The sequence below is a fragment of the Streptomyces sp. NPDC001700 genome (assembly GCF_053596435.1).
Genome location: NZ_JBSFGE010000030.1, coordinates 1 through 107308 on the forward strand (window position 1 = coordinate 1; position 107308 = coordinate 107308).

A 107308-nucleotide genomic window follows, 5' to 3' on the forward strand; every position below is an offset into this window, starting at 1 on the left:
AGCTCATAATCGAGCTTTTCGTTCCGGATTTCGGCATGCCGAAGTCGTTCCCGATTGGGGGTCGTGCTGAGTGGTTTGCCGCCGGTGCGGCTCGAAGTGTTGCCCCGTTTCCCTGCGGACTCCGTGACAACTCGAAGAACAGTACACGACGCCCCGGCGGCCTTCAAACCCGTGCCGGGCCGCCCTGCGGGGCGTACGCTCAGAGGCATGACGCAGCATGCGCACATCGCACAGTGGTGGCCCGCCTGACCGGCGGCCGCCCCCAGCGCATGCACTTCCACGGCCGCCGCTCCGGCGGCCGTTCGCATATCTCCTCCCCCTCGCGGACCCGGCCGTCCGGCCCGGCGGTCCCGAGACAGCGGGAGAGAGCAGACCCATGGCACACACCACGACGGCACGTCCCCGGATCTTCAGCGGGGTGAAGCCGACCGGGCATCTGACCCTCGGCAACTACCTCGGCGCCCTGCGCCGGTGGGTAGAAGAGGACCAGTACCGGGCCGACGCGCTGTTCTGCGTCGTCGATCTGCACGCGCTGACGGTGGAACACGATCCGGCGCGGGTCCGACGGTTGTCCCGGCAGACGGCCACGCTGTTCCTGGCGGCCGGTCTGGACCCGGAGCAGTGCACCCTGTTCGTCCAGAGCCAGGTCGATGAACACGCCCGGCTCTCCTATCTGATGGAGTGCACGGCTTCCGACGGCGAGATGCGGCGGATGATCCAGTACAAGGAGAAGGTCGCGCAGGAGTCGGCGCGCGACAGGAGCGTACGGCTGTCGCTGCTCACCTATCCGGCCCTGATGGCGGCCGACATCCTGGCGTACGGAACGGACGAGGTGCCGGTCGGTGACGACCAGACGCAGCACGTGGAGCTGACCCGGGAGTTGGCGCGGCGGTTCAACCAGCGCTACGGGCCGGTCTTCACCGTGCCGCGCGCGACGCCTCCGCCGGTGGCGGCGCGGGTGATGGATCTGCAGGACCCGCTGTCGAAGATGGGGAAGTCGCACGGCGAGGGCAGGGGCATCGTCTATCTCCTGGACGAGACGGACACCGTGCGCAAGAAGATCATGCGGGCGGTCACGGACAGCGGCAGCGACGTCCGGTACGACCGGGAGGAGCGACCCGGGGTGGCGAATCTGCTGGAGGTGCTCGCGGCGTGCACCGGGGGCAAGCCGGAGGTGCTGGCCGACGAGTACACCTCGTACGGGGCGTTGAAGGGCGCGGTGGCCGAGGCGGTGGTGGAGCTGCTGCGGCCGCTCCGCGCCCGGCACGCCGAGCTGAGCGCCGACCCCTCCTATGTGGACGGGGTGCTGCGGGCCGGGGCCGAGCGCGCCCGGGCGCTGGCCCGGCCGCGCGTCGACGCCGCCTATGCGGCGGTGGGGCTGCTGCCGTCGGCCTGAGAGGTCAGCCGTTGCCGGAGGCCAGCTCGCGGCTGCGGTCGCGGGCCGCCTCCAGGGCGGCGATCAGGGCGGCGCGTACGCCGTGGCTCTCCAGCTCGCGGATGGCGTTGATGGTGGTGCCCGCGGGGGAGGTCACGGCCTCGCGCAGCGAGACCGGGTGCTGGCCGCTGTCGCGCAGCATCGTCGCGGCGCCGATCGCCGCCTGGACGATCAGGTCGTGGGCCTTGTCGCGGGGCAGCCCGAGCAGGATTCCGGCGTCCGTCATGGCCTCGACGAGAAAGTAGAAGTACGCGGGACCGGAGCCGGAGAGGGCGGTCGCGGCGTCCTGCTGGCTCTCCGGGACGCGGAGCGTCTTGCCGACGCCGCCGAAGATCGCCTCGGCGTGGGCGAGATGCTCCTCCTGGGCGTGGCTGCCCGCCGAGATGACGGACATGGCCTCGTCGACGAGGGCGGGGGTGTTGGTCATGACGCGCACGACAGGGGTGCCGACGGCCAGGCGGGCCTCGAAGAAGGAGGTCGGGATGCCCGCCGCGCCGGAGATCACCAGCCGGTCGGCGGGCACGTGCGGGGCCAGCTCGTCCAGCAGCGTGCTCATGTCCTGCGGTTTTACGGTGAGGATGAGGGTGTCGGCGGCCTTGGCCGCCTCGGCGTTGGTGACGGCCTCGACGCCGTAGCGTGACCGCAGTTCCTGGGCGCGCTCCGGGCGGCGGGCGGTGACCAGCAGATCGGTCGGTTTCCAGCCACCGCGGATCATTCCGCTGAGCAGGGCCTCGCCGATCTTTCCCGTGCCGAGTACGGCGACCGTCTCCGTCATAGTGCGGCTCACCTCGTGCGTTGCTGCGATGGATGGACGTCTCTCATCCTCGCACCGGGGGCCGCGCGACGCGCCGCGCGTTATTCATTGTTCGATGAATAATATTTTCCGCAAGGCGATCGGGTGACCCGGCGTGACCCGATCGCTTGCGAGCGCTGGCGTCCGCCGGGGCGACCGGAAGGAACCCGTCCTGTTCGACGCCTCTCTATTCACAAGTTGGTTACATATCGACTTGCAAATGGTCACGGCCTTCTGGACACAATGGAGTTGAGTGTCGATACGTAGCGGAGGGAGGCGATGGTGAGGACGGTCCGGCATACCGCTCGTGGACTGCTAGCAGTGGTATCCGTACTGCTCGCCCTCTTCATCGCCGCGGACACCGCGTCAGCGCAGGTCACCCATCCCGAGACGATCACCTCGACGGCGTCCGCCGACCCCAAGCCGATCATCAAGGCTCTCTCCACCCACCATGACAGCGGGGTGGAGGACTGCAAGGGGCTCCGTAACGGACGAGCACCGCTGACCGCGCCCACACCGAGCGGCAAATACGGATGTGTGTGCGGATGCGACGCGGGGGTGCGGCTGCCGCGCACCGCGATCAACGAATCCCTGACAGGCCGACAGGCCGTACCGGTTTCGAGATCGGGCGAGTTGCCCGTCATCCTCCAGATTTTCCGCTGCTGAGGGCTGCGCCGCCGAGCCGTCATATGCCGACGGCCCGTGACGGCCTATTCCGTACGCCCAAGCGCGTCACGTTTCACGCTTTCTCACCCTTTGTGTGAGCGAGCGAGCTTCACCGCCAGCGACCGATTCCATCGATCCCACTGACGAAGTGCTATGCCGTGCCCCCGCCTGCCCAGAGCCGGTGACGGGGCGCACTGGAGGCAACCCTCATGCGAAACTCTCTTCTCTCCCGAATGCGCGGCGGCGCCGGTGGCGCCGACGGCGCTTCCCCCGGCGGCGGGACGTTCCGCGCGGACTTCACCGCGTCTCTCGTCGTCTTCCTGGTGGCCGTGCCCCTGTGCGTGGGCGTGGCCGTCGCTTCCGGCGTCCCGGCCGAGCTGGGCCTGATCACCGGCATCGTCGGCGGTCTGGTCACCGGCTTCCTGCCGGGCAGCAGCCTGCAGGTGTCGGGACCCGCCGCCGGTCTGACCGTGCTGGTCTACGAGGCGGTCCAGGAATACGGCGTCGCGGCGCTGGGTGTGCTCGTCCTGGTGTCCGGACTGCTCCAGCTGGGCATGGGCGCCCTCGGCCTGGGCCGCTGGTTCCGGGCGATCTCGCTCGCCGTGGTGCAGGGCATGCTGGCCGGTATCGGCCTCGTACTGATCGCCGGGCAGCTCTACGCGCTCGCCGACGCCAAGGCCCCGAGCAGCGGGCTCGACAAGATCTTCGGGATTCCTGAGCTGGTCGGCGACGTGGCCGGGTCGAGCGACGCGCTCACGGCCGTGGCCATCGGCGTCGGAACCATCCTGGTCCTGGTCTTCTGGCCGCGCTTCCGTCAGGGCGCCAAGGTGCTGCCCGCCCCGCTGGCCGCGGTCGCCCTCGCGACGATCGCCACGGTGAGCTTCGATCTGCCGGTCGCCCGCGTCGAGGTCAAGGGTCTGGTGGAGGCCATCCAGCCCCCCGGCCTGGACCAGTTCACCCAGATGGCCGAAGTGGGTGTGATCGGTACCATTCTCGCGTTCACCCTGATCGCTTCGGCGGAGAGCCTGTTCAGTGCGGCGGCCGTGGACCGGCTGCACGACGGCCCGCGCACCGACTACGACAAGGAGCTGATGGCGCAGGGCGCCGGTAACGCGGTGTGCGGTGTGCTCGGCGCGCTGCCGATGACCGCGGTGATCGTCCGCAGCTCGGCCAACGTCTCCGCCGGTGCCAAGACGAAGCTCTCGCGCATCCTGCACGGTGTGTGGCTGCTGGTCTTCGCGGTGCTCTTCCCGTCCGCGCTGGGCATCATCCCGGTGGCGACGCTCGCCGGTGTGCTGGTGCACGCGGGCTGGAAGCTGATCCCGACCAAGGACCTGCTGCCGCTGTGGCGGGAGCGCCGGGGCGAGGCGATCATCCTGATCGTGACCGCCGGGGCCATCGTCATCACCAACATGTTCGAGGGCGTCATCATCGGTCTGCTGATGTCGGTCGCCAAGACCGCCTGGGAGACCTCGCACGTCCACATCGACGTCAAGGGCCGCGACGCCGCCGACGACCAGCCCATCAAGGTGCGGGTGCTCGGCAACGCGACCTTCCTCCGGCTGCCCAAGCTGCTCGACGAGCTGGAGGGGCTGCCCCGTGAGCGGACCGTGGAGCTGGACCTGAGGGGACTGCGCCATGTGGACCACGCGTGCGAGATGGCGCTGGCCACCTGGACCGAGCGGCACAACGCGGTCGTCCGCCATGCGGAGACCAGCGAAGCCGAAGCCGACGCCAAAGTACTGGCGTAGCGACTGACCCGAACAGCCCAGCCCCGGGCCCTCGGCGCATCCCGCGCCGGGGGCCCGGGGCTTTTCACCGGGTCGCCGGGCGCCCGGTTCAGCCGCAGGCGACGGCGACGAAGCCGTCGCTGCCCGTCTTCACGTACGCGTCGGAGACGTACTGCCCCGGGGCGATGCAGTCCCAGATGTCCGTCGAGCCGTACGGACCGGACACCCGCTGACCGTGCGTCTGACAGCGGATCGGCACGCGGGTGTTGACCGGCAGCTTCTTGACCAGCGTGTAGCCGGTGCCGGGACCGCTGCGGACGTTCACCTGGTAGCCCGGCGCGGTCGGATAGGTGACGGCTTGCGCGACAGTGTCTTCCATGGCCATGTGGCCCTCCCCCGTTGAACTTCGTTCCGACGTAGTGCACATGTCGGATTAAGTGACACGACATGCGTAGGTTAACGAGTCTCGTACGTGTCATCGACTAGGCTCGCCGAGTCGCTGACGCGGCCGAATTCACGGGGGTGGGGCATGCCGCCGGTGCGCGGAGCCGGTACGGGGCCAGAAGCGGAAGATCCGGAGTACGCCGGGCAGTACCGGCTTGAGGCACGCCTCGGCGCGGGTGGCATGGGCGTGGTCCACCTCGCCCGCTCGGCGTCCGGGCGACGGCTCGCGGTGAAGGTCATCCATGCCGAGTTCTCCGAAGACCCCGAGTTCAGGGCGCGGTTCCGGCAGGAGGTGGCGGCCGCGCGGCGGGTCAGCGGGGCGTTCACCGCGCCCGTCGTGGACGCCGACCCGGAGGGCGTACGGCCGTGGATGGCCACCACGTACATCCCCGGCCCGACACTGGCCGAACACGTCAAGCGGAACGGCTCGTTGGCGCCGGACGAGGTGGTCGCGCTGGCGGCCGGGCTCGCGGAGGCGCTGCGCGACATCCATCGGGTGGGCGTGGTCCACCGCGATCTGAAGCCCAGCAACGTACTGCTCGCGGCGGACGGTCCGAAGGTCATCGACTTCGGGATCTCCCGGCCGTCCGACAGCGAACTGCGCACCGAGACGGGCAAGTTGATCGGCACGCCGCCGTTCATGGCGCCCGAGCAGTTCCAGCGGCCACGGGCGGTGGGTCCGGCGGCGGATGTGTTCGCGCTGGGGTCGCTGCTGGTGCACGCGGCGACGGGGCGGGGGCCGTTCGAGTCCGAGAGCCCGTACATCGTGGCGTACCAAGTGGTGCACGACGAGGCGGACTTGGCGGGGGTGCCGGACGAACTGCTGCCGCTGATCGAGCGCTGCCTCGCCAAGAACCCGGCGGAACGGCCCACGCCGGACGCGCTGATGACCGTGCTGCGGGCGGTGCGCGGGCCGCAGCCGCCGGAGGCGCGGGGGCCCGTGCCCGTGGTCCTCCCGGCGCAGCGGGTGGCGGAGCCGGTTGTTGTGGCGGAGCCGGTTGTCGCGGATGAGGCTGTTCTGTCTGGGCCTGAGGTGGCGCCTGAGGCCGAGGTGGCGCCTGGGCCGGGGGCGGAGGAAGCCTCGGAGGAGTCCGCGCCGCGGGTGCGGCGGGGGGTGCGGCGGTGGGTTCCGGCGGCCCTCGCCGCGCTCGTCCTGCTGGGTGCGGGCACGGTCGTGGGGCTGCGCCAGCTGAACGAGCGGGAGTCCGCCACGGAGCGGCACCCGCAGAACAGCGCCGCGACCGCCACCACCGCCTGGCGGCCGTGGGAGCGGGAGCTACGCGGCGGCGGCGCGACCGGGGCGGCGGCCAAGGGCGCGCGGCCCGCGTCCTGTTCGTACGGGGACGGCGCGCTGTACTGCGCGGCGCGCGGCGTCCAGGCCGCCCGTATCGACACCGCCAACGGCCGGGTGGTGTGGTCGCGTCCCGCCACGACGAGCCGCCCCGGCGGGACCACCGGCGCGCCCGTCCCGGCGGGCGGTCTGGTGCGGGTGATGTCCCCGGACGGGGCGCGGCTGGAGGCGCTGGAGCCGCGTACCCACCGGGTGCGGTGGAGCCGCGAGGTGTCCGCGTACGGCGGCCGGGTCTACTCCGCGGGCGGCACAGTGCTGCTGGTCGCGGCGGACGGCACCGTCACGGCGGTCAACGGGACGACGGACCGGGAACGTTGGAGCCATCTGCTGCCCGGGCACGCGGAGCCGAGCTTCTTCTCGTACGGTGACGGCCGCACCGCGTACGCCCTGACCACCGCTCCGGACGGGCGGCGCTCCCTGGTCACGGCGATCGACACGGTGCGCGGTACGACGCGCTGGCAGCGCTCGCTCTCCGGCACCCTCACCCCCGTCGGGGCGGGCCCGGACGGGGTCCTGCACCTGACCGAGGCCGACAGCCGGAGCCGTACCGCCGCTGTCGTCTCGTACGATCCGGCGCGGCGGGCGGAGCGGCGGTCCGAGCTGACCGTGCCGGTGTCCCTGAGCAGCGCCGCCGTCCGGGGCGACCGGGTGTTTCTGCTGGCCGAGGACGGCGGGCTGGTGGCCGTCGACACCGCGCGCGGGGCCCAGCGGTGGCGGATGGAGACCTCGGTGGCCAACGCCTCACCGCTGGTGGCCTCGGGCGAGCGGCTGTACTTCTCGTCGGCGGACGGCCGGGTGCTGGCCGTGGACACGCGGCGCGGCCGCCTGCTCGGCCAGACCCGCCCCCGCGCGGACCGCTCCGGCGGCCAGGGCTTTCTGGCCCTGATGCCCGCGCCGGTCGCGGCGGCGGGCAAGGTCTTCGCCACGGCCCCGGACGGCACGGTGTTCGCCGTGGACGCCCGGGATCCGGAGCGGTGGTGAATCAGCCCAGCTGGGTGATGTCCCGCACCGCGCCCTTGTCGGCGCTGGTGGCCATGGCCGCGTAGGCGCGCAGGGCGGTGGAGACCTTGCGCTCGCGGTTCTTCGGGGCGTAGACGCCGCCGAGGGCCTCGCGGCGGGCGGCCAGCTTCTCCTCGGGGACGAGGAGTTCCATCGTGCGGGCCGGGATGTCGATGCGGATCCGGTCGCCGTCCTCGACCAGGGCGATGGTGCCGCCCGAGGCCGCCTCGGGGGAGGCGTGGCCGATGGACAGGCCCGAGGTGCCGCCGGAGAAGCGGCCGTCGGTGATCAGCGCGCAGGCCTTGCCCAGGCCCCGGCCCTTGAGGAAGGAGGTGGGGTAGAGCATTTCCTGCATGCCGGGGCCGCCCTTGGGGCCCTCGTAGCGGATGACGACGACGTCGCCCTCCTTGACCTGCTTGTTCAGGATCCGCTCGACGGCTTCCTCCTGCGACTCGCAGACGACGGCCGGGCCTTCGAAGGTCCAGATCGACTCGTCGACGCCCGCGGTCTTCACCACGCAGCCGTCCTCGGCGAGGTTGCCGTAGAGGACGGCCAGGCCGCCCTCGGTGGAGTAGGCGTGCGCGACGTCGCGGATGCAGCCGCCTTCGGCGTCGGTGTCCAGGGTGTCCCAGCGCTCGGACTGCGAGAAGGCGGTCGCGGAGCGGACGCAGCCGGGGGCGGCGTGGAACAGCTCGACGGCCTCGGCGGACGGCGAACCGCCGCGGATGTCCCACTGCTTGAGCCAGTCGGCGAGCGAGTCGGAGTGCACCGACTGCACGCTCTCGTTGAGCAGGCCCGCGCGGTACAGCTCGCCGAGGATGGCGGGGATGCCACCGGCCCGGTGGACGTCCTCCATGTAGTAGACGCCGCCGGGGGCGATGTTGGGCGCGACCTTGGACAGGCAGGGCAGCCGGCGGGAGATTTCGTCGATCGCCTGCATGTCGAAGTCGAGACCGGCCTCCTGGGCGGCGGCCAGCAGGTGGAGGATCGTGTTGGTGGAGCCGCCCATGGCGATGTCGAGGGCCATGGCGTTCTCGAAGGCGGCGCGGGAGCCGATGGCGCGCGGCAGGACGGTCTCGTCGTCCTGCTCGTAGTGGCGCTTGGTGATCTCCACGACCGTGCGCCCGGCCGTCTCGTACAGCTCCTTGCGGGCGGTGTGGGTGGCCAGCACCGAGCCGTTGCCCGGCAGGGCGAGGCCCATCGCCTCGGTGAGGCAGTTCATCGAGTTGGCGGTGAACATGCCGGAGCAGGAGCCGCAGGTCGGACAGGCGTTGTCCTCGATGCGGGCGATGTCCTCGTCCGAGACCTTGTCGTTGACGGCCTCGGAGATCGCGGTGATCAGGTCGAGCTTGCGGACCGTGCCGTCGACCAGGGTCGCGCGGCCGGACTCCATCGGGCCACCGGAGACGAAGACGGTCGGGATGTTGAGCCGCATCGCGGCCATCAGCATCCCGGGCGTGATCTTGTCGCAGTTGGAGATGCAGATCAGCGCGTCCGCGCAGTGCGCCTCGACCATGTACTCGACGGAGTCGGCGATCAGGTCGCGGGAGGGGAGGCTGTAGAGCATCCCGCCGTGGCCCATCGCGATGCCGTCGTCAACGGCGATGGTGTTGAACTCGCGCGGGATGCCGCCCGCCGCGTGGATCGCCTCGCTGACGATCCGGCCGACCGGCTGGAGGTGGGTGTGGCCGGGCACGAACTCGGTGAAGCTGTTGGCCACGGCGACGATCGGCTTGCCGAAGTCCTCGCGCGCTACGCCGGAAGCCTGCATAAGGGCGCGCGCGCCCGCCATGTTGCGGCCGTGGGTGACGGTGCGAGACCTCAGCTCGGGCACGGTGCTCGGCTCCCTCGTAAGTACGTCCGGCGAATCGGACCTGGTGTATCGGATCGGAGTCTTCTGACTCTACGCCTGTGGGGCGCGAATCCCGATGGGGTGTCCGGATCCAGAGACGGGCGGCTCACAGTGTGGAATCGCTGATCACTTCTCGGTGAGGTACCGCTGGAGCGTCGGACCCACCATCGCGATGATCTCCTCGACGGTCGCCGAGGCCACCGGCTCCATCTTGATCACGTACCGCAGCATCGCGATCCCGAGGATCTGGGCGGCCGCGAGCTGGGCGCGGAACTTCGGGTCCGGTACGTCCAGGTCGCGGGCCATCCGCAGCAGCAGCCGCCGCTCGATCATCCCGCGCAGGACGGCGGCGGCCGCCTCGTTCGTGAGCGCGGAGCGCATCACCGCCAGCAGGGGCAGCCGGGTGACCGGGTTCTCCCAGGTGGCGAAGAAGTAGCGGGCCATCCGCTCGCCCGCGCCCTCCCGGCCGCCGCTGTGCACCGCCTCCGGGGCGCCCATGGCGGGCGCCAGGATCAGCTCGATCGCGGCGCCGAAGACCTGGTCCTTGGTGCCGAAGTAGTGGTGGACCAGCGCCGGGTCCACCTCGGCGGCCTTCGCGATGCCGCGGATCGAGGCCTTGTCGTAGCCGCGCTCGGCGAACTCGTTGCGCGCCGCGGTCAGGATGCGGTCGCGGGCCCCGGGGCCGTCGGCCGCGCTGCCGCGGGCGGGGCGGCCGCGGCCTCGGCGGGGACCGGCGGGGGGCGGCGGCCCGGCGGACGGCGGGGGTGTGGCTGGTGTCACTTCCGGCGCACCGCCCGGCCCGCCCGGGAGGCCGGGGTCGGGGAGGCCAGATGGAGCCGGGTGAAGGCCAGCGCCTCCGCGAGATCGGCCTCACGCTCGGCCTGGGACATGGCCCGCCGGGTGTTCACCTCGACCACCACATGGCCGTCGAAGCCGGTCCTGGCGAGACGTTCCAGCAGCTCCGCGCAGGGCTGGGAGCCGCGCCCCGGCACCAGGTGCTCGTCCTTGTTGGAGCCCTGGCCGTCGGCGAGGTGGAGATGGGCGAGCCGGTCGCCCATCCGGTCCACCATGTCCAGGGCGTCCGTACGGGAGGTCGCGGTGTGCGAGAGGTCGATCGTGAAGTGCCGGTAGTCGTCCTTGGTGACGTCCCAGTCCGGCGCGTACGCGAGCATCTCGCGGTCGCGGTACCGCCACGGGAACATGTTCTCCACCGCGAACCGCACGTCGGTCTCGTCCGCCATCCGCCAGATTCCGCTCACGAACTCGCGGGCGTAACCGCGCTGCCATCTGAACGGCGGGTGGACGACGACGGTCGACGCGCCCAGCCGCTCTGCCGCCGCCTTGGCCCGCTGCAGCTTGACCCATGGGTCGGTGGACCACACCCGCTGAGTGATCAGCAGACATGGCGCGTGCACGGCAAGGATCGGCACCCCGTGATAATCCGAGAGGCGGCGCAGCGACTCGATGTCCTGGCTGACCGGATCGGTCCACACCATGACCTCGACACCGTCGTAGCCCAGCCGCGCGGCGATCTCGAAGGCCGTCGCCGTCGACTCCGGATAGACCGAGGCGGTGGACAGGGCGACCTTCGCATCCGGGATGCGCACCACTGGCTCTGTCACGAGGGACAGCGTACGGCCGCTGCTCTGTGCGACTAAACCGCGACTGCCGATCACGTCATTCGGGCAGACCCGATCACGTCAGGTGGGCAGGTGGTCCAGGCGGCGCAGAATGACGCCCTCGCGCAGCGCCCACGGGCAGATCTCCAGCACGTCGACCTTGAACAGATCCATGGCGGCCTCGGCGACCAGCGCCCCGGCCAGCAGCTGCGGGGCGCGCCCCTCGGAGACCCCGGGCAGCTCGGCGCGGGCCGCGGCGGGCATGGCGGCCAGCCGGGGCACCCACTCCTCCAGCGCCTCGCGGGTGAGCCTGCGCTCCACGTACGGGCCCTCGGCGGAGCGCGCCGCGCCCGCGATCCGGGCCAGCTGCCGGAAGGTCTTGGAGGTGGCGACCACCTGGTCCGGTGTGCTGTGGCGGCTGAAGTCGCCGACGACGCGGGCGATCTCGGTGCGTACGTGCCGCCGCAGGGTGCGGATGTCCGACGCGTCGGGCGGATCGCCGGGCAGCCAGCCGGCGGTGAGCCGGCCCGCGCCCAGCGGCAGCGAGACGGCCGCGTCGGGCTCCTCGTCGAGGCCGTACGCGATCTCCAGCGAGCCGCCGCCGATGTCCAGGAGCAGCAGCCTCCCCGACGACCAGCCGCACCAGCGGCGGGCGGCCAGGAAGGTGAGCCGGGCCTCGTCCTCGCCGCTGAGCACGCGCAGCCGTACGCCGGTCTCCTCGGCGACCCGGGCGAGGACGCCGTCCGCGTTGGCGGCCTCCCGGACGGCGGAGGTCGCGAACGGCAGCACCTCCTCGACGCCCTTGTCCTCGGCCGCCTCCAGCGCCTCCTTGACCACCGCGATCAGGCGGTCGACGCCTTCGGAGCCGATGGCTCCGTCGCCGTCGAGGAGTTCGGCCAGCCGCAGTTCCGCCTTGTGGGAGTGGGCGGGCAGCGGGCGGGCGCCCTGGTGTGCGTCCACCACCAGCAGATGGACCGTATTCGAACCCACGTCGAGGACACCGAGTCTCATGGCCAGAACGCTACTGTGCGGCCGGTGTGGCCATGCACGGGATCCCGTCCCCGGGGCGTTTACGCCGGGGGCATACCCTTGCACCGTGGCAACGACGAAAAAGGCGAAGCAGGACAAAGGCCGGAAGAACGCCCCGGAGCCGGAGCAGGTCCCGTCCCCGGCGGAGCCGCCCGCGGACGAGGTCGGCCTGGACTTCGCCCGCGCCTGGGCCGAATTCCCCGACCCCGCCGACGAGGAGCAGGTCTTCCGCTGCGACCTGACCTGGCTCACCTCGCGCTGGAGCTGCATTTTCGGCCAGGGCTGCCAGGGCATCCAGGCCGGGCGTGCGAGCGACGGCTGCTGCACGCTGGGCGCGCACTTCTCGGACGAGGAGGACGAGGCGCGGGTCGCCCGCCATATGTCCCGGCTGACCCCGGAGGTCTGGCAGTTCCACGACGAGGGGCACACCGGGGGGTGGGTGCAGGAGGACGAGGACGGCGACCGTCAGACGCGCCGCTACGACGGCTCGTGCATCTTCCAGAACCGGCCCGGTTTCGCGGGCGGCGCGGGCTGTGCGCTGCACATCCTGGCGCTCCGGGAGGGGCGTGAACCGCTGGAGACCAAGCCGGACGTCTGCTGGCAGCTGCCGGTGCGGCGGTCGTACGAGTGGATCGACCGGCCGGACGACACGCGGGTGCTGCAGATCACGATCGGTGAGTACGACCGGCGGGGGTGGGGGCCGGGCGGGCACGACCTGCACTGGTGGTGCACCTCGGCCGTTTCGGCGCATGGCGCCGGGGATCCGGTGTACGTGTCGTACCGGCCGGAGCTGACGGAGCTGATGGGCAAGGCGGGGTACGACCGGCTGGTGGAGCTGTGCGAGGCCCGCCTGGCGTCCTCCCTCCCCCTGGTAGCCCCCCACCCAGCAGACCCGCCGAACTGACGCCGGGTCTCTTCCCCCACCAGGGACTGCGCCCCCGGACCTCCGACGCCCCGGCGCCCGGCGGTCCGTCCGCGCGGGTGGGGGCCGGTTCTTGCCCCACCCCGCCCCTTCCCGAAACCGGGGACTGCGCCCCCGGACCCCCGCCCCCTTCCGGGGCCGCCCGGCTCCGGGAATCGGCGGGCCCCGAAACCAGGGGCTGCGCCCCGGGCCCCAGGACCCCGGTCGGCCCTGAGGGGGGGCTTTCCCCCTGGCCCCTCCCCTTCCCGAAACCGGGGACTGCGCCCCCGGACCCCCGCCCCCTTCCGGGGCCGCCCGGCTCCGGGAATCGGCGGGCCCCGAAACCAGGGGCTGCGCCCCGGGCCCCAGGACCCTGGTCGGCGCTGAGGGGGCTTTTCCCCTCCCGCGCGCCTTCTGGGGCGCCCGCCCCGGGGCGGCGGCGGGCAGGGCTGCGCGCTCTGGGCGCCGGGGGTCCGGGGGCCTTGCCCCTGGTTTCGGGAAGGGGCGGGGTGGGGGACAAACCGCCCTCGGGCGCGGGGCCCGCTAGTCCTTCGGGGGTGGGGAGTCCGAGGGGGGTGGGGTGGAGGGCGAGGGGGGCGGAGTGGATGTGGTGGGGGTTGGGGTGGGGGTCGGGGGGGTGCCTTGGCCTTCGATTTGGACCATCGCGCCCGACGGGGACACCGTCACCCGTGCGCGCCAGCGGCCCGGGGGCTCGCGGTCGTGGTCGACCGCGACCGTGATCGTCGCCGACTGGCCGGGGCGCAGCTCGCCCGCGGTGCGGCTCAGCTGGAGCCAGGACGCGCCCGACGCCGAGGCGGACCAGCGCACCGGGGCGCCGCCCGAGGCGGACAGCGTGATGACCGTCACATCGCCGCTCGGCTGGGCCTCCACGGTGAGCCGCCCGGGGCCGGGCGCGGGGCGGGAGGGGGCGGGGCCGTCGCCGGGGCGGCCGTGGGTGTCGGGGCGGGCGTCACCGCCGCGGGAAGGTCCGCGGCCCTTGGCGTGGCGCTCGGGTTTGCCGTCCACGCCGATGACCTCGACCGTCACGTCGGGGGCCGACGTTCCGGCGCGACCGCGCAGCTTGGCCGCGCCGGAACGGTCCTGCGCGCTGCCCGCCTGCTCGTACGTACGCCCGGCGGACCGATCCTGCTCACCGTCCGCCGCGGCGGCGGCCACCGAGTCCGTGTCGTGCTCGTCACCGGCGAGCGGGGCGCCCCGGTAGGCGGCCCACAGGGCGAGCACCGGGGCGGCCACGACCGTGGCGACCACGGTCGTGGTCAGGGCGCGGCTGCGCAGTCGGCGGCGGCGGGCGGCGCGGTCCTGGGGGTCCAGCGGGAAGCCGCGCCGGTCGAAGCGCGGACCGGCCGTGGCACGCGCGGGGCGTGCGCTCAGGGCGCACAGCATCGCGGCGTGCACGGCGGAGCGGTCCGCCTCCACCAGCGGCAGCGCGGCGGGGGCGGCGGCCGTACCGGGCCAGGGGCCGTCGGCCGTGGCCCGCTCCGCCATCCGGCGGCATTCGCGGCAGTCGTCGACATGACGCACCAGCTCACGGCGGAGCGCGGCGGAGAGCAGCACCTGGGTGTCGCCCGCGAGCCGGGCGACGACCGGGCAGTGGCCCAGCTCCACGACGGCGAGCGCGGCGCGGGTCCGCTCGACCTCGCAGGCGGCGCTGGAGAGCAGGGCGCGGGTCTCGTCGGCGTCCTTGCCGAGCGCGGCGGCGACCTCGGCGGGGCCGAGCTGGTGGCGGACGTTGAGTTCGAGCGCCTCGCGCTGGGCGGCGGTGGTCCCGGCGGCCTCGGGCCAGGCGAGCGCGGCGAGTTCGCGGCGGCGCCGGTCGGCGACGGGCTCGGGCAGCGCGGTGTCCGGACCGCCCCGCCCGCCCGTCGGCTCCCATGACCCGCGCGGCTCCCGCCGCTCCCGCAGCTCGGCGAGCTTGCGCAGACAGGCCCAGCGGGCGACCGCGTAGAGCCACGGGCGGCTCGGCTCCTCTTCTGCCTCCGCGCGGCCGCGCCCGCGCCCCCGTCCGAGCCGCCGCTCGGCGACGGCCAGCACATCGCCGAGCGTGACCGCCGCGGCGTCGTGCTCGCACAGGACCGACAGGCAGTAGGTGAACAGACCGTCCAGATACGGCTCGTAGCGCGCGGGAGGCCGCTGGGGGCGCGTGGCGGCGACGCGGGGCGCGCGGCGCTGCGCCCGGTGTGCGCCGGTGGCGTGTGTCGAGTGCTCGGACCTGCTGCTCATCACCCGGCGACCGTAGGCGGATGAAGCAGACTTGCTCGCCTTACTTCGGCAGTTTTAACCCTTACGGGTGACCATCTCCCTCATAAGGGGACAGGTGTCCCTCTCACGCGCGACAGAACTGCTATGAGCCCACAAGCGGCCCCCGCACGCGGCCCGCACGCCCCGCTGTCGGTGGCCGGCGCTAGCGTTGGCGTCATGGCTGCCCGTAGCTCCTCCCGTTCATCTGCCAAGGACCGGCCCTCCTATCGCTGCACCGAGTGCGGCTGGACCACCGCCAAGTGGCTCGGCCGCTGCCCGGAGTGCCAGGCCTGGGGCACGGTCGAGGAGTTCGGCGCGCCCGCCGTGCGGACCACCGCGCCCGGCCGGGTCACCTCCGCCGCCCTGCCCATCGGCCAGATCGACGGCCGCCAGGCCACCGCCCGTTCCACCGGTGTGGACGAGCTGGACCGGGTGCTCGGCGGCGGCCTGGTCCCCGGCGCCGTGGTGCTGCTCGCCGGGGAGCCGGGCGTCGGCAAGTCGACGCTGCTGCTGGACGTCGCGGCCAAGGCGGCCAGCGACGACCACCGCACGCTGTATGTGACCGCGGAGGAGTCGGCCGGTCAGGTCCGGCTGCGCGCCGACCGCATCGGGGCGCTGAGCGAGCATCTCTACCTCGCGGCCGAGACCGATCTGTCCGCCGTGCTCGGCCATCTCGACTCGGTCAAGCCGTCGCTGCTGGTCCTGGACTCCGTGCAGACCGTCGCCTCGCCCGAGCTGGACGGCGCGCCCGGCGGCATGGCCCAGGTGCGGGAGGTGGCCGGGGCGCTGATCCGGGCGTCCAAGGAGCGCGGCATGTCCACGCTGCTGGTCGGCCATGTGACGAAGGACGGGGCGATCGCGGGCCCCCGGCTGCTGGAGCACCTGGTCGACGTGGTGCTGCACTTCGAGGGCGACCGGCACGCCCGGCTGCGGCTGGTCCGCGGCGTCAAGAACCGGTACGGGGCGACGGACGAGGTGGGCTGCTTCGAGCTGCACGACGAGGGCATCACCGGCCTCGCCGACCCGTCCGGGCTGTTCCTCACCCGGCGCGCCGAGCCGGTGCCCGGCACCTGCCTGACCGTCACCCTGGAGGGCCGCCGCCCGCTGGTGGCCGAGGTGCAGGCGCTCACCGTCGACTCGCAGATCCCCTCCCCCCGCCGCACCACCTCAGGGCTGGAGACCTCCCGCGTCTCGATGATGCTGGCCGTCCTGGAGCAGCGCGGCCGGATCAGCGCGCTCGGCAAGCGCGACATCTACAGCGCCACGGTGGGCGGGGTGAAGCTGTCGGAGCCCGCGGCGGACCTCGCGGTGGCGCTCGCGCTGGCGAGCGCCGCGAGCGACACCCCGCTGCCCAAGAACCTGGTGGCGATCGGCGAGGTGGGGCTCGCGGGCGAGGTCCGGCGGGTCACGGGGGTGCAGCGGCGGCTGTCCGAGGCCGCCCGGCTGGGCTTCACCCACGCCCTGGTGCCCACCGATCCGGGCCGCGTCCCGGAGGGCATGCGGGTGCTGGAGGTGGCGGACATAGGGGACGCACTGCGCGTCCTGCCCCGGCGCGAGCGCACGGACCGCGCGCGGGCGGACGCCCCCGAGCGGGGGTGAGCGAGGGGGCGTTCGCGGTGGTGAGCGGGGCGATCCGGACCGCCGGGGAAGCCGCGCTCCACCTGCCGCCCACGGGCGTACGCCGGGAGACCCCACGGGAGGCCGGGGACCGCCGGTAGACTTTGCCCTGGTCTCGCCCGTACGTGGCCTCGTCAGCGGCGCGGAAGGGCGACTCGCGGCACCGATTCAGACCTTGTGACGGAGGAGTGCAGTGGCAGCAGGCGACCGGGCATCGAATCCCGGCAAAGCCGACAGTCTGATGCGTGCCACTCTGAGCGCCGTCGCGCCGGGCACGGCGCTGCGCGACGGCCTTGAGCGCATCCTCCGTGGAAACACGGGCGGGCTCATCGTGCTCGGCACCGACAAGACCGTCGAGTCGCTGTGTACCGGCGGCTTCATCATCGACGTCGAATTCACCGCCACCCGGCTGCGCGAACTGTGCAAGCTGGACGGGGCGCTGGTTCTCGACAAGGACATCAGCAAGATCGTGCGGGCGGGGGTGCAGCTCGTCCCGGACGCGGCGATCGCCACCGAGGAGACCGGCACCCGGCACCGCACAGCGCAGCGCGTCTCCATCCAGACCGGGTTCCCGGTCGTGTCCGTCAGCCAGTCCATGCGGCTGATCGCGCTGTACGTGGACGGGCTGCGGCGGGTCCTGGAGGATTCCGCGGCCATCCTCTCCCGCGCCAACCAGGCGCTGGCCACCCTGGAGCGGTACAAGCTCCGGCTGGACGAGGTGGCGGGCACGCTCTCCGCGCTGGAGATCGAGGACCTGGTCACCGTCCGGGACGTCAGCGCGGTGGCGCAGCGGCTGGAGATGGTCCGGCGCATCGCCACCGAGATCGCCGAGTACGTGGTGGAGCTGGGCACGGACGGCCGTCTGCTCTCGCTCCAGCTGGACGAGCTGATCGCGGGCGTGGAGCCGGAGCGGGAGCTGGTCGTACGGGACTACGTGCCCGAGCCGACCGCCAAGCGCACCCGCACCGTGGCCGACGCGCTGGCCGAGCTGGACCGGCTCACCCACACCGAGCTGCTCGAACTCCCCATCGTGGCCCGCGCCCTGGGGTACACGGGCTCCCCCGAGACCCTGGACTCGGCGGTCTCCCCGCGCGGCTTCCGGCTGCTGGCCAAGGTGCCGAGGCTGCCGGGGGCGATCATCGAGCGGCTGGTGGAGCACTTCGGCGGGCTGCAGAAGCTGCTGGCCGCGAGCGTGGACGATCTGCAGATGGTCGACGGCGTGGGCGAGGCCCGGGCCCGCTCGGTCCGCGAGGGCCTGTCGCGGCTGGCGGAGTCGTCGATCCTGGAGCGGTACGTGTAGCGGCACGGCGAGCCGCATAACAGAGGGGGCCGGATCCGATGCGGATCCGGCCCCTCTGCTGTCGCTGTCAGCCGCTAGTCCTTGGCGAGGACGAACGACACCTTGGCCGCGCCCAGGCCGTCCAGCTTCGCCTCGACCAGGTAGGTGCCGGGGCCCGCCGCCTTGCCGCCCTTCGGCGTCGCGCAGTGGGCGGCGGTGCGCTCGCGGTCCCATTCCACGGTGCGCTTGGTCTCACCGGAGGCGGGCACCTCGATCAGGGCGGTGGCGGTGCCCTCGGGGCAGTCGTCCGAGGCCCAGACGTGCTCGTTGTCCGCGTCCGTGATGGTCAGGGAGGCGGCCGCCCGGCCGAAGTCCACCGCGCAGGAGCTGTTCGAGGAGTTCTTCACGGTGATTTCGAACGTCGGCTTCTCATCCGCCTCGTAGGTGTTCTTCACCTTCGCGTCCTTGACGCTGCGCACCGTCAGCTCGACATCGCCGCGCTCGCACTCCGGCAGGCTCGATCCGACGGGCAGCCCCTGGCCGTCCCCGTCGCCGAGTCCGTCGCCGGTGCCGCCGGTGGCCCCGCTGCCGCCCGTATCGCCCGTACCGCCGTCGCCGTCCGCGCCCGTACCGCCGTCGCCGCCGGTGTCACCGGAGCCGGAGCCGGAGTCCGAGCCGGAGCCGGAACCCGAACCGGGGCCCGTGCCGCCGGTGTCCGACTCGTCGCGGCCGCCCGGCCGTTGGCTGTTCACTGGCCCGGAGGTGGTCGGTCCGGGGGTGATCGTGCGGGCGGGGCCGCCGCCCGGGCCCTTCCCCTCGTCGCTTCCGCCGCCGCCCGAACCACCCCAGCCGAAGGCCCAGATGACGAGCAGTGCGATGAGTGCGAGCAGGGCCAGCGCAACAGCCCTCCGCCGCCAGTAGATGGAGGAGGGAAGCGGCCCGATCGGATTGCGCAGAGATCCCACGCGGAAACTCTATGGGAGATCGGCCCCCACACCCGCCAATAACCGCCGCCGGACTCCCTACTTTTCTCATCATCCGACCGGATCGGCCACCTGGGCGACAACAGCCCGGTCCGCACCCGGCCGCCCGCCGCGCAGCCTCACCTCAATTGCCCCGTTTCGCACAGATCTGCCCCGGGTCGACCCGAACGCCCGCGCCTCCGGCCCCCCATCGGGCGTTCCGTCATGTCAGGATCGGATGTGATGACTGCCATTTCCGCCGCCCCGGCCGCCGCAACACCGACCCCCGACGGTGCCGAGCTCCACCGGCCCGTCATCGACTGGTTCGACGCCCATGCCCGCGACCTCCCCTGGCGCCGCCCGGAGGCGGGGGCGTGGGGCGTGATGGTGAGCGAGTTCATGCTCCAGCAGACGCCGGTGAGCCGCGTGCTGCCGGTGTACGAGCAGTGGCTCGCCCGCTGGCCGCGCCCCGCCGACCTGGCCGCCGAACCGCCCGGTGAGGCGGTCCGCGCCTGGGGCCGCCTCGGCTATCCGCGCCGCGCGCTGCGGCTGCACGGCGCGGCGGCGGCGATAAGGGAGCGGCACGGCGGTGACGTACCGGAGGAGCACGCGCAGCTGCTCGCGCTGCCGGGGGTCGGCGAGTACACGGCGGCGGCCGTGGCCTCGTTCGCGTACGGACAGCGCCACCCGGTGCTGGACACCAATGTGCGCCGGGTGTTCGCGCGGGCGGTCGGCGGCGCCCAGTACCCGCCGAACGCCACCACCGCCGCCGAGCGCAAGCTCGCCCGCGCCCTGCTGCCGGACGACGAGCGGACGGCGTCGCGCTGGGCGGCGGCCACCATGGAGCTGGGCGCGCTGGTCTGCACGGCCCGCACCCCCGACTGCGCCCGCTGCCCCATCGCCGCGTCCTGCGCCTGGCGCGGGGCCGGTTCGCCGGAGCACGACGGCCCGCCGAGGCGCGGCCAGACGTACGCCGGGACGGACCGTCAGGTGCGCGGCAAGCTGCTGGCGGTGTTGCGGGAGGCGGTCGCGCCCGTGCCGCAGGCGGCGCTGGACCAGGTGTGGAACGAGCCGGTGCAGCGGGCCCGGGCGCTCGACGGGCTGGTCTCCGACGGTCTCGTCGAACCGCTCGCGGGCGGCCTCTACCGGCTGCCGATGACCTGAACCGACCTGAGCTGACCTGAGCTGACCTGATCCGACATCCCTTGCCACAGCCCGGTTTCACGGCCTCACCAGGGCGTCTGTGACAGAGCTGTGACACTGCCAGGACCCGGTTCTGACACTCCGTCGAACCGGGTTCCGCTGTTACACAACCTATGGACAGCTGTGCGTATCCCGAGGTGCTGACGCACATGGCGCCGCAACAGCCCCTCCGTAGCGTCCTTCCCGTGCCGGGCGAACGACCGGCATCCAACGTGGGGAAGACAGCGGGATGGAGGGCTGCGTGATGACCGGCAGCAGCGGCGAGGTTCTGGACTTCGAGGAGTACGTGCGCAACCGGCAGGACGCGCTGCTGCGCAGCGCCCGCCGACTGGTTCCGGACCCGATCGAGGCACAGGACCTCCTGCAGACCGCGCTCGTGCGCACCTACGGCCGCTGGGACGGGATAGCCGACAAGTCCCTCGCCGACGCGTACCTCCGCCGCGTCATGATCAACACCCGGACCGAGTGGTGGCGCGCCCGCAAGCTGGACGAGGTGCCCACCGAGCAGCTGCCGGAGTCCAGCGTCGAGGACGGCACCGAGCAGCACGCCGACCGGGCCCTGCTGATGGACATCCTCGGGGTGCTGGCTCCCAAGCAGCGCAGTGTCGTGGTGCTGCGACACTGGGAGCAGATGACGACGGAGGAGACGGCGGAGGCGCTCGGTATGTCGACCGGCACGGTCAAGAGCACGCTGCACCGGGCGCTCGCCCGGCTGCGGCAGGAGCTGGAGAGCCGCGAGCTGGATGCCCGCGCGCTGGGCCGCGAGCGGGCGGAGCAGCCCGCCGCCGCGAAGCCGCTCCGGGTCCGGAACCAGGTCCGGCGTGACCGCCAGGAGCGGGGGCAGGAACGGTGCGCGGCCTGATCAAGGCCTCTCCTGACAGGACCGACAGGACCAGCAGGACCAGCAGGACCGGCAGGACCGGCAGGACCGGCAGGACCGGCAGGACCGGCAGGACCCGCATGCCCAGCAGGTCCGCCATCATCACCGGCGGCGCGGTCGTGGGCCTCGCGGCCGCCGGCGGCTGGATGCTGGCCGGATGCAGCTTCAGCAGCCAGGGCGTGCGGACCGAGGGCCCGGCCCGCACCCAGTGGACCTCGCCCGCCGCGCAGGACCACGGCTCGTACGCGGGCGGCGGGACGGCCAAGCCCCCGGCCGTGCGGAAGGCCGAAGCGGTGCGGCTGATCAAAGAGGACCCGAAGGTCGGCCAGGACCTGAAGTCGCACCTCCAGCCGTGCACGGCGGCGGCCGGGAAGGGCAAGCCGGTCAAGGGCTACCCGGTGGAGGTGGCCCGGGGGAAGCTGACCGGACCCGCCGCGTCCGACCTCGTCATCAACGTCACGAGCTGCGACGACGGCTTCGGCATCGGCTCGTATGTGTACCGCAAGGTGGGGCCTCGGTACGAGAACGTCTTCAGCGACGAGCAGCCGCCGGTCTACGCCGACGTCGTCAAGGGCGATCTGAGCGTCACCAAGCTCTCGTACGCCTCGGGTGACACCGTCTGCTGCCCTTCACGCGAAGATGTGATCACCTACCGTTGGGCGGCGAGCAGGGAGGCGTTCACCGTGATCCGGCACAAGCACACCGACTACAGCAAGAACGGCCCCACGGAGGAGCCCGCTCCCAGCGCCGCCGTGAAGGACAGCGGCGAGGACGACGGAACGGAAGGCTGAACCGAGGCTGTGGCCGAAACCCATGTGCTCTTCGTCGAGGACGACGATGTCATCCGCGAGGCCACCCAGCTCGCCCTGGAGCGCGACGGCTTCCTGGTGACGGCCGCGCCCGACGGGCTGACCGGGCTGGAGCGGTTCCGCGCCTCCCGGCCCGACATCGCCCTGCTGGATGTGATGGTTCCGGGCCTGGACGGGGTCAGCCTGTGCCGCCGGATCCGTGACGAGTCCACCGTTCCCGTGATCATGCTGTCGGCCCGCGCCGACTCGATCGACGTGGTGCTGGGCCTGGAGGCCGGGGCCGACGACTACGTCACCAAGCCCTTCGACGGCGCCGTGCTGGTCGCCCGCATCCGCGCCGTACTGCGGCGTTTCGGCCACGCCAGCGGCCCCGGCGGCCGCGGCGGCGAACAGCCGGACCCCGAGGAGCCCGAGGGCGGCGTGCTGCGCTTCGGCGACCTGGAGGTGGACCCGGAGGGCATGGAGGTCCGCAAGGGCGGTGAGCAGGTCGCGCTGACGCCGACCGAGATGCGGCTGCTGCTGGAGTTCTCGGCCGCGCCCGGCACCGTGCTCTCCCGCGACCGGCTGCTGGAGCGGGTGTGGGAGTACGGCTGGGGCGGGGACACCCGGGTCGTCGACGTCCATGTCCAGCGGCTGCGCGGCAAGATAGGCCAGGACCGCATCGAGACGGTCCGCGGCTTCGGCTACAAGCTCAGGGGCTGAAGCGGACCATGGTGAGACTCGCGCTCCGCTCCGGACTGCGCTGGAAGGTCAGCCTGGCCATCGCCGCGGTGAGCGCGCTGGTCGCCGTCGCGCTGAGCCTCGTCGTCCACAACGCGGCCCGGGTCTCGATGCTGGACAACAGCCGCACGGTGATGGACGAGCGGGTCAAGGTCGCACAGAAGTGGTACGAGCAGTCCCGGGTGCTGGGCTTCGGCGCCAAGCTGGACGACCAGCGGCTGCCGGAGGACCTGCGGAAGTTCGCGGCGCGCGGGCAGCGCGCCACCTATCTGGAGGACTCCGGCACCGGCAGCCCCGAGGTGTGGGCGTCGGTGCCGCTGCGCGACGGCAAGGTGCTCTCCGTCCACACCCGCTTCCAGGACCGCTTCGCCGTCCTGGACGACCTGGACCGGGTGCTGATCCTCGGCTCGGTCTCCGTGGTGCTGGGCGGGATCGCGCTCGGCGTGCTGATAGGCGATCAGCTCTCGCGGCGGCTGCGCAAGGCCGCCACCGCGGCCCGCAAACTCGCCGAGGGCGACTCCGAGGTGCGGGTACGGGACGCCATCGGCGGCCGGGTGCGCGACGAGACCGACGACCTGGCGCGCGCGGTCGACGGCATGGCCGAGGCGCTGCAGGAGCGGCTGGAGGCGGAGCGGCGGGTCACCGCCGACATCGCCCACGAGCTGCGCACCCCGGTCACCGGGCTGCTGACCGCCGCCGAGCTGCTGCCCCCGGGCCGCCCCACCGAGCTGGTACGGGACCGGGCGCAGGCGATGCGCACGCTGGTCGAGGACGTGCTGGAGGTGGCCCGGCTGGACGGCTTCGCCGAGCGGGCCGAACTCCAGGAGATCGACCTCGCCGAGTTCATCACCCGCCGGGTGCGGGTGGTGTCCCCGGACGCGGTGGTCACGGTGGTGTCCCGGGACGCCTACGTCTCCACCGACCCGCGCCGTCTCGAACGCATCCTCGGCAATCTGCTGGCCAACGCCGCCCGGCACGGCAAGCCGCCGTTCGAGGTCACCGTGGAGGGGCGGGTGCTGCGGGTGCGTGACCACGGGCCCGGCTTCCCGGACGCGCTGCTGAAGGACGGGCCGAGCCGGTTCCGTACCGGCAGCAAGGACCGGGCGGGCCAGGGCCATGGGCTGGGCCTGACCATCGCCGCGGGCCAGGCCCGGGTGCTCGGGGCGCGGCTGACGTTCCGTAACGCGGATCCGGCGGTGGAGGGCGAGGACGGCGCGGTGGCGGTGCTCTGGCTGCCGGAGTCGGCGCCCACCAACACCGGCAGCTTCCCGGTCATCGAGGTCCCGGACTGACGCGAGCCGCCCCGCCCTTCGGCAGAAGGGCGGGGCGGCTCGGCGGTCCTACGGGTCAGACGGTCTCGGCGACCGGCACCGCGTCGGTCGGGGCCTTGTCGCCGTCCTCGGACTTGGCGGCGGAGGCGCGCAGCGGGACCTCCTTGATGAACCAGGCCGCGATGAAGCCGACGATGCTGATCACCGCGCCCCACAGGAACACCTGCTGCGCACCGCTGGCCACGGCGTGGAGGTAGGCGTCCTTGATGGGCGGGGGCAGCTTCCCGATGCTGGCCGGGTCGAGCTGGGCGCTGCCGGAGGTGACGGCCGCCGCCTTCCCGCCGCCCCGCTCGGCCATGGTGTCGTTCACCTGGTTGTTGAACAGGACACCCAGGATCGCGACGCCGAAGGAGCCGCCCAGGGTGCGGAAGAGGGTGGCGGAGGAGGAGCCGACGCCCATGTCCTTCATCTCGACGCTGTTCTGCGCGATCAGCATCGTCGTCTGCATGAGGAAGCCCATGCCCGCGCCGAGCACCGCCATGTAGATGCCGGAGGTGGTGCGGGTGGTCTCGGTGTCCATCTGCGCCAGCAGGAACATGCCCGCGGTGATCAGGAAGCCGCCCAGGATCGGGAAGATCTTGTACTTGCCGGTCTGGGTGGTGACCCGGCCCGCGACCAGCGAGACGGCCATCATGCTCAGCAGCATCGGGAGCAGCAGCAGACCGGAGTTGGTGGCCGAGGCGCCCTGGACGGTCTGCTGGAAGAGCGGCAGGAAGGTCATCGAGCCGAACATCACGAAGCCGGTGAGGAAGCCGATGATCGTGACCAGCGAGAAGTTGCCGATCCGGAAGATGTGCAGCGGCAGTACGGGTTCGGCGACCCGCTTCTCGACGAAGAGGAACGCGGCGAGCGCGAGGACGCCGACCACGCCGAGCCCGATGATCTCGACCGAGCCCCAGGCGTACTCGTTGCCGCCCCAGGTGGTGAGCAGCACGAGCGCGGTGATGCCGACGGTCAGCAGGGCCGCGCCGGTGTAGTCGATCCGTCCCTCGAAGCGCTTCTTGGGCAGGTGGAGCACCGCGCTGATCGCGAACAGGGCGATCGCGCCGAGCGGGATGTTGATGTAGAAGATCCAGCGCCAGCCGAGGTGGTCGGTGATCGTGCCGCCGACCAGCGGGCCACCGATCATGGCCACGGCCATCACACCGGCCATCATGCCCTGGTAGCGGCCACGCTCCCGGGGCGGCACCAGGTCACCGATGATCGCCATCACGCCGACCATCAGACCGCCCGCGCCCAGGCCCTGGACGGCCCGGAAGCCGATCAGCTGACCCATCGTCTGGGCCATGCCGGAGAGGGCCGAACCGGCGAGGAAGAGGGCGATGGAGGTGAGGAAGATGCCCTTGCGGCCGTACATGTCGCCGAGCTTGCCCCAGATGGGGGTCGAGGCGGCGGTCGCCAGGGTGTACGCGGTCACCACCCACGAGAGGTGCTCAAGGCCGCCCAGCTCGCCGACGATGGTCGGCATCGCGGTGCCGACGATCATGTTGTCGAGCATCGCGAGCAGCATCGCGATCATGAGGGCCAGGATCACCACGCTGGTGCTGTGGGTCTTCGGCTCCTTGCCCTGCTTGCCCTCCGTGCCCGGAGCGGGCCGGGCGGCGCCCTGTGCGGGCAGGGAAGCGGGTGGCACTTCACCTTCTGGTTTCTTCTGGGACATGATCTCCACTCCCCCTGGTTACGACGAGCTCCGGTGACGCGCCACTTACTTGCCGCCCGGCTAGTTGAGTACAGTGGGAACGGTAAGACGTCTACTAGCCGGGCGTCAAGTAAGTTCTGTTCGGCCTGCTCAGAGGGCTGGCCCCACCCCCACAGGAGAGCATCTTGGGCACTGCACCGCGCCGGGGCGATACCCGTCAGCGCATCCAGGACGTGGCCTTGGACCTCTTCGCCAAGCAGGGGTACGAGAAGACTTCGCTGCGCGAGATCGCCGAACAGCTCGATGTCACCAAGGCGGCGCTCTACTACCACTTCAAGACCAAGGAAGACATCGTCCTCAGCCTCTTCCAGGACCTGAGCAAGCCGCTGGACGAGCTGATCGCCTGGGGCGAGCGGCAGCCGCGCACCCTGGAGACCAAGCGGGAGCTGCTGCGCCGCTACAGCTCCGCCCTGGCCGACGTCGAGCCGCTGCTGCGCTTCATGCAGGAGAACCAGGCGACGGTGCGCGAGCTGAGCATCGGCCAGGTCTTCAAGGACCGGATGATCGCGATGTCCGCCCTCATCCGCGACCCCGACGCGGGCCTGACCGAGCAGGTCCGCTGCACGACCGCGCTCTTCAGCATGCACGCGGGGGCCTTCGCGCTGCAGACGATCGAGGGCGACCCCGAGGAGAAGCGGCAAGCCGTCCTCGAAGTCGCCCTCGATCTTCTGACCCAGGCGCACGCGCCAGCGGAGCGCCTGGGCGACCAGTGACGCCGGGAAGGCCCGGCGCCGGTCAGACCTTGACGCCGTGCTCCCGCAGGAAGGTCAGCGGCCCCACGGCCGAGCCGTAGTTCGGCGTCGTACGGACCTCGAAGTGCAGGTGCGGGCCGGTGGAGTTGCCGGTGCTGCCGGACAGCCCGATGTTCTGGCCGGTGGTCACGCTCTGGCCTATGCGCACGTCGATCCGGGAGAGGTGCGCGTACTGCGTGTACGTGGCGTTGTCGTGCTTGATCACGATGGCGTTGCCGTACGCCGGACCGTCACCGGCGCCGTTCGGGCCCGCCTTCACCACGACGCCGGTGTGCGCGGCGCGCACGGGGGTGCCGGTGGGCACCACGAAGTCCTGGCCGCTGTGGTTGTGCGACCACAGGTTGCCCGCCAGACCGAAGGCGGCGCCCAGGGTGTACTTGGCGACCGGGGTCTCCCATGCGTCGGCCTTCTTGGCCTTGGCGGCCTGGACGGCCTGGGCGGCCTGGGCCGGACCGCTGGGGGCGGTCGCCTCCGCGGCGAACGTCACCCCGGCGCCGAGCGCGAGCGAGGCGCCCACACCCACGGCGATCACGGCGGCGCGGGCCCGCGCGAGGGACGTAGGCGAATGCGGAAAACGACGGGTGGTGGCGCGCGGGGCCATAGGGGACTACCTCCGGGAATGCGTGAAGACGACGCCCCTTGGTATCCCGTTCGCGCGATATGGCCAAGATGCGTATCTACTAAGCACTTCCGTAGTTCGCGCGCTGACGACTCTCTTTCCTGAGGGGAATTCCGCCCCCGCTGACCTGGGTATATTCGCTGCCGCGCCGCTATTCCTAATTCCCGTAGTAGGCCCCGTAGGCGCTGTGCCGCATATCACCGTGCGGCGCGATCCCCGCCTCTCTCGCAGGGACTTCCGATTGTCCGTTTCGGGACCAAAGTCCCGCCCCCGCCGCTATGCTGACCGGCCAGGAGCCACCACTACCGGGGGGAAATGGGACGTGGATCCCGCAGTCATCGGCGCGCGCCTCGCGTCCAGCGCCGTCGCACCGCTCATCAAGAAGCTGTTCGTAGCGGAGGGGCCGGGCGCCGGGCTGGTGGACCGGCCGGTCCGTATCTCGTCCCTCGTCTCCTTCCGGGGCGAGAAGCGCACGCTGACCGACAAGGACCTGCGCAAGCTCGCCGCCAAGCTCGTCGAACGGGCCATGGCCGGGGTGGGTCCCGGCGAGCGGCCGATCCCCGCCGATGAGGCCGAGCCGCTGACCGACGCGCTGGCCAGGTCGCTGTCCGCACTGGGCGATCTGGCCATGGACGACGTCCAGGCCGTGCGGTTCGGCCACCGGGTGCTGGCCAAGGATCTCCACTACAAGGCCGAGCTTCCCGACGCCCACCTCTCGCTGAACGCGTCCCGGCTCTACCGAAGCCTCCTCGACACCGCCTGCCTGCACATCCTGCACTTCTTCACCCAGCGCTCGACCTTCGTCGCCCGCACCCTGGTCGAGCAGAGCGGGCAGCTCGCCGAGCTGATCACCAAGATCGACATCCTGATCGAGCGGCTGCCGTCCCAGTCCGCGCAGGACGCCGCGTTCGAGCGCCGGTACGCCGACTACATGATCAAGAAGCACGGCACGCTGACCATCGTCGGCATCGACCTCAGCCACGCCGAGGCCGCCTGGCCGCTGGACGCCGCGTACCTCAGCCTGGAGGCCGTCTCCCAGGACGACGAACGCCCCCTCGGCCTCGACGGCACTCCGCCCACCGCCCTCCCCGCCGACCGGGCCCTCTCCGGCCATGAGCGCGTCCTGCTGCGCGGCGTCGCGGGCTCCGGCAAGACCACCCTGGTCCAGTGGCTCGCCGTCTCCGCCGCCCGGCAGGAACCGCCGCGCGGGCTGGAGCAGCTGATCGGCCGCGTCCCCTTCGTCCTCCCGCTGCGCACCGTCGCCCGCCAGGACGCCCTGCCCTCCCCGGCCCGTTTCCTCGCCTCTGTCCACAGCCCCCTGGACGCCGCCCAGCCGTCCGGCTGGGCCGACCGCGTCCTCACCGCCGGGCGCGGGCTGCTGCTGATCGACGGCATCGACGAGATCCCCGAGCGCGACCGGGAGCGCACCCGCGCCTGGCTGGCCGATCTGCTGATCGCCTACCCCGGCAACCTGTGGCTCGTCACCTCCCGCCCCTCCGCCGTCGCCGACGACTGGCTCGCCGCCCAGGACTTCAGCGAGTTCGCGCTGTCCCCCATGAGCCGCGACGACATGACCGCCTTCATCGACCGCTGGCACGACGCGGCGCGCCAGACGTGCCGTACGGAGGACGAACACCTCGCCCTCGGCGCGTACCAGTCGGCCCTGCATACGGCCGTCCGCACCAAGCAGGACCTCAGCCGCCTCGCCACCAACCCCCTGATGTGCGGCCTCATCTGCGCCCTCCACCGGGCCCGGCGGGGCTATCTGCCGCCCGGCCGCAAGGCCCTCTACGACGCGGCGCTGTCGATGCTGCTGACCCGGCGCGACACCGAACGCCATGTCTACGCCCCCGGCGACATCCAGCTCGACGAGGAACCGCAGATCCAGCTGCTCCAGCGGCTGGCGTACTACCTGATCCGCAACGGCGAGGCCGAACTCGACCGCGACCGGGCCGAGGCCATCGTCGCCGAGGCCCTGCCGTCCGTCCCGGCCGCGCAGGCCCTGGGCACTCCGCTGCGCATCCTGAACCATCTGCTGCTGCGCAGCGGGCTGCTGCGCGAACCGTCCCTCGGCACCGTGGAGTTCGTCCACCGCACCTTCCAGGACTACCTGGGCGCGAAGGCGGCCGTGGAGGCGTGGGATGTGGGGCTGCTGGTCAGCCATGCCGACGACACCCAGTGGGAGGACGTCTTCCGCATGTCGGTCGCCCACGCGCGCCCGCGTGAGCGCGTCGAACTGCTCACCAAGCTCATGGACCGCGGCAGCGCGCACCCGGCCGTACGGGCCCGGCTCCACCTGCTCGCGATGGCCTGCCTCGAACACGCCGCCGACCTCGACCCCCATGTACGGGACCAGGTGAAGCGGCGCGCCGACGAAGTCATCCCGCCCCGAAGCGCCAGCGCCGCCCGCGACCTCGCCAACGTCGGCCCGCTCGTGCTCCAGCTCCTCCCCGGGCCGGACGGGCTTTCCGACGCGGAGGCGGAAGCCTGCGTGATCACGGCCTCGGTCGTCGGCACGGATGCCGCGATCCCGTATCTGCGCCAGTTCTGCACCCACCCCTCCCTCCCCGTCCGCGCTCAACTCGCCTCCGGCTGGCAGCGCTTCGACACCGAGCGCTACTTCACCGAGGTGATCTCCCATCTCACCCCCGGCGGTCTGTACTTCGTCGCCGAGTCCCTGGAACACCTGCGCCTGCTCCAGGACACCGGGCCCCGCCCGCTGCTGCTCCTGCGCGGCAACTTCACCGAGGACGAGCTGCGCACCGCCCTCGATCCCGGCCCCCTCACCCACCTCCGGATCGACGACAACGTCATGCTGTCCGACCTCGGCTGCCTCCGGCACCTGACCCGGCTGCGCGTGCTCACCCTGACCAAATGCCCGGGTGTCAGGGACCTGCTTCCGCTGGCGGATCTGGCGCTGACCACGCTGGATCTCGCCTCGCGCCACAACTACCGGTATTACGACAACCTGGCGCACCTCACCTCCCTGGACCACCTCAGGCTCATCGACCGGGACATCGAGCCCGCCTTGTATCGGCTGCCCCAGCTCTCCCGGCTCAGCATCACCTCGTACCGGCGTGACCTGACCCTGGACTGGGTGGCCGCGTGCTTCCCCGGCCTCCGTGATCTCCACGTCGAGGCCCAGAAGCCCGACGCCCGCGCCGTCGACCTCGCCCCGCTGCGCCCGCTCCGCCGCCTGGAGACCATCACCCTCCGGGGCGTCCACGCCGTCCGCGACGACGAGCTGCCCGGTGTGGCGATCCAGCCGCTCCCCCTCCCCCGCCGCCGCGCGGGCATCCCCGCCGAACCGGCCGATGGAGTCGCGCCATGACCACGTGGCCGGGGAGCGGGTGATGGTCAAGGCGCTTCGTCCGGCTGGGGGCGGACCGTGAGGATCTGCTGGGCGTGGCCGACCGGGCCGCTCAGGTCGTGCAGGACGGTGCTGGTGATGCCCTGGCCGGTGGGGCCGAAGGCGACGGTGGTGTCCAGGCCGGTCCAGCGGCCTTCGGGCTGCCGGTGGAAGTGGAGCGTCAGGTCGACGTTGGGGAACATCCAGGCGGTGGGCGACTGGCGCACGGCGATGCCGTTGGCGGTGTCGACCAGGGCGACGAAGGACGCCAGCGGGCTCGCCTTCTCGCCCGCGACGAGGGCCACATCGGTGGAGGCCCAGACCGTCGCGCGGCCCGGCTGGGGCTCGGCGAGCGGCCGGACGTCCAGGGAGGCGACGAACCCGCCGGGCCAGACGGTGGACATGTCCCAGGGCGCGAGCGCGTCCGGCGGGGTGAGGCGCTCGGCGCCGCCGCCCGCGACGGCGCCCGTGTCCAGGGCGGTCAGCAGCCAGGCGCGGGCCCGGACCACCGGGCGGTCCGCTATGCGCACGGTGGCTTCGAGGAGTTCGATGGTGCGGCCGGGCCGGATCGTCTCCACCCGGATCTCGCACTCCTCAAGGGCGAGGCGCCCGAGGATGTCGAAGCTGACGCGGCTCAGCACGAGACCGGCGTCCGGACGCCCGGCCACGTGGCGGTCGATGGCGTGGACGATGAGGCCGCCGAGCGGGCTGAAGTGCTGTTCGTCGGAGGCCCACGCGCCGCCCACGTGCTGGGTGGGCTTGAAGCGGTGGTCGGCGGTGCGCTCGAAGTAGCTGTCCAACGGGTTCCTCCTGGGCAGGTGTTGACGACACCACCGTAAAGGTGAGGGAGGATCTTCCCCATGGACGACGTAGACCGGAAAATCCTTGCCGAGCTGCAGAAGGACGGGCGGCTCACCGTGACCGAACTCGCCGAGCGCGTACGCCTCAGCCTCTCGCCCTGCCACCGGCGGCTGCGCGCGCTGGAGCGCTCCGGCGCGATCAGCGGCTACCGCGCGCACCTCGACGCCCACGCCCTCGGGCTCACCTTCGACGCCCTGGTCTTCATCACGATGCACGACGCGTCCCGCGACACCGTCGCCGCCTTCGAGGAGGCCGTCGCCGCCATCCCCAACGTGCTGCAGGCGCAGCGGCTGTTCGGCGACCCGGACTACCTTCTGCGCGTCGTCACCCGCGACCTGCCCGCCTTTCAGGAGCTGTACGACGACCGCCTCGCCACGCTCCCCGGTGTGCAGCGGCTCAGCTCCACCCTCGTCATGAAGGATGTCGTCGTGGACCGGCCGCTGCCCCTGTGAGGTGGGGCTTCCCGTGCGAGCAGGAGCGGACCTTCGTGGAGGCGATGACGGTTTCGAGCCGGTCGCGGGCGTCGGCCAGCTCGCCCATCTGGCGCTCGATGCGGTCACGCTCGGCCAGCAGCAGTTCCAGCATCGCCGGGGTCGCCTCACCGGTGTCGACGCACGGCATCAGCTGCACGATGGTGCGGCTGGAGAGCCCCGCCGCGAACAGCTGCTGAATCAGATGCACGCGGTCGGCCGCGCTCTCGGGGTAGTGCCGCTGACCGCTGGAGCTGCGCTCGGGGTGCAGCAGGTGCTGCTCCTCGTAGTAGCGCAGCGCCCGTACGCTCACCCCTGCCCTGGCGGCCAGTTCACCGATGCGCACGCATGCCTCCCTGCGATATTTGCCTCTGACGTCAACGTCAGGTTTTAGCTTAGCTCCGCGTAACGTCGTCCTGCTACGAGGAGCCTTCACGTGCCTGCCAGCAGCGCTGCCGCCGCCCGCGCGGCCCAGATCCTGTCCCGCCCGTTCACCCTGGGCGGGCTCACCGTGCCGAACCGGATCGCCATGGCGCCGATGACGCGTCAGTTCTCGCCGGGCGGTGTCCCCGGTGAGGATGTGGCGCGGTACTACGCGCGCCGGGCGGCCGGTGGGGTCGGGCTGGTCATCACCGAGGGTACGTACGTCGGCCACGACTCGGCCGGAGAGAGCGACCGGGTGCCGCGCTTCCACGGCGAGGACGCCCTGGCGGGCTGGAAGAACGTGGTGGCCGAGGTGCACGCCGCGGGCGGCCGCATCATGCCGCAGATCTGGCACGTCGGAGCAGTGCGCGACGAGGGTACGGGCCCGGTGCCCGGCGCCCCCACGCACAGCCCGTCGGGCCTCGCCCTGGACGGCACCCCCAAGGGGCGGGCGATGACCCAGGACGACCTGGACGCGACGGTCGCCGCCTTCGCCGAGGCCGCGGCGGACGCGGAGCGCACCGGCTTCGACGGTGTCGAGCTGCACGGTGCCCACGGCTATCTGATCGACCAGTTCCTGTGGGAGCGCACCAACCGCCGCACCGACGGCTACGGCGGCGCCCCGGTCGCCCGTACCCGCTTCGCCGCCGAGATCGTGGCCGCCTGCCGGAAGGCCGTCTCCCCGGACTTCCCGATCGTCTTCCGCACCTCGCAGTGGAAGGCCAACAACTACGACGCGAAGCTCGCCGGGACCCCGCAGGAGCTGGAGGCGGTCCTCGCCCCGCTCGCGGAGGCCGGGGTGGACGCCTTCCACTCCTCCACCCGCCGGTACTGGGTGCCGGAGTTCGAGGGCTCGGACCTGAACCTCGCGGGCTGGACCAAGAAGCTCACCGGCAAGGCCACCATCAGCGTCGGCTCCGTCGGCCTGGACAAGCAGTTCGACCCGTCGTCGTTCCAGAGCGGGACCCGGACCGGGGTGGCGGGCATCGAGCCGCTGCTGGACCGGCTGGAGCGGGACGAGTTCGACCTCATCGCGGTCGGCCGCGCCCTGATCGGCGACCCGGAGTGGGCCCGCAAGGTCCTCGAAGGGGACACCGACGCGCTGGTCCCCTTCGCCTCCGACCAGCTCCAGAAGCTGCACTGAGCCCCGTCCGGGACCCGGCGGCGGGAGCCGCCGGGTCACCGGTTCGGCCGCATCGCGATGGCCCGTTTCCTCCCTCGCTGCGACGATTGACCCGATTGGCGCCACCTTGACGGCGTCCCGGAGCAGGCAGGGAGAGCGGGTCATGTCGAAGCGGCTGCATGTAGGCAATCTCAGTTACGAGACCACGCGGGAAGACCTGGAGAAGCTGTTCGGGCAGTTCGGGTCGGTGATGGACGCGACCGTCATCACCGACCGGGACACCGGGCGCTCGCGCGGGTTCGGGTTCGTGGAAATGGCGGACATGGACGCCGAGAAGGCCATGGCCCAGCTGGATGGACAGGAGATGAACGGACGGTCCGTCACCGTCACAGAAGCGAGGGCGGTTTCACGCGGCGGACGGTGACCACGCCGCTCGGACGGCGGGCGGACGGCGCGCGGACGGCGGGCGGACGGTACGGCGGCGGAGCCGCGTGAGCGTGCCGTTCGCCACGTATCGCCGCTAGGACTTGCGGGTGGAGCTATGCGGCGTGGTGGTATTGGGCGATGCGATCCCCCACACGCATATCTTCACCTCGTCCCCACAATCCCCACCCCAGCGACCGAGCGGACAGCCCGCCCAGCGCGGCGCACGGCGACACGCCGGACGACGCGCGGCAGGAGGGCAACTCGTACAGCAACCCGTACGAGGAACTCGCCGAGCTGGCCGATCCGTACGACCCCGAGGACCCGCTCGGCCTCGGGCTGAAGCCGGATGACGACGACACCGCCGACCTCGGCGGCGCCGGAGCCACCGGCAAGGACGGCGCGAGCGGAGCCGACGGAGAGCCGTGGTCGCCGCCCGACCACGGCCGCTCCCGGCGCGCCCGCCGCCGAGGGCGCGGGCGCGGGCGGTTCAAAGCGGTGCCGCTCACCGCGAAGTTGGTCATCGGCGTGCTGGTGCTCGCGGCACTGGCGGTGCTGGCCGACCGGTGCGCCGTGATGTACGTGGAGCGCAAGGCGGAGGCCGCGCTGCAGAAGAAGCTCAAGCTGGCCACCGCGCCCAACGTGACCATCCACGGCTTCCCGTTCCTCACCCAGGTGACGGACAAGAAGCTGCAGCAGGTCGACGTGGCGGTGCCCGATGTGGCGGCCGACCGCGTCTCACTCGCCGAAGTGAACGTCCAGGCCCAGGACATCCGGCTGAACGCCGATCTGCCCACGTCCATCAAGGGCGCCGTCGTGGAGCGCATGAAGGGCGACGTCCTGCTGGCCTTCGAGGACCTGGACCGGGAGCTGGGGGCCTCCCAGGTGCGGTTCCGGGCGTTCGGACCCAACTCGGTGCGCGCGGACGGCAAGCTGCCGGTCGCCGGGCAGGATGTGTCGCTGCACGCGATGGCCCACATACAGCGCCAGGGAGACCGGGGGATCTCCACCGAGGTGACCGGCATGCGGCTGGAGATCCCCGGGATCGCCACCTACCGGCCGGGCAAGAACGCCGGGCTGCGGCTGCACCCCAAGGCGGCCAAGCAGATCAGCGAGGACACCGCGAAGGCGAGGGCGCTGCTGGCGGTGCCGTCGGTGGCGGAGCGACTGGGGGTCGCTCCCGAACCGGCCGGGCGGGCGCGCCAGGACGACCGTCAGCTGGACAAGATCACCGGGTCGCCGGAGTTCATACCGTCCCTGACGAAGGTCAACCTCGTCGACGTGACGAACGAGCACCCCGAGCTGGTCAAGAAGCTCGGCATCGACCCGACGGTGGCCGCCGCGCTGACCAGGTACAAGCTGCCGGAGCTGTCGGAAAAGCTGTCGCTCTCCTTCCAGCTGCCGGAAAAGGCCAAGGGCATCAAGATCCAGAACATAGGCGTGAAGCCGGATGGGATCGTGGCCGACCTGACCGGCAACCAGATGGGCTTCGGAAAGCGGCCGTAAGAGCGGTAGCTCGCGAAGCAGCTCACCGGCCTGCCCGTACTGGCGACGGCGTCGCGCAGCGCGTCCCGCGACGGGGCACGCGCCGTTCCATCACCGGCATCGACTGAGCATCGCTCCCCCTACTTACTTTTTTGGCAGTACATTCAAAAAAAGTCCGTACTAGTGCGCAATGGAGCAACCGCCTAATCTCGTAATCGCACACCAACTGTGACCGAGATAGGTGAGATTTCCTTGTCCGCGAAGCTGTATGAGCCGATCACTATCCGCGATACCGAATTCCGCAACCGGATAGCGATGTCCCCCATGTGCATGCACTCGGCCGACGCGGGCGGCCGCGTCTCCGATTTCCACTCGGTGCACTACGGCGCACGCGCCCTGGGTGGCGCCGGCCTGGTGATGCTGGAGACGACGGCGGTGCTGCCCAATGGCCAGATCGGCCCGGGCGACCTGGGAATCTGGGATGACGAGCACATCGAGGGACTGTCGCGTCTGGCCGAGGTGATCCACGGATTCGGGGCGAAGGCCGGCGCACAGATCGGCCACGCCGGCCGACAGCTCGGCATCGAATCCCTCACGCCCGTGGCGCCCTCGGCAATCCCCTTCGGCCCCGACTCGCGCGTGCCCGAGGCACTGACGGTCGAGGGCATCAAGGGGGTCGTCGAGGCCTTCCGCAAGGCCGCGGTCCGTGCGAAGTCGGCCGGTTTCGACGTGATCGAGGTGCACACGGCTCACGGCTATCTGCTCAACGAGTTTCTTTCGCCGCTGGCCAACCAGCGCACGGACGCGTACGGCGGCAACCACGAAAACCGCTATCGGATAGTGCGTGAAGTCATCGACGCCGTGCGCGGTGAATGGGACGGCCCGCTGTTCGTGCGCATATCCTCCACGGACTACGCCGAGGGCGGGAACACCCCGGAGGACTTCGTCGTCTTCGGCCGTTGGATGAAGGACCAGGGCGTCGACCTGATCGACGCCTCCTCGGGTGGTATCGCCCCGGTGAAGGTCACTTCCTTCCCGAACTACCAGGTTCCCGCTGCCGACCTGATCCGGCGGGAGGTCGGCATCAAGACCGGTGCGGTAGGCCTGATCGAAAGCGGTCGGCAGGCCGAGGAGATCCTGCAGAACGATCGCGCGGACATCGTCCTGATCGGCCGGGAGATGCTGAAGGACCCGTTCTGGGCGCGCACGGCCGCCGACGAGCTGCGCACGCCGATCGAGCCGCCTCTGCAGTACACCCGTTACGGCTCGGCCTGGCAGCGTTCGCAGCCGCCCCGGCCTGCCGCGCCGTTGGCCGCGACCGCGTCCTGACCGGTCGGCGGGGCTCCCCGTGGACAATGAACCAGGGAGGGGACACCCGCTGCCCTGGTGGTATGACGAATCGGAAGTGCTGTCCCATGCCGAGAACACGACCGTTCAACGACCTGCCCGGTTGCGCGATGGAGGCAACCGTCAAGATCATCGGTGGCAAGTGGAAAGGAGTGATCCTTTTCCACCTGCTCGACGGCACCATGCGCTTCAACGAGCTGCAACGACAGATGCGCGGCATCGCCCCGCGACCGCTGACCAGGCAGCTCCGCGAACTCGAAGAAGACGGTCTGGTGGAGCGCACCGTCTACCCGGTCGTGCCTCCACGGGTCGAGTACTCCCTGACCGAGGAGGCACGGTCGCTGGAACCGCTGCTGCTCGGCCTGAACGAGTGGGGCGAGCAGTGGTTGTCCCGGCGCGGCATCACCCTGCCGGCCACCGGAACCGATGACCAGTGAGCCCGGCCACCCCGCGTCAGGCGTTCGCCGATGACTCCCAGGTTTCGCCGCTCGCGGCGAAGTTCGCCGACCACGACCCGATTCACCACGACGCACCACTCTGAAAGACGACAGTACTGATGAGCGCCCTGTTCACCTCCCTGAAGCTGCGATCCCTCCGGATACCGAACCGGGTCTGGATGTCCCCGATGTGCATGTACTCCGCCGCGCCCGAGGGCCCGGAAACCGGTGTGCCGACGGACTTCCACCTCACGCACCTGGCCTCCCGCGCAGCCGGCGGCGCGGGCCTGGTGATGGCCGAAGCGACCGGCATCCGCCCCGACGGGCGCATCAGCCCCTGGGACCTGGGCCTGTGGAACGACCGCCAGCAAGAGGCGTTCACGCGGATCACTCAGGCCATCAAGGCCCAGGGCGCCGTCCCGGCCATCCAGCTCGCCCATGCCGGCCGTAAGGCATCCGTCGACAAGCCCTGGCTGTCCGACCGGGCCCTGCCCGAGAGTGAGGGCGGCTGGCAGACTGTCGCCCCGAGCCCGATCGCGTACGACGGCCTGCCCGTCCCTCACGAGCTGACCGTGGATGAAATCCAGCAGCTCATCCGTGACTTCGCCACCTCCGCCCAGCGTGCCCTGGCAGCGGGCTTCGAGATCGCAGAGGTCCACGGCGCTCACGGCTACCTCATCAACTCCTTCCTCTCCCCGGTCTCCAACCACCGCACCGACGCCTACGGCGGCAGCTTCGAGAACCGCATCCGCTTCGCCCTGGAGGTCGTCGACGCCGTACGGGCGGTGTGGCCCGAGGAGCTGCCAGTCTTCTTCCGCTCCTCCGCCACCGACTGGCTGACCGAGAACCCCGGGGACGACCGCGAGGGCTGGACCGGAGAGGACACCGTTCGCCTCGCCAAGGAACTGACGGCCCTCGGCGTAGACCTCCTCGATGTGTCCACCGGCGGCATGGTCCGCGACGCGAAGATAGCCGCCGGTCCGAACTACCAGGTGCCCTTCGCCGCGCAGGCCCGCGACGAGGCCGGCATCCCCACAGCCGCCGTCGGCCTCATCGCCGAGCCGCAGCAGGCCCAGGACATCGTCGCCTCCGGGCAGGCCGACGCAGTCTTCCTCGGCCGTGAACTCCTGCGGAACCCGTACTGGCCCCAGCACGCCGCCCTCGCTCTCGGCGTCGAGCCGGCCTGGCCGGACCAGTACGCCTATGTCGTCAAGCGCCGCACCCGCTGACACCCTTCCGCTTCCGCCACCGGCCCCTTCGTTATGTCCGGGCGCCCGGACGCATACGGCCGCGCGGCGGTTCCCGGGATCTGCTGAGAAATCCGTCAGACGGCTCTGGGCAAACACACAGCGGAGTCCGAACTGGCTCACGGATAGCCCTCCTAATGTTTTCCATGTCGAAACCGAACGGCCCAGCCGAAAGGCAAAGCCGGAGGCCCAGACAGAGAAAAACAATCGCCGACATTCGTGAGAGGAAATCCCCATGAGCTTCAAGAAGATCGCCCCGGTCAAGCCCGCCCGCAAGCCCGAGCCGGGCAAGAAGAAGCACCCGAAGCCCGCCCCGAAGGCGCCGCAGAAGCGTCAGCCCCGCCGCCCCATCGGCGGCTGACCCACCCACTGAAAGGCGGGCCCACGGCAATCGCGCCGCGGGCCCGCCTCGGCCGTTTCCGGACCCGGGAGACCCCACGTGACGACACCACCGCCCCCTTACGACGACCAGGCCACCATGCAGCTGCGCATGGTCGTGGCCGATCCCGCCACCAGCCGGGGGCGGCACCGGCGGCCCGGGCGGCCTCGCCCGTACGGCCGTCACCAGCGGGCGGTGCAGCCGCTGCCCGAGGCGTACGCGTACGTCCCCGCCCCGGAGGACGGCGAGGAGCCGGAGCAGGCCGCTCCGCAGCTTCCGGCGCGGCTGGCGTTCCGCCGGTTCTGGCCGCTCACCAGGGGCGATCGCCGCTGGATCGTGCTGATCTGCGTCTGCGTCATCGCCGCGGCGCTCGCCGAGACCGCCGCGATCCTGCTCTTCTCCGACCTCACCGACAACGCCCTGCGGCAGGGCTCGCTCAGCGCGTTCTGGAGCCCCGCGGCGCAGTGGCTCGCGGTCGCCATCCTCGGCGCGGGCGTCGGCTACGCCGGCAACTCGCTCGCCGTCTGGACCGCCGAGCGCTTCGTGATGCGGCTGCGGGCCCGGGTCTTCGGGCACGTCCAGGACCTGCCGCCGCACTTCTTCTCCCGCCACCGCCAGGGCGATCTGCTGGAGCGGCTGACCGGGGACATCGACGCCATCGAGCAGATGGTGGTGTCCGGGGTGGTGGGCACCGTATCGGCCATCTTCAGCACCGTCTTCTTCTCCATCGCCGCGTTCACCCTGCGCTGGGACCTGGCGCTGGCCACCTTCGTCCTCGCGCCGCTGTTCTGGCTGGCCGCCCGGCGCTTCTCCGGCCGCATCAAGTCGGTCGCCCGGGAAGAGCGGGTGGCCGACGGCGCGATCACCTCCGTGGTCGAGGAGTCCCTGTCGAACGTCGTGCTGACCCAGGCGTACAACCGCAAGGCCGCCGAGGAGGACCGGCTGCGGCAGGAGGCGGGGGCATGGATGGGGGCCTCGGTGTCCGGGGCCCGGATGAGCGAGCTGTACGAGCAGATCGTCGAGGTCCTGGAGACGCTGTGCGTGCTCGCCGTCATCGGACTGGGCGCCTGGGAGATCTCCCAGGACCGGATGACGATCGGTCAGCTGCTCGCCTTCGCCGCCTTCCTCGGCTACCTCTACCCGCCGATCCGCAACCTCGGCCAGCTGGGCCTGACCCTCACCGCCGCGACCGCGGGCGCCGAACGGCTGCTGGAGATCCTCGACGCCGAACCGGCCGTACGCGACCCCGCGCCGGGCGCGGCCGCCCAGCCGTGGCGGGTGCACGGCACGGTGGAGTTCGACCGGGTCGCCTTCCGCTACCCGGGCGCCGAGCGGCCGACCCTGGCCGGGGTGTCGCTGACCGCCCGGCCGGGCGAGTTCGTCCTGATCACGGGGGCCAGCGGGGCGGGCAAGTCGACCGTCTCCAAGCTGCTGCTGCGCTTCTACGACCCGGGCGAGGGCTACGTACGTCTGGACGGCGTCCCGCTGCACGCCCTCCCGCTCACCTTCCTGCGCGACCACGTGACCCTGCTGCCGCAGGAGACGCTGATCCTGCACGACACGATCCGCGAGAACATCGCGTGCGGACGGCCCGGGGCGAGCGACCACGACATCGCCCGCGCGGCGCGCGACGCGGCCGCGGACGAGTTCATCCGCGCCCTGCCCGACGGCTACGACACCCGGATCGACCCGCACACCGCCCAGCTGTCCGGCGGTCAGCTCCAGCGCATCGCCATCGCCCGCGCGATGCTGCGCAACGCGCCCGTGCTGGTCCTGGACGAGCCCACCACCGGCCTCGACGCGCTGGCCGCGCGACGCGTGGTGCGGCCGCTGCGGCGGCTGATGGCGGGCCGTACGACCATCATGATCACCCACGACCTCAACCTCGCCCCGGACGCCGACCGCATCCTGGTCCTCGACCACGGCCGCCTCGTGGAATCCGGCACCCACCGCGAACTGCTCGCCCTGAACGGCGCCTACGCCCGCCTCCACGGCTCCCAGAACGGCTCCCTGACGGACACCGGATCGCACCCCACGGTCCAGCTCGGCCCGTCCTGACGACGCTCGTGAACGAGCACGTAGGCCCGCACGAGCAGCCCGGTGTCGCCCCACGCTGGCGGGACGTCAGGACGGCGCGTCGTGGTCCTCGCCCTGCGCCGCGCTCGCGCGCCCGGAACGCAGGGAGGCCACGGCGTCGGTACGTCGCGCACGATGACCGTCGCCGGTCGGCCGACCGGCGTCTCGGCGCCGATCCGGTGTTTCCCGCAGGGGCGAGGTGTCCAGAACGCCACCACCCAGGCGAGCGAACGAACGATAAGGTTCAACAAGTCAACAGCTCCTGTCTGTTGGCTGCCCCGGGAAGGCGCTGCATGCCCTCCCGGGGCGTTTCTGCGTGGGGACGCAGGGGCCCCGCCTGCGGAGGTACGGGGCCCCTGCGCGGGCTCGACCAGCGGCAACGGGGTGCGCGCTGGGAGCCCCATTCACCCGTTACGCGGTGACGTCCTCCCGCGTAACGGGGGCCTGTGGGGTGTGCGGCGGCGGGTGGATAGCGAATATCCGCCGTTCGCCTCCGACCGACACCCGCAACTCGTATCGGTGCCCCCCGTGCAACTTTGTCGCGGCTGAGCGGTAGTTGCGGTTCGTGTACCAGCGGTTGAAAGCGAAGCGTTCGCCTGCAGTGAGCGGCTGTGCGTGGATCGCTCGGGCCATGGCCCGTATCGCCTGCGTCCTGGTGTGGTGCCGTTCTTCCGTCTGGCCGTACGTCAGCCGGTACACGGAGCCCCACGGGCGATGGCGAATCGGGCCCAGACACATTTGGCGGTGGCGCCCCTGCTTTCGTGTCCCCACTCATCCGCCAGTTTCGAGACCATGAAGAGCCCCCGCCCCGTTTCCGCTTCGGAATCCGCGATGCGGAGTTCGGGGACCCTGTCTCCATCGGGGTCCGAGACCTCAAGCAGCAACCATGCGTCTTGCGTGGACACGCTGATTTCGATCACCGCGTACGACACGCGGCAGTGCTTGATGGCGTTGGACACTAGTTCGTCAGCCGACAGGGTGACGTCGTCCGCTAGCGCGGCATCAATCCCCCAGTCCGCGAGGGCCTTTTGCACCCGGGCACGTACGCCCGGGACGTTACGCCTGCGCTTGGACACCTTGAAGGTGTCTTGGTGGTCCGCCATTGCGGTGGGCATCCACTACCCCCTGACTGTGCATCACGATCGCGCCATGTAGCGGCGCATGCACAAGAGGTTAGAACTGCAAGTCTGCATCTCGCAACCCTCCGTTATGCAGGTTCGCGCGCTGCGGAGCTACTGTGGTGTCGAGCCCTACAGTTGATGGTCAGCAGAGAGGGAGGGGCCCATGCCCGCAGGGGGACGGCCGACCGTGCGCAGCAGGCGACTCGGGTCAGCACTCAAGAGGTACCGCCTCGCGGCCAAGCTCGATCAGCCGCAGGCTGCCAAGGTCATCGAGTCATCGCCAACCAAGATCAGCCGGATCGAGTCCGGCCATTCGACCGCTCGCGTGGTCGACGTGCGCTTGCTGCTCGACGCTTACGGCGTCACGGACAGCGAAACCCGGGCGAGGCTGGAGAATCTGTCGAGGAACGCGAACCGGCGCGGATGGTGGCTTGAGCATGCGGCACACCTGCGACAGGACTACTTGGATCACATCTCGCTGGAAGATGACGCAACGCACATTCGGGAGTGGCAGCCCGCCCTCATTCCGGGACTGCTGCAAATTCCCGCATACGCAGAGGCCGTCATCACCAGTGGACCCGGGTTCATCGACCCCGACAAGGTGCCGAAGCTGGTCAAGGTGAGGGGCGACCGGCAAGCAAGAATCGATGAGACGGAAGGTGCGGCGAACTACACGGCAATCATTTGGGAGCCGGTGATCGTCCACCCCATCGTGCCGATCGACATCTACCATGAACAGCTCGCGCACATCATCAAAGTGAGCAAGCGACAGAACGTGACGCTGCAGGTTCTGCCTATCTCGGCCGGTGTCAAAGCCACGATGCCGTCCGCGTTCTCCTGCTTCTCGTTCGACACAGAGCCACCGACTGTCGAAGCGGTGACGCTGGACAACCTGCGCGGTTCGGCCATCCTTGAGGGCGCAGAGGACCTTACGGCTTACACCCTGGCCTTTGACCAGCTACGATCGGCGGCACTGGCCCCGGATGCAAGTGTAAGACTCATTCGGGACGTACTGCGGAGAAGCAAGGAAGAATCAAATTGACTTCTAACGTAATAGGGCCCTACCGGAAGTCATCGTATTCCGGCGGGGAAAACAACTGCGTAGAGGTTGCGGACACGGCCGATCGCGGCCGTTCCGTACGGGACAGCAAGGATCAGAGCGGCCCGTCTCTGGCATTCAAGGGTGACGCGTGGAGCGCGTTCATCCTGGGTGTCAAGCGGAGCGAGTTCGACCGCTAGTCGACAACTCAGAGACGCGCGAAGGGCCCCCGGCAAGCCATGCCGGGGGCTTGGTCGTGTCCGCGCGCGTCCGCGTTCCCCTACTTCTCCTTTGACACAGAGCCAGCACCATCGAAGCGGCGATACCTTGGCCTTGGCCCCAATGGCGGCCGTTCCGTACGGGACAGCAAGGATCAGAGCGGCCCGGCTGTGGCGTTCACGGGTGGCGCGTGGAACGCGTTCATCCTGGGCGTCAGGCGGAGCGAGTTCGACCGCTAGGCGCGTGGGTCAGTAAACAACTGCTGGAATGCCGCGCCTCGTGGTGAAGTGCGGCTGCCGAGCACTGCTCTTGAAAAGGCGTGGCTGCCGGGCAGTCGTGATGCGAAAATCGGTCCGCAACTTAATCCGCATCCGCGTCCCGGGGGTCCGCATGGAAGTCGCTTCGCTGCTGCCGTTGACCACGGCCCGGTTGTCGCTGCGTCTGTTCACTCCCGGCGACGCCGACGACCTGTACGCCTACCAGAGCCTGCCGAGCGTTGCGCGCTACCTGTACCGGCCGGTGCACACGCGTGAGCGCAGCGAGCAAGTTGCCGCCGAGCGCGCGGCGCAGACGGCCTGGCGCGTCGACGGGGACAAGCTGGCGCTCGCTGTCTGCCGACGCGATGAGCCCGGCGTCCTTGGCGAGGTGAGCCTTGCCCTGGCCGATGCCCGCGCAGCCCAGGCCGAGATCGGCTGGACTCTGGACCCAGGTCACCAGGGGCACGGCTACGCGACCGAGGCGGCCTCGACGCTGGCCGGGTTGGCCTTCGACACGCTGGGCGTGCACCGGCTCTACGCACGGCTGGACGTGGAGAACACCGGGTCTGTGCGGGTCTGTGAGCGCCTCGGGATGCGCCGGGAGGCGCACCTGGTCGAGAACGACCTCGACGGGGATCGCTGGGGCAGCGAGTACATCTACGCGGCGCTGTCTGCGGATCTCAAAAGATGCTGATGCTGCCGCCGTCACTGGATGAGTGGCTGCCCGAGGGGCATCTGGCCCGATTCGTGGCCGAACTGGTCGACGAGGTGCTCGACCTGGGCCCGATCCTGGCGTCCTCCACCGAGAAGCGCGGGTTCCCGCCGTATGACCCGCGGTTGATGGTCCGGCTGCTGATCTACGGGTACACCACCGGAGTGCGCTCGTCGCGGGCGCCTGGCGCAGCGACTGGGCATGGTCAAGATGGGCCGGGTCGCACTCGACGGCACGAAACTGCAGGCCAACGCCTCCAAGCACAAGGCGATGAGCTACCACCGGCTGAACGCGTCAGCCCCGCCCCGCGCGGACGCATCCCGGCCGACGCCACAGCGCGCGAGCGCATGGCCCGCAAACCGCGCACCAAACCCGGACGCGCTGTCTTCGGGCAGGTCGGAACCCCCGGACTGGCCGCCGCCCGAGCCTGAGCGCCCAGGCGGCACCATCACCCTCCACTGCAACCACACCCCGCACCCGCCCCGACACCGCCGACAAACCCCAGACCGCCAGAGATCCGACCACCAACCCTCGGCGGCTTGCCCGTTACCGACCCACGCTCCTAGTCGACAACTCAGAGGCGTACGAGGGCCCCGGCAAGCCATGCCGGGGCCCTGTCGTGTCTGGCGCGCCCCAGGCACCCGCCAGATTGTCGGTCGTTCGGCCGTCTGCGGTGCCCGGCGTGCTTCCCTACGGTCGATTGAGCTGGTCAACCCAGCTCGAAACACAGGGGGAAGCACGTCTTATGAGCACCATTCGGATCACTCCGCACCGCGCCCTCGGGGAGACGGGCGCCAACGAGTCGTACGCGCTGCGGTGGGGGTGCCGACCCGGGCTCACAGGTCCTCGACGGCCACCAGCCCGTCCTGGATGGCCCGCGCCACCAGGCCCGCTTTCGTGCGGGCCGGGCGGCCCGCGTTCGCGTACTTGATGCGCACCCGGTCCAGGTAGGTGTTGACCGTCCGCACCTTGATGTTGAGCCGCTGCGCCACCAGTTCCTTGGACTCCGACTGGAACCACTCGATCAGCACGTCCTCCTCGCGCTGGGAGAGCCGGGGCCGGTCGCTGCGGGCGTTCGTCCCGAGCGCGCCCGCCAGCGCGGGCGGGGTGTACGGGTGCTGGCGGGCGGCGGCGAGGGTCGCGGCCACCAGGTGGCGGCCGCCCTCGGTCTTCGTCAGTTACGTGGCGGCGCCCAGGTCCAGGCAGGTCAGCGCCGTCTGCTCGTCGTCGCGCATCGTGTAGACGACCACCTGGCGCCCGGCGTCCACGAGCCGCCGCAGCTCACCGAAGGCGGGCCCGGCGTCGCTCAGCTGAAGGTCGAACACGACGACGTCGGCGCCGTCGCCCGGCGGTGTCCACGCGGTGGCGGCGGTCTCGCCCGCCGCGATCACCTCGATCGGCTGCTCCGAGGAGGCGTACCACGCCTCGACCCCCGCGAGGATCGCCGGATGATCGTCTATCAGCGCCACGCTGACGGCCTCGGTCGGCATCGTCTCCCCCCTTCGCCTACGGAAGCCCGACCCTAATCGCCCGCGAGGCTCCGCAACACGTAGCCGACGCCCCGTACCGGTCTCAGCTGGCGCTTCAGCTTCCCATGTCACCGTTCAGCTGGCGGCGGGCGCGGTTCTGCCATGCCTGCACACGGGGCTCTCGGGCCCAGGGGGTGAGGGCGGTGTGGATGTCGTCAACGTATTCGCGGGCTCGGGCGGAGGCGACCCCGGCGAGGATGTCCAGTGCGCGGCGGCCCACGGCCAGGCCCTGGTCGAGGTCTCGGGCCTGGAGGTGCGCGGTCGCGGTGACGGACAACCGCAGCCCGACAGCCCGGGTGTGTCCGGCGGGCATGGCGCACTGGGCGTCCCATCCGGCGGCGACATGCGGCTTCCCCAGATCGCGGTAGATTTCAACCGCATCGCTGGCCATGCGGGCGGGGCCGAAGTAGGCGATGTAGGTGGGGGACCCTACCTCGCATGCGGCATCCAGCAGTCGCTCGCACTTGGACAGTGCCCGAGCCGCCGCCCGCTCGTCGCCGGTCCGGGCATGAGCGCGGGCCTCGATCAGCTTGGCGAAGGCCAGCACTCTCGGGTGCGCGGCGTCGCGGGCGCGTTCGTAGGCGCCTTGGGCCATGTCGATGGCCTGGCTCGGGTAGCCGCGACGCATGGTCTGGAGCGCCATGGTGGCCAGAACGTAGGCGCCCAGCTCGGCGTTGCCGCCAGCTCGCGCCAGGCTCAGGGCCTGGACGAAATGCTCCTGGGCAATCGCGTGTTCACCCGCGTCGAACGCCGTCCAGCCCGCAAGTCGGGACAGTTCGGCGGCGGCCGAGAACAGGCCGTTGGCGATCCGCTCATGGGCTCTCCCGGCAAGCAGAGGGGCGGCACGGGTGGTGAGACAGTCCACGACCTGGCCGGTGCGCCAGTTCGCTCCGCCGTAGCGGGCGTCCCACTGCCGGGCCTGCTCCGCCTGCTCCCACAGCTCGGTGAGCTCCCGTTGTCCGACCCGTCGGCCGCTGCTGCGGGCGGGGGCGGCGACGGCCGGCTGGATCAGCCAGCGGGTGACGGGGCCGGTGTAGGCGCTGGCAGCGAAAGCCCGTCCGATGAAGGAGCGGCGGTGCATGTTTCTCCAGAAGTCGGCCGCCCGCTGTGCGGCGTCGGCAGGGTCACGCGGAAGTTCCAGCCCACCGGCGTCATCTCGGCTGGGGGTGGCCATGCCGATCTCGGCGATGTCCACCGCGCGGCCCAGCCGCTCCCCCAACGCCTGCGCCAGCAGAGCGGGAACGGGCTGTCTCGGGATCATGCCGTCGAGCCAGTTCACCACGCTGGTGTGGGTGTAGGAGGTCGGTCGGCCGGCTGCGGCGGCCAGCTGGTTGACGCGGTGCGCTATGGCCTTCCGGCTGGCACCGGATGCGGTAACAAGGGTGGCCAGTGAGGTGTTGGGTGATCGGGTCACAGCATCCTCACGTCCTGATGGGGCGTCACCGTGTCCTCACCGAGCGTAGAACAAGCGGCGGACGCATCGGCCTGCTTGTGAGTTTTCAGCCCCCTTTGTGAGCCTCCCTCTTCTGCGGACACGACGGTTTCCTGGTGTCCGTCAGCCGCGCTGCCGGTCGCCGAGCGCTCCCGCCGGACACCTACGGCGTACGGGCTACCGCCTGGGACCGGGATCCACCTGCTTGTTCCGCACCGCCCCATGGCAAGACGTTGCCGTGCCACCGAGTCGAGACCACGCCACTGGTTCATTGCGCACGTTCTTGGAGGTTGTTGATGACGCTCGCCCCCCTCAACCTGTCGGACATCGATGCCGTCATCGTCCGACCGTGCCGCCCACTGGCTGGCACGGTGCGGGTGGACGGCTCGAAGAACGCAACCCTGCCGTTGCTGGCCACCGCCGCTTCGCTGCGCCGCAGCGTGCACCTGTCCGGCGTCCCCGCCAGCGCGGACGTCCAGCTCATGCTCGGCCTGCTGCAGCGCAGCGGCTACCGTGTCGCCCATCTGGCCACCGAACCGGGGGCCGTGGTCATCCATCCACAGGACGGCGGCGCCGCGGCGGGCGATCTGGAGGACGCCGCCCGCATCCGGGCCTCCTACTACCTGGTGTCACCGCTGCTGGCCGCGTACGGGCAGGCCGATCTCCCCTGGCCGGGCGGCTGCCGGATCGGCCAGCGCGGGATGGACCTGCACTTCAGGGTGTACCGGCTGTTCGGTGACACCGTCACCCTCACCGAGGGTGGCTACCGCGTCCGGGCCGGGTCCCGCCGCGACAAGGTCGCTCTGACCCTGCCGTTTCGCTCGCGTGGCGCGAGCATCGCCGCGATTCTCCGGGCCATCGCCGCGGGCAGCCGTCTGGAGCTGGGCAACCCGAACCTGTCCCCGGAGACCACCGAGGTGCTGGCCGCCCTTCGTACGGCGGGCTGGCAGACCCACGCGAGCAGGGAGAAGATCACCCTGGTTCCACCGTTCCACGTCCCTGATAGCGCAGTCCCCCTGCCCCTCGCCGTGCCAGGTGACAAGATCGAGGCAGGCACCCTGGCCTGCGCGATCGCGGCCAGCGGCGGTGAGGGCCGGATCGAAGGCATCCACAGCCCGGACGTCAAAGCGCTGACCGAGCTGCTGTCCAAGGTCGGCATCCCTGTCACCCTCGCCCCGGGCGCCCTCATCGTGCACCGCGTCGTCCAGCCCACCGGACGGCCGCTTCGGGCCTTAGCCTCCCTGAACCCTGACGGTCTAGACGCCGACTTCGAACCGCCCCTGATGGCGCTGGCGCTGACCCTGCCCGGCACCCATCACTTCGCCGACGCCATAAACCCAGGCCGCCACGGCAACCTCCTTCCCCAACTCGCCTCGCTCGGCGCCCGTGTCGAGGAGGTCACCCCCACCCAGTGCCGCCTGACGGGACCGCAGCAGCTGACCGGCGGCGTAACCGTGCGGGCGACCGATATCCGCACCGGCTCCGCTTTGCTGATCGCCGCCCTGAACGCCCGCGGCGCCACCACCGTGACCGGCCTGGACCAGCTGCGCCGCGGACACGCCGACCTGCCGGCCAAGCTCCGCGCGCTCGGAGCCGACATCACCGAGGGTCCGCGATGAGCACACGGGCCTTCCACCAGGTCGTGGCCACCACCGACGTGCACTCCACTCTGGACCGCGCCGATGGCCTGCTGTCCCATCTGCATCAGCTCCGGGACACATCCTTGATGACCGACTGCGGGGACTTCTTCGAAGGCACCGGTTACTACCGGCTCGGCGGCGGCCACGCCGAGCGGGAGATCCTCACCACGCTCTACGACGTCCTCGCTCCGGGCAACCACGGCTGGCCGCACTACTTCGAGTCCGGTCTGCACGAGATGACGGTGTGCGCGAACGCCGTAGACGCCCGCAGCGGCACACCGCTGTTCGACCGGCTGCGCATCGTAGACGTCCGGGGCCGCCGTATCGCCGTCACCGCGGTCATGGGATTGCAAGCGTTCAGCAGCATCCCCGCCCACCAGCGAGCCGGGCACCACGTCATCGACCCAGCCGCCGCCCTGCGCGGGCTGATGCTGGAACACCACCATCACGTGGATTCCTGGGTGGTGCTGTCCCACTCCGGTTTCGCCGAAGATCTGGAACTCGCCCTGACCTGTCCGTTCCTTGATGTCATCTTCGCCGGGCACTGCCACAGCGACACCTACGGACCCGTCCCCGTCGGCGACACGCTCGTGGTCAAGGGCGGCGAGCTCGGCGCCGGGTACGCCGTCGCCGAACCGGCTGCCTCCGGCTGGGTCGCCCGCACCGCCTCCTTCCCCTCCACCGGCCCCCTCCCAGCAGCCCTCGTCGGCCTGGCCGGGCAGATCTCTCCTCTGTCCCGACGACTCGCCGAACCGCTCGGCACCGTCAACGGGCCCTACCGCCACGGCGAGCTGGACCGGAATCGTCTGCTGGCAGATCTCGCCACCAGGTTCCACACCGGGCTCGGGGTCGCGGTCGTCCTGAACGAGACGGCTCTGCGTACCACCGTCCTCGGTGACGTGCTCACCCTGGCCGACCTGCTGGCCATCGAGCCGTTCGACAACCAGCTCGTGCACGCCTCCCTCCCGGCACCGTACGGCCACGATCCGACCCGCCTGATCGCCGATCTGACCGAGCAGACCGGCCCGGTGGCCTTCGTCCCCGATCCGCCGGCCACGCCTCTGGTCAGCGTGCTGACCACCGGCTACCTCGCCGACACCTACCTCGGCGGACGCAGCCGCCAGACGGGACTCACGCTCGCCGAGTCCGTCCGCCACACCCTCACCACCGCGCAGCCTGAGAGGGAACGCCGATGATTCTCACCGGCCCCGAGATCACCACCGCCGTCCGCGACGGCCGACTAACCATCAGCCCGTTCGAGCCCGACCAGGTCAACCCCAACAGCTACAACGTCCGGCTCGGCCCGAGCCTGCTGACCTACACCGCCGGTGTCATCGACGCCCACCAGCCCAACCCCACCCGCTCGGTCGAGATCGGTGAGGACGGATACGTACTGCAGCCCGGCGAGCTCTACCTCGGCCACACCCCCGAAGTGGTCGGCTCCGACACCTTCGTGCCGCTGCTGTTCGGCCGCTCCTCGGTCGGCCGACTCGGCCTCTTCGTCGAGATCACAGCCCCGATCGGCGACATCGGCTTCCTGGGCCAGTGGACGCTCATGCTCTCCCCGATCCGCCCGCTGCGGGTGTACGCGGGGATGAAGATCGGACAGATCATGTTCTTCCTCGCCTGCGGCGGCGTCGACCTCTACCGTGGCAAGTACCAGGCTGCCCAAGGGCCACAGCCCTCCCGCTACTGGCGCGACGCCGCCCGGATCCAGGCAGCGGTGACCTCGTGATCCTCACGGGTCCGGCCATCGCCGCCGCCGTTGCCACCGGCGAGATCACCATCGAGCCCTACGACCCGGCCCGCCTCTCGCCGAACGCCTACGACTGGCGGCTGGGCGACACGATCCGCGTCTGTCACGACAGCCTGGACGCCGCCGCCCCCACCGCGTTCACCGAACAGACGATTCCCGACGACGGCCTGAGCCTCGTGCCCGGCCTGCTCTACCTCGGCGTCACCCTGGAGAAGACCGGGTCGGAGCGGTACGCGCAACTACTCAATGGCGACCACACCACCGGCTGCCTGGGGATCTGGGTGCACGTCTCCGCCCCGCTGGGCCACCAGGGACACGCGATCCGCTGGACGCTGGAGATCCGCGCAGCCAAGCCGGTACGGATCTATCCGGGCATGACGTTCGGCAAGCTGGTTTTCCTCACCGCCTTCGGCGCCGTCCATAGCTACCAGCAGCAGGCCGCGAAGTACGCGGCCACGGACGGCATCGACATCTCCCGCCTGTACGAGGAGATCGCAGGAGGCGCCCGATGAGCCCCCACGCCACTCCGCCGCCCGGGCCACTGACCGCGACCTTCCTGGACCTTCCTGCCGACAGCCCCGGCGGCAGCGTCGAACTCTTCCTCGACCTCTACACGGGCGACCGCCCGCTCATCCCAGCCCACGCGTTCATGCTCGCCCCCACCGGTATAGGACGGCGCCTTCCGGCCGGGCTGGAGGTTTTGCCCGTCGCGGGCAAGTGCCTGGAAGAACCAGCCTTCGCCCCGTACGTCGCCGACCTCCGCCAAGCCCTCACCTCGGTACTCGACCCAGCCCGGATCGATGTCCTGCATCTGCAGCATCTCGCCTTCGGCGCCACCCCGGCCCTGCTGAGGGCCCTGCCCGACCACCCGAGGATCGCCCTGGTCCACGGCACGGACCTGCTCTTCGCCGAGGCCCACCGCGACCAGTTGCAGATCCTGCACGAGAGCACTCGCGCGGCCGACGCCATCGTGGTGCCGACGCATGCCATGGCCGACCGACTGCTCACGCTCGCCCCACAAACCGACCGCCGCAAGATCGTTCACATCCCGTGGGGCATCCCTGACCATCTACTCTCCGCCCCGCCGCCCCGACCGCCCCGCAAGTCGAAGAACCACCTGCGACTGCTGTATGCGGGACGGCTGACAGCCGAAAAGGGCGCCGAACGTCTGATCGAGAACATGGCTTCGATTCCGCCTACCGAGCTAAGCATCGCCGCCCCCAGGACCCAGTTCGAAGCGTTCGCCCCACTGCTGCGACGGGCCGGGGTGCGGGTCCGCTACCTCGGCTGGCTGCGCCGCCCGCAGCTGTGGCGGGCGTTCGCCGAGCATGACGTGCTGGTGATGCCGTCGACCACCCTGGAAGCCATGGGCCTGGTGGCCCTCGAAGCCCAAGCCTGCGGCCTGCCCGTGCTCTACCAGCCGGTTCCAGGTCTCAGTGAAGCCCTGGCCGCCTCCGCGATGGCGACCGACTTCACCCACACCGCCGGGCTCGCCCGCGACATCGAGCGGCTGCGAACCGACCCCGGACTGCTGCTGGCCCTGCGGCAGGCGGGTCGCGCGAACGCCGCCCGCTACCCCCTGTCAGCGACCGCCCAGTCCCTGGCCGACCTCGGCTGCCAGCTGCCCTGAGCGAACCCTTCTCGTTCATCTAGCGGCGTTCCTGGCGGCAACGGCCACCGGGGACGCCGCGCCACTGCGTGTGATGACCCGTCAGCATCATTAGGCTGCCCAGCGGGACACCGACGGCGAACAGGACGAGACCATGACGTACCGCACCGGCCGCATCGAAACCCTGCTGGACGAAGGCGTCCGGGACAAGGTCTACCCCGGCGCCGCATGGGCTGTCGGTGACGCCGCCCGCGTTCACGCCTCCGGGACGACAGGCGCCTTGGACCCCGACGAGCCGGAGGTGAAGATGAGCCTCGACACCACCTTCGACGCCGCCAGCCTCACCAAGATCCTCGCCGTGTGGTCGTCCATCGGCGCCCTGTGGGAAGACGGCATCCTCGACCTCGACGCCCCGCTCGGCACCATCTGGGACGAAGTCGCCGACCACCCGCTCAGCGCGGTGACTGCCCGGCAGCTGCTGACCCACACCGCCGGTGTGCCGCTGCGGTCCCAGCTGAAGCACCTCTACGGCACCGACCCGCACACCATCCGGGCCGGTGTACTGCACGAGGCCCTTCACCGGCCACCCGGCGAAGCCGTCGAATACACCGACCGAGCCGCCCTCATCCTGGGCTACCTCGCCGAACACCTCTCCGGGAAGAGCCTGGACCAGCTCGCCACGGAACGGACCTGGCGGCCACTGGGTATGAACGCCACCCGCTTCGGCCCCCTGCCTCCCGCGATCGCCGCCACCTGTGCCCCGACCGAGCTCGACCAGGACACCAACGCCCATCTCAAAGGCACAGCCCACGACTTCTCCGCCCGTCTGCTGGGCGGAGTGTGCGGTATCGCGGGTGTTTTCACCACCATCGCCGACCTCGCGGCCTTCCTCCGCTACATGCTCGACGCCTCAACTGCCTCAACCGGGGCAGGGTTCGGCACGAAATGGACGGACTATTCGCTGGCCATCCACACCGGCGGTCTCCAACCCGAGCGCGGCCTGTTCTGGCACCCGGCCCCCGATACCCATCACGAGGAGGACGTGTGGGTCCATTACGGGTTCACCGGCACCGGCATGTGGATCTCCCCCTCCAAGAACCGGTGGGCGGTTCTGCTGACCAACAAGCTGTACTACACCCGCGACCGGCAGCCGCTGACCGATATCCGCAACGAGTTCCGCGGACTGGCCTTCGCATAGCTGAGCCCACGGCTCGGTGGCGAGCAGGGGCGATCGGAAAGGAAACTCTGCGTGACCGAGACCCCTGACGTTCTGCGTGAGCGGATGGTGAAGGACCTGCGGGAGCGTGGATTCCTCACCTCTTCTGCGGTGGAGGCCGCTTTCCGCACGGTGCAGCGGCACCGCTTCGTCCCCGAGGTGTCGGCCGACGAGGTCTACGGGGCGCCGGAGGCGGTCTTCACCAAGCACAACGAGCGGGGGAAGCCGGTCAGTTCGGTGTCGGCTCCGTGGTTGCATGCCCGGATGCTGGAGGCGGCCCACGTGGCTCCCGGCATGAGCGTGCTGGAGATCGGTTCCGGAGGGTGCAACGCAGCGCTGCTGGGTGAGCTGGTCGGTGATCAGGGGGCGGTGACCACCGTCGACATCGATCCCGACATCACCGAACGGGCCCGAAGGCTGCTTGCCGAGACCGGTTACAGGCAGGTGCGGGTCCGGGAGGCGGACGGCGCTCAACCGCTCCAGGACGCTCCCGCTCAAGGGTTTGACCGCATTATCGTCACCGTCGGCGCGGCCGATATCTCACCGGCGTGGCTGGACCAACTCGCTCCGGCGGGACGGCTGGTGGTGCCGCTGCGATTCCGGGGCCTTTCCCGCACCATCGCCTTCGCCCGCGAGGAGGATCATCTGCGCAGCGACACGCTGATCGTCTCCGGCTTCGTCGCGATGCAGGGCGGCAGCGCGCACGCACCCCGTGTCGTTCGCCTGGCCGGGCCGGAGGTGCGGCTGATCGTCGACGAGGACCAGCCGGTCGACACCGATGCGCTGGCCGAGGCGTTCGCCAGTCCCCGCCATGAGCGGTGGACTGGTGTGCAGCTGAGCGGTTCGGAAGGACTGCTGCCTCGGTTGGACGTGTGGCTCGCGGGCGCGGTCGCCCCGTACGGCAGGTTGCGCGCCACACCGGCTGCGGCCGAGCGCGGCTTGGTCGGCTGGGTGCTGGGCAGTGGTGCACCCGCCACGTGGGACGACGACTCGTTGGCTTATCTCACCTTGCGCCGAGCCCCGCAGGCCGCGCAGGAGCGCTACGAGCTGGGCGTGATCGCCCACGGCCCGGACGGCGAGCAGCTGGCCGCCCGCCTGGCCGATGCTGTCGGCCGTTTCGATCGTGAGGCCAGGGGCGCGGGTGAGCCCGTCGTGCGCGCCTATCGCCGCAGTGACGCCGAGCCCGGGATCGGGACGGTGACCGTCGACAAGCCCAGCGTGCGTTTGGTGATCACCTGAAGACTCGGACGGCTCCTGAAAAATGGAGGTGCGCGCAGACACCGGCGGTGTCAGGATGCGCCGATGAACCGTGAACAAATGTCCAGGATCGCTCATGCCCATCATCCGATTAAGGCTCCCCTCCACGACGATTCGGTGCGCGGTCTGCTCGAGCGCGGGATCTCCCGACCCGACGCGCGTGTGCTCGATCTCGGGTGCGGAGGAGGAGAGTGGCTCCTTCGCGCGCTGTCCACCAGCCCTCGCTTACATGCCGAGGGCGTCGACATCTCCACCGACGCACTGGCACAGGCCCGTGAAGCCGCGAGCAGCCTCGGCGTCCAGGAACGTCTGGTCCTCCACCACCAGGCAGCCGCCGATTTCGTCTCCGCGCACCCGTTCGACTTGGTGCTGAGCGTCGGGGCCGCCCACGCCTTCGGCGGTCTGCTGCCTACGCTCGCGGCGGCGCGTAAGCATCTGGCTCCGGGCGGAAGCGTCCTGGTCGGTGACGGAATCTGGGAGGGGGAGCCTTCTCCGGAAGCGGTCGAGATGCTCGGCGACTTCGCCGACCTGGCGACCACCTTGGAACGCGTGGCCGCTGACGGGTGGACGCCCGTCCATGGCCACGTCAGCACCCGCCAGGAGCTGGACGATTACGAGTGGGCGTGCTGGGGGACGCTGGCTGAATGGGCCCTGGACCATCCTGATGATCCAGACAGTTCCCAGGCTCTCGCGACCGCCGCGACCCGCCGCTCCGAATGGCTGCGTTCCTACCGGGACAGCTTCGGCTTCCTCTGCCTGGTCTTGCGCCGGACGCCGACCGCCTGACCCTAGTCCGCGCGGAGCACGTAGCCGACGCCCCGCACCGTGTGGACCACGCGCGGCTCACCGCCCGCCTCCGTCTTGCGGCGCAGGTACATCACGTACACGTCCAGCGTGTTGGACGACGGCTCGAAGTCAAAGCCCCAGATGTCGCGGAGGATCGCGGCGCGGCTGAGGACCTGGCGGGGGCGGGACAGGAAGAGCTTCAGCAGGGCGAACTCAGTCTTGGTGAGGTCGAGTTGGCGACCGGAGCGGGTGACCTGGCGGGTGAGGGTGTCCAGGGTCATGTCGGCGAAGGCGAGCCGGGCGTCCGGCGCCGGGGGTGGCGTAGGGGCGGGACGTAACGGCACGAGCGCCCGGCCTCGGCGCAGCAGGGCGCGGACGCGGGCGAGCAGTTCGTCGCATGCGAAGGGCTTGGTCAGGTAGTCGTCGGCGCCGTTGTCGAGGCCGACGATGCGGTCCCCCACCGAGTCCCGCCCGGTGACCATCATGATCGGTACGGTGCGGCCGGAGGCCCGTACGCGGCGGGCCACCGCCAGCCCGTCCAGGCCCGGCATCGTCACGTCGAGCAGCACCAGGTCGGGCGGCTCCTCGTCGATGCGGCGCAGCGCCGCGAGGCCGTCCCCCGCCGTGTCGACCTCGTAGCCCTCGGACCGCAGGGCTCTGCCGATGGCTTCGCGCACCGAAGGCTCGTCGTCCACGACCAGGATCCGGGAAGTCTCGTGCATGGGCCTCAACCTGGTGCCCGTGGCTGTGGGTTCGCTGAGTCCGGCGTGTACGGGGGCTGAGAAGGTCAGGCGTCGAGTTCGGGCGGGGCGGTGGGGGCGCCGGGGAGGCGGAGCCAGGCGACGGTGCCGCCGCCGGGCGCGGGCCGCAGCCCCACCTGGCCGCCGCAACTCTGGACGGTACGGGCCACGATGGACAGCCCGAGCCCGGAGCCGGGCAGGCTGCGGGCGGACGGGGAACGCCAGAACCGCTCGAAGACGTGCGGGAGTTCATCGGCGGGAATGCCGGGGCCATGGTCCCGCACCGTCAACTCCCCTCTTCTGAGCGCGACATCGATAACACCACCCGAAGGGCTGAACTTCACGGCGTTGTCGAGCAGGTTGACCAGCGCCCGCTCCAGCGCCGCCGCCTCGCCGCGTACGTACCAGGGCGTGATCGAGGCGTCGAGGGTGATCCCGGTGCCGCGCAGCCGGGCCCGCCGCAGGGCGCTCTCCGCGATCTCGTGGAGGGCGACCACCTGGAGCGGCCCGCTGCCGGGCAGCGCGTCCGGCCGGGACAGCTCCTGGAGGTCTCCTATGAGGGCCGCCAGCTCGGTCATCTGCGCCTTGACGCTGCTCATGAGCGCCTTGCGGTCGTCCGGCGGCAGCGCGCGGCCGGTCTCGTCACTGCGGGCGAGCAGTTCGATGTTGGTGCGGAGCGAGGTGAGCGGGGTGCGCAGCTCGTGCCCGGCGTCGGCGATCAGCTGCTGCTGGCGGTCGCGGGACGAGGCGAGGGCGGCGGTCATGGCGTTGAACGAGCGGGACAGCCGGGCGATCTCGTCGTCGCCCTCGGCGGGGATGCGGACGGCCAGATCCTCGGTGCGGGCGACGTGCTCGACGGCGTGGGTCAGCCGGTCCACCGGCTTCAGCCCGGTCCGGGCGATCCACAGCCCGGCCGCCCCGGCGCCGACGACGCCGATGCCCGCGACGAGGGCGAGGACGAGCGCGAGGGTGTTCAGCGGATCCTGGACCTCGCTGAGCGGCCGGGCCATCGAGACGGCGATACCGCGCGGCAGCGGGCTGTCCGGGCCGCCGGACGGCCGGTAGGTGAAGACCCGCATGTCGCGGCCGTCCTCGGCGGTCGCGTCGTGCAGCGCGGTCGGCCGCGTACCGGTGGCGACCGCCACGTCGTCGGCGCTCACCGGCAGCTTCGTCGCCCCGGGCTGGGGGCAGCGGCTGCCGTCGGGCAGCACGATCTGCACGGAGTACGAGCCGAGGGCGCGCGGGGTGTGGCCGTCGTCGCCGTCGGGGTTCTGGCACGCGTCCAGGATGCTCACCACGTTGCGCTCGTCGACCTTGACGTTGCGCAGCGACGAGTCGAGCTGTGCGCTGAGCTGTTCGCGCACGATCAGCCAGCACGCGAACGCCGACGCCGCGACCGCCACCGCCACCGCCACCGCGGTCAGCAGGGCCAGCCGCGAGCGCAGCGGGAGTCCGCGGAACCTCACGACGGCTCGCCCTCGGCGGGCCGCAGGACGTACCCCACGCCGCGCACCGTGTGGACGAGGCGCGGCTCGCCGGCCGCCTCGGTCTTGCGGCGCAGATACATCACGTACACGTCCAGCGAGTTGGACGACGGCTCGAAGTCGAAGCCCCACACGGCCTTCAGGATCTGCTCGCGGGTGAGGACCTGGCGCGGATGCGCGAGGAACATCTCCAGCAGGGTGAACTCGGTCCGGGTCAGCTCGACGCGCCGCCCGCCCCGGGTGACCTCGCGGGTCACCAGGTCCATCCGCAGATCGCCGAAGGACATCGTGTCGTCGTCGGCGACCGGCGCGCCCGCCGCGGCCGCGTACGAGCTGCGGCGCAGCAGGGCGCGGATCCGGGCCAGCAGCTCGTCCAGCTCGAACGGCTTGACGAGGTAGTCGTCCGCGCCCGCGTCCAGGCCGGTGACCCGGTCGCCGACCGTGTCGCGCGCGGTGAGCATCAGGACGGGCACGGTCACCCCGGTGGCGCGCAGCCGCCGGGCGGCGGTGAGCCCGTCCATGCGGGGCATCAGCACGTCGAGCACGATCAGCTCGGGGTCGTAGGTGACGGCCTTCTCCAGGGCGTCCACTCCGTCGACGGCGGTCTCGGTCGCGTAGCCCTCGAAGGCGAGGCTGCGCTGCAGCGCCTCGCGGACGGCCGGTTCATCGTCGACGATCAGGATGCGGGCGGGCTGATCGCCATGGTGGTCGGCGGGGCTCATGGATCGGTCCTTAGCGGTGGGCGGGGGTATGGGCGGGCGGGCGCTGTGCTGTCAGCCTCGCACGCCCGTCACCGCCTCGGGTCGGCTCAGCTGTGGCTCAGCTGTTGCTGTTGCCGCCGGTGCCGCCGTCGCCGCCGCTGCCGCCGTCGCGCAGGGCGGCGAGGTCGGACTTGACGGTGTCGACGGGGATCGAGAAGCCGAGGCCGATGCTGCCCGCGCTGCTGCTCTGGCCCGAGGCCGGGGCGTACATCGCGGAGTTGATCCCGATGATCTGGCCCCGCATGTTGATGAGCGCGCCGCCGGAGTTGCCGGGGTTGAGGGAGGCGTCGGTCTGGATGGCCTTGTACGTGGTCGTCGACTGGCCGACGTCACCGTTGTAGCTGCCGCCGCCGAACTCGAACGGCCACTGTCCGCCGCCGCCCTGCTGGCCCTGGCCCCGGTCCTGGTCCTGGCCCTGGTCCTCGTCCGTGGAGACGGTGACGTCGCGGTCGAGCGCGGAGACGATGCCGCTGGTCACGGTGCCGGTCAGCCCCTCGGGCGAGCCGATGGCCACGACCTGGTCGCCGACCTTGACCTGACTGGAGCCGCCCAGGGACGCGGCCTTGAGGCCGCTCGCGCCGCTCACCTTGATCAGGGCCAGGTCCTTGCCGCTGTCGGTGCCGACCACGGACGCGCTCTTCGTGCCGCCGTCGCTGAACGTCACCTTGATCGAGTCGGCGCCGGAGATGACGTGGTTGTTGGTGATGATCTCGCCGCCGCTGGTGATGATCACGCCGGAGCCGGTGGACTCGCCCGAGGCGGACGTCGCGCTGATCTCCACGATGCTGGGGCTCACGGCCGCCGCCACGGCGGAGACGCCGCTGCCGCTGCTGCTGGAGTTGGCGTTGACGACCGGGGCCGCCACGGAGCTGCCTCCCTGGTCCGTGGCCTGCCCGACCAGGGCCGCCGTACCGCCGCCCACCAGCGCCGAGACCACCGCCACGGCGACGAGCAGCCCGGCCGTGCGGGAGACGCGCCGCTTGCGGCGGCCGCCGCAGCCGGAGGGCGGTATCTCCGTCGTGTCGGCGCCACCGGTGCCGCCGTTGCCGCTGGAGCCGCCCGGCCACACGGTGACCCCGGAGGGCGTGGTCACCGGCGTCTGCGGCTCATGGGTGGGCGGCGGCGGGTAGGCCGCCGCGCCGCCGTACGCGTAGGGATAGGACTCGTAGTCGCCGCTACGGCGCTGGCTGTCGGTCATGTCTATGACTGTGCGGCGCAAGTATGAGAGCCAGCTGAGGGCCTGCTGAGAACCAGGGCAGAAGTCAGTATGCCCGACATAAGAACCCTAGACCCTAGGAGCAGCCGCAGGAGCGCCGTACCACCAGCGCGGACGGGAACTGCCGCATCCGCTCCCGCCGCGAGACCGCGATCCGCGGCCCGTCGTCCAGCACCAGGTCGACCGCGGCGCGGGCCATCGCGGGGCGGTCGGAGCCGACCGTGGTCAGCGGCGGGTCGGTGAGCCCGGCTTCCTTCACGTCGTCGAAGCCCGCGACCGCCAGCTCCCCGGGGACGTCGATGCGCAGCTCGCGCGCCGCCCGCAGCACCCCGAAGGCCTGGTCGTCGGTGGCGCAGAAGATGGCCGGGGGCCGGTCGGGACCGGCCAGCAGGCCGAGGGCGACCTGGTAGGCGTCGTACCGGTTGTACGGGGCCTGGAACAGCCGCCCCTCCGTGGACCGCCCGGCCTCCCCCATCGCCCGGCGCCACCCCTCGACGTGGTCGGTCACCGGGTCGCCGACGGTCGGGGTTATCTCGGTGCCGCCGAGGCAGGCCACATAGGGGTGGCCGTGCTCCAGCAGATGGCGCACCGCGAGCTGGGCGCCGCCGATGTCGTCCAGCACCACGGCCACGTCGTCGATCGCCTCGGGCCGCTCGTGCAGCAGCACCACCCGGGCGTCCCAGGCCTCGATCTCGGCGGCGGCGTTCTCGCTGGGGCCCTGGCTGATGAGGATCAGCCCGGACACCCGCATCCCCAGGAAGGCGCGGAGATAGTGCACCTCGCGCTCGTCCAGGTAGTCGGAGTTGCCGACCAGCACCATCTTGCCGCGCTCGGCGGCGGCCTGTTCGACGGCGTGCGCCATCTCGGCGAAGAACGGCTGGCGGGCGTCCGGAACGATCAGCCCTATGAGGTCGGTACGGCGGCTCGCCATCGCCTGGGCCACCCGGTCGGGGCGGTAGCCCAGCTCCTTGATGGCGGCGAGTACCCGCTCGCGCGTGGCCGGGGCGACCGGCCTGGGTCCGTTATTGATGACGTAACTGACGACCGCGGTCGAGGTTCCCGCCAGCCTTGCCACATCATCACGCGTCACCTTGGCCACGCGCGCAGTCTACGCGGGTCCAGCTAGGTCTTGACCGGTCGTGCGGGGCCCGGTTCCGCTCCGGACCGCTGGGCTCCGCCCGCCGGACCTGAGCCGGTGTCCCGGGCCGCCTCCCGGGCCGTGTCCCGGGCCGCGTTCCTGGCCCGGGCCTCCTCGGCGGCCCGCTCGGCCCGCTCGACTTTCTCCGGCGTGACAAAGCGGTAGCCGACGTTACGGACGGTCCCGATCAGCGACTCGTGCTCCGGGCCCAGCTTGGCCCGCAGCCGCCGTACGTGGACGTCGACCGTGCGCGTACCGCCGAAGTAGTCGTAGCCCCAGACCTCCTGCAGCAGCTGCGCCCGGGTGAAGACCCGGCCGGGGTGCTGCGCGAGGTACTTCAGCAGCTCGAACTCCTTGAAGGTGAGGTCGAGCACCCGCCCCTTCAGCTTGGCGCTGTACGTGGCCTCGTCCACCGACAGATCGCCGTTGCGGATCTCCATCGGGCTGTCGTCGGTGGTGATCTGCTGGCGGCCCATGGCCAGCCGCAGCCGGGCCTCGACCTCGGCCGGGCCCGCGGTGTCCAGCAGTACGTCGTCGATGCCCCAGTCGGCGGTGACGGCGGCGAGACCGCCCTCGGTCACCACCAGGACCAGCGGACAGCCGGGTCCCGTCGACCGCAGCAGCTGGCACAGGCTGCGCACCTGCGGCAGATCGCGGCGGCCGTCGATCAGGATGACGTCGGCTCCCGGGGTATCCACCAGGGCCGGGCCCTCCGCGGGGGCGACCCGCACGCTGTGCAGCAGGAGGCCGAGGGCGGGGAGCACCTCCGTCGAGGGCTGGAGTGCGTTGGTCAGCAGCAGGAGGGAACTCATCGTCCACCACCCGCCCCGGCCGTGATCGTGATGTTGTGCACGCTTCGCTCGCCCATTGCCTCGGTTTCCTCCTCGGTCCCTTGCGAGAGGGGGCACCTCCCGGGCTACCGCCCGGGGGAGTCTGCGGCTACTGCTTCGTACGGTCTGCTCGCACCTCGGGGGCATCCGCGCGTGCTTACGCTCAAACGCGCACAGTGCCCCTGAAAGCACAAAAGGACCCGGGGGCGACATTGCCCGGATCCTTCACCCAGCAGAATAACCCACATGACACCCGGTGGAGAGGCTGAATCTGCTCGTCGTTCTCTTTCCCCGGCTGCCGCGGGCGCCCGGAGAGCCACGCTGCTCACCGAGGACGGGGTCCCCATCGAGGCCCGTTACGAGCCTTCCCGGGCGGCCGGTGGGCTATCCGCCGGGGCCCCTGTGATCGTCGTCGCGCACGGTTTCACCGGCGCCCTGGAGCGGCCCGCGCTGCGCCGGGTGGCGTCGGCCTTCACGCAGCGTACGGCCGTGATCACGTTCTCGTTCCGGGGCCATGGCCGGTCCGGCGGACGGTCCACCGTGGGCGACCGGGAGGTGCTGGACCTCGCGGCCGCGGTGCGCTGGGCGCGGACGCTGGGCCACCGGCGGGTGAGCACGGTCGGCTTCTCGATGGGCGGCTCGGTGGTGCTCCGCCACGCGGCGCTGGCCGCCCAGAACAAGCAGAATCAGCCGGATCCGGACGGGAAACATGAGGAGCGCGAGGGGCGCACGGGGGCGCACACGGCGGCGGCGGACGCGGTCGTCTCGGTGAGCGCGCCCGCCCGCTGGTACTACCGGGGGACGGCCCCGATGCGCCGCGTCCACTGGGCGGTCACCCGGCCGACCGGTCGGCTGGTCTCCCGCTACGGGCTGCGGACCCGGATCGACGGCCGGGGCTGGAGCGCGGAGCCGCTGCCGCCGGTCGCGGCCGTCCCCCGGATCGCGCCGACGCCGCTGCTGATCGTGCACGGCGACCGGGACCCGTACTTCCCGCTGGACCATCCGCGGATGCTGATGGCGGCGGCCGACCCGGCGTACGCCGACCTGTGGATCGAGCCGGGCTTCGGCCACGCGGAGACGGCGGCCCCGGCGGAGCTGCTGGACCGGGTCGCGGAGTGGGCTCTCACCAAGGCCTGAGGACCCGGTCCCAGCAGGCGCTACTCCGGCTCGGCCACCGGCTCCGCGAACTGGGCCGCGTACAGCCGGGCGTACGCGCCCTCCGCCGCCACCAGCGCGTCATGGCTGCCCTGCTCCACGATGCGGCCCGACTCCATCACCAGGATCACGTCCGCGTCGCGGATCGTGGAGAGCCGGTGGGCGATCACGAAGCTGGTGCGGCCGGTGCGCAGCGAGGCCATCGCGTGCTGGATGAGGACCTCGGTGCGGGTGTCGACGGAGCTGGTCGCCTCGTCCAGGACCAGGATGGACGGCCCGGAGAGGAAGGCGCGGGCGATGGTGATCAGCTGCTTCTCGCCGACGCTGACATTGGCCCCCTCCTCGTCGATCACCGTGTCGTAGCCGTCCGGCAGGGTGCGGACGAAGCGGTCCACATGGGTGGCCTTCGCCGCCTCCACGATCGCCTCGTGGGAGGCGCCCTCCGCCCCGTACGCGATGTTCTCCGCGATCGTGCCGCCGAACAGCCAGGTGTCCTGGAGGACCATGCCGATGTGGGAGCGCAGCTCCTCGCGCGGCATGGTGGCGATGTCGACGCCGTCGAGCGTGATGCGTCCGCCGCTGACCTCGTAGAACCGCATCAGCAGATTGACCAGGGTGGTCTTCCCCGCGCCGGTCGGGCCGACGATGGCCACGGTCTGGCCGGGGCTCACCGACAGTGAGAGCCCGTCGATGAGGGGTGTGTCAGGCTGGTAGCGGAAGGCGACGTCCTCGAACTCGACCTGGCCGAGCACGGTCCGCGGCCCCACCGGGCCCACCGGGTCCGGGGTCTGCTCGTCCGCGTCCAGCAGCTCGAAGACGCGCTCGGCGGAGGCGACGCCCGACTGGACCATGTTGGCCATGGACGCGACCTGGGTGAGCGGCTGGCTGAACTGCCGGGAGTACTGGACGAACGCCTGGACGTCGCCGATCGACAGCGCCCCGCTCGCCACCCGCAGCCCGCCGACCACGGCGACCAGTACGTAGTTGAGGTTCCCGATGAACGTCATCGCGGGCTGGATGAGCCCGGAGATGAACTGGGCGCGGAAGCCCGCCTCGTACAGCTTGTCGTTATGGACACGGAACACCTCGGCGGACTGCCGCTCCCGCCCGAAGACCTTGACCAGCGCGTGGCCGGTGTACATCTCCTCGATATGGGCGTTGAGCTTGCCCGTGGTCATCCACTGCTGCACGAACTGCGGCTGGGCGCGCTTGCCGACCCGCGTCGCGACCACCACCGACACCGGGACGGTGACCAGCGCGACCAGCGCCAGCAGCGGCGAGATCCAGAACATCATGGCCAGCACGCCGACGAGGGTCAGCAGCGAGGCCATGATCTGGCTGAGGGTCTGCTGCAGCGTCTGCTGGATGTTGTCGATGTCGTTGGTGGTCCGCGACAGCACCTCGCCGCGCGACTGCTTGTCGAAGTACGACAGCGGCAGCCGCGCCAGCTTGTGTTCGACGTCCTCGCGCAGCCGGAAGACCGCGCGCTGGACGATGCTCGTGGCCACCCGCGCCTGGATCAGGTTGAGGAGTGAGGCCGCGAGGTAGAGGCCCAGCGCCCACAGCAGGACGGTTCCGACGGCGCCGAAGTCGATGCCCTGGCCGGGCGTCACGTTCATCGACGCGACCATGTCGGCCAGGGTGTCCTGGCCGCCGTCGCGCAGATGCTGGACGGCCTCGGCCTTGGTGGCGCCGTCCGGGAGCTGCCGTCCGATGATGCCCGCGAAGATCAGGTCGGTGGCGTGGCCGAGCACCTTGGGACCCAGCACGGTCAGCGTGATGCTGACCGTGCACAGGGCGAGCACGGCGAAGGCGATGCCGCGCTCGGGGCGCAGCGAGCCCAGCAGACGGCGCCCTGAGCCGCGGAAGTCCATGGACTTCTCGACGGGCTGGCCGCCCATGAAGCGGCCGGGCCCGGCGGCCGGCGCGGGACCCCTGCGGGGTGCGGGAGAGGTATGGCTCATGCGGCTTCCTGCTCGGTGAGCTGGGAGAGCACGATCTCCCGGTAGGTCTGGTTGCCGTCCATCAGCTCGCTGTGGGTGCCGCTGCCGACGACGCGGCCCTCGTCCAGGACCACGATCCGGTCGGCGCCGCGGATGGTGGACACGCGCTGGGCGACGATGACAACGGTCGCGTTCCCGGTCTCATCCGCCAGCGCCGCCCGCAGCCGGGCGTCGGTGGCGTAGTCGAGCGCCGAGAAGGAGTCGTCGAAGAGATAGACGGACGGCTTGAGCACCAGGGCGCGTGCGATCGCCAGCCGCTGCCGCTGCCCGCCGGAGACATTGGAGCCGCCCTGCGCGATGGGCGCCTGGAGACCGCCCTCCATGACCTCCACGAAATCCCGGGCCTGGGCGGTCTCCAGGGCCTGCCACAGCTCGTCGTCGGTGGCGTCCGGATTGCCGTAGCGCAGGTTGGAGGCGACGGTGCCGGAGAAGAGGTACGGCTTCTGCGGTACGAGGCCGATGGACCGGGACATCACCTCGGGGTCGAGGTCGCGTACGTCCACGCCGTCGAGGCGGACGCTGCCGTCGGTCGCGTCGAACAGCCTCGGCACCAGCCCGATCAGGGTGGACTTGCCGCTGCCGGTGGAGCCGATGACGGCGGTGGTCCTGCCCGGGTGGGCGGTCAGCGAGATGTCGCGCAGCACGGGCTCCTCGGCGCCCGGATAGCGGAACTCCACGCCCCGCAGCTCCAGCAGCCCCCGGCCGCCGCCTTCGGACGCGCGGGGCGCGACCGGCCGCAGCGGCGGGACGACGCTGGTCCCGGTGTCCAGCACCTCCTGGACGCGCTCGGCGCACACCTCGGCGCGCGGCACCATCATGAACATGAAGGTGGCCATCATCACCGACTGCAGAATCTGCATGAGATAGCTGATGAAGGCGGTCAGCGCGCCGATCTGCATCCCGCCGCTGTCGATGCGGTGCCCACCGGCCCACACCACGGCGACGCTGGACACGTTCACCACCAGCATCACGGAGGGGAACATCAGCGACATCAGCCGCCCGGACCGCAGCGAGACGTCCATCAGCTCGGCGTTGGCGGCGGTGAACCGCTTCCGCTCGTGCGTATCGCGGACGAAGGCCCGGATCACCCGGATGCCGGTGATCTGCTCGCGCAGCACCCGGTTGACGGTGTCGATGCGCTCCTGGACGACCCGGAACAGCGGGCGCATCCTGCGGACGATGAGCGTCACGACGATGCCCAGCACCGGCACGATCAGCAGCAGCAGCCCGGACAGCGGCACGTCCTCGTTCAGCGCCATGACGATGCCGCCGACGCACATGATGGGCGCCGACACCATCAGCGTGAACGACATCAGGCACAGCATCTGCACCTGCTGCACGTCATTGGTGGTGCGGGTGATCAGCGAGGGCGCCCCGAACCGGCCCAACTCGCGGGCGGAGAAGGACTGCACCCGGTCGAAGACGTCGGCCCGGATGTCCCGGCCGAGCGCCATGGCGGTGCGGGCGCCGAAGTAGACGGCGCAGATCGCGCACACGATCTGGACCAGCGTGACGGCGATCATCACACCGCCGAGGCTGAGGATGCGGCCGGTGTCGCCCTTGACCACTCCGTCGTCGATGATGTCGGCGTTGAGCGCGGGCAGATAGAGGGTCGCCAGGGTCTGTACGAGCTGCAATAGCACGATCAAGGTGATCGTTCGGGTATAGGGCCGCAGATACGCCCGTATGAGTCGGACCAGCACACCGAAACCCTAAGCGAGCAGGCCGGGATACGGCCCGGAATTTCCCCTAGGTCCTGTCCGGCGGATCTTCGTGGATCAGGCCGCGGCGTCTGGTGCCGTACATCGCAAGGCGGAGGATCGTCCTCGTACCGGGCGTACTCGGACGACTCCGACAACGCAGCGAGGTGCGGTGCCAGGCGTCGCGGCCCCGCGAAGATCCGCCGGACAGGGCCTAGGCGTACCGCGTCCTCGGGGCCCTCGCGCACACGTCATCATGGAGGACGGCAGAAGACGGGAGAGGGACACGCGATGGCGCTGAACGAAACGCCCGCCGGAACCATCCGGTACTGGGCCGCGGCCCGGGCGGCGGCGGGCACCTCCGAGGAGCCGTACACCGCGACGACGCTGGCCGACGCGCTCGACGCGGCGCGCGAGCGGCACGCCCTGCGCCCGGAGTTCGCCCGGGTCCTGCTGCGCTGTTCGTTCCTGGTCGACGGCGTGGCCGTCGGCACCCGTGATCACAAGACGGTCCAACTGGCCGAGGGCGGCACGGTCGAGGTGCTTCCGCCGTTCGCAGGAGGGTGACGTACGACGTCATGAGCAACCAGCCGCATCAGCCACACGATCCGCACCAGCCGTACGAGCCCTATGGGCCGTACGGGTCGTACCCGCCGCCGTACGAGGGACAGCAGCAGCCGCCTGCCGACCCGTACGGAGCGCAGCCCCAGGCGCAGCCCGGGTACGGCTATCCGCAGCAGGAGCCGTACGCCCAGCAGCAGCCCCAGCCCCAGCAGCCGTATCAGCAGCCCTACGCCGATCCGTACGCCGCGCAGCAGGGGTACCAGGGCCAGCAGCCGCAGCAGCAGTACGCACCGGGCTGGGACCAGCAGCAGCACTATGCGCAGCAGCACTACGCGCAGCAGCAGGCCGCGTATCAGCAGGCCGCGCAGCAGGCACAGCAGCCGCAGCGGGCGGCGCACGCCGCCCAGCAGCCCGCGCCCGCCGCGCCCGCACCCGCCGCACCCGCCGCGCCCGAGCCCGCCGCACCCGCGCCCGCGCCCGACCGGCCGATGACCGCCGCCGAGAAGGCCCGCGCCGAGGGCCGCCCCCAGATCGTCGACCCCGGGCTGCAACCGGCCGCCCTCACCGCCGTCCTCGCCGCCCTGCTCGCGGTCACCGCGCCGCTCGGCGCACCCGCCGTGGCCGTGGTCGTGGCGCTGCTCCAGGCGGTCACGGCGGCGGGCTGGTTCCGGCTGAACGGCATGTGGCCCGCCCGGCAGGGCATCGCGCTCGCATTCATGGGCGGTCTCGCCGCCGACGTCGGCCTGCTCACCACCGGCCGTGTCCACGCCCCGACGGTGCTCATCGGCACGATCGGCGTCTGGGTGCTGCTGGTGATCGTCCTCCAGCTGCGCAGCCACGCCTCGGCGGACGAGCGGCTGTACGGGCTGACCGCCGCGGTCGCCTCGACCGCCATCACCGTGATCGCGGCCGGGCATCTGGCCGCGGTCGCCGAGTCGCCGGACGCCGTGGTGGTGGGCGCGACCGCGGTCGCCGTGGGCGCGCTGGCCCGCGCGCTGCCGCTGCCGACGCCCGCCGCCGTCGTCCTCGGGCTGCTCGCGGCGGCCGGAGCGGGCGTCGGGGCCGGGCACCTCACCGGCACCGGGACCGCCACCGCCGCCGCGCTGGGGTTCGCGGCCGGGGCCTGTGCGCTGGTGGGGCTGCGGGTCGCGGCGTACGACTACCCGTCCCGCTTCGTCCACATGACGGCCGGAGTGGCCCTCCCCCTGGCGGCCGCCGCCCCCGCCGTCTATGTCCTGGGTCGCGCACTGGTCTGACACCACCCGCGCCTGAGCGTCCGCTCCGGTTAGGCTCGCTGCGTCAGGCAAGGGCCTGAGCGAGAGCCTGGGGGATCTACGTACATGCGCGCACTACGCATCACACTGATCGTCGCCGTGATACTCGGCGGCCTCTTCGTGGGGGCCGACCGGCTGGCGGTGTCCATGGCGGAGTCCAAGGCCGCCGACAAGATCAAAAGCTCACAGGGGCTGACCAGCACCCCCAACGTCTCCATCAAGGGCTTCCCGTTCCTGACCCAGATCGCGGGCAAGGAGCTGGACGAGGTCGACGTCGGGGTGGACGGGCTGACGACGGACGCGGGCGGCGGGACCACCGTCCGCGTCTCCGAGCTGAACGCCCAGCTCCACAACGTCCGCATCGGCGGGAACTTCTCGTCGGCGACCGCGAACCAGGCCACCGGCTCCGCCCATATCTCCTACGCGGACCTCTCCAAGGCCGCGGGCCCCGGGGTCACGGTGAGCTACGACCCGGCGGGGGCCAACCAGGTCAAGATCACCGGGAACCTGCTGGGCTTCACCCTCAGCGCCCGCTCCAAGGTGACGATCGTCAACGGGGACACGATCAAGCTGCACGCCGAGCGCATCCCGGGCGGCTCCATCCCGCAGTGGGAGGACAAGGTGCGCGAGCGCACCGACATCGAGCGGAAGATCGACGGCATGCCGCAGGGCATGCGGCTGGAGACGGTGAAGACCGACAAGGACGGCATAGACGTCTCGGTCGCGGGTAATAACGTCGCGTTGACGGGCTGACCCGTCCGGCAGGACCTCTCTCGTGTCCACCTAACGAGACGATCATGTCCGCGATGACGGATGACGACGGCCGCCGGACCCCCGGCGGCCGCCCGGGGCGGCCTTTCGCGGCCCCCGGCGTCCGCATCGCGGACATTGGCGTCTCATCATTCGACACGCCGGTGACATGCCCGCCCGTCCGTCCTTACGATCGGACGCATGAAGCGACAGGCGGATCTCACGAAGCGGCGGGCAGTCGACCTGTGCCGCGTCGCCGCCATGCTCTGTCGCGCCGTCTGAGACGAGGGCGCGCCCGGCCGCCGCAGCTTCGGCCCCGCCCCCTCCGGCCCGTCTGCCGGGCCGCCCCGCACTCCGCTCGTACGCTCGCGACCAGGCCCCGCGCAGCGCCGCGCGTCGAGCGCCCGTACCGCCGCAACTGCCCCGGAGGAGAGATACATGAGCCGCAGTGACGTCCTGGTGGACGCCGACTGGGTTGAGGCCCGCATCGATGACCCCAAGACGGTCATCGTCGAGGTCGACGAGGACACGTCCGCCTACGACACGAACCACATCAAGAACGCCATCCGGATCGACTGGAAGCAGGACCTCCAGGACCCGGTGCGCCGTGACTTCGTCGACCAGGCGGGCTTCGAGAAGCTGCTGTCCGAGAAGGGCATCGCCAACGACGACACCGTCGTCCTCTACGGCGGCAACAACAACTGGTTCGCGTCGTACGCCTACTGGTACTTCAAGCTCTACGGCCACGGGGACGTGAAGCTCCTCGACGGCGGCCGCAAGAAGTGGGAGCTGGACTCGCGCGAGCTGGTCTCCGAGGTCCCGTCCCGCGAGAAGACCGACTACAAGGCCCAGGAGCAGGACAGCTCGATCCGCGCCTTCCGCGACGACGTCGTGGCGGCCATCGGCAGCCTGAACCTCGTCGACGTCCGCTCGCCCGACGAGTTCTCCGGCAAGCTGCTCGCCCCGGCCCACCTCCCGCAGGAGCAGTCGCAGCGCGCGGGCCACGTCCCCAGCGCCCGCAACATCCCGTGGTCGAAGTCGGCCAACGACGACGGCACCTTCAAGTCCGACGAGCAGCTCAAGGAGCTGTACGAGGGCGAGGGCGTCGACCTGTCGAAGGACACCATCGCCTACTGCCGCATCGGTGAGCGCTCCGCGCACACCTGGTTCGTGCTGCACGAGCTGCTCGGCCAGACCAACGTCAAGAACTACGACGGTTCCTGGACCGAGTACGGCTCGCTGGTGGGCGTGCCGATCGAGCTCGGCGCCAACAGCTGAACCCCTCTCCTCCCCGAAAGTTAAGGACAGACACATGTGTGGAGCGCAGACAGGCGGCCCCGACGCCTCGACCATCAAGCCCGGTGAGACCACGATCCAGGGCCAGGTGACCCGCGACGGCGAGCCCGTCACCGGCTACGTGCGCCTCCTGGACAGCACGGGCGAGTTCACCGCCGAGGTCCCCACCTCCGCGACCGGACAGTTCCGCTTCTACGCCGCCGAGGGCACCTGGACGCTGCGCGCCCTGGTCCCGGGCGGCACGGCCGACCGCACGGTCGTCGCCCAGAAGGGCGGTCTGGCGGAGGTCGCCATCACCGTCTGACGCCCACCACGCGTCGTCACGGCGTGAGGGCCGCATCCCGGGGTTGGACGCCTCGGCGGGGTGCGGCCCTTCCGTCTGTCCGGGCGGCGGCCCCGGACGTATCCTGGCCATATGTACGCGCGACGCCGCCACGCATACTTCTTCCTGATGGGCGCGTGTCTGACGCTCTTCATCTCGGCCTGGGCCTTTGTGCGTCTGTGGTCCGTCCCCGCCGCCGTCGCGATGTGCGTCGTCGCGATGGTCATCCCGCCGCTGGCCGCCATCGTCGCCAACCGCCGGGGTCCGCAGGACCGCTGGTGGGACGAGTCGGGGGACCCGGAGTCGGACCGGTGGTGGCGGGAGCTGGACGAGCACCACCACCGGCACCAGGGGCACTAGGCCGTCATGGATCCGTTGGACCCCGTCGCGGACGCGCCGGGCCCATGGGGTCAGTACACGAGCGCCTGCACGCCGTCCGGCATGATCTCGCTCACGAAGACCTGCGCCCCCGCGATCCGCGCGCCCTCGATCAGATCCGCCTCGTCGATCTCCCGGCGCGCCGCGCACTGGCTGCACACCGTGATCGTCCCGCTCGCCAGAATGCCGTTGATCAGCTCCGGCAGCGGCGCCGCGTGCGGCAGCGAGAAGTCCGCCGCCCGGCCCGGCAGCGCGAACCACGCCGACTCGCCGGTCAGCCACAGCGAGACCTCGACCCCGCTCGCCACGGCCACCGCCGCCACCGTGAACGCCTGCGAGCACCGCTCGGGCGCGTCCGCGCCCGCCGTCACCTTGATCACGAGCTTGTTCGCCATGCCCCACAGCCTAGGCTCGCCGGTCCGGCGATTAGACTCGGTTCCGGTCCGTCATCCGTTACGAGGAGCAGCTCGTGCTTGAGGCAGTCTTCACCATCCTGTTGGTGCTGGTCATCGTGGCCAGCCTCGGTTTCGTCGGGCTCACCTGGAAGAAGCTCTACCAGGGCCAGCGCTGAGCGCTGCCGCCCCCTCGCCCCAGCCCGCCTAGCGACGGATCGTCTGAACCCATGATCGAGATTCCCTCCGACCTCCACCCGGACCTGGTGCCGCTGGCCTTCCTCCTCGGCAACTGGGAAGGCGCCGGCGTATCGGACTTCCCCGGCGCCGAGAAGTGCAACTTCGGGCAGGAAGCGACGTTCACCCACGACGGCCGCGACTTCATCGAGTACATCTCGCACACCTGGGTGCTGGACTCGGAGGGCAAGAAGGTCCGCCCGCTGGAGAGCGAGTCCGGATACTGGCGGATCGACAAGAACCGCAAGGTCGAGGTCGTGATGATCCGCGACCAGGGCGTCGTCGAGGTCTGGTACGGCGAGCTGGCGGACGGCAAGCCGCAGATCGACCTGGCCACCGACGCCGTGGCCCGCACCTCCGCCTCGGGCCCGTACTCGGGCGGCAAGCGGCTGTACGGCTACGTCAAGAGCGACCTGATGTGGGTCGGCGAGAAGGCCACCCCCGAGGTCGAGCTGCGCCCGTACATGTCCGCGCACCTGAAGAAGGTCGTCGACCCGCGCGAGTGGGCCAAGGACCTCAAGGACCTGCCGGACGACGGGATCGCCTTCTTCCGCTGAGCCGGGGGGCTGTCATGCCGCCTACACTGGCAGCGTGGCGACCACCGACTGGAAGACCGACCTGCGGGAGCGCGGCTATCGGCTGACCCCGCAACGCCAGCTCGTGCTCGAAGCCGTCGACAGCCTGGAGCACGCCACTCCGGACGACATCCTCACCGAGGTGCGCCGTACCGCGAGCGGTGTGAACATCTCGACCGTCTACCGCACGCTGGAGCTGCTGGAGGAGCTGGGTCTGGTCAGCCATGCCCATCTCGGGCACGGCGCCCCCACGTACCACCTCGCGGACCGGCACCACCACATCCATCTGGTGTGCCGGGACTGCACGGAGGTGATCGAGGCCGACATCTCGGTCGCCGAGTCCTTCACCCGGCAGCTGCGGGCGTCCTTCGGCTTCGACACCGACATGAAGCATTTCGCCATCTTCGGCCGCTGCGCCCGGTGTTCCGCCGGGCAGCGGACGGAGGACTCCAGCGAAGGCCAGGCGGCCAGGTCGTAGGGTGAAGCATATGAAGAGCCCTTTGCTGTCGCTGCCCGGCGCCGTCCCCGGCGAGGGCGCCGACGAAGGCGTCGCCGCCCACTACGGCGACCTGTTCCGCGAGCAGCGCGCGCTCGCCGACGGCACCGGATTCGTGGACCTCTCGCACCGCGGCGTGGTCACGGTCACCGGCGCCGACCGGCTGAGCTGGCTGCATCTGCTGCTCACCCAGCACGTCAGCGAGCTTCCCGCCGGTGAGGCCACCGAGGCGCTGATCCTGTCCGCGCACGGCCACATCGAGCACGCGCTCTACCTCGTCGACGACGGCGAGACCACCTGGGCCCATGTGGAGCCCGGCAGCCAGGGCGAGCTGATCGCGTACCTGGAGAGCATGAAGTTCTTCTACCGGGTCGAGGTCGCGGACCGCACCGAGGAGTACGCGGTCGTCCACCTCCCGGCGGGCAGCATCGCAGAGACCCCCGGGTCCGCCGTCGCCCGCGAGACCGCGCACGGCCGCGATCTGTTCCTGCCGCGCGCCGGACTGGAGTCGTTCGCGGCGGCGAGCGGCCCGGCGGCCGGAGTGCTGGCGTACGAGGCGCTGCGCGTCGAGGCGCACCGGCCCCGGATCGGCCTGGAGACCGACCACCGGACGATCCCGCACGAGCTGGGCTGGATCGGCACCGCCGTCCATCTGCAGAAGGGCTGCTACCGAGGCCAGGAGACGGTCGCCCGGGTGCACAACCTGGGCAAGCCGCCACGGCGGCTGGTCTTCCTGCACCTCGACGGCAGCGAGGTGAAGCTGCCGGGCCACGGCGCGCCCATACGGCTCGCCAAGGACGGCGAGGAGGGCCGTCAGCTCGGCTTCATCACCTCCTCGGCCCGCCACCACGAGCTGGGGCCGATCGCGCTCGCGCTGGTGAAGCGGAACGTACCGGTGGACGCGGAGCTGATCGCGGACACCACGGCCGCCTCGCAGGAGACGGTCGTGGAGCCCTAGCGGGGTCCGCTACACCTCGACGATCACCGTGAACGGGCCGTCGTTCGTGAGCGAGACCTTCATGTCCGCTCCGAACCGGCCCGTCTCCACCTGGGCGCCCAGCTCGCGCAGCCGCGCCACCACCTCGTCCACCAGCGGTTCGGCGACCTCGCCCGGCGCCGCCGCGTGCCAGGTGGGACGGCGGCCCTTGCGGGCGTCCCCGTACAGCGTGAACTGGCTGATGACCAGCAGCGGGGCGCCCAGGTCCGAGCAGGACTTCTCACCCGGCAGGATGCGCAACGACCACAGCTTGCGGGCCAGCTGGGCCGCCTTCTCCGGAGTGTCGTCATGCGTCACCCCGACCAGGACGCACAGCCCCTGACCGACGACCTCCCCGGTCGTCTCGCCGTCCACGACGACGCTCGCCCCGTCCACTCTCTGTACCACAGCACGCATACCGACCATCATGCCCTGCGCCCATCGGGGCCGATCGGGTGGACCGCCACTGCACAGGGGCCATTCGGAGTGGCACGATGCGTGCAGGCGGTGCAGTTGGGCAGGAACTGCGGGAATGGCGCATCGCTGGAGGGGACGGGACAAGAATGATCACACCGGGCACCGAGCGGGCCATGGCCACCGAGAGCCCGCTGCCGGCGCGACCGCCGAGCCAGCGCGGCGGACGGCTGGCGGACGCCGCGACCGTATCGGCGACGACGGGGGCGGCGGCAGCGGGGGCAGCGACAGCGGGGACAGGGACGATGGGCGGTCTGCGGCTGACGGAACTGCGCGCGCGGCGCCGCTCCGCGCAGCGCGAGGAGGCGGACCTGAGCTATGTGCGCAGACTGCTGCACGGCCGGATCGACATCCTCCGCGCCGAGCTGCGCCGACGCCGCGCGGGGACGCCCGCGACAGCGGGCGGGCCACCGGCCGACCCCACGGATCTGGTGGAGCTGGTGGATCTGCTCCCCGAGATCCTGGCGGACGTACCGTCCCGGCACCGCACCTCGGCCCGCCATGTGACGCTCGGGACCCCGCACAGCGCGGAGTGCGAGCGGCTGGCCGAGGAGATGCTGGCCGAGGTCGGCCTCTCCGACCTCCCGGCGCGCACGGACGAGGAGCTGCACGGCGCGATGGGCCGCCTGGAGGGGTACGAGCAGCAGGTGTCCCGGCGGCGGCAGGGGCTCCAGCGCACCGCCGACCAGTGCGGCGCCGAGATCGCGCGCCGGTACCGCGAGGGCGAGGCCCAGGTAGACGACCTGCTCGCCTAGCCGCCGTACCTGCTCGCGCAGCCGCCGTACCGGATATCCACAGCCTGTGGACAAAAATTCGGATGCGACGGGCGACCACGGCCGCCTAGCGTGGCCGCATGGCCGCCCACATCCGCACCTCCCTCGATGACTCCGACGTCCCCGGCTGGATCCGCGCGCTGCACACCGGCTTTCTGCGCCCGCCGGACGTCTCCAAGGAGGAGGTGGAGGTTCGGCGGTCGGGCTTCGACCTGGACCGCACCCAGGGGGCGTACGAGGGGGACCGCTGCGTCGCCACCTTCCGCAGCTTCGAACAGCGGCTGACGGCGGTCGGCGGCGCCGATGTGGCGGCCGACGCGATCAGCAACGTCACCGTGTCGCCCACCCACCGCCGCCGGGGCCTGCTCAGCCGGATGATGGAGCACGACCTGCGGGCGGCCAAGGAGCGGGGCGACGCGGTGGCCACGCTGATCGCCGCCGAGTACCCGATCTACGGGCGGTACGGCTTCGGCCCGGCCACCTGGGTCACCCAGTGGACGGTGGACGTCGCCCGCGCCGGTATCGACCCGCGCTACTCCGGACCCGCGTGCGGCGGCAGGGTCGACTACGCCGACGCCGACGAGATACGGCAGCTGGGCCCCGCCCTGCACGAGCGGCTGCGCGCCCGGCAGCACGGCTACGTCGACCGCACCGAGCGCTGGTGGCGCGTGAACACCGGCCTGCTCCGCTTCCCGGGCGACGGCTGGACCAACGAACCGTTCTACGTCCTCTACCGCTCCCCCGACGGCACCGTCGACGGCCTGCTCGCCTTCACCGTGGACGACCGGTGGGAGGGCAACAAGCGGCCGCAGGACACCGCCACGGTCCTCAGCCTGATCGGCGTCAGCCCGGCGGCCGAGCGCGCCCTGTGGCACTTCCTGTGCTCCATCGACTGGGTCCTCCACATCGCCACCGGCCCCCGCGCCCCGGACGACCTGCTCCCGCTGTTCCTCGGCGACCCCCGGGCGGCCCAGACCACCACCCACGCCGACTTCCTGTGGCTGCGCCCGCTGGACGTACCCGTCCTGCTGGAGACCCGTACGTATCCGGCGTCCGGCTCACTCGTCCTCGACCTGCGCGACTCCGCCGGTCTGGCGGGCGGCCGCTACCACCTGGACGCGACCCCGGACGGCGCCACCTGCGTGCCCACCACCCGCGCGGCCGACCTGACCATGGACATCGGCGAGCTGGGCACCGTATGGCTGGGCGACGAGTCCATGACCCGCCTCACCGCCCTCGGCCGGGCCGAGGAGAACCGCCCGGGCGCCGCGTCCCTGGCCGACACCCTGCTGCGCGCGGGGCGGCGGCCATGGTGCCCGGACATGTTCTGAGACGCTCAACAGGTGCCCAACAGCCGCTCAGCAGCTGGACTTGAGCAGGCGGCGGGCGCCCGCGCCCTGTTCGCCCAGCTGGTCGTAGGGGTTGGCCAGGGCGCACTTGTCGATCGACAGGCAGCCGCAGCCGATGCAGTCGGTGAGGTGGTCGCGGAGGTTCTGCAGCTGCTCGATGCGCTCGGTGAGGTCGGTGCGCCAGCACTCCGAGATCCGGGCCCAGTCCTCCTTGGTCAGGACGTGGTCGTCGGGGAAGAGCGACAGCACGCCCCGGATCCTCGACAGCGGGATGCCGACCCGCTGCGAGGAGCGGACGAAGGCCACCCGGCGGAGCGTGTCGCGGGTGTAGCGGCGCTGGTTGCCGGAGGTGCGGCTGCTGTGGATGAGGCCCTCGCGCTCGTAGAACCGCAGCGCGGAGGCGGGGACTCCGCTGCGCTGGGACAGCTCGCCGACCGTCAGCTCGTGGGTCTTCCAGGTGAGGTGCGTCATGCTGCCGAGGGTAGCTTGACTTCAACCTTTGTTTAAGTCCGAGGCTCTTCTCATGACTACCGCAACCACGACTACCGCGACCACCGTCTCCACCGCTCCCATCCGGCTCGCCGTCATCGTCGGCAGCACCCGCGAGGGCCGCTTCGGGCCCAAGGTCGCCAACTGGTTCACCGGCCGCGCCGCACTGCGCGACGACATGAGCGTGGACGTCGTCGACCTGGCCGACACCCCGCTCCCGCCGTCCCTCACCCACCGCCCCGGCCCTAAGGACGCCTCGGCGCTGGAGGCCGTGACGCCCCGCCTGGACGCGGCGGACGCGTTCGCCGTCGTCACCCCCGAGTACAACCACAGCTATCCCGCCCCGCTGAAGAACGCGATCGACTGGCACTACAGCCAGTGGCAGGCGAAGCCGGTCGGCTTCGTCTCGTACGGCGGCATGTCGGGCGGTCTGCGCGCCGTCGAGCATCTGCGGCCCGTCTTCGCCGAGGTGCACGCGGTGACCGTGCGCGACACGGTCAGCTTCCACAGCGCCTGGGAGGCCTTCGGCGCGGACGGCGCGCTGACCGACCCGAAGGGCCCCGACACCGCCGCCACGGCTCTGCTCGACCAGCTCGTCTGGTGGGCCGACGCCCTCCGCACGGCGCGCGCGGCGCGGCCGTACGGAGGCTCGTAGGGTTTCAGGCCGTACGGCGGCGGAACAGCATCCCGGACAGGGCGACCGCGACCGCCAGGATCCCGCCGCACCAGGCCAGCGCCTGCCAGCCGCTGTCCCCCACCGGCTGGTCAAGCAGCAGCGCCCGCAGCGCCTCGATCACCGGGGTGACGGGCTGATGGGCGGCGAAGCCGTGCAGCCAGCCGGGCATGGTGTCGATCGGCACGAACGCGCTGCTGGGGTACGGCAGGAACATCATCAGGAACGTGAACCCGCCCGCGGCCTCCGGGGTCCTGGCGATCAGGCCGAAGCAGGCCGAGAGCCAGGAGATCGCGAGGATGAACGCCAGCAGGATGCCCGCCACGGCGAGCCAGTCGAGCGGGCCCGCGTCCGGGCGGAAGCCGATCAGGAAGGCGACGCCGAAGACGATGGTGGTCGCGACCGTGTTGCGCAGCACGCTCGCGGCCACATGACCGGCCACCAGGGCGGTGCCGGAGACGTCCAGCGAGCGGAAGCGGTCGATGATGCCGCCCGCCATGTCGTCGGTGACGGTGACCGCGGTGCTGGCCGAGCCGAATCCGGCGCACAGCAGCATCACGCCGGGGACCACATAGGTCACGTACCCGGTGTCCGTGCCGGTGTCGATCGCGCCGCCGAAGAAGTAGACGAAGACGAGCATCAGCAGGACGGGCAGCAGCATCGCGGTGAGCACCGCGTCGAGGTTGCGCCTGCTCAGCCGGACGGCACGGCCGGTCAGGACGATCGCGTCAGACACCGGCGGTCTCCTTCCGGCTCGTGGTGCCGCCGTGGCCGGTCAGGGCCAGGAAGACGTCGTCGAGCGTGGCGCCGCGCACGGCGAACCGGCGCACGGCGCGGCGGTCGGGGTCGACCTCGTCGAGCAGCGCGCGGACGTGTGCGGCGTCCCCGTCGGTGGCGACGCCCAGCGTCAGCCGGTCGGCGTCGCTGTGCACGAGCCGTACGCCCAGGCGCCGGGCGGTCTCCGCGAACGCGTCGGCGTCGGTGAGCACCAGGTCCAGCCGCTCCCCGGCGACCTGCCGCTTCAGCTCGCCGGAGGTGCCCTCGGCGACCACCCGGCCGCCGTCGGCCACCGCGACGCGGTCCGCCAGCTGGTCGGCCTCCTCCAGGTACTGGGTGGTCAGGAAGACCGTCACCCCGTCGTCGGCCAGCCCCCTGACGACGTCCCACATGGCCTGGCGGCTGCGCGGGTCGAGCCCGGTCGTCGGCTCGTCCAGGAAGATCACCTCGGGTCGGCCGACCAGCCCGGCGGCGAGGTCGAGGCGGCGGCGCATCCCGCCGGAGTACGTACCGGCGGTGCGGCGGGCCGCGTCGGTGAGGCCGAACCGCTCCAGCAGCTCCCGCGCCCGGCCCCGGGCCTCGGCGCGGCCGAGACCGCTCAGCCGCCCCATCATGCGCAGGTTCTCCTCGCCGGTCTGCATCGTGTCGACCGCCGCGTACTGGCCGGTGAGGCTGATGGCGCGGCGTACGCGGGCGCGGTCGCTTACGACGTCGTACCCGGCCACCCGGGCGTGGCCCGCGTCCGGGGAGGTGAGCGTGGACAGGATGCGCACGGTCGTGGTCTTGCCCGCGCCGTTCGGGCCGAGCAGCGCGAAGACGCTGCCGCGCGCGACGGACAGATCGATGCCCGCGAGGACCGTCACCGCCCCGTAGGACTTCGCGAGGCCGGTCGCCTCGATGGCCGGTTTCGTGGTCATGGGTACCCCGTTCTCTCTTCTGCGTATGCCATACGCACTACTGCGTAAGGTATACACAGTTCTAGGATGGCGGTCAACGGCGCGGCGTCACGGAGGGCTTACGGCCAATGGCCATCGAGGAGAACGGCAACGGCAGCGGCAGCGGGCTGCCCGCGGGCATCGCGGCCGCGTGGGGGCTGCGCGAGCGCCGCACCAAGGGGCCCAAACCGGGGCTGACCCTGGACCGGATCGTCGACGCTGCGGTGAGGCTGGCCGCCTCCGACGGCCTCGGGGCGGTCTCCATGAGCCGGGTCGCGGCCGACCTCGGCGTCTCCACGATGTCGCTGTACCGCTATGTCGCGGCCAAGGACGAACTGCTGCTGCTGATGGAGGACGCCGCCTTCGGCGCGCCCCCGCCCGGCCCGGCCCCGGACGAGGACTGGCGGGCGGGACTCACCACCTGGGCCTGGTCGCTGCGCGCCGCCTTCCACCGCAACCCCTGGGTGCTGCGCATCCCGACCAGCGCGCCGCCCTCGACCCCCAACTCGGTGGCCTGGATGGAGCGCGCGCTGGCCTGCCTGCGCGATACGCGCCTGAGCGAGGGCGCGAAGATCTCCGTGCTGCTGCTGGTCACCGGCTTCGTACGGAACGAGGCGCGGCTGTCCGCGGATCTCGCGGCGGCCGCCGAGCGCACCGGGGACGGCACCGAGCAGTCGATGGCGTCCTGGGCCCGGCTGCTGGGCAAGGTGACGGACGCCGAGCGCTTCCCCGCGGTGACCGCGGCCCTCGCGGTGGGCGAGCTGGAGACCCCGGGCGGTCCGGACGACGAGTTCGTCTTCGGCCTGGCGCGGACCCTCGACGGCATCGAGGCCCTGGTCAACGCCTGACGCGTGCCGTGGGCGGCGTCGCGGCCGTGCCCCAGCGGGCACTGGCCAGATCCTCACACATCCTGGCCATCCGGCCACTCGTCGCCCCCGCCGCCGCGTTGCGACGCTGGCCGGTATGAACGTGCTGTGGATATTCGCCCACCCCGAACCGCGCTCCCTCAGCGGCTCCCTGCGCGACGAGGGCGTGCGCGCCCTGCGGGAGCTGGGCCATGAGTGCCGGGTGTCCGACCTCTACGCCATGCGCTGGAACCCGGTCGTGGACGGCGCCGACTTCCGGCACGACGGCGGGGACCGCCTGATCGTCGGCGCCTCGTCGCACGACGCCTACGACGCCGGGACGCTGAGCGAGGACATCCGCGCCGAGCAGGAGAAGATCGCCTGGGCCGACGCGCTGATCGTGCAGTTCCCGCTGTGGTGGTACGGGATGCCCGCCATCCTCAAGGGCTGGTTCGACCGCGTCTTCGTGAAGGGCTTCGCCTTCGGCGTCACCGGCCCCGACGGCCGCACCCTGCGCTACGGCGACGGCAAGCTGGCCGGAAAGCGCGCCATGGTCCTGCTCACCGCCGGGGCCCGCGAGGCGGGGCTCGGCCCGCGCGGCGTCAACGGCGACATCGAGCACCTGCTGTTCCCGCTCCAGCACGGGACGCTCTGGTACAGCGGCATGTCCGTCCTGCCGCCGCACGTCGTCTACGGCGCGGACCGGCTCTCCGCCGAGGAGTACCCGGACCAGGCCGCCGCGCTGCGGGAACGGCTCGCCACACTGCCGACCGCCGCCCCGATCCCCTTCCGCCGCCAGAACGGCGGGGACTACGACGAGAACCTGGTACTGCGGCCCGGCGTCATGCCGGGGCGCTCCGGTCTGGCGGTGCACTACGCAGCTCCAGCCGCCAGTCGTTGCACCGGATGAGGGAGCCCGCCGGATACTCGAGGTCGCACTCGCCGAGCAGCGTGAACCCGGCCTTGCGGCACACCCCGTTCGACGCGGGGTGGCCGACCGACGGATAGGCGTGCAGCTGGCGGTGGGCGCCCTCCGCGGCCGCGGCGCGCGCGACCTCCCGGGCGGCCGCCGCCGCGATGCCCCGGCCCTGATGCGGCGGCAGCACGCCCCAGCCCGTCTCGTAGACCGTCTCCCCGCGCCACTCCCGCTCCCAGAAGCCGATGACGCCCACCACCTCGGCCTCCCGCGCCAGCACGATCCGGTACATCCGACCGCCGCCCCGCCCGGGCAGCTCCGCATAGCGCCGATGGCGCGCCGCCACCTGCTCCTCGGTCTCCGGCCCGCCCAGGTGCTTCATCATCTCCGGGCTGTTGTTGCGCCGCAGCAGCTCGAGGTGGGACGGGGTGTCCGCCCACGGCTCCAGCCGCACCCCCACCACACCGCTCCCCTGAGACATCCGCCGCCTCCCGCCGTCGCGTCGTCCTCCCTCATTCGACCACGGGGGTACGACAACGGGTCGGTGAGAGCGGGTCGGTGGGTCGGTGACAAGGGGACGGCGCCACATGCCGCACCCGGTTCCGCGCCCGTGCGCTAATGTCCCGACATCGATCAGGAACGAACACAAGTTCCATAAGGGGTGGGGTATATGGGCATCTTCGTGCGCACCGGACCGGACAACAGGCGCCGCGGCGCGGGGGCCGCGGCACTCGCCGCCGTACTGCTGTGCGCCGGGGCGGTGGGGTGCGGCTCGGCGGAGTCCGGCGGCGGCAAGCGCGCGCACCGGGCGGCGAAGGAGAAGGAGCCGCGCATGGCACCGGCGGCGGCCGTGCGGGCGGCGGCGAAGAAGACGGACAAGCTGACCTCGCTCCGCTACCGGATGACCGGCCAGACCCTCGACGAGGGACGCGTCGAGGGCGAGGGCGCGATGGCCTTCGACCCGCCCGTGGCCCGGATGAAGATGCGCGCGCTCGACGGGGGCAAGGCGGGGACGGTGGAGTACCGGCTCACCGGCGGCGTCATGTACCTGGGCGGCAGCGCGGTGGCCGCCGGGATGGGCGGCGACAGTGACCTCCCCGAGCTGGACGGCAAGCGCTGGCTCGCGCTGGACGCCAAGGAGCTGGAGAAGCGCGGATCCGGCTCCCAGGGCGCGGGCTCGCTCTCGGGCCGGGCGAAGACCAACCCGGCCGACGAGTCCGCCTTCCTCTCCGACGCCGACGACCTGCGGCGCATCGGCTCCGAAACCGTCGACGGCGTCCGGACCACCCACTACCGCGGCACGGTCACCGTCGACCAGATGCGCGCGAGCCTCAAGGACGAGAAGTCCGCGAAGCGCGCGAGCCGCGAGAAGGCCCTCAAGACGTACGAGGAGTCGGGCATCGACCACCTGGACATGGACATGTGGATCGACCAGGACAGCCACACCAAGCGCTTCCGCATGCGCGGCGACGCCGACAAGGGCCGCCTCGATGTGACGATGACCTTCCTGGACATCAACAAGCCGATCACCGTACAGGCCCCGCCCGCGAACGAGACCTTCAGCCTGTCCGACCTGGCCCGCAGCGCCCAGAGCTGACACCGCCGAGTGCCACGCGACGGACCGGCGTCACGTGGCACACGCCACTCTTGCAAGCACCTTGCTTGCAATAGTTAGCACTCCTGGTGCAGCATCGAAGACATGGCATCACTGAACGTCGGCAACCTCGGCGACTTCCTGCGGGAGCAGCGGCGCAATGCCCAGCTCTCGCTGCGGCAGCTGGCCGACGCCGCCGGGGTGTCCAACCCGTACCTCAGCCAGATCGAGCGCGGTCTGCGCAAGCCGAGCGCGGAGATCCTCCAGCAGCTCGCGAAGGCGCTGCGGATATCCGCCGAGACCCTGTACGTACAGGCGGGGATCCTCGATGAGCGCGATCGGGAAGAGACCGAGGTGCGCAGCGTGGTACTCGCCGATCCCACGATCAACGAGCGGCAGAAGCAGGTGCTGCTCCAGATCTACGACTCCTTCCGCAAGGAGAACGGACACGGGATCGCCTCGGACGACACCCCCGCCGACGCCGACGTCGCCACACCCTCGAACTGATCCGGGAGGACCAGCACCATGGCCATCACCGACGACGTACGCAAGACCCTCACCGACCCGACCCCGCTCTACTTCGTGGCGGGCACGGCCGACCTCGCCGCCCAGAAGCTCAGGGAGGTGCCGACGCTGGTCGAGAAGATCGTCGCGGAGGCCCCCGACCGCTTCAACCAGGTGCGCAACACCGACCCGAAGGCCGTTCAGGACCGGGTCACCCAGCAGGCGAAGGACGCCCAGGGCAAGCTGAACGAGGTGCTGGGCTCCCTGGACACCGACCTCAAGCGGCTCCGGGACTCGGCGCAGGACCTGGCCCTCCAGGGCGTCGGCCGCGCCGCCGAGCTGGCCGTCAAGGCGCGGGAGCGGTACGACGAGGTCGCCGAGCACGGCCAGGAGGTCGTGAAGACCTGGCGCGGCGAGGCGGCCGACGAGGTCGTCGACATCGCCTCGGCGATCGAGCCGGCGGAGGAGAAGAGCCAGCCGAAGGCTCCGGCGCAGCCGGTCTCGGTGGACTCCTCCAAGGAGGCCCCGAAGGCCACGGCCAAGCCGGCCGCCCCGGCGAAGAAGGCCCCGGCCAAGAAGACCACCACCGCCACCGCCAAGAAGACGGACCCCAGCAAGCCGTCCCACTGAGGTCAGGGTTTTGTCGGGGGCGCACAAAGGGGCCGGGTACGCACGTGGCGTGCCCGGCCCCGTCAGCGGGTACGGTGGCCCGTAACGCTCATCCCTCTTACTTATCTCTCAGCGTCTCTTCTAGGCGGTGGACAGCGTGCTGGTGCAAGGTTTCGGCGAGTTGCTGTACTGGGTCTCCTGGGGCCTTCTCCTGTTCAGCCTGTTCGCCTTCGTCGACTCGGTGATCCGCCGCCAGGACGCCTACAAGGCCGCGGACAAGCAGACCAAGCCGTTCTGGATGATCATCCTGGGGCTCGCCGCCGCGGTGAACTTCTTCATGGGCATCATGAGCTTCCTGCCGATCATCGGGCTGATCGCGACGATCGTGTACATGGTCGACGTACGACCGGCGCTGCGGCAGATCTCCGGCGGTGGCCGCGGCTGGCCCGGCGGCGGCCGCGGTTCCAGCTCGGACGGGCCGTACGGGCCCTACAACGGCGGCCGGTAACGCCCTCAGCGCCTCAGCCGCGGTCCAGCAGGAGCACGGCCAGGTCGTCCGTCAGCTCGCCGCCGTTCAGCGCGCGCACCTCGGTGACCGTGGCGTCCAGCAGCTCCTCGCCGCGCAGCCCGGTCGCCATCTGACGGGCGACGATCTCGACCATCCCCTCCTGGCCGAGCCGCTGCACCCCGGCCCCGACGCGGCCCTCGATCAGCCCGTCGGTGTACATCATCAGGCTCCAGGCGCCGCCCAGCTCGACCTGGCGGCGTGGCCAGCGGGCGTGCGGCAGCAGGCCGAGCGCGGGGCCGTTCTCGTCCGTGGGCAGCAGCCGGGGCGCCATTCCGGGCCGTACGGCCAGCGGTGAGGGGTGCCCGGCGAGGCAGACCCCGGCCCGCCTGCCGTCCGGGGCGATGTCGACGGTGCACAGGGTCGCGAAGATCTCGTCGTCCGGGCGCTCGTTCTCCAGCACCTGCTGCAGGGTGCCGAGCAGCTGGTCGCCGCAGAGCCCGGCGAAGGTCAGGGCGCGCCAGGCGATCCGCAGCTCCACGCCGAGGGCGGCCTCGTCGGGGCCGTGGCCGCAGACGTCGCCGATCATCGCGTGCACGGTGCCGTCCGGGGTGCGGACGGTGTCGTAGAAGTCGCCGCCGAGCAGGGCCCGGCTGCGGCCGGGCCGGTAGCGGGCGGCGAAGCGCAGTCCGGAGCCCTGGAGCAGCGGAGTGGGGAGCAGCCCGCGCTCCAGCCGGGCGTTCTCCTGGGCGCGCAGCCGGGACTCGGTGAGCTGGCGCTGCGCGAGGTCGGAGCGTTTTCGCTCGACCGCGTACCGGATGGCGCGGCTGAGGATGCGGCCGTCCAGCTCGCCGCGGAAGAGGAAGTCCTGCGCCCCGACCCGGACCGCCTCGGCGGCGCGCTCGGCGTCGTCCTCGGCGGTGAGGACCAGGACGGCCTGGGTGGGCGCGAGCTTCAGTACGGAGCGCAGCGTGTCGAGCGCGTCCTCCGCCTCGTGCTCGGGGCCGGGCAGGGCAAGGTCGAGCAGGATGCACTGCACCCCGTCGGTGAGCAGCCGGGAGGCCTCGGTGAGGTTACGGGCCGTACGGATACGGACCCGGTTGCCCTCGGTGTCCAGCATCTCGGGGACGTTGAAGGCGCCGGCCGGATCGTCCTCGATCACCAGCAGGGTGAGCCCGCTGTCGGGCAGGGCGGCCGGCCGGACTTCGGTGGCCAGTGCCTCCCGCTGCCTCGGCACGGGTACGGACATCGCTCGATTCCTTCCCTCCCCCCGAGGGCGCGGCGCCCGCCGCCGACCGGCGGACCGCACGAACCGGCTCACACACCGACTGGTCGGTTTCAGGGCGTGGAAGCCGAATACTGCCAGGCGACTTTAGCGCTCGGTCCGGGCCCCGTGGAATGACCTCCCCGACGCCACTTTTGTCATATGCCCCACGCCCTGGGCGACTTGGGGGAATCCGGGCACGGGGCGGGATGACAAACGTCACGCGAACTCGTCGCCTTTTTGTGGAACCGCACACGGATACCGCGATTCCCGCCCCAACCACACCGGGGCGGGGCGGACATACCAGGCGAATGACTCCCGGCGCGTGAAAACTGCCCGAATCAGGAGCCGTCCGGGCGCACCACGCCCAGGATCGGCATCGACCCCGCCCCCGCCAGGGTGATCTGGCGGCCCGGACGCGGGGCGTGGACGATCGCGCCGTCGCCCACGTACATCCCCACGTGGCTGGCGTCCTTGAAGTAGATGACCAGGTCGCCGGGGCGCATCCGCGCGGTGTCCACCTTCGGCAGCAGCCGCCACTGCTCCTGCGAGGTCCGGGGGATGGACCGCCCGGCCGAGGCCCAGGCCCGCTGGGTCAGCCCCGAGCAGTCGTAGCCGTCCGGGCCCACGGCGCCCCATACGTAGGCCTTGCCGATCTGGGCCGTCGCGAAGTCGATCGCGCGGCGCCCGACGGAGCTTGAGCGTCCGCCAACGTCCCGCAATATGCCGGTCTTGAGCCATTTCGTCTGGGATGCCCGGTCCCGCTCCTCCTGGAGCCGCCGCAGCCGGTCCCGCTCCTTGCCCTCCAGCCGCGACTCCAGCCGCCGGGCCCGGGCGAGCTTCTCGGTGATCTCCGCCCTCGCCGCCGCCTTCCTCGCCCGGCTCCGGTCGAGCCGCTCCCACTCCTGGGAGGCGGAGGCGGCGTACCGGTCGAGCGCCGTCTGCGTGCGCTCCAGCCGGTTCATCAGCCCGCGGGCCGCCTTCTCGCCCTTGCGCGCGAGGGTGAAGCCGTCGAGGAAGCCGCTGGGGTTGTCGCCGAGCAGCAGCCGCGCCTCGGGCGGCATCCCGCCGCGGCGGTACTGGGCCCGCGCCAGCGCCCCGGCGCGCTCCCGTAACCCGGTCATCTCCTCCTGCGCCTTCACCACGGCCCGCGCGATCCGGACGATCGACTTCTCCTGGCGCGTCTGTTTCTCCCGCGCCAGGTTGTAGGCGTCGGTGGCTGATTCCGCTTGCCGGTAGAGGCGGTCCACATCCGAGCGGACCTTCTCCAGCCGACCGGCGCCCGAGGCGGTGCCGCCCGCGCCGTCCGCCTTCGGTTCCGGTTCACCGGGCGCGGCGTACGCCGTCCCGGGTGCGGCCGGCGCTCCCAGCGCGCAGACCAGCGCGGCGGCCACGGCGGCGCCCGCGCCCCTCCCTCTCCCGTCCCGACTCACCCCACCGGCCTCCTCTCGTCCAGGTAGGGACGGATAGTGACATGCCGTACCTCAATCCGACAGAGCCACGCGCCGGTCGGCCGCGCACGCGACGCGATCCGGGGTTTCGAGAGGACGAAAGTAGACGTAGGCGATCGAAAGCGGAGGGAAGCGGAGGGAAGGCGACAGAGCGAGCGGAGGCCCCGACCGCGACCACGCCGTGACCCAGCCGTTACCCGGCCACCACACTGACGGCCGAGGTTCACCGCTCGTTAACTCTTCCCCTTCGGTCGCTTCATCTGATCTGCCTAATTTCAGCCCTACTGAGTGCGTGCCGAGCCCCATGCCCGGCTGCGCGCCCAGCGCACATCCGTCCCTGCGCACCACACGTTCGCGCGCCGTCCCCACCGGCGGCTTCTGGAAGGAACCCCCGAAAGTGAAGCTTCAGCGCAACAACCGGCTTCGCGCCATCGCCGCCGGTGCCCTCGCCCTGTCCGGCGCCTTCGTCCTCACCGCGTGCGGTTCGGACAACAACACCGGCGGCGGTGGCGCCCAGTCCACCGGCGACATCAAGTGCGATGGCAAGGGGCAGCTGCTGGCCTCCGGCTCGTCCGCGCAGAAGAACGCCATGGACCTGTGGACGAAGAACTACGGCGCGGCCTGTAAGGACGTCAAGCTCAACTACAAGGCCACCGGCTCCGGCGCGGGCATCCAGGAGTGGCTGCAGGGCAAGACCGCCTTCGCGGGCTCCGACTCGGCGCTCAAGCCCGAAGAGGTCGCGTCCTCCAAGAAGATCTGCAAGGGCGGCCAGGGGATCAACCTGCCGATGGTCGGCGGCCCGATCGCGGTCGGCTTCAACGTCCCCGGCGTGGACAAGCTGACGCTCGACGCCGAGACGCTGGCCAAGATCTTCAACTCGGACATCAAGACGTGGGACGACCCCGCGATCAAGGCGCTCAACAAGGGCGTCAAGCTCCCGAGCCTCAAGATCCAGGCCTTCCACCGCTCGGACGAGTCCGGCACCACCGACAACTTCACCAAGTACCTGAAGGCCTCCGCCCCGAAGGCGTGGCCGCACGAGCCGGGCAAGGCGTGGGAGGGCAAGGGCGGCCAGTCCGCCGACGGTTCCTCCGGTGTCTCCTCGCAGGTCAAGCAGGTCCCCGGATCGATCTCGTACTTCGAGCTGTCGTACGCGACCGCCAACAGCATCAAGACCGTCGACCTGGACACCGGCGCCTCGCAGCCCGTCCCGGCCACCGTCGAGAACGCCTCCAAGGCCATCGCCGAGGCCAAGCCCAAGGGCACCGGCAAGGACCAGGCCCTCGACCTGGCGTACGACACCAAGGCGGCCGGCGCCTACCCGATCACGCTGGTCACCTACGAGATCGCCTGCGACAAGGGCAACAAGGCCGGCACCCTCGCGGCCACCAAGTCCTTCCTGAACTACGCGGCGAGCGAGGGCGGCCAGTCCGCGCTCAAGGAGCTGGGCTACGCCCCGCTGCCCGACGCGATCGCCAAGAAGGTCCGCGAGAGCGTTTCCAGCCTCTCCTGACCTGAAGTGTGCGGCCTGTTCCGCCTCGGCCGACCGGCCGGGGCAGAGCAGGCCGCACCGTCCGGTGCACCGCCGCACCAGGAGCCACACCCCATCCGGCTCCGCAGACCGGAGAACCCATGAAAACGGATATAGAACCCACATCCTCATCCGCCGGGTCACAGCCCAAGGTCGCGACCCGCTCCACCGGCCGGGCCGGTGACAAGATCTTCCTCGGCCTCTCCCGGGGCTCCGGGATCGCCCTCCTGGTGATCATGGCGGCCATCGCGGTCTTCCTCGCGTACCGCGCCGCCATCGCGATCTCCAAGGACGAGGCGAACTTCCTCACCGCCTTCGAGTGGAGCACCGGCACGACGCCGATGCGCTTCGGCATCGCGGTCCTCGCCTTCGGCACGGTCGTCAGCTCGATCATCGCGATGGTCATCGCGGTCCCGATCGCCGTCGGCATCGCGCTGTTCATCTCGCACTACGCTCCGCGCCGCCTGGCCACCCCGGTCGCGTACGTGATCGACCTGCTCGCCGCGGTCCCCAGCATCGTCTACGGCCTGTGGGGCGCGCTCTTCCTGGTGCCGCACCTGACGGGTCTGTACACCTGGATGGACAAGTACCTGGGCTTCACCGGCGTCCTCTCCTACGAGGGCGGCGCCGCGCGGTCGCTGTTCACCGTTGGCATCCTGCTGGCGATCATGATTCTGCCGATCGTCACCAGCGTGAGCCGCGAGGTGTTCCGGCAGGTCCCGAAGATGCACGAGGAGGCGGCGCTCGCGCTCGGCGCGACCCGCTGGGAAGTCGTCCGCATGTCGGTCCTCCCCTTCGGCCGCTCCGGCATCATCAGCGCCTCGATGCTCGGCCTCGGCCGCGCGCTGGGCGAGACCATGGCGGTCGCCACCGTGCTCTCCCCCAGCTACCTGATCAACGTCAGCCTGCTGGACCCGGGCGGCGGCACCTTCGCGCAGAACATCGCCAGCCACTTCAAGGAGGCGAACGGCAACGGGCGTGACGCCCTCATCGCCTCCGGTCTGGTCCTGTTCGTCATCACCCTGCTGGTGAACGGCGCCGCGCGAATGATCATCGCCCGCCGCAAGGAGTACTCGGGGACCGCAGCATGAGCGACACGACCACCGACACCAACACGCCGCGCGCGGCCGCCCTCCAGCAGGCGCGGCTGCCCCGCTGGGCACCGCTGGGACTGGCCGCCGTCGCGATCGCCGCGGGCGTCGGCATCGGCACCGCCGCGGGGCTCGGCAACACCATCCAGTGGGGCCTGATCGCCGCGCTGCTCTTCGTCGTCCTCTCCTACGGCGTCACGGCCGCGGTCGAGGGCGGCCGGCAGGCCAAGAACCAGCTGGCCACCAGCCTGGTGTGGCTCTGCTTCCTGATCGCGATCGTCCCGCTGTTCTCCCTGATCTGGGAGACCGTCAACCGCGGCAAGACCGTCCTGGACGGCTACTTCCTCAGCCACTCCATGGACGGCGTCCAGACGATCCTGCCCGGCGGCGGCGCGTACCACGCGATCCTCGGCACCCTGGAGCAGGTCGGCATCGCCACCCTCATCGCGGCCCCGATCGGCCTGCTGACCGCCGTCTACCTGGTGGAGTACGGGCGCGGGAGTCTCGCGAAGGCCGTGACCTTCTTCGTCGACGTCATGACCGGCATCCCGTCGATCGTGGCCGGTCTGTTCATCCTCAGCTTCTGGATCATCATCCTGGGCTTCGACTACTCCGGCTTCGCCGGTGCCATGGCGCTGGCCATCCTGATGATGCCGGTCGTGGTCCGCTCCACCGAGGAGATGCTCAAGCTCGTCCCGGACGAGCTGCGCGAGGCCTCGCTCGCGCTGGGCGTGCCCAAGTGGCGCACCATCCTCAAGGTGGTGCTGCCCACCTCGATCGGCGGGATCACCACGGGTGTGATGCTCGCGGTCGCCCGTATCGCCGGTGAGTCCGCCCCCATCGTGCTGCTGGTCTTCGGCTCCCAGGCGATCAACCCGAACCCCTTCGAAGGCGCCCAGTCGTCGCTGCCGTACTACATCTACGAGCAGTGGCAGCTCGGTAACGAGGCGTCGTTCAACCGCGCCTGGGCCGCGGCGCTCGTGCTCATCGCCTTCGTCATGATCCTGAACCTGGTGGCCCGCGGCATCGCCCGCTGGAAGGCCCCGAAGACCGGCCGCTGAGGCCAAGAAGAAGAGAAGTGATTCACATGGCCAAGCGCATCGACATCAGCGGGCTGACCGCCTACTACGGCAGCCACAAGGCCATCGAGGACATCTCGATGACCGTCGAGCCCCGCTCGGTGACCGCCTTCATCGGCCCCTCCGGCTGCGGCAAGTCGACCTTCCTGCGCACCCTCAACCGGATGCACGAGGTCACCCCGGGCGGCCGGGTCGAGGGCAAGGTGCTGCTCGACGACGAGAACCTGTACGCCTCCGGCGTCGACCCCGTCTCCGTGCGCCGCACGGTCGGCATGGTCTTCCAGCGCCCCAACCCGTTCCCGACGATGTCGATCTTCGAGAACGTGGCGGCCGGGCTCAAGCTGAACGGCTCGTACAAGAAGAGCGAGCTGCAGGACGTCGTCGAGAAGTCCCTCAAGGGCGCCAACCTGTGGAACGAGGTCAAGGACCGGCTGAACAAGCCGGGCGCCGGCCTCTCCGGCGGTCAGCAGCAGCGGCTGTGCATCGCCCGCGCCATCGCGGTCGAGCCCGACGTGCTGCTGATGGACGAGCCCTGCTCGGCGCTGGACCCGATCTCGACCCTCGCCATCGAGGACCTGATCGGTGAGCTGAAGGAGCGCTTCACGATCGTCATCGTGACGCACAACATGCAGCAGGCGGCGCGCGTCTCGGACCGTACGGCCTTCTTCAACCTGGCCGGTGTCGGCCAGCCCGGCAAGCTCATCGAGATCGACGAGACCGAGCGGATCTTCTCCAACCCGTCCGTCCAGGCGACCGAGGACTACATCTCCGGCCGCTTCGGCTGACCAAGACCCCTCGCCCACGGGCGAGGAACGGCGTCCTGCGGTGCTGCATGGCGGTGCCACCGCACGACGAAAAGGGCCCGCCCCTGGCTCCCGGGGGCGGGCCCGCTCCGTATCCCTTACGTGCGGGGGTCAGCCGAAGGCGAGGTCCACGATCCAGTAGCTGAGGGCCGCGACCCCACCTGCCGCGGGCATGGTGATGAACCAGCCGAGGATGATGTTCTTCGCGACCCCCCAGCGCACCGCGTTCACGCGCTTGGTCGCCCCGACACCCATGATCGCCGAGGTGATGACGTGGGTCGTCGAGATCGGCGCCTGGAACATGAACGACGCGGTGTACATGACCGAGGCCGCCGTCGTCTCGGCGGCGAAGCCCTGCGGCGGGTCCAGCTCGATGATCCGGCGGCCCAGGGTGCGCATGATGCGCCAGCCGCCCGCGTACGTGCCGAGCGAGAGCATCGCGGCGCAGGCGATCTTCACCCACACCGGGATCGCGTCGCCCTGATCCTCGACACCGCCGATGACGAGGGCCATCACCACCACACCCATGGTCTTCTGGGCGTCCTGGAGACCGTGGCCGAGCGCCATGGCGGCGGCCGACACGGTCTGGGCTATCCGGAAGCCGCGCTTGGCCTTGTGCGGGTTGGACTTCCGGAACATCCAGAGGATGCCGACCATGACGAAGTAGCCGAGCACCAGGCCGATGAGGGGCGAGAGGACCATCGGGAGAACGATCTTCTCCACCACCCCGCTCCAGTGAACGGTGCTGGAACCGGCGAGCGCCGCGCCCACCAGGCCGCCGAACAGGGCGTGCGAGGAGGAGGACGGCAGTCCGTAATACCAGGTGATCATGTTCCAGGCGATCGCGCCGATCAGCGCGGAAAACAGGATGATCATGCCCTGTTTGCCGGTCGGGGTGGCGATCAGCCCCTCGCTGACGGTCTTGGCGACCCCGCTGCCCAGGAAGGCACCGGCGAGGTTCATCACCGCGGCCATCGCGAGCGCGGCCCGGGGGGTCAGGGCCCGGGTGGAGACCGAGGTGGCGATGGCGTTCGCCGAGTCGTGGAAGCCATTGGTGTACGTGAAGAAGAGCGCGACCGCGATGGTCACGACGAGCGCGAAGGTGTCCATGCCGGGGCTCAGGACTCCTTGACGGCGATGGTCTCGACCGTGTTGGCCACATGCTCGAAGGCGTCGGCCGCCTCTTCCAGCACATCCACGATCTGCTTGAGCTTGAGCACGTCCATGGCGTCGTACTTGCCATTGAAGAGGTGGGCCAGCAGCTTGCGGTGGATCTGGTCCGCCTGGTTCTCCAGCCGGTTGACCTCGATCCAGTACTCGGTGAGGTTCGTCATGGTGCGCAGGTTCGGCATCGCCTCGGCGGTCAGGTCGGCCGCCCGGGCCAGCACCTCGATCTGCTGCTCGACACCCTTGGGCAGCTCATCGACCTGGTAGAGGACGACCAGGTCGACGGCCTCCTCCATGAAGTCCATGATGTCGTCGAGGGACGAGGCGAGGGAGTAGATGTCCTCGCGGTCGAACGGCGTGATGAAGGAGACGTTCAGCTGATGGAAGATCGCGTGCGTGGCGTCGTCTCCAGCGTGCTCCGCGGCCCTCATCCGCTCGGCGATCTCGGAACGAGCGGCGGAGTCCGCCCCGAGCAGTTCCATCAGGAGCTTGGAGCCGGTCACGATGTTGTCCGCGGAGGCGGCGAACATGTCGTAGAAGCTCGTCTCCCTGGGGGTCAGACGAAAGCGCACTGGGGAATCCTCGGGAAGCGGCGGATGGGGACTCGACGATGCTAGGCGCATCTTCCGGCCACGGTAACCGGCGTCCCCAGTGTCGCCCATCGGGCGGTGTGCTCTTCACAGGGGCCCGGTTCGGCCGGAAAAGCCGTTACCATATACCCACTGGGGGTATATGCGCACCGATAGTGAACAACGGGAGGACGCCATGACCACCACGGCAGCCGGCACCACCGCGCCCACCGGCGGCGATGAGCGGGGCCAGGCGTCCGGCCAGGCTTCCCCTACCCACGGGGGCCACGGGTACGCCCACCACAAGGACCAGCACCTGAAGCGGCTGCGCCGGATCGAGGGCCAGATCAGGGGCCTGCAGCGGATGGTCGAAGAGGATGTCTACTGCATCGACATACTCACCCAGGTCTCCGCCAGCACCAAGGCCCTGCAGTCCTTCGCCCTCCAGCTGCTCGAAGAGCATCTGCGGCACTGCGTGGCCAGCGCGGCCGTCGAGAGCGCGGCCAAGGAGGGCGGCGAAGGAGCGGACGAGGTGGACGCCAAGGTCGCCGAGGCGACGGCGGCCATCGCCCGGCTGCTGCGGACCTGAGACGGCGGACCTGAGACGGCGGGCCTGAGACGGCGGGCCTGAGGCCGCGGGCCCGCCGGGCGGGCCCGCTTACCGGGCGTCCGGACCGTCGTTTTCCGGACGCTCCGGGCGCTCCGACCGCTCCGTACGCCCGGCCTTCCGGTCCTGCGAGCGGTTGGCCGAATTCGATCGGTCACCTGAGCGATGAGCCGACCGGTCAGCCTCCACCCGGAGCACCTCGTCGATGCGGTCCGGACTGAGCCGTTCCTCGTCCGCGCTCGCTGCAGCGATCATCAATTCACCGTAGAGATCGATCTCGACGAGGGCCACGGGGTCCGGGCCCGGTGAGCCGCGACGCGCAACCACGTGTTTCACCTCCTCCTTCGAGCACCTTCGAGCACCTTCGAGCAGCGGCTTCCCAGCGTAGGGATCGGTACACACTCCGCGCATGGCACGGATGGGCCATTTCGAAGGGGAGAGCGGACCCCTCCGACTACTTCTGAGGCGATCCGACCTTTCCTGTGTAGATATCCGCGGGCTTGGGGAGCCGAACCGCGGCCGCCACCCCGAAGTCGTACAGCTCCGTCGTCGAGGCGACCCCCATCGCGCTCCGCCCGTCCGCGCTCCCGGCGGGCCGCGTACCGCTCGCCCCGCTCGCCCCGCTCACCCCGCTGGTCACGGTGAAGCGGTGGCGCACCTCACGCAGCCGCCCCAGCCCGTCCAGATACGCGTCGAAGGGCACCAGGGAGTCGGTGAACCCCCGCGCCGCGGCCCGCAGCGGCCCCCGTACGCCGTGCGAGGCCACCCGGGCCGCCCGGCCGATGTCCGTGGTGCCGCGGTAGTGCCGCACCTGGGCGCCGCCCAGCCCCACCTCCCCGACCAGGCTCGCCCGCCGCACCCCGCGCAGCAGTTCGGCGGCGGTCAGCGGATCGGTCGCCCCGCCGGTGACCAGATTGCCGTCCGGAATGCCCGCGGTGTCCACCCGTACCCATTTGTCGCTGGGGATGCCCGCGCCGCGGTTGCGCATGAAGAGCGCGCCGGGTGCCAGCAGTTCGGTGATCGGACCGTGCTCGGCCGCGCCCGTCGCGTCCCTCGGCAGCACCAGCCGCAGCCGCCCGCGCCGCCGCTCGAAGTCGTACGCCCCGCTGCCCTCGATCGACACCCGGGTGCCACCGGTCGCCGTCTCCAGGGTCGTCCGCACCCGTGAACTCCCGGAACTCACCAGCACGTCCGCGGCCTGCCGCAGCACGGCGACCGCGGCCGCCGCCCCGGGGGCACCGCCCGGGCGCTCGTCCGCCACCGTCTGGGACGAGCAGCCGCTGACGGTCGCCAGCAGCGCGGCCAGCAGACCACCCGCCACGCATCCGGCGACCGCCTTCGCCCGTCTCCTTCCACCGCGCCGCTGAACCACCATCGACCGTCGACCCCCTGGCCACGCTCGTCCACGCCTTGATACTTGTTCGTTTAACGACCCGTTCCGGCCACCCGTCACGGCCCGGTAGCGTGGTCATGTGCTCGACTCTGGCGACATAGGCCCCGAACAGGCCCGCACCACCACCGTGGAGAAGGGGGCCTTCTGCCTCGCCCGATGCACCTGCGGCTGGACCGGTCCGGCCCGCCGCTCCCGGCCCCTGGCCCGCGACGACGCCAGCGCCCACTCGACGGACCGTCATTCTTCCGCCACAGACGCAACCCCGCAGCCCGGCATGACCTCTGACCAGGAGACCGGGCGGCATACGCGGTAGGGGCGGTGGCCCGGTCGACCAGTGGGACACAAGGTCGACAGGGAGGGGACACCGCCATGAACCGGCGGACACTGCTGGCAGCGAGCGCGGGGCTGGCCTCCACGGCCACCTGGGCCGCCGCGTGCAGCAGCACCACCACGGGACACGCCGCCGGCGGCCGCACGTCCCTCGGCACCGTCTCGGGCAGCGGGAACGGGGGCGGGAGCGGCAGCGGCAGCGGGCTCGCGGCGAGCGCGGGCAAGCCGAAGGCCGCGGACTGGACCGCGCTCGCCAAGACGCTGCACGGCGACCTGCTGCGCCCCGGCGACGCCGACTACACCGCCGCACGGCGCCTGTACAACACCCGCTTCGACCATCTGCGGCCCGCCGCCGTCGCCTATATAGGCAATACGGCCGACATCGCCGCATGTCTGGACTTCGCCCGGCGCCAGGGCACCCCCGTCGCCATCCGCAACGGCGGCCACAGCTACGCGGGTTATTCCAGCGGCGACGGACGCCTGGTCATCGACGTCTCCGCGCTCGACTCCCTCCGTACCACCACCGGCGAGGCCCGCATCGGCGGCGGCGCCAAGCTCATCGACGTCTACACCGGGCTCGGCGCCCGTGGCGTCACCGTCCCCGGCGGCTCCTGCCCGAGCGTCGGCATCTCCGGGCTCACCCTCGGCGGCGGCCACGGCGTGGTCTCCCGGGCGTACGGACTCACCTCCGACCACCTCACCGGCGCGACCCTCGTCACCGCCGACGGCAAGACCCTCCAGGTCTCCAAGGACCGCGAGCCCGACCTCTTCTGGGCGCTGCGCGGCGCGGGCGGCGGCAACTTCGGCGTCGTCACGGAGCTGCGCTTCCGTACCCGCAAGACGGGCGACGGCGTCACCGCCTATATGTCCTGGCCCTGGTCGAAGGCGGCCAAGGTGCTCAGCGCCTGGCAGAAGTGGGGCCCGGACCAGCCCGACGAGATCTGGTCGGCGCTGCACCTGTCGGCCGCCCCCGGCCGCACCCCCACCGTCTCCATCAGCTGCTTCTCGCTCGGCACCTACGGCGATCTGCAGAACGCGGTCGACCGGCTCGCCGACGGCCCGGGCGGCCCCGGCCCCGCCTCCCAGGTGACCCTGCGCCGCCGCGGGTACGTCGACGCGATGCGCATGTACGCGGGGTGCGGCGACACCTCGACCACCCGCTGCCATCTGCCCGGCGACCAGCCCGGCCGCAGCACCGACGGGGTGCTGAAGCGGGAGACGTACGCGGCGCGCTCCGACTTCTTCGACCGCTCGCTCAACCAGGCGGGAGTGCGCGCGATGCTCGACCAGGTCGAGCGCTTCGGGCGGCGCACCAGCGGCGGCGGCGCGGTCAGCATCGCGCTCACCGCGCTCGGTGGCGCCGTGAACCGCGTCGACCCTCAGGCCACCGCCTTCGTCCACCGCCGCTCGCGGTTCCTCGCGCAGTACACCGCGTCCTGGGCGGCGGGCGGCGCGGGCACCCCGCAGAACGCCTGGCTGGACGCGGCGCACACGGCGATGCGGCGCTACGCCTCCGGGGCGGCGTACCAGAACTACACCGACGCCTCCCTCAAGGACTGGCGCTCGGCGTACTACGGCTCCGGCGCGGACCGGCTGGCGCGGCTGAAGAAGCGTTACGACCCGAAGCGGCTCTTCGACTTCCCGCAGGCGCTGTGAGCGCACGTGCCTGATGTACGCGAAGGGCGGCCCGGCATCGCGCCGGGCCGCCCTTCGTTCGCGTACGTGTGCGTATCAGGCCGCGAGGTCCTTGCTGCCGCGCTCCGTGCCCGGCGCCCGGGTCTCGGGGAACTCCGGGATGCCCTCGCCCGCGGCGGCCGGGGCGGGGCGCCGGGCCTGGATCAGCCAGCCGGCCCGCGACCCCGCGATCGTGGTGGTGAGCGGCGTCAGCAGCATCATCGCGAGCGGCGCCAGCAGCAGCGCGACCGCGGTCCCCAGCGCGAACCCGCCGATGACGTCCGTCGGGTAGTGCACGCCCATGTAGACGCGGCAGAAGCCCTCCAGCAGCGCGAGCCCGATCGCGGCCACCCCGAACCGCCGGTGGGCCATGAAGACCCCGACGGCGAGCCCCATGGTGAGCGTCGCGTGATCGCTGACGAAGGAGAAGTCGGTCTTGCCCGCCACCAGGACTTCGAGCCCCTGATGGTCCCGGAACGGCCGCGGGCGCTGCACGAAGCCCCGGATCGGGATGTTGGCGATCAGCGCGATCCCGGCGGCCAGCGGCGCCCACATCAGCCCGGCGACGGCCGACGGCGCGTCCTGCGGCCGCTTGCGCACGCTCCACCAGGCGCCGAGGCCCACCAGGGCGAGTCCGAGGACGATGCCGAACTCGCCGACGAACTCCATCACGCGGTCGAACCAGTGCGGGGCGTCTTTGGCGAGCCCGTTGATGTCGTAGAGAAGGCTGACATCGGGGTTCGACCCGTCCAGTGCGAGTCCAGCCATGTGCCGCGGCCCCTTATCTCTCACCTGTCGCTGCGTACAGCTGCCGACCCCCGTGCTTCCCCACGACCGACGGCCCCGGCGAGCGATGCCGAAGGGTGTGCCGCCGATCCACCTCCAGGAAACGCCCTCATCGCGCCAGGCGTTCCGTTCGCTACCCAACGATCACCGGGACGTTATCGAAGGGTGACCCGTCGTCGCAGCTCAGAGGGAATCCTCACGCGGCGTTGGACCGGGGCAGCGCTTTTGCGCCATCCTGCGTCACCCTCGTCGCCCCGATGTAGTCCGGGGAATCGATGGGGTCGAAGCGGATCACGGCACCAGTGTAGGGCGCGTTGATCATCTTCCCGCCGCCCACGTAGATGCCCACGTGGTGGATGGATCTCGGGTCGTCGAGGTCGTACGCGAAGAAGACCAGATCGCCGGGGAGCAGCTCGTCCCGCTTGGGATGCGGTCCGGCGTTCCACTGGTCGTTGGCGACGCGCGGCAGGTCGATCCCCACCGTCTTGTACGCCGCCTTCGTCAGCCCTGAGCAGTCGAACCGGCCGTCCTGCTCCGGGGTGCCGTTGCCACCCCACAGATACGGCTTCCCCAGCTGCTTCTGCGCGAAGTAGATCGCCGCGGCCGACTGCCGCGACGGCTGCACGGTCTGGGTGGGCGCCTCGAAGCTCTTGGCCAGGTTGGTGATGGTCTTCACGTAGTTCTGGGTCTCGCGGTACGGCGGCACGCCCTTGTACTTGAGCACCGCGTACGCGCCCGCGTTGTAGGACGCCAGCATGTTGTGCGTGGGATTGCCCGGCACGTCCTTCACATACTTCGCGAGCGAGCAGTCGTAGGCGGCCGCGGACGGAATCGCGTCATTCGGATTCCAGATGTCCCGCTTGCCGTCCTTGTCGCCGTCCACCCCGTGCGATGCCCAGGTGGCCGGGATGAACTGGGCCAGCCCCTTGGCGTTGGCCGGGCTCTGGGCCTTCGCGTTCCAGCCGCTCTCCTGGTAGAGCTGCGCGGCGAGCAGGGCGGGGTTGATCGCGGGGCAGGAGTTCCCGTACCGCTGGATCAGCGGCGCGTACGACGCCGGGACAGACCCCTTCGCCAGTCCGACACTGCCGCCGCCACCACCGCCCGCGAGGTTCCCGGCGACCATATAGGTGCCGAGAACGAGCAGGACGACGAAGGAAAAACAGACTCCGATACCGACGCTGACGCCCAGCCAGACCTTACGCACCCGGCCATCCTCCCCCATCAGCCCGCGGTACGAACGTCTTTCCGTACGCACGGCGAAAATCAGCCGCTCGCCAGCCGAAACCCTACGGGCGACCGGGACCGCTCCCGGCCCGCCTCCCTGCGGAGCGCGTAAAGTCCGGCCCGTCCGAGCACCTCACACCCCATGGACCCCAAGGAACACGGATGACGCAGCTGGACTGGCAGCGGGCCTCGACCGACGAGGACGAGGAGGCGGGCGCCTACCTGGAGGTGGCCGCGGGCCCGGACGGTCAGATCTACATGCGCGAGAGCAACGACCCGGAGACCGTCGTCGTCACCTCCCAGGCCAAGTGGGACGCGTTCCTCAAGGGGGTCAAGGCGGGCGAGTTCGACGACTTCGCGGAGGAACCGGGGGAATAGGGGCCTCCGCTACCGATCGTTGCCCGGCGCCCACCCGCGTGATACACAGAGTGACCATAAGGCGCCTGAAGGCACCTGATGGACATGGCTCATCCTCCTGCCAGGCCACCGTGGTCCACAACACGTACGAGATCCGCCAAGAAATGCCGCCCAGTCGACATGCGGAGGCGGAATCGTCAGCGAAGATAGAGACTGACCCACGCCGGTGCGGCGGGGCACACAACTACCCATAAGGGGCGGTGAGTTCACTATGTTTCTAGCGGCCGAAAAGGGCGACATCAACACCATCATCGGCGGAATCGCCCCAGACTGGGGCCCCTTCGGAAGCCTGGGCAGCGAGGCCCGCGTGATGATCGAGGTCGTCATGGCCATCGCGCTGCTGCTGTGCTTCGGCATCGCGATCTGGGGCGCGGCCAAGCAGCGCATCGGCGCGACGGCGCTGCGCGACACCTTCAGCGCGGAGCAGGGCAAGGGCCTGATCGTCGCGGGGCTGACCGGCGTGTTCATCATCGGCTCGCTGGGCACGCTCTTCACGATCGTGTACGGCATGGCCATCTAGCCACGCCCCCGCCCGCTCCGGCCCGCGCCCCCGCGCACCGGAGCCGACCCCCGCGCGCGGCGCACGCCCCCGCCGCCGAGCCTCCGCCCCCGATCCCCCCTACCGGCCCCACCCTCCGTACCCGAGGCTGCTCCCTGATGCCCGCACCCGCCGCCCCCGTCGCCGAGGTCGTGTCAGTCTGATGTCCACTCACACCACCACGCCCACACGTCGGTCCGCGCCGCTACCGTCGTACCAGCGTGGCGGAACAGCGACCACGGACGGCACGACCGGCACAGCCGGAACGGTTGAAGGGGCGAACACGCGATGAGTCACGGCGACGGCGGCTACGGCGGTGACTACGACGGCCACGACACCGGCCGCACCCGCGGCACGGCACCCGGCGGCCATCTGACGCGCACCCGCCTGCCCGAAGGCGACGAGGACCCGTACGGCCCGCCCCGCCGCGGCCCCGGCCGGACCGCCAAGCCGAGCCGCAACCTGATCACGGTCGTCGGGGTCGTGGTCCTGCTCCTCGCCGCCATCGCCTTCGTCAACCGCGGCGGCCAGGACGACGGCGGCTCGTCCGACCCGGACTCCGGCGGCACCAACGCCGAAGCCCAGCCCACCGCCCCCACCGGCACCCGCCCGGTCACCGGCGAGAACGGCACGACGGGCATCGCGTCGGGCTTCGCGAAGACCCAGCAGGGCGCCCAGAGCGCGGCGGCGAACTACGCGGTGGCGCTGGGCTCTGCCGACATGCTCAACCGCGAACAGCGTCATGAGATCGTCCCGCAGGTCTTCACCACCACGGCCGCCGCACCGCTCCAGACCAGGCTCGACAAGGCCTACTCCACCAACGCTCTGGAAAAGATCGGGCTGGACGCGAACGGCAAGGCGCCCGACGGCATGACCTACATCTCGCGCACCGCCCCCCTGGGCACCAAGGTCTCGAAGTACGCGAGCACCGCCGCGACGGTCGAGGTCTGGTGCACGGGGGTATTCGGAACGGCTGGCGAGGGTTCCAAGAATCCGGTCACCAACGACTGGTTCACCATGACCCTCAAGCTGCGGTGGACGGACAACGACTGGAAGGCCGAGAGCTTCTCGCAGAAGAGCGGCCCCGCCCCCGTCAACAGCGACAACACCGCCTCCACGGCCGATGAGATCGCCAAGGCAGTCGAGCAGTACGGAGGGTTCACCTATGCCCGCTAGCACGAGCCGCCGCGCTCTCACGCTCACGGGCGTCCTGGCGGCCGTTCAGACGGCCGCCGTCCTCCTGGCGACCCGTGCTGCCGCTGCCCCCACCCCCACGCCGAGCCCGTCCGGCAGCGACAAGGACGATTGCAGCGAGCTTCTCGGCCAGGTCCGGGAAAACTGCGAGAAGGGTGACGGTGGCGGCGGCTCAGGCGCCCCCTCCGACCCATCGAACCCCCTGGACCCCGCCGCCTCCCTCGCCCGCGGCTGCGCCGACGCCGCCGCATGGCTCATCGGCAAGCTCTCAAAGCTCGTCAAAGAGACGGCCAACGTCGACTTCACGAACGCGGCCTTCCTCCGCCAGTACGCCGTCGTCTTCGCCGCCTCGACCGTCCTCACCCTCATCCTCTGGCTCCTCGCCGTCGCCAAGCGCGCCATCCGCGGCGTCCCGCTCGGCGAGGCGCTCTCCGAGGCCATCGGCTTCCTCTGGCTGACGGTCCTGGCCTCCGCCTTCACCCCGCTCATCCTCTATACGGTCGTCACCGCCACCGACGCCGTCACGGACGCCATCGCCACCGGCACCGGCGCCGACAACGACGCCTTCTTCGGCTCCTTCGCCCAGGCCCTCAAGCGGGACGAGGACATCGGCGGCGGCCCGATCATGCTCATCGTCGTGTCGCTCGTGACGATCCTCGCGGCCGGTGTGCTCTGCCTCGAGCTGGTCATCCGCGCGGCCCTGCTCTACGTCGGCGCGCTGCTCGGCACCGCCGTCTACGCCGGGCTCGTCGACAAGAACATGTGGGGGCACGTCCGCCGCTGGGCCGGGATCATGATCGCGGTGATCCTCGTCAAGCCGGTCATCGTGATCGTCCTCGCCCTGGCCGGCGCGCTCTCCACCTCCGGTAACGAGCCCGACGCCTTCTCGGCCGTCGTCTCCGGCCTCTCCATCATCATCCTCGCCATCTTCGCCAGCGCGATGATCTACCGCTTCGTACCCGGTTTCGGCGACGAGATCGTCAAGGCCCGCAGCGCCAGCGCCGACCCCGCGTCCCGTCAGGCCGCCGCGGTCATCAGCTCGCCCGCGGCCCTGGTGAAGCAGGGCATCAACACCCACAGCGCCCGCGGCGGGGGCGGCGGCGACGGAGGCGGCGGAGCCCGCCCGGCCCAGGCCAAGCCCGCCAACCCCGTCTCCGGCGGCGTCGCGGCCCACAGCTCCCGCGGCAGCGGTAACGGCGGTGGAAGCGGCGCGAGCCGCACCGGAAACTCCGGGGGCGGGTCCGCCCCCCGTTCACAGAACAACAGCTCAGGCAACAACCCGGGAGGTGACCGGCGGTGACGGTCGATGCCCAGTCCCACGCCATCGCACCGCGCCGCACGTATCTCATCGGCCGTGCCCGCCCCAACGCGATCGTCGGCAAGAACCGCGAGACCGGTGAGATCGCGCTGATCATCGCGGGCGCGTTCATCGGGATGATGTGCGGCCTGCTGGTGCCGATGCTGATGCTGCGCATCGTCGCCCTGGTCGGCTTCCCGACCATCGCGCTGGCCGCCGTGTACGTGCCGTACAACGGGCGCACGTTCTACCGCTGGTTCGAGATCAACCGCTCGTACAAGCGCAGCGTCCGCAAGGGCACCACCGGCTACCGCTCCGCCGCCGCCGAGGCCGGTACCCGGTCCGACGGCCGCGAGGTGGAGGTCGGCCCGCCGCCCGGCATCGGCCGGATCAACTGGCTGGCCGCGCCGTTCGGCCCGGACGAGATCGCCGTCCTGCTGCACGCCGACCGCCGCACCGTCACCGCCGCCATCGAGATCGAGGGCCCGGGCGTGGGCCTGCGGGACAGCGAGGACCAGGAGGCCCTGGTCGACCGGTTCGGCACCCTGCTCAAGCACGTGGCCAACGGCGACGGCTTCGTGACCCGGCTGCAGATGCTGGCCCGCACCCTCCCCGCCGACCCGGACGCGCACGCCAAGGACGTCGAACGGCGCGGCGACAACGGCTCCCCGGAGTGGCTCAAGGACTCGTACGACCAGCTGCAGTCGATGGTCTCCACCTCCTCCGAGCAGCACCGCGCGTACCTCGTCGCCTGCATGCACTACACCCGCGACCTGGCCTCCGAGGCGCAGGCCATCGCCCGCGCCACCCGGCGCAGCGGCGGCGGCCGGATCGACAAGGACGCGGGCCTGGCCGTGATCATGGCGCGCGAGCTGACCGACATCTGCGCGCGGCTCGCCGAGGCCGACATCCGGGTGCGCCAGCCCCTCGGGCAGGGCCGGCTGGCCTCGCTCATCCACTCCATGTACGACCCGGACCACCCCATCGACCACATCCAGGCGATGACCAAGCGCAACGCCTGGCCCGCCGAGCTGGACGCGATGGAGCCCACCTACCTCCAGGCGAAGACCCGCGAGTCCAGCACCCGCGAGCCCTGGTGCCACTCCACCGCCTGGGTGAAGGAGTGGCCCATGACTCCGGTCGGGGTGAACTTCCTCGCCCCGCTGCTCGTCCACACCCCCGATGTCATCCGTACGGTCGCCGTCTGCATGGATCTGGAGCCCACGGAGATCGCGATCGAGCGGATGCTGACCGAAAAGGTCAATGACGAGGCCGAGGCCAGCCGCGCCGCGAAGATGAACCGTGCGGTGGACCCGCGCGACATCGCCGCGCACGGCCGTCTCGACCAGCGGGGCGAGGATCTGGCCAGCGGCGCCGCGGGCGTCAACCTGGTCGGCTACATCACCGTCTCCTCCCGCTCGCCGGAGGCGCTCAACCGCGACAAGCGGACCATCCGGGCCTCGGCGGGGAAGAGCTATCTCAAGCTGGAGTGGTGCGACCGTGAGCACCACCGCGCGTTTGTGAACACGTTGCCGTTCGCGACCGGTATCCGCCGTTAGCCGACCGCGGCTGACCGATAGCCGTAGAGGCGACACAGAGACGCCGTAGAGACGACTGGGACTGGGACGATAGGGGCTCCGCCGTGGCCGATCCGATGACCGCCGTCACCGACGCGTTCACCAGCTTTCTGTTCGGGAAGGTGGAGACGACTCGGCTGCCGGTCCGTACGTCCACGGGGCAGGCGCAGGCCGTCTACCTCCCGACCGCGGCCCCGGGCCTCGGCGACTCGGGCGTCATCATCGGGCGCGAGGTGTACTCCGGGAAGGGCTACATCTACGACCCGTTCCAGCTGTACGGCCAGCAGCTGCCCGCCCCGCACTGGCTGGTGCTCGGGGAGTCCGGCAACGGCAAGTCGGCGCTGGAGAAGACGTACGTCCTGCGTCAGCTCCGGTTCCGCGACCGCCAGGTGGTGGTACTGGACGCGCAGGGCGAGGACGGGGTCGGCGAGTGGAACCTGATCGCCCAGGAGCTGGGGATAACCCCCATCCGGCTCGATCCGATGGCGGCCCTCGACGGCGGCATCCGGCTCAACCCCCTGGACCCGTCGATCACGACGACCGGTCAGCTGGCCCTGCTCCGGACGATCATCGAGGTCGCGATGGGGCACGGGCTCGACGAGCGCTCCGGCTTCGCCCTCAAGGTCGCCCACGCCTACGTCAACGAGACCATCACCGACCGTCAGCCGGTGCTGACCGACATCGTCGAGCAGCTGCGCCACCCCGAGCCGGAGTCGGCGGAGGCGATGAACGTCGACCTGGACGACGTACGGGCCTGGGGCCTGGACGTCGCCCTGGTGCTGGACCGGCTGGTCGACGGTGACCTGCGCGGCATGTTCGACGGTCCGACCACGGTCGGAATCGATCTCGACGCGCCGCTCATCGTCTTCGACCTGTCCCATATCGACCGCAACTCGATCGCGATGCCGATCCTCATGGCCATCGTGGGCGTCTGGCTGGAGCACACCTGGATCCGGCCCGACCGCAAGAAGCGCATCTTCCTGGTCGAAGAGGCCTGGCACATCATCAACTCGCCCTTTGTCGCCCAGCTCTTCCAGCGGCTGCTGAAGTTCGGGCGTCGGCTCGGCCTGTCCTTCGTCGCCGTCGTCCACCATCTGTCCGACGTGGTCGACGGCGCGGCGGCGCGCGAGGCCGCCGCGATCCTCAAGATGGCCTCGACGAGGACGATCTACGCCCAGAAGGCGGACGAGGCCCGCGCCACCGGGCGGGTGCTGGGGCTGCCGCGCTGGGCGGTGGAGATCATCCCGACGCTCTCGCCCGGTATCGCGGTCTGGGACGTCAACGGCAACGTACAGGTCGTCAAACACCTGATCACCGAGTCCGAGCGCCCCCTCGTCTACACCGACCGGGCGATGACCGAGGACGGGATCGCCGTCCAGCTGGCCGCCGAGGCGGAGGCCGAGGAGCGGGCCGCAGCGGCGGTCGAGGCCGCGGCGGAGGCGGACCCCTACGGCGGCCCGTCGTACGGCTCCACGGTGGCCTGACATGGCGCCGGGGCAGTACCGCGGCGGACCCGCGGAGCACGGCCACGGAAGACAGCGGCCCCCGGAGGGCGGCATTTCGGACGGCCTGCTGATCGGCCTCTTCGCCTTTCTGCTGGGGCTGATCGGGCTCGTCTGGTCGGCGACCGGTCTGGCCGGGCTCTTCGCGCACGGCGCCTGGCCGGACGGTCTGACGTTCCTGCACACGCCCCTGGCACTGCGCCATCTGGTGGAGGAGCCGCACAATTTGGCGGCGGCCTGGCCCGCCACCCCGATCCACCAGCTGTCCGGCTACGGGCTGTTCTGGGGCATCCTCATCGGCGAGCTGATGGTGCTGATCGTCCTCACGGTCTTCGCGGTCGGCACCCTGGCCCGCTACCGGCTGGTCCGCGCCAGGCGCCGCGCCGCCCGCGCGGAGGCGGCGTCGGGCATGGCCGATGGCACGGGTACGGAGCGGGCCCCTGGCCCCGCGTACGCCCCTGAGGGCCCGGCACACGGCGTTACGGCCGCTACGGCCCCATCGGCCCCCGAGGCAGCCCTCGACCCACCACCCCGCCACGGGACGGCGACGGGCCCCGGCAGACCAGGCGACGAGCACGTCCCGGCCGCCCGGCCCGAGACCGCCGCGCTGGGCCCCGCCAGCGCGCCCAGCACGGCCGATGTAGGCACGGCCCACGCGGGCGGCGCCGCCGCACACGACACCGCGACCGGCCCCGTCCCCACGGAACACATCGCCCCGCTCTCCCCGGCCCCCGACGGCCCGTACGGCCCCCAGGACCCGGCCGACCCGGCCGCCGCGTCGCCGCAGCCGCCGCCCGCTCTCGATGCCGACCTCGCCGCCGGGCTGTTCCGCCCCGGCGGGGAACCGGCCCGCTCCCGCGTCCTGTTCGGCGCCGAGCGCGGCGAAGCCGCCGCCCAGGCCGTTCTGGAGGCGGTCGGCCCGGTTCTCGTCCTCACCAGCGATCCCGGTCTGTGGGCCGCGACCAAGGATGCCCGCGCCAAGTTCGGGCCCACCCATGTCTTCGACCCGTCCCATCTCCTCGACACTCCGGCCCGGCTGCGCTGGAACCCGGCGGACGGGTGCGACTCCCGCGAGGTAGCGGCCGCCCGTGCCGCCGCCCTGCTGGCCCCCGTGCGCCCCGCGCACGCGATGGACCAGCCCCTGGCGCAGGCCGCGGAGACGATGCTGCGCTGCTGGCTGCACGCCGCCGCGGTGGACGGCCGCCCGTTCCGCCACGTCCACCGCTGGGCGCAGGGCAGTTCGGCGCATGAGCCGGTACGGATCCTCCGTACGCACCCCAAGGCGGCGGGCGGCGCGGCAGGCGAGCTGGAGGCCACACTCACCGCGCACCCCGAACGCCGCGATATGGCCCAGGAACTGACGGCCCGTGCGCTGGGCGCGCTCTCCTCGATCCATATCCGTGACGCGTGCAATCCGGGGCGAGCCGACGCGCTCGCGCTGGAGTCATTCGTCGGTGAAGGGGGAACGCTTTATCTGATGGGGGAATCCATCGAGGATCCCCGGTCCCACCCGGGTGCGATGCCCTTGTTGACCGCACTCGCCTCACACGTGGTCGAGCACGGCCGGCGCATGGCCGAACGGTCATCCTCCGGTCGGCTCGACCCACCACTCACCCTCGTCCTGGACGACGTGGCCGCCGTAGCACCGCTTCCGGCCCTGCCGGACCTACTGGCCCAGGGAGCCGCACAGGGGCTGCCCACGCTGGCGCTGATGCGCTCCCAGGAGCAGGCACGAGCCCGCTGGCCGCACCGCACGCTGGTCGGGTAACCGGAGAGACGGGTACCCGGAGAGACGAAGCCTCACCCACTGGCCCCCTGATCCACCGCCCCGCTGATCCACTGGGAATCTGGTGCTGAACGCAAAAATGCCTCGGTCCCGAGCATGAAATGCTCGGGACCGAGGCTAAAGATTGTTCGGCGGCGTCCTACTCTCCCACAGGGT

General features: G+C 71.1%; 104 protein-coding genes and 2 pseudogenes. 69 read left to right on the plus strand and 37 right to left on the minus strand.

Features of this window, described 5'->3' with window-relative positions; genetic code table 11:
- Positions 1-376: 376 nt before the first annotated feature.
- Complete coding sequence (gene trpS / locus ACWC5C_RS36055; RefSeq protein ID WP_450882558.1) at positions 377-1396, plus strand: tryptophan--tRNA ligase; 1020 nt, start codon at positions 377-379, stop codon at positions 1394-1396.
- A gap of 4 nt (positions 1397-1400) precedes the next feature.
- Here the strand turns inward: trpS and proC are convergent, their stop codons facing one another.
- Entirely contained in the window at positions 1401-2210 is an 810-nt protein-coding gene (gene proC / locus ACWC5C_RS36060) for a pyrroline-5-carboxylate reductase (RefSeq protein WP_450882560.1), read from the minus strand.
- 339 nt (positions 2211-2549) lie between these two features.
- Between proC and ACWC5C_RS36065 the strand changes: the two genes are divergently transcribed.
- A complete protein-coding gene (locus ACWC5C_RS36065; protein ID WP_450882562.1) occupies positions 2550-2894 on the plus strand; it encodes a hypothetical protein in 345 nt (114 codons plus the stop codon).
- 233 nt (positions 2895-3127) lie between these two features.
- Positions 3128-4645, plus strand: coding sequence for a SulP family inorganic anion transporter (locus tag ACWC5C_RS36070; RefSeq protein WP_450882728.1), 1518 nt, complete (start codon positions 3128-3130; stop codon positions 4643-4645).
- An 88-nt stretch (positions 4646-4733) separates the two neighbouring features.
- Here ACWC5C_RS36070 and ACWC5C_RS36075 read toward each other — a convergent pair whose 3' ends face one another.
- Entirely contained in the window at positions 4734-5009 is a 276-nt protein-coding gene (locus ACWC5C_RS36075) for an SH3 domain-containing protein (RefSeq protein WP_450882564.1), read from the minus strand.
- A gap of 144 nt (positions 5010-5153) precedes the next feature.
- On the opposite strand from ACWC5C_RS36075, the gene ACWC5C_RS36080 reads away from it, so the two are divergent.
- Positions 5154-7400: a protein kinase domain-containing protein gene (locus ACWC5C_RS36080; RefSeq protein WP_450882730.1), complete on the plus strand. Its 2247-nt coding sequence runs from the start codon at positions 5154-5156 to the stop codon at positions 7398-7400.
- A 1-nt stretch (position 7401) separates the two neighbouring features.
- Here ACWC5C_RS36080 and ilvD read toward each other — a convergent pair whose 3' ends face one another.
- From ilvD to ACWC5C_RS36100, 4 genes are all read right to left on the minus strand, one after another.
- Positions 7402-9252, minus strand: a complete 1851-nt coding sequence (gene ilvD, locus ACWC5C_RS36085; protein WP_450882566.1) for a dihydroxy-acid dehydratase — start codon at positions 9250-9252, stop codon at positions 7402-7404.
- Positions 9253-9396: 144 nt separating this feature from the next.
- Positions 9397-10050, minus strand: coding sequence for a TetR/AcrR family transcriptional regulator (locus ACWC5C_RS36090; protein WP_450882568.1), 654 nt, complete (start codon positions 10048-10050; stop codon positions 9397-9399).
- Positions 10047-10892, minus strand: coding sequence for a sugar phosphate isomerase/epimerase family protein (locus ACWC5C_RS36095; protein ID WP_450882570.1), 846 nt, complete (start codon positions 10890-10892; stop codon positions 10047-10049). The genes ACWC5C_RS36090 and ACWC5C_RS36095 overlap by 4 nt, the downstream gene beginning before the upstream one ends.
- 78 nt (positions 10893-10970) lie before the next feature.
- Positions 10971-11900 carry a Ppx/GppA phosphatase family protein gene (locus ACWC5C_RS36100; protein ID WP_450882572.1) on the minus strand — a complete coding sequence of 310 codons (930 nt, stop codon included), beginning with the start codon at positions 11898-11900 and terminating at the stop codon, positions 10971-10973.
- 85 nt (positions 11901-11985) lie between these two features.
- Here ACWC5C_RS36100 and ACWC5C_RS36105 point away from each other — a divergent pair, with 85 nt between their 5' ends.
- Positions 11986-12822: a hypothetical protein gene (locus ACWC5C_RS36105; protein WP_450882574.1), complete on the plus strand. Its 837-nt coding sequence runs from the start codon at positions 11986-11988 to the stop codon at positions 12820-12822.
- 540 nt (positions 12823-13362) lie between these two features.
- Here the strand turns inward: ACWC5C_RS36105 and ACWC5C_RS36110 are convergent.
- Complete coding sequence (locus ACWC5C_RS36110; RefSeq protein ID WP_450882576.1) at positions 13363-15060, minus strand: BACON domain-containing protein; 1698 nt, start codon at positions 15058-15060, stop codon at positions 13363-13365.
- A 195-nt stretch (positions 15061-15255) separates the two neighbouring features.
- Between ACWC5C_RS36110 and radA the strand changes: the two genes are divergently transcribed.
- Both radA and disA read left to right on the plus strand, forming a co-directional pair.
- Positions 15256-16677 carry a DNA repair protein RadA gene (radA, locus tag ACWC5C_RS36115; RefSeq protein WP_450882578.1) on the plus strand — a complete coding sequence of 474 codons (1422 nt, stop codon included), beginning with the start codon at positions 15256-15258 and terminating at the stop codon, positions 16675-16677.
- Between the two features lie 259 nt (positions 16678-16936).
- Positions 16937-17995, plus strand: a complete 1059-nt coding sequence (gene disA, locus ACWC5C_RS36120; protein ID WP_385447599.1) for a DNA integrity scanning diadenylate cyclase DisA — start codon at positions 16937-16939, stop codon at positions 17993-17995.
- 74 nt (positions 17996-18069) lie between these two features.
- Here disA and ACWC5C_RS36125 read toward each other — a convergent pair whose 3' ends face one another.
- Positions 18070-18939, minus strand: a complete 870-nt coding sequence (locus tag ACWC5C_RS36125) for a hypothetical protein (RefSeq protein WP_450882580.1) — start codon at positions 18937-18939, stop codon at positions 18070-18072.
- 240 nt (positions 18940-19179) lie between these two features.
- Between ACWC5C_RS36125 and ACWC5C_RS36130 the strand changes: the two genes are divergently transcribed.
- The 5 genes from ACWC5C_RS36130 to cseC all read left to right on the plus strand — a co-directional run bounded on the left by ACWC5C_RS36130 (position 19180) and on the right by cseC (position 23840).
- On the plus strand, positions 19180-20100 hold the full coding sequence (locus tag ACWC5C_RS36130) for an A/G-specific adenine glycosylase (RefSeq protein ID WP_450882582.1): 921 nt from the start codon (positions 19180-19182) through the stop codon (positions 20098-20100).
- A gap of 283 nt (positions 20101-20383) precedes the next feature.
- Positions 20384-21001, plus strand: a complete 618-nt coding sequence (locus tag ACWC5C_RS36135; protein WP_450882584.1) for a SigE family RNA polymerase sigma factor — start codon at positions 20384-20386, stop codon at positions 20999-21001.
- A gap of 98 nt (positions 21002-21099) precedes the next feature.
- Positions 21100-21810 (plus strand): hypothetical protein, encoded by a 711-nt coding sequence (locus ACWC5C_RS36140; RefSeq protein ID WP_450882586.1) that lies wholly within the window; start codon positions 21100-21102, stop codon positions 21808-21810.
- A gap of 9 nt (positions 21811-21819) precedes the next feature.
- Positions 21820-22530 carry a two-component system response regulator CseB gene (gene cseB, locus ACWC5C_RS36145; RefSeq protein ID WP_450882588.1) on the plus strand — a complete coding sequence of 237 codons (711 nt, stop codon included), beginning with the start codon at positions 21820-21822 and terminating at the stop codon, positions 22528-22530.
- An 8-nt stretch (positions 22531-22538) separates the two neighbouring features.
- Positions 22539-23840, plus strand: a complete 1302-nt coding sequence (gene cseC, locus ACWC5C_RS36150) for a two-component system sensor histidine kinase CseC (RefSeq protein ID WP_450882590.1) — start codon at positions 22539-22541, stop codon at positions 23838-23840.
- 55 nt (positions 23841-23895) lie between these two features.
- On the opposite strand, the gene ACWC5C_RS36155 is transcribed toward cseC, so the two are convergent.
- The gene (locus tag ACWC5C_RS36155; RefSeq protein ID WP_450882591.1) at positions 23896-25539 is read right to left on the minus strand and encodes an MDR family MFS transporter; all 1644 of its coding nucleotides are present in this window, start codon (positions 25537-25539) and stop codon (positions 23896-23898) included.
- 164 nt (positions 25540-25703) lie between these two features.
- Here ACWC5C_RS36155 and ACWC5C_RS36160 point away from each other — a divergent pair, with 164 nt between their 5' ends.
- Entirely contained in the window at positions 25704-26291 is a 588-nt protein-coding gene (locus ACWC5C_RS36160; RefSeq protein ID WP_450882593.1) for a TetR/AcrR family transcriptional regulator, read from the plus strand.
- A gap of 22 nt (positions 26292-26313) precedes the next feature.
- On the opposite strand, the gene ACWC5C_RS36165 is transcribed toward ACWC5C_RS36160, so the two are convergent.
- Positions 26314-26931, minus strand: coding sequence for a M23 family metallopeptidase (locus ACWC5C_RS36165; protein WP_450882595.1), 618 nt, complete (start codon positions 26929-26931; stop codon positions 26314-26316).
- A gap of 340 nt (positions 26932-27271) precedes the next feature.
- Between ACWC5C_RS36165 and ACWC5C_RS36170 the strand changes: the two genes are divergently transcribed.
- Entirely contained in the window at positions 27272-30280 is a 3009-nt protein-coding gene (locus ACWC5C_RS36170) for an NACHT domain-containing protein (RefSeq protein ID WP_450882597.1), read from the plus strand.
- 26 nt (positions 30281-30306) lie between these two features.
- Here the strand turns inward: ACWC5C_RS36170 and ACWC5C_RS36175 are convergent, their stop codons facing one another.
- Positions 30307-31098 carry a thioesterase family protein gene (locus ACWC5C_RS36175; protein ID WP_450882599.1) on the minus strand — a complete coding sequence of 264 codons (792 nt, stop codon included), beginning with the start codon at positions 31096-31098 and terminating at the stop codon, positions 30307-30309.
- A gap of 60 nt (positions 31099-31158) precedes the next feature.
- On the opposite strand from ACWC5C_RS36175, the gene ACWC5C_RS36180 reads away from it, so the two are divergent.
- Positions 31159-31611, plus strand: coding sequence for an Lrp/AsnC family transcriptional regulator (locus ACWC5C_RS36180; RefSeq protein WP_385447567.1), 453 nt, complete (start codon positions 31159-31161; stop codon positions 31609-31611).
- Here the strand turns inward: ACWC5C_RS36180 and ACWC5C_RS36185 are convergent.
- Complete coding sequence (locus tag ACWC5C_RS36185; RefSeq protein WP_450882601.1) at positions 31571-31975, minus strand: MerR family transcriptional regulator; 405 nt, start codon at positions 31973-31975, stop codon at positions 31571-31573. The two genes, ACWC5C_RS36180 and ACWC5C_RS36185, sit on opposite strands and share 41 nt — an antisense overlap.
- A gap of 90 nt (positions 31976-32065) precedes the next feature.
- On the opposite strand from ACWC5C_RS36185, the gene ACWC5C_RS36190 reads away from it, so the two are divergent.
- From ACWC5C_RS36190 to ACWC5C_RS36225, 8 genes are all read left to right on the plus strand, one after another.
- The gene (locus ACWC5C_RS36190) at positions 32066-33196 is read left to right on the plus strand and encodes an NADH:flavin oxidoreductase (protein WP_450882603.1); all 1131 of its coding nucleotides are present in this window, start codon (positions 32066-32068) and stop codon (positions 33194-33196) included.
- Between the two features lie 142 nt (positions 33197-33338).
- Positions 33339-33599 carry an RNA recognition motif domain-containing protein gene (locus tag ACWC5C_RS36195; protein WP_450882605.1) on the plus strand — a complete coding sequence of 87 codons (261 nt, stop codon included), beginning with the start codon at positions 33339-33341 and terminating at the stop codon, positions 33597-33599.
- Between the two features lie 140 nt (positions 33600-33739).
- A complete protein-coding gene (locus ACWC5C_RS36200; protein WP_450882607.1) occupies positions 33740-35104 on the plus strand; it encodes an LmeA family phospholipid-binding protein in 1365 nt (454 codons plus the stop codon).
- Positions 35105-35335: 231 nt separating this feature from the next.
- On the plus strand, positions 35336-36412 hold the full coding sequence (namA, locus tag ACWC5C_RS36205; RefSeq protein WP_450882609.1) for an NADPH dehydrogenase NamA: 1077 nt from the start codon (positions 35336-35338) through the stop codon (positions 36410-36412).
- An 86-nt stretch (positions 36413-36498) separates the two neighbouring features.
- A complete protein-coding gene (locus ACWC5C_RS36210) occupies positions 36499-36867 on the plus strand; it encodes a winged helix-turn-helix transcriptional regulator (protein ID WP_450882611.1) in 369 nt (122 codons plus the stop codon).
- 119 nt (positions 36868-36986) lie between these two features.
- Complete coding sequence (locus ACWC5C_RS36215) at positions 36987-38096, plus strand: NADH:flavin oxidoreductase/NADH oxidase (protein WP_450882613.1); 1110 nt, start codon at positions 36987-36989, stop codon at positions 38094-38096.
- A gap of 253 nt (positions 38097-38349) precedes the next feature.
- Entirely contained in the window at positions 38350-38475 is a 126-nt protein-coding gene (locus ACWC5C_RS36220; protein WP_385446791.1) for a hypothetical protein, read from the plus strand.
- A gap of 117 nt (positions 38476-38592) precedes the next feature.
- Entirely contained in the window at positions 38593-40551 is a 1959-nt protein-coding gene (locus tag ACWC5C_RS36225) for an ABC transporter ATP-binding protein (RefSeq protein ID WP_450882732.1), read from the plus strand.
- 704 nt (positions 40552-41255) lie between these two features.
- Here ACWC5C_RS36225 and ACWC5C_RS36230 read toward each other — a convergent pair.
- Entirely contained in the window at positions 41256-41684 is a 429-nt protein-coding gene (locus tag ACWC5C_RS36230; RefSeq protein ID WP_450882615.1) for an ATP-binding protein, read from the minus strand.
- A gap of 169 nt (positions 41685-41853) precedes the next feature.
- On the opposite strand from ACWC5C_RS36230, the gene ACWC5C_RS36235 reads away from it, so the two are divergent.
- The 5 genes and pseudogenes from ACWC5C_RS36235 to ACWC5C_RS36255 form a co-directional block, all read left to right on the plus strand.
- Positions 41854-42732: a helix-turn-helix domain-containing protein gene (locus tag ACWC5C_RS36235; RefSeq protein WP_450882617.1), complete on the plus strand. Its 879-nt coding sequence runs from the start codon at positions 41854-41856 to the stop codon at positions 42730-42732.
- Positions 42729-42929, plus strand: a complete 201-nt coding sequence (locus ACWC5C_RS36240; protein ID WP_450882619.1) for a DUF397 domain-containing protein — start codon at positions 42729-42731, stop codon at positions 42927-42929. Before ACWC5C_RS36235 ends, ACWC5C_RS36240 begins: the two co-directional genes overlap by 4 nt.
- Before the next feature lie 39 nt (positions 42930-42968).
- Positions 42969-43187: a DUF397 domain-containing protein gene (locus ACWC5C_RS36245; protein WP_450882621.1), complete on the plus strand. Its 219-nt coding sequence runs from the start codon at positions 42969-42971 to the stop codon at positions 43185-43187.
- 151 nt (positions 43188-43338) lie between these two features.
- Positions 43339-43899, plus strand: coding sequence for a GNAT family N-acetyltransferase (locus tag ACWC5C_RS36250; protein WP_450882623.1), 561 nt, complete (start codon positions 43339-43341; stop codon positions 43897-43899).
- Positions 43893-44205, plus strand: a pseudogene (locus ACWC5C_RS36255) (transposase); the annotation flags it as partial. The gene ACWC5C_RS36250 and the pseudogene ACWC5C_RS36255, both read left to right, overlap by 7 nt.
- A 548-nt stretch (positions 44206-44753) precedes the next feature.
- Here the strand turns inward: ACWC5C_RS36255 and ACWC5C_RS36260 are convergent.
- Positions 44754-45407 (minus strand): annotated as a pseudogene (locus tag ACWC5C_RS36260) (response regulator).
- Positions 45408-45501: 94 nt separating this feature from the next.
- Positions 45502-46860: a sporulation protein gene (locus tag ACWC5C_RS36265; RefSeq protein WP_450882625.1), complete on the minus strand. Its 1359-nt coding sequence runs from the start codon at positions 46858-46860 to the stop codon at positions 45502-45504.
- 314 nt (positions 46861-47174) lie between these two features.
- On the opposite strand from ACWC5C_RS36265, the gene ACWC5C_RS36270 reads away from it, so the two are divergent.
- The 8 genes from ACWC5C_RS36270 to ACWC5C_RS36305 all read left to right on the plus strand — a co-directional run bounded on the left by ACWC5C_RS36270 (position 47175) and on the right by ACWC5C_RS36305 (position 55142).
- Positions 47175-48497: a UDP-N-acetylglucosamine 1-carboxyvinyltransferase gene (locus ACWC5C_RS36270; protein WP_450882627.1), complete on the plus strand. Its 1323-nt coding sequence runs from the start codon at positions 47175-47177 to the stop codon at positions 48495-48497.
- The gene (locus ACWC5C_RS36275) at positions 48494-49714 is read left to right on the plus strand and encodes a bifunctional metallophosphatase/5'-nucleotidase (protein ID WP_450882629.1); all 1221 of its coding nucleotides are present in this window, start codon (positions 48494-48496) and stop codon (positions 49712-49714) included. Before ACWC5C_RS36270 ends, ACWC5C_RS36275 begins: the two co-directional genes overlap by 4 nt.
- On the plus strand, positions 49711-50253 hold the full coding sequence (dcd, locus tag ACWC5C_RS36280) for a dCTP deaminase (protein WP_450882631.1): 543 nt from the start codon (positions 49711-49713) through the stop codon (positions 50251-50253). The genes ACWC5C_RS36275 and dcd overlap by 4 nt, the downstream gene beginning before the upstream one ends.
- Positions 50250-50786: a dCTP deaminase gene (locus ACWC5C_RS36285; protein ID WP_450882633.1), complete on the plus strand. Its 537-nt coding sequence runs from the start codon at positions 50250-50252 to the stop codon at positions 50784-50786. Before dcd ends, ACWC5C_RS36285 begins: the two co-directional genes overlap by 4 nt.
- Entirely contained in the window at positions 50783-51904 is a 1122-nt protein-coding gene (locus tag ACWC5C_RS36290) for a glycosyltransferase family 4 protein (protein ID WP_450882635.1), read from the plus strand. The genes ACWC5C_RS36285 and ACWC5C_RS36290 overlap by 4 nt, the downstream gene beginning before the upstream one ends.
- Positions 51905-52037: 133 nt before the next feature.
- Positions 52038-53081 carry a serine hydrolase domain-containing protein gene (locus ACWC5C_RS36295; RefSeq protein ID WP_450882637.1) on the plus strand — a complete coding sequence of 348 codons (1044 nt, stop codon included), beginning with the start codon at positions 52038-52040 and terminating at the stop codon, positions 53079-53081.
- Positions 53082-53132: 51 nt separating this feature from the next.
- Positions 53133-54338 carry a methyltransferase, FxLD system gene (fxlM, locus tag ACWC5C_RS36300; RefSeq protein WP_450882639.1) on the plus strand — a complete coding sequence of 402 codons (1206 nt, stop codon included), beginning with the start codon at positions 53133-53135 and terminating at the stop codon, positions 54336-54338.
- 63 nt (positions 54339-54401) lie between these two features.
- Positions 54402-55142, plus strand: coding sequence for an SAM-dependent methyltransferase (locus ACWC5C_RS36305; RefSeq protein WP_450882641.1), 741 nt, complete (start codon positions 54402-54404; stop codon positions 55140-55142).
- Positions 55143-55144: 2 nt separating this feature from the next.
- On the opposite strand, the gene ACWC5C_RS36310 is transcribed toward ACWC5C_RS36305, so the two are convergent.
- From ACWC5C_RS36310 to ACWC5C_RS36335, 6 genes are all read right to left on the minus strand, one after another.
- Complete coding sequence (locus ACWC5C_RS36310; protein ID WP_450882643.1) at positions 55145-55864, minus strand: response regulator transcription factor; 720 nt, start codon at positions 55862-55864, stop codon at positions 55145-55147.
- 65 nt (positions 55865-55929) lie between these two features.
- On the minus strand, positions 55930-57348 hold the full coding sequence (locus ACWC5C_RS36315; RefSeq protein ID WP_450882645.1) for a sensor histidine kinase: 1419 nt from the start codon (positions 57346-57348) through the stop codon (positions 55930-55932).
- Positions 57345-58088: a response regulator transcription factor gene (locus tag ACWC5C_RS36320; protein ID WP_450882647.1), complete on the minus strand. Its 744-nt coding sequence runs from the start codon at positions 58086-58088 to the stop codon at positions 57345-57347. Before ACWC5C_RS36320 ends, ACWC5C_RS36315 begins: the two co-directional genes overlap by 4 nt.
- A 97-nt stretch (positions 58089-58185) precedes the next feature.
- Positions 58186-59325: a S1C family serine protease gene (locus ACWC5C_RS36325; RefSeq protein WP_450882649.1), complete on the minus strand. Its 1140-nt coding sequence runs from the start codon at positions 59323-59325 to the stop codon at positions 58186-58188.
- A gap of 94 nt (positions 59326-59419) precedes the next feature.
- Positions 59420-60442, minus strand: coding sequence for a LacI family DNA-binding transcriptional regulator (locus tag ACWC5C_RS36330; protein WP_385446778.1), 1023 nt, complete (start codon positions 60440-60442; stop codon positions 59420-59422).
- A 23-nt stretch (positions 60443-60465) separates the two neighbouring features.
- Positions 60466-61293: a response regulator transcription factor gene (locus ACWC5C_RS36335; RefSeq protein WP_450882651.1), complete on the minus strand. Its 828-nt coding sequence runs from the start codon at positions 61291-61293 to the stop codon at positions 60466-60468.
- A 264-nt stretch (positions 61294-61557) separates the two neighbouring features.
- Here ACWC5C_RS36335 and ACWC5C_RS36340 point away from each other — a divergent pair, with 264 nt between their 5' ends.
- The gene (locus ACWC5C_RS36340; RefSeq protein ID WP_450882653.1) at positions 61558-62448 is read left to right on the plus strand and encodes an alpha/beta hydrolase; all 891 of its coding nucleotides are present in this window, start codon (positions 61558-61560) and stop codon (positions 62446-62448) included.
- Positions 62449-62468: 20 nt separating this feature from the next.
- On the opposite strand, the gene ACWC5C_RS36345 is transcribed toward ACWC5C_RS36340, so the two are convergent.
- A complete protein-coding gene (locus ACWC5C_RS36345; protein ID WP_450882655.1) occupies positions 62469-64430 on the minus strand; it encodes an ABC transporter ATP-binding protein in 1962 nt (653 codons plus the stop codon).
- Positions 64427-66172, minus strand: coding sequence for an ABC transporter ATP-binding protein (locus tag ACWC5C_RS36350; protein WP_450882657.1), 1746 nt, complete (start codon positions 66170-66172; stop codon positions 64427-64429). The genes ACWC5C_RS36345 and ACWC5C_RS36350 overlap by 4 nt, the downstream gene beginning before the upstream one ends.
- A 288-nt stretch (positions 66173-66460) precedes the next feature.
- Here ACWC5C_RS36350 and ACWC5C_RS36355 point away from each other — a divergent pair, with 288 nt between their 5' ends.
- From ACWC5C_RS36355 to ACWC5C_RS36385, 7 genes are all read left to right on the plus strand, one after another.
- Positions 66461-66736 carry a MoaD/ThiS family protein gene (locus ACWC5C_RS36355; RefSeq protein ID WP_450882659.1) on the plus strand — a complete coding sequence of 92 codons (276 nt, stop codon included), beginning with the start codon at positions 66461-66463 and terminating at the stop codon, positions 66734-66736.
- An 11-nt stretch (positions 66737-66747) separates the two neighbouring features.
- The gene (locus ACWC5C_RS36360) at positions 66748-67989 is read left to right on the plus strand and encodes a hypothetical protein (protein ID WP_450882661.1); all 1242 of its coding nucleotides are present in this window, start codon (positions 66748-66750) and stop codon (positions 67987-67989) included.
- Positions 67990-68073: 84 nt separating this feature from the next.
- Positions 68074-68760 (plus strand): LmeA family phospholipid-binding protein, encoded by a 687-nt coding sequence (locus ACWC5C_RS36365; protein ID WP_385446771.1) that lies wholly within the window; start codon positions 68074-68076, stop codon positions 68758-68760.
- Positions 68761-68958: 198 nt separating this feature from the next.
- Positions 68959-69039, plus strand: a complete 81-nt coding sequence (locus tag ACWC5C_RS36370) for a putative leader peptide (RefSeq protein WP_350962106.1) — start codon at positions 68959-68961, stop codon at positions 69037-69039.
- A gap of 156 nt (positions 69040-69195) precedes the next feature.
- Positions 69196-70035, plus strand: coding sequence for a sulfurtransferase (locus ACWC5C_RS36375; RefSeq protein ID WP_450882663.1), 840 nt, complete (start codon positions 69196-69198; stop codon positions 70033-70035).
- Between the two features lie 34 nt (positions 70036-70069).
- Positions 70070-70357 (plus strand): DUF1416 domain-containing protein, encoded by a 288-nt coding sequence (locus tag ACWC5C_RS36380; protein WP_361490272.1) that lies wholly within the window; start codon positions 70070-70072, stop codon positions 70355-70357.
- Positions 70358-70468: 111 nt separating this feature from the next.
- A complete protein-coding gene (locus ACWC5C_RS36385; RefSeq protein WP_385446769.1) occupies positions 70469-70735 on the plus strand; it encodes a DUF3099 domain-containing protein in 267 nt (88 codons plus the stop codon).
- Between the two features lie 50 nt (positions 70736-70785).
- On the opposite strand, the gene ACWC5C_RS36390 is transcribed toward ACWC5C_RS36385, so the two are convergent.
- Positions 70786-71148, minus strand: a complete 363-nt coding sequence (locus tag ACWC5C_RS36390; RefSeq protein ID WP_450882666.1) for a DsrE family protein — start codon at positions 71146-71148, stop codon at positions 70786-70788.
- Positions 71149-71375: 227 nt separating this feature from the next.
- On the opposite strand from ACWC5C_RS36390, the gene ACWC5C_RS36395 reads away from it, so the two are divergent.
- From ACWC5C_RS36395 to ygfZ, 3 genes are read left to right on the plus strand one after another with little or no spacing between them, the layout of a single operon-like run.
- Positions 71376-71939: an FABP family protein gene (locus tag ACWC5C_RS36395; RefSeq protein WP_385446767.1), complete on the plus strand. Its 564-nt coding sequence runs from the start codon at positions 71376-71378 to the stop codon at positions 71937-71939.
- Between the two features lie 34 nt (positions 71940-71973).
- Complete coding sequence (locus ACWC5C_RS36400) at positions 71974-72435, plus strand: Fur family transcriptional regulator (protein WP_450882668.1); 462 nt, start codon at positions 71974-71976, stop codon at positions 72433-72435.
- Between the two features lie 10 nt (positions 72436-72445).
- The gene (gene ygfZ / locus ACWC5C_RS36405) at positions 72446-73411 is read left to right on the plus strand and encodes a CAF17-like 4Fe-4S cluster assembly/insertion protein YgfZ (RefSeq protein WP_450882670.1); all 966 of its coding nucleotides are present in this window, start codon (positions 72446-72448) and stop codon (positions 73409-73411) included.
- 9 nt (positions 73412-73420) lie between these two features.
- On the opposite strand, the gene dtd is transcribed toward ygfZ, so the two are convergent.
- Positions 73421-73846, minus strand: coding sequence for a D-aminoacyl-tRNA deacylase (dtd, locus tag ACWC5C_RS36410; RefSeq protein ID WP_450882672.1), 426 nt, complete (start codon positions 73844-73846; stop codon positions 73421-73423).
- Positions 73847-73992: 146 nt separating this feature from the next.
- Between dtd and ACWC5C_RS36415 the strand changes: the two genes are divergently transcribed.
- Complete coding sequence (locus tag ACWC5C_RS36415; protein WP_450882674.1) at positions 73993-74658, plus strand: RsiG family protein; 666 nt, start codon at positions 73993-73995, stop codon at positions 74656-74658.
- 98 nt (positions 74659-74756) lie between these two features.
- Positions 74757-76007 carry a GNAT family N-acetyltransferase gene (locus tag ACWC5C_RS36420; RefSeq protein WP_450882676.1) on the plus strand — a complete coding sequence of 417 codons (1251 nt, stop codon included), beginning with the start codon at positions 74757-74759 and terminating at the stop codon, positions 76005-76007.
- A gap of 27 nt (positions 76008-76034) precedes the next feature.
- On the opposite strand, the gene soxR is transcribed toward ACWC5C_RS36420, so the two are convergent.
- Positions 76035-76496 (minus strand): redox-sensitive transcriptional activator SoxR, encoded by a 462-nt coding sequence (gene soxR, locus ACWC5C_RS36425; protein ID WP_450882678.1) that lies wholly within the window; start codon positions 76494-76496, stop codon positions 76035-76037.
- Between the two features lie 52 nt (positions 76497-76548).
- Between soxR and ACWC5C_RS36430 the strand changes: the two genes are divergently transcribed.
- The gene (locus ACWC5C_RS36430; RefSeq protein WP_450882680.1) at positions 76549-77169 is read left to right on the plus strand and encodes an NADPH-dependent FMN reductase; all 621 of its coding nucleotides are present in this window, start codon (positions 76549-76551) and stop codon (positions 77167-77169) included.
- A 4-nt stretch (positions 77170-77173) separates the two neighbouring features.
- Here ACWC5C_RS36430 and ACWC5C_RS36435 read toward each other — a convergent pair whose 3' ends face one another.
- Complete coding sequence (locus ACWC5C_RS36435) at positions 77174-77923, minus strand: ABC transporter permease (protein ID WP_450882682.1); 750 nt, start codon at positions 77921-77923, stop codon at positions 77174-77176.
- Positions 77916-78881, minus strand: a complete 966-nt coding sequence (locus ACWC5C_RS36440) for an ATP-binding cassette domain-containing protein (RefSeq protein ID WP_450882684.1) — start codon at positions 78879-78881, stop codon at positions 77916-77918. Before ACWC5C_RS36440 ends, ACWC5C_RS36435 begins: the two co-directional genes overlap by 8 nt.
- 107 nt (positions 78882-78988) lie before the next feature.
- Between ACWC5C_RS36440 and ACWC5C_RS36445 the strand changes: the two genes are divergently transcribed.
- Positions 78989-79747: a TetR/AcrR family transcriptional regulator gene (locus tag ACWC5C_RS36445; protein WP_450882686.1), complete on the plus strand. Its 759-nt coding sequence runs from the start codon at positions 78989-78991 to the stop codon at positions 79745-79747.
- 115 nt (positions 79748-79862) lie between these two features.
- Positions 79863-80654, plus strand: coding sequence for an NAD(P)H-dependent oxidoreductase (locus ACWC5C_RS36450; RefSeq protein ID WP_450882688.1), 792 nt, complete (start codon positions 79863-79865; stop codon positions 80652-80654).
- On the opposite strand, the gene ACWC5C_RS36455 is transcribed toward ACWC5C_RS36450, so the two are convergent.
- On the minus strand, positions 80587-81141 hold the full coding sequence (locus ACWC5C_RS36455; RefSeq protein ID WP_385446755.1) for a GNAT family N-acetyltransferase: 555 nt from the start codon (positions 81139-81141) through the stop codon (positions 80587-80589). The two genes, ACWC5C_RS36450 and ACWC5C_RS36455, sit on opposite strands and share 68 nt — an antisense overlap.
- Positions 81142-81330: 189 nt before the next feature.
- Between ACWC5C_RS36455 and ACWC5C_RS36460 the strand changes: the two genes are divergently transcribed.
- The 4 genes from ACWC5C_RS36460 to ACWC5C_RS36475 all read left to right on the plus strand — a co-directional run bounded on the left by ACWC5C_RS36460 (position 81331) and on the right by ACWC5C_RS36475 (position 83875).
- A complete protein-coding gene (locus tag ACWC5C_RS36460) occupies positions 81331-82257 on the plus strand; it encodes a DUF1396 domain-containing protein (RefSeq protein WP_450882690.1) in 927 nt (308 codons plus the stop codon).
- Positions 82258-82359: 102 nt separating this feature from the next.
- Complete coding sequence (locus ACWC5C_RS36465) at positions 82360-82761, plus strand: helix-turn-helix domain-containing protein (protein WP_450882692.1); 402 nt, start codon at positions 82360-82362, stop codon at positions 82759-82761.
- An 18-nt stretch (positions 82762-82779) separates the two neighbouring features.
- Positions 82780-83388, plus strand: a complete 609-nt coding sequence (locus ACWC5C_RS36470; RefSeq protein ID WP_450882693.1) for a hypothetical protein — start codon at positions 82780-82782, stop codon at positions 83386-83388.
- Positions 83389-83524: 136 nt separating this feature from the next.
- Positions 83525-83875: a DUF2516 family protein gene (locus tag ACWC5C_RS36475; RefSeq protein WP_385446751.1), complete on the plus strand. Its 351-nt coding sequence runs from the start codon at positions 83525-83527 to the stop codon at positions 83873-83875.
- Positions 83876-83888: 13 nt separating this feature from the next.
- On the opposite strand, the gene ACWC5C_RS36480 is transcribed toward ACWC5C_RS36475, so the two are convergent.
- Both ACWC5C_RS36480 and ACWC5C_RS36485 read right to left on the minus strand, forming a co-directional pair.
- The gene (locus ACWC5C_RS36480; protein WP_450882695.1) at positions 83889-85121 is read right to left on the minus strand and encodes a PP2C family protein-serine/threonine phosphatase; all 1233 of its coding nucleotides are present in this window, start codon (positions 85119-85121) and stop codon (positions 83889-83891) included.
- A 356-nt stretch (positions 85122-85477) separates the two neighbouring features.
- Entirely contained in the window at positions 85478-86569 is a 1092-nt protein-coding gene (locus ACWC5C_RS36485) for an NlpC/P60 family protein (RefSeq protein ID WP_450882697.1), read from the minus strand.
- Between the two features lie 415 nt (positions 86570-86984).
- Between ACWC5C_RS36485 and pstS the strand changes: the two genes are divergently transcribed.
- The 4 genes from pstS (at position 86985) to pstB (ending at position 91073) form a co-directional block, all read left to right on the plus strand.
- The gene (gene pstS / locus ACWC5C_RS36490) at positions 86985-88100 is read left to right on the plus strand and encodes a phosphate ABC transporter substrate-binding protein PstS (protein ID WP_385446748.1); all 1116 of its coding nucleotides are present in this window, start codon (positions 86985-86987) and stop codon (positions 88098-88100) included.
- Positions 88101-88219: 119 nt separating this feature from the next.
- Entirely contained in the window at positions 88220-89209 is a 990-nt protein-coding gene (gene pstC, locus ACWC5C_RS36495; protein ID WP_450882699.1) for a phosphate ABC transporter permease subunit PstC, read from the plus strand.
- Entirely contained in the window at positions 89206-90270 is a 1065-nt protein-coding gene (pstA, locus tag ACWC5C_RS36500; RefSeq protein WP_450882701.1) for a phosphate ABC transporter permease PstA, read from the plus strand. Before pstC ends, pstA begins: the two co-directional genes overlap by 4 nt.
- A gap of 26 nt (positions 90271-90296) precedes the next feature.
- Entirely contained in the window at positions 90297-91073 is a 777-nt protein-coding gene (gene pstB / locus ACWC5C_RS36505; RefSeq protein WP_385446745.1) for a phosphate ABC transporter ATP-binding protein PstB, read from the plus strand.
- Between the two features lie 129 nt (positions 91074-91202).
- On the opposite strand, the gene ACWC5C_RS36510 is transcribed toward pstB, so the two are convergent.
- Complete coding sequence (locus ACWC5C_RS36510) at positions 91203-92201, minus strand: anion permease (protein ID WP_450882704.1); 999 nt, start codon at positions 92199-92201, stop codon at positions 91203-91205.
- An 8-nt stretch (positions 92202-92209) separates the two neighbouring features.
- Entirely contained in the window at positions 92210-92830 is a 621-nt protein-coding gene (locus ACWC5C_RS36515; protein ID WP_450882706.1) for a DUF47 domain-containing protein, read from the minus strand.
- Between the two features lie 193 nt (positions 92831-93023).
- Between ACWC5C_RS36515 and ACWC5C_RS36520 the strand changes: the two genes are divergently transcribed.
- Positions 93024-93416: a metal-sensitive transcriptional regulator gene (locus tag ACWC5C_RS36520; protein ID WP_450882708.1), complete on the plus strand. Its 393-nt coding sequence runs from the start codon at positions 93024-93026 to the stop codon at positions 93414-93416.
- Positions 93417-93485: 69 nt separating this feature from the next.
- Here ACWC5C_RS36520 and ACWC5C_RS36525 read toward each other — a convergent pair whose 3' ends face one another.
- Both ACWC5C_RS36525 and ACWC5C_RS36530 read right to left on the minus strand, forming a co-directional pair.
- Positions 93486-93725, minus strand: coding sequence for a hypothetical protein (locus ACWC5C_RS36525; RefSeq protein WP_450882737.1), 240 nt, complete (start codon positions 93723-93725; stop codon positions 93486-93488).
- A gap of 163 nt (positions 93726-93888) precedes the next feature.
- A complete protein-coding gene (locus ACWC5C_RS36530; RefSeq protein ID WP_450882710.1) occupies positions 93889-94809 on the minus strand; it encodes a hypothetical protein in 921 nt (306 codons plus the stop codon).
- 387 nt (positions 94810-95196) lie between these two features.
- On the opposite strand from ACWC5C_RS36530, the gene ACWC5C_RS36535 reads away from it, so the two are divergent.
- Positions 95197-96813 (plus strand): FAD-binding oxidoreductase, encoded by a 1617-nt coding sequence (locus ACWC5C_RS36535; protein ID WP_450882712.1) that lies wholly within the window; start codon positions 95197-95199, stop codon positions 96811-96813.
- Positions 96814-96888: 75 nt separating this feature from the next.
- Here the strand turns inward: ACWC5C_RS36535 and ACWC5C_RS36540 are convergent, their stop codons facing one another.
- Complete coding sequence (locus ACWC5C_RS36540) at positions 96889-97599, minus strand: phosphatase PAP2 family protein (protein WP_450882714.1); 711 nt, start codon at positions 97597-97599, stop codon at positions 96889-96891.
- 214 nt (positions 97600-97813) lie between these two features.
- Complete coding sequence (locus ACWC5C_RS36545) at positions 97814-98821, minus strand: NlpC/P60 family protein (RefSeq protein WP_450882716.1); 1008 nt, start codon at positions 98819-98821, stop codon at positions 97814-97816.
- 182 nt (positions 98822-99003) lie between these two features.
- Here ACWC5C_RS36545 and ACWC5C_RS36550 point away from each other — a divergent pair, with 182 nt between their 5' ends.
- The 7 genes from ACWC5C_RS36550 to ACWC5C_RS36580 all read left to right on the plus strand — a co-directional run bounded on the left by ACWC5C_RS36550 (position 99004) and on the right by ACWC5C_RS36580 (position 107134).
- A complete protein-coding gene (locus ACWC5C_RS36550; RefSeq protein WP_450882718.1) occupies positions 99004-99219 on the plus strand; it encodes a DUF397 domain-containing protein in 216 nt (71 codons plus the stop codon).
- Positions 99220-99469: 250 nt separating this feature from the next.
- Complete coding sequence (locus ACWC5C_RS36555; protein WP_201881310.1) at positions 99470-99778, plus strand: hypothetical protein; 309 nt, start codon at positions 99470-99472, stop codon at positions 99776-99778.
- Positions 99779-100084: 306 nt separating this feature from the next.
- Positions 100085-100972: a hypothetical protein gene (locus tag ACWC5C_RS36560; protein WP_450882720.1), complete on the plus strand. Its 888-nt coding sequence runs from the start codon at positions 100085-100087 to the stop codon at positions 100970-100972.
- Positions 100962-102290 carry a hypothetical protein gene (locus tag ACWC5C_RS36565; RefSeq protein WP_450882722.1) on the plus strand — a complete coding sequence of 443 codons (1329 nt, stop codon included), beginning with the start codon at positions 100962-100964 and terminating at the stop codon, positions 102288-102290. The genes ACWC5C_RS36560 and ACWC5C_RS36565 overlap by 11 nt, the downstream gene beginning before the upstream one ends.
- Positions 102287-103846, plus strand: a complete 1560-nt coding sequence (locus ACWC5C_RS36570; RefSeq protein WP_450882724.1) for an SCO6880 family protein — start codon at positions 102287-102289, stop codon at positions 103844-103846. The genes ACWC5C_RS36565 and ACWC5C_RS36570 overlap by 4 nt, the downstream gene beginning before the upstream one ends.
- A 95-nt stretch (positions 103847-103941) precedes the next feature.
- On the plus strand, positions 103942-105348 hold the full coding sequence (locus ACWC5C_RS36575; protein WP_450882735.1) for an ATP-binding protein: 1407 nt from the start codon (positions 103942-103944) through the stop codon (positions 105346-105348).
- 1 nt (position 105349) lies between these two features.
- Positions 105350-107134 carry a hypothetical protein gene (locus ACWC5C_RS36580; RefSeq protein WP_450882726.1) on the plus strand — a complete coding sequence of 595 codons (1785 nt, stop codon included), beginning with the start codon at positions 105350-105352 and terminating at the stop codon, positions 107132-107134.
- Positions 107135-107308: the final 174 nt, after the last annotated feature.

What these genes read in the sequence shown, in the direction of transcription:
- trpS (WP_450882558.1), top strand. Translation starts at nt 377, where the DNA reads ATGGCACACACCACGACGGCACGTCCCCGGATCTTCAGCGGGGTGAAG.
- proC (WP_450882560.1), bottom strand. Translation starts at nt 2,210, where the DNA reads ATGACGGAGACGGTCGCCGTACTCGGCACGGGAAAGATCGGCGAGGCC.
- ACWC5C_RS36070 (WP_450882728.1), top strand. Translation starts at nt 3,128, where the DNA reads ATGCGCGGCGGCGCCGGTGGCGCCGACGGCGCTTCCCCCGGCGGCGGG.
- ACWC5C_RS36075 (WP_450882564.1), bottom strand. Translation starts at nt 5,009, where the DNA reads ATGGCCATGGAAGACACTGTCGCGCAAGCCGTCACCTATCCGACCGCG.
- ACWC5C_RS36080 (WP_450882730.1), top strand. Translation starts at nt 5,154, where the DNA reads ATGCCGCCGGTGCGCGGAGCCGGTACGGGGCCAGAAGCGGAAGATCCG.
- ACWC5C_RS36100 (WP_450882572.1), bottom strand. Translation starts at nt 11,900, where the DNA reads ATGAGACTCGGTGTCCTCGACGTGGGTTCGAATACGGTCCATCTGCTG.
- ACWC5C_RS36110 (WP_450882576.1), bottom strand. Translation starts at nt 15,060, where the DNA reads ATGAGCAGCAGGTCCGAGCACTCGACACACGCCACCGGCGCACACCGG.
- radA (WP_450882578.1), top strand. Translation starts at nt 15,256, where the DNA reads ATGGCTGCCCGTAGCTCCTCCCGTTCATCTGCCAAGGACCGGCCCTCC.
- disA (WP_385447599.1), top strand. Translation starts at nt 16,937, where the DNA reads ATGCGTGCCACTCTGAGCGCCGTCGCGCCGGGCACGGCGCTGCGCGAC.
- ACWC5C_RS36130 (WP_450882582.1), top strand. Translation starts at nt 19,180, where the DNA reads ATGACTGCCATTTCCGCCGCCCCGGCCGCCGCAACACCGACCCCCGAC.
- ACWC5C_RS36135 (WP_450882584.1), top strand. Translation starts at nt 20,384, where the DNA reads ATGACCGGCAGCAGCGGCGAGGTTCTGGACTTCGAGGAGTACGTGCGC.
- ACWC5C_RS36140 (WP_450882586.1), top strand. Translation starts at nt 21,100, where the DNA reads ATGCCCAGCAGGTCCGCCATCATCACCGGCGGCGCGGTCGTGGGCCTC.
- cseC (WP_450882590.1), top strand. Translation starts at nt 22,539, where the DNA reads ATGGTGAGACTCGCGCTCCGCTCCGGACTGCGCTGGAAGGTCAGCCTG.
- ACWC5C_RS36155 (WP_450882591.1), bottom strand. Translation starts at nt 25,539, where the DNA reads ATGTCCCAGAAGAAACCAGAAGGTGAAGTGCCACCCGCTTCCCTGCCC.
- ACWC5C_RS36165 (WP_450882595.1), bottom strand. Translation starts at nt 26,931, where the DNA reads ATGGCCCCGCGCGCCACCACCCGTCGTTTTCCGCATTCGCCTACGTCC.
- ACWC5C_RS36180 (WP_385447567.1), top strand. Translation starts at nt 31,159, where the DNA reads ATGGACGACGTAGACCGGAAAATCCTTGCCGAGCTGCAGAAGGACGGG.
- ACWC5C_RS36195 (WP_450882605.1), top strand. Translation starts at nt 33,339, where the DNA reads ATGTCGAAGCGGCTGCATGTAGGCAATCTCAGTTACGAGACCACGCGG.
- ACWC5C_RS36200 (WP_450882607.1), top strand. Translation starts at nt 33,740, where the DNA reads ATGCGATCCCCCACACGCATATCTTCACCTCGTCCCCACAATCCCCAC.
- ACWC5C_RS36210 (WP_450882611.1), top strand. Translation starts at nt 36,499, where the DNA reads ATGCCGAGAACACGACCGTTCAACGACCTGCCCGGTTGCGCGATGGAG.
- ACWC5C_RS36215 (WP_450882613.1), top strand. Translation starts at nt 36,987, where the DNA reads ATGAGCGCCCTGTTCACCTCCCTGAAGCTGCGATCCCTCCGGATACCG.
- ACWC5C_RS36220 (WP_385446791.1), top strand. Translation starts at nt 38,350, where the DNA reads ATGAGCTTCAAGAAGATCGCCCCGGTCAAGCCCGCCCGCAAGCCCGAG.
- ACWC5C_RS36225 (WP_450882732.1), top strand. Translation starts at nt 38,593, where the DNA reads ATGCAGCTGCGCATGGTCGTGGCCGATCCCGCCACCAGCCGGGGGCGG.
- ACWC5C_RS36230 (WP_450882615.1), bottom strand. Translation starts at nt 41,684, where the DNA reads ATGCCCACCGCAATGGCGGACCACCAAGACACCTTCAAGGTGTCCAAG.
- ACWC5C_RS36235 (WP_450882617.1), top strand. Translation starts at nt 41,854, where the DNA reads ATGCCCGCAGGGGGACGGCCGACCGTGCGCAGCAGGCGACTCGGGTCA.
- ACWC5C_RS36245 (WP_450882621.1), top strand. Translation starts at nt 42,969, where the DNA reads ATGCCGGGGGCTTGGTCGTGTCCGCGCGCGTCCGCGTTCCCCTACTTC.
- ACWC5C_RS36250 (WP_450882623.1), top strand. Translation starts at nt 43,339, where the DNA reads ATGGAAGTCGCTTCGCTGCTGCCGTTGACCACGGCCCGGTTGTCGCTG.
- ACWC5C_RS36270 (WP_450882627.1), top strand. Translation starts at nt 47,175, where the DNA reads ATGACGCTCGCCCCCCTCAACCTGTCGGACATCGATGCCGTCATCGTC.
- ACWC5C_RS36275 (WP_450882629.1), top strand. Translation starts at nt 48,494, where the DNA reads ATGAGCACACGGGCCTTCCACCAGGTCGTGGCCACCACCGACGTGCAC.
- dcd (WP_450882631.1), top strand. Translation starts at nt 49,711, where the DNA reads ATGATTCTCACCGGCCCCGAGATCACCACCGCCGTCCGCGACGGCCGA.
- ACWC5C_RS36290 (WP_450882635.1), top strand. Translation starts at nt 50,783, where the DNA reads ATGAGCCCCCACGCCACTCCGCCGCCCGGGCCACTGACCGCGACCTTC.
- ACWC5C_RS36295 (WP_450882637.1), top strand. Translation starts at nt 52,038, where the DNA reads ATGACGTACCGCACCGGCCGCATCGAAACCCTGCTGGACGAAGGCGTC.
- ACWC5C_RS36305 (WP_450882641.1), top strand. Translation starts at nt 54,402, where the DNA reads ATGAACCGTGAACAAATGTCCAGGATCGCTCATGCCCATCATCCGATT.
- ACWC5C_RS36310 (WP_450882643.1), bottom strand. Translation starts at nt 55,864, where the DNA reads ATGCACGAGACTTCCCGGATCCTGGTCGTGGACGACGAGCCTTCGGTG.
- ACWC5C_RS36320 (WP_450882647.1), bottom strand. Translation starts at nt 58,088, where the DNA reads ATGAGCCCCGCCGACCACCATGGCGATCAGCCCGCCCGCATCCTGATC.
- ACWC5C_RS36325 (WP_450882649.1), bottom strand. Translation starts at nt 59,325, where the DNA reads ATGACCGACAGCCAGCGCCGTAGCGGCGACTACGAGTCCTATCCCTAC.
- ACWC5C_RS36335 (WP_450882651.1), bottom strand. Translation starts at nt 61,293, where the DNA reads ATGAGTTCCCTCCTGCTGCTGACCAACGCACTCCAGCCCTCGACGGAG.
- ACWC5C_RS36340 (WP_450882653.1), top strand. Translation starts at nt 61,558, where the DNA reads ATGACACCCGGTGGAGAGGCTGAATCTGCTCGTCGTTCTCTTTCCCCG.
- ACWC5C_RS36345 (WP_450882655.1), bottom strand. Translation starts at nt 64,430, where the DNA reads ATGAGCCATACCTCTCCCGCACCCCGCAGGGGTCCCGCGCCGGCCGCC.
- ACWC5C_RS36355 (WP_450882659.1), top strand. Translation starts at nt 66,461, where the DNA reads ATGGCGCTGAACGAAACGCCCGCCGGAACCATCCGGTACTGGGCCGCG.
- ACWC5C_RS36360 (WP_450882661.1), top strand. Translation starts at nt 66,748, where the DNA reads ATGAGCAACCAGCCGCATCAGCCACACGATCCGCACCAGCCGTACGAG.
- ACWC5C_RS36365 (WP_385446771.1), top strand. Translation starts at nt 68,074, where the DNA reads ATGCGCGCACTACGCATCACACTGATCGTCGCCGTGATACTCGGCGGC.
- ACWC5C_RS36370 (WP_350962106.1), top strand. Translation starts at nt 68,959, where the DNA reads ATGAAGCGACAGGCGGATCTCACGAAGCGGCGGGCAGTCGACCTGTGC.
- ACWC5C_RS36375 (WP_450882663.1), top strand. Translation starts at nt 69,196, where the DNA reads ATGAGCCGCAGTGACGTCCTGGTGGACGCCGACTGGGTTGAGGCCCGC.
- ACWC5C_RS36380 (WP_361490272.1), top strand. Translation starts at nt 70,070, where the DNA reads ATGTGTGGAGCGCAGACAGGCGGCCCCGACGCCTCGACCATCAAGCCC.
- ACWC5C_RS36385 (WP_385446769.1), top strand. Translation starts at nt 70,469, where the DNA reads ATGTACGCGCGACGCCGCCACGCATACTTCTTCCTGATGGGCGCGTGT.
- ACWC5C_RS36390 (WP_450882666.1), bottom strand. Translation starts at nt 71,148, where the DNA reads ATGGCGAACAAGCTCGTGATCAAGGTGACGGCGGGCGCGGACGCGCCC.
- ACWC5C_RS36395 (WP_385446767.1), top strand. Translation starts at nt 71,376, where the DNA reads ATGATCGAGATTCCCTCCGACCTCCACCCGGACCTGGTGCCGCTGGCC.
- ygfZ (WP_450882670.1), top strand. Translation starts at nt 72,446, where the DNA reads ATGAAGAGCCCTTTGCTGTCGCTGCCCGGCGCCGTCCCCGGCGAGGGC.
- dtd (WP_450882672.1), bottom strand. Translation starts at nt 73,846, where the DNA reads ATGCGTGCTGTGGTACAGAGAGTGGACGGGGCGAGCGTCGTCGTGGAC.
- ACWC5C_RS36415 (WP_450882674.1), top strand. Translation starts at nt 73,993, where the DNA reads ATGATCACACCGGGCACCGAGCGGGCCATGGCCACCGAGAGCCCGCTG.
- ACWC5C_RS36420 (WP_450882676.1), top strand. Translation starts at nt 74,757, where the DNA reads ATGGCCGCCCACATCCGCACCTCCCTCGATGACTCCGACGTCCCCGGC.
- soxR (WP_450882678.1), bottom strand. Translation starts at nt 76,496, where the DNA reads ATGACGCACCTCACCTGGAAGACCCACGAGCTGACGGTCGGCGAGCTG.
- ACWC5C_RS36430 (WP_450882680.1), top strand. Translation starts at nt 76,549, where the DNA reads ATGACTACCGCAACCACGACTACCGCGACCACCGTCTCCACCGCTCCC.
- ACWC5C_RS36440 (WP_450882684.1), bottom strand. Translation starts at nt 78,881, where the DNA reads ATGACCACGAAACCGGCCATCGAGGCGACCGGCCTCGCGAAGTCCTAC.
- ACWC5C_RS36445 (WP_450882686.1), top strand. Translation starts at nt 78,989, where the DNA reads ATGGCCATCGAGGAGAACGGCAACGGCAGCGGCAGCGGGCTGCCCGCG.
- ACWC5C_RS36450 (WP_450882688.1), top strand. Translation starts at nt 79,863, where the DNA reads ATGAACGTGCTGTGGATATTCGCCCACCCCGAACCGCGCTCCCTCAGC.
- ACWC5C_RS36455 (WP_385446755.1), bottom strand. Translation starts at nt 81,141, where the DNA reads ATGTCTCAGGGGAGCGGTGTGGTGGGGGTGCGGCTGGAGCCGTGGGCG.
- ACWC5C_RS36460 (WP_450882690.1), top strand. Translation starts at nt 81,331, where the DNA reads ATGGGCATCTTCGTGCGCACCGGACCGGACAACAGGCGCCGCGGCGCG.
- ACWC5C_RS36465 (WP_450882692.1), top strand. Translation starts at nt 82,360, where the DNA reads ATGGCATCACTGAACGTCGGCAACCTCGGCGACTTCCTGCGGGAGCAG.
- ACWC5C_RS36470 (WP_450882693.1), top strand. Translation starts at nt 82,780, where the DNA reads ATGGCCATCACCGACGACGTACGCAAGACCCTCACCGACCCGACCCCG.
- ACWC5C_RS36480 (WP_450882695.1), bottom strand. Translation starts at nt 85,121, where the DNA reads ATGTCCGTACCCGTGCCGAGGCAGCGGGAGGCACTGGCCACCGAAGTC.
- pstC (WP_450882699.1), top strand. Translation starts at nt 88,220, where the DNA reads ATGAAAACGGATATAGAACCCACATCCTCATCCGCCGGGTCACAGCCC.
- pstA (WP_450882701.1), top strand. Translation starts at nt 89,206, where the DNA reads ATGAGCGACACGACCACCGACACCAACACGCCGCGCGCGGCCGCCCTC.
- pstB (WP_385446745.1), top strand. Translation starts at nt 90,297, where the DNA reads ATGGCCAAGCGCATCGACATCAGCGGGCTGACCGCCTACTACGGCAGC.
- ACWC5C_RS36510 (WP_450882704.1), bottom strand. Translation starts at nt 92,201, where the DNA reads ATGGACACCTTCGCGCTCGTCGTGACCATCGCGGTCGCGCTCTTCTTC.
- ACWC5C_RS36520 (WP_450882708.1), top strand. Translation starts at nt 93,024, where the DNA reads ATGACCACCACGGCAGCCGGCACCACCGCGCCCACCGGCGGCGATGAG.
- ACWC5C_RS36530 (WP_450882710.1), bottom strand. Translation starts at nt 94,809, where the DNA reads ATGGTGGTTCAGCGGCGCGGTGGAAGGAGACGGGCGAAGGCGGTCGCC.
- ACWC5C_RS36535 (WP_450882712.1), top strand. Translation starts at nt 95,197, where the DNA reads ATGAACCGGCGGACACTGCTGGCAGCGAGCGCGGGGCTGGCCTCCACG.
- ACWC5C_RS36540 (WP_450882714.1), bottom strand. Translation starts at nt 97,599, where the DNA reads ATGGCTGGACTCGCACTGGACGGGTCGAACCCCGATGTCAGCCTTCTC.
- ACWC5C_RS36550 (WP_450882718.1), top strand. Translation starts at nt 99,004, where the DNA reads ATGACGCAGCTGGACTGGCAGCGGGCCTCGACCGACGAGGACGAGGAG.
- ACWC5C_RS36555 (WP_201881310.1), top strand. Translation starts at nt 99,470, where the DNA reads ATGTTTCTAGCGGCCGAAAAGGGCGACATCAACACCATCATCGGCGGA.
- ACWC5C_RS36560 (WP_450882720.1), top strand. Translation starts at nt 100,085, where the DNA reads ATGAGTCACGGCGACGGCGGCTACGGCGGTGACTACGACGGCCACGAC.
- ACWC5C_RS36565 (WP_450882722.1), top strand. Translation starts at nt 100,962, where the DNA reads ATGCCCGCTAGCACGAGCCGCCGCGCTCTCACGCTCACGGGCGTCCTG.
- ACWC5C_RS36575 (WP_450882735.1), top strand. Translation starts at nt 103,942, where the DNA reads ATGACCGCCGTCACCGACGCGTTCACCAGCTTTCTGTTCGGGAAGGTG.
- ACWC5C_RS36580 (WP_450882726.1), top strand. Translation starts at nt 105,350, where the DNA reads ATGGCGCCGGGGCAGTACCGCGGCGGACCCGCGGAGCACGGCCACGGA.